This window comes from Zeaxanthinibacter sp. PT1 (assembly GCF_028464225.1).
Taxonomy (GTDB): Bacteria; Bacteroidota; Bacteroidia; order Flavobacteriales; family Flavobacteriaceae; genus Zeaxanthinibacter.
Window position 1 is genome coordinate 57,425 of the sequence record NZ_JAQPCN010000003.1, and the last position, 115,343, is coordinate 172,767.

At 45.9% G+C, this 115,343-nt stretch carries 88 protein-coding genes and 6 tRNA genes (2 of these 94 running past the window's edge); 69 read left to right on the forward strand and 25 right to left on the reverse strand.

Annotated features, from left to right (window positions below; all coding sequences use genetic code 11):
* From PP178_RS09730 to PP178_RS09740, 3 genes are all read right to left on the reverse strand, one after another.
* Positions 1-593: the 5' portion of an anthranilate synthase component I family protein gene (locus tag PP178_RS09730; protein WP_272594158.1), read on the reverse strand. Its footprint begins 805 nt before the window's first position; only the first 593 of its 1,398 coding nucleotides appear in the window; it begins with the start codon at positions 591-593; its stop codon lies off the left edge, out of view.
* A 274-nt stretch (positions 594-867) separates the two neighbouring features.
* Positions 868-1,446 carry a YceI family protein gene (locus PP178_RS09735; protein WP_272594159.1) on the reverse strand — a complete coding sequence of 193 codons (579 nt, stop codon included), beginning with the start codon at positions 1,444-1,446 and terminating at the stop codon, positions 868-870.
* A gap of 21 nt (positions 1,447-1,467) precedes the next feature.
* Complete coding sequence (locus PP178_RS09740) at positions 1,468-1,914, reverse strand: MarR family winged helix-turn-helix transcriptional regulator (RefSeq protein ID WP_272594160.1); 447 nt, start codon at positions 1,912-1,914, stop codon at positions 1,468-1,470.
* A 129-nt stretch (positions 1,915-2,043) separates the two neighbouring features.
* On the opposite strand from PP178_RS09740, the gene PP178_RS09745 reads away from it, so the two are divergent.
* From PP178_RS09745 to PP178_RS09875, 27 genes are all read left to right on the forward strand, one after another.
* Positions 2,044-2,679 (forward strand): TlpA family protein disulfide reductase, encoded by a 636-nt coding sequence (locus PP178_RS09745; RefSeq protein WP_272594161.1) that lies wholly within the window; start codon positions 2,044-2,046, stop codon positions 2,677-2,679.
* Positions 2,597-3,214, forward strand: a complete 618-nt coding sequence (locus PP178_RS09750; RefSeq protein WP_272594162.1) for a thioredoxin family protein — start codon at positions 2,597-2,599, stop codon at positions 3,212-3,214. Before PP178_RS09745 ends, PP178_RS09750 begins: the two co-directional genes overlap by 83 nt.
* A 72-nt stretch (positions 3,215-3,286) precedes the next feature.
* Positions 3,287-3,598 carry a rhodanese-like domain-containing protein gene (locus PP178_RS09755; protein WP_272594163.1) on the forward strand — a complete coding sequence of 104 codons (312 nt, stop codon included), beginning with the start codon at positions 3,287-3,289 and terminating at the stop codon, positions 3,596-3,598.
* Between the two features lie 117 nt (positions 3,599-3,715).
* A complete protein-coding gene (locus PP178_RS09760; protein ID WP_272594164.1) occupies positions 3,716-4,993 on the forward strand; it encodes a DUF2851 family protein in 1,278 nt (425 codons plus the stop codon).
* 12 nt (positions 4,994-5,005) lie between these two features.
* Entirely contained in the window at positions 5,006-5,233 is a 228-nt protein-coding gene (locus PP178_RS09765) for a PspC domain-containing protein (protein WP_272594165.1), read from the forward strand.
* A 2-nt stretch (positions 5,234-5,235) separates the two neighbouring features.
* The gene (locus PP178_RS09770; protein WP_272594166.1) at positions 5,236-6,243 is read left to right on the forward strand and encodes a potassium channel family protein; all 1,008 of its coding nucleotides are present in this window, start codon (positions 5,236-5,238) and stop codon (positions 6,241-6,243) included.
* Positions 6,244-6,331: 88 nt separating this feature from the next.
* The gene (locus PP178_RS09775; protein WP_272594167.1) at positions 6,332-8,407 is read left to right on the forward strand and encodes an amino acid carrier protein; all 2,076 of its coding nucleotides are present in this window, start codon (positions 6,332-6,334) and stop codon (positions 8,405-8,407) included.
* Positions 8,408-8,418: 11 nt separating this feature from the next.
* A complete protein-coding gene (locus PP178_RS09780) occupies positions 8,419-9,279 on the forward strand; it encodes a helix-hairpin-helix domain-containing protein (RefSeq protein ID WP_272594168.1) in 861 nt (286 codons plus the stop codon).
* A 12-nt stretch (positions 9,280-9,291) separates the two neighbouring features.
* Positions 9,292-10,458, forward strand: coding sequence for an acyl-CoA dehydrogenase family protein (locus tag PP178_RS09785; RefSeq protein WP_272594169.1), 1,167 nt, complete (start codon positions 9,292-9,294; stop codon positions 10,456-10,458).
* 71 nt (positions 10,459-10,529) lie between these two features.
* Positions 10,530-10,724, forward strand: coding sequence for a 30S ribosomal protein S21 (gene rpsU / locus PP178_RS09790; protein ID WP_133643688.1), 195 nt, complete (start codon positions 10,530-10,532; stop codon positions 10,722-10,724).
* Between the two features lie 89 nt (positions 10,725-10,813).
* Positions 10,814-11,710, forward strand: coding sequence for a tyrosine-type recombinase/integrase (locus PP178_RS09795; RefSeq protein ID WP_272594170.1), 897 nt, complete (start codon positions 10,814-10,816; stop codon positions 11,708-11,710).
* A gap of 41 nt (positions 11,711-11,751) precedes the next feature.
* Entirely contained in the window at positions 11,752-12,069 is a 318-nt protein-coding gene (gene hpf / locus PP178_RS09800; RefSeq protein WP_133643690.1) for a ribosome hibernation-promoting factor, HPF/YfiA family, read from the forward strand.
* A gap of 87 nt (positions 12,070-12,156) precedes the next feature.
* Positions 12,157-12,230 (forward strand) — tRNA-Thr (locus PP178_RS09805).
* A 22-nt stretch (positions 12,231-12,252) separates the two neighbouring features.
* Positions 12,253-12,335: transfer RNA gene (locus PP178_RS09810), tRNA-Tyr, on the forward strand.
* Positions 12,336-12,456: 121 nt separating this feature from the next.
* A tRNA-Gly gene (locus tag PP178_RS09815) sits at positions 12,457-12,529 on the forward strand.
* 84 nt (positions 12,530-12,613) lie between these two features.
* A tRNA-Thr gene (locus tag PP178_RS09820) sits at positions 12,614-12,685 on the forward strand.
* Positions 12,686-12,794: 109 nt separating this feature from the next.
* Positions 12,795-13,982, forward strand: coding sequence for an elongation factor Tu (gene tuf / locus PP178_RS09825; RefSeq protein ID WP_272594171.1), 1,188 nt, complete (start codon positions 12,795-12,797; stop codon positions 13,980-13,982).
* Between the two features lie 66 nt (positions 13,983-14,048).
* Positions 14,049-14,121 (forward strand) — tRNA-Trp (locus PP178_RS09830).
* Between the two features lie 155 nt (positions 14,122-14,276).
* Positions 14,277-14,465 (forward strand): preprotein translocase subunit SecE, encoded by a 189-nt coding sequence (gene secE, locus PP178_RS09835; RefSeq protein WP_272594172.1) that lies wholly within the window; start codon positions 14,277-14,279, stop codon positions 14,463-14,465.
* 10 nt (positions 14,466-14,475) lie between these two features.
* The gene (gene nusG / locus PP178_RS09840) at positions 14,476-15,027 is read left to right on the forward strand and encodes a transcription termination/antitermination protein NusG (RefSeq protein WP_133644483.1); all 552 of its coding nucleotides are present in this window, start codon (positions 14,476-14,478) and stop codon (positions 15,025-15,027) included.
* Positions 15,028-15,095: 68 nt separating this feature from the next.
* The gene (gene rplK, locus PP178_RS09845) at positions 15,096-15,533 is read left to right on the forward strand and encodes a 50S ribosomal protein L11 (protein WP_272594173.1); all 438 of its coding nucleotides are present in this window, start codon (positions 15,096-15,098) and stop codon (positions 15,531-15,533) included.
* Between the two features lie 20 nt (positions 15,534-15,553).
* Complete coding sequence (rplA, locus tag PP178_RS09850) at positions 15,554-16,243, forward strand: 50S ribosomal protein L1 (protein WP_272594174.1); 690 nt, start codon at positions 15,554-15,556, stop codon at positions 16,241-16,243.
* A 19-nt stretch (positions 16,244-16,262) separates the two neighbouring features.
* Positions 16,263-16,781, forward strand: coding sequence for a 50S ribosomal protein L10 (gene rplJ / locus PP178_RS09855; protein ID WP_272594175.1), 519 nt, complete (start codon positions 16,263-16,265; stop codon positions 16,779-16,781).
* 51 nt (positions 16,782-16,832) lie between these two features.
* Positions 16,833-17,210, forward strand: coding sequence for a 50S ribosomal protein L7/L12 (gene rplL, locus PP178_RS09860; RefSeq protein WP_272594176.1), 378 nt, complete (start codon positions 16,833-16,835; stop codon positions 17,208-17,210).
* 132 nt (positions 17,211-17,342) lie between these two features.
* Positions 17,343-21,152 (forward strand): DNA-directed RNA polymerase subunit beta, encoded by a 3,810-nt coding sequence (gene rpoB / locus PP178_RS09865; protein ID WP_272594177.1) that lies wholly within the window; start codon positions 17,343-17,345, stop codon positions 21,150-21,152.
* 37 nt (positions 21,153-21,189) lie between these two features.
* A complete protein-coding gene (gene rpoC, locus PP178_RS09870) occupies positions 21,190-25,485 on the forward strand; it encodes a DNA-directed RNA polymerase subunit beta' (RefSeq protein WP_272594178.1) in 4,296 nt (1,431 codons plus the stop codon).
* A gap of 71 nt (positions 25,486-25,556) precedes the next feature.
* Entirely contained in the window at positions 25,557-25,868 is a 312-nt protein-coding gene (locus PP178_RS09875) for a DUF3467 domain-containing protein (RefSeq protein ID WP_272594179.1), read from the forward strand.
* Between the two features lie 35 nt (positions 25,869-25,903).
* On the opposite strand, the gene PP178_RS09880 is transcribed toward PP178_RS09875, so the two are convergent.
* Positions 25,904-27,496: a peptide chain release factor 3 gene (locus PP178_RS09880; protein WP_272594180.1), complete on the reverse strand. Its 1,593-nt coding sequence runs from the start codon at positions 27,494-27,496 to the stop codon at positions 25,904-25,906.
* Positions 27,497-27,855: 359 nt separating this feature from the next.
* Between PP178_RS09880 and PP178_RS09885 the strand changes: the two genes are divergently transcribed.
* From PP178_RS09885 to PP178_RS09955, 15 genes are all read left to right on the forward strand, one after another.
* Positions 27,856-32,349 (forward strand): gliding motility-associated C-terminal domain-containing protein, encoded by a 4,494-nt coding sequence (locus PP178_RS09885; protein WP_272594181.1) that lies wholly within the window; start codon positions 27,856-27,858, stop codon positions 32,347-32,349.
* Between the two features lie 16 nt (positions 32,350-32,365).
* The gene (locus tag PP178_RS09890) at positions 32,366-33,319 is read left to right on the forward strand and encodes a PorP/SprF family type IX secretion system membrane protein (protein ID WP_272594182.1); all 954 of its coding nucleotides are present in this window, start codon (positions 32,366-32,368) and stop codon (positions 33,317-33,319) included.
* Positions 33,320-33,330: 11 nt separating this feature from the next.
* Positions 33,331-35,265, forward strand: coding sequence for an OmpA family protein (locus PP178_RS09895; protein WP_272594183.1), 1,935 nt, complete (start codon positions 33,331-33,333; stop codon positions 35,263-35,265).
* A 243-nt stretch (positions 35,266-35,508) separates the two neighbouring features.
* Positions 35,509-39,213, forward strand: coding sequence for a Calx-beta domain-containing protein (locus PP178_RS09900; protein ID WP_272594184.1), 3,705 nt, complete (start codon positions 35,509-35,511; stop codon positions 39,211-39,213).
* 212 nt (positions 39,214-39,425) lie between these two features.
* Positions 39,426-41,108 carry an immunoglobulin domain-containing protein gene (locus tag PP178_RS09905; RefSeq protein ID WP_272594185.1) on the forward strand — a complete coding sequence of 561 codons (1,683 nt, stop codon included), beginning with the start codon at positions 39,426-39,428 and terminating at the stop codon, positions 41,106-41,108.
* Between the two features lie 218 nt (positions 41,109-41,326).
* On the forward strand, positions 41,327-45,745 hold the full coding sequence (locus tag PP178_RS09910) for an Ig-like domain-containing protein (protein WP_272594186.1): 4,419 nt from the start codon (positions 41,327-41,329) through the stop codon (positions 45,743-45,745).
* Between the two features lie 152 nt (positions 45,746-45,897).
* Positions 45,898-49,278 (forward strand): FG-GAP-like repeat-containing protein, encoded by a 3,381-nt coding sequence (locus PP178_RS09915; protein WP_272594187.1) that lies wholly within the window; start codon positions 45,898-45,900, stop codon positions 49,276-49,278.
* A 476-nt stretch (positions 49,279-49,754) separates the two neighbouring features.
* On the forward strand, positions 49,755-60,272 hold the full coding sequence (locus PP178_RS09920) for a hypothetical protein (RefSeq protein WP_272594188.1): 10,518 nt from the start codon (positions 49,755-49,757) through the stop codon (positions 60,270-60,272).
* A 23-nt stretch (positions 60,273-60,295) separates the two neighbouring features.
* A complete protein-coding gene (locus PP178_RS09925; protein ID WP_336298533.1) occupies positions 60,296-62,299 on the forward strand; it encodes a gliding motility-associated C-terminal domain-containing protein in 2,004 nt (667 codons plus the stop codon).
* A 4-nt stretch (positions 62,300-62,303) separates the two neighbouring features.
* Positions 62,304-63,272, forward strand: coding sequence for a PorP/SprF family type IX secretion system membrane protein (locus PP178_RS09930; RefSeq protein WP_272594189.1), 969 nt, complete (start codon positions 62,304-62,306; stop codon positions 63,270-63,272).
* A gap of 70 nt (positions 63,273-63,342) precedes the next feature.
* A complete protein-coding gene (gene idi, locus PP178_RS09935) occupies positions 63,343-63,882 on the forward strand; it encodes an isopentenyl-diphosphate Delta-isomerase (protein ID WP_272594190.1) in 540 nt (179 codons plus the stop codon).
* A complete protein-coding gene (locus tag PP178_RS09940; RefSeq protein ID WP_272594191.1) occupies positions 63,879-64,286 on the forward strand; it encodes a 6-pyruvoyl trahydropterin synthase family protein in 408 nt (135 codons plus the stop codon). The genes idi and PP178_RS09940 overlap by 4 nt, the downstream gene beginning before the upstream one ends.
* On the forward strand, positions 64,287-64,742 hold the full coding sequence (locus PP178_RS09945) for a peroxiredoxin (protein WP_272594192.1): 456 nt from the start codon (positions 64,287-64,289) through the stop codon (positions 64,740-64,742). It begins immediately after the preceding gene.
* Entirely contained in the window at positions 64,742-65,710 is a 969-nt protein-coding gene (locus tag PP178_RS09950; protein ID WP_272594193.1) for a type I phosphomannose isomerase catalytic subunit, read from the forward strand. Before PP178_RS09945 ends, PP178_RS09950 begins: the two co-directional genes overlap by 1 nt.
* A 29-nt stretch (positions 65,711-65,739) precedes the next feature.
* Positions 65,740-66,012, forward strand: a complete 273-nt coding sequence (locus PP178_RS09955; protein ID WP_272594194.1) for a hypothetical protein — start codon at positions 65,740-65,742, stop codon at positions 66,010-66,012.
* 1 nt (position 66,013) lies between these two features.
* On the opposite strand, the gene PP178_RS09960 is transcribed toward PP178_RS09955, so the two are convergent.
* From PP178_RS09960 to PP178_RS09975, 4 genes are all read right to left on the reverse strand, one after another.
* Positions 66,014-66,721, reverse strand: coding sequence for a DUF4369 domain-containing protein (locus tag PP178_RS09960; RefSeq protein ID WP_272594195.1), 708 nt, complete (start codon positions 66,719-66,721; stop codon positions 66,014-66,016).
* A gap of 42 nt (positions 66,722-66,763) precedes the next feature.
* Positions 66,764-68,026, reverse strand: coding sequence for a DUF819 family protein (locus tag PP178_RS09965; protein ID WP_272594196.1), 1,263 nt, complete (start codon positions 68,024-68,026; stop codon positions 66,764-66,766).
* Positions 68,027-68,086: 60 nt separating this feature from the next.
* Positions 68,087-70,285, reverse strand: a complete 2,199-nt coding sequence (locus tag PP178_RS09970) for a DUF5916 domain-containing protein (RefSeq protein WP_272594197.1) — start codon at positions 70,283-70,285, stop codon at positions 68,087-68,089.
* A 189-nt stretch (positions 70,286-70,474) separates the two neighbouring features.
* Complete coding sequence (locus PP178_RS09975) at positions 70,475-72,730, reverse strand: transglycosylase domain-containing protein (protein WP_272594198.1); 2,256 nt, start codon at positions 72,728-72,730, stop codon at positions 70,475-70,477.
* Positions 72,731-72,875: 145 nt separating this feature from the next.
* Here PP178_RS09975 and PP178_RS09980 point away from each other — a divergent pair, with 145 nt between their 5' ends.
* Positions 72,876-73,649: a S1/P1 nuclease gene (locus PP178_RS09980; RefSeq protein WP_272594199.1), complete on the forward strand. Its 774-nt coding sequence runs from the start codon at positions 72,876-72,878 to the stop codon at positions 73,647-73,649.
* A 262-nt stretch (positions 73,650-73,911) separates the two neighbouring features.
* Here PP178_RS09980 and PP178_RS09985 read toward each other — a convergent pair whose 3' ends face one another.
* Complete coding sequence (locus tag PP178_RS09985) at positions 73,912-74,784, reverse strand: AraC family transcriptional regulator (RefSeq protein WP_430974715.1); 873 nt, start codon at positions 74,782-74,784, stop codon at positions 73,912-73,914.
* Between the two features lie 220 nt (positions 74,785-75,004).
* On the opposite strand from PP178_RS09985, the gene PP178_RS09990 reads away from it, so the two are divergent.
* Complete coding sequence (locus PP178_RS09990) at positions 75,005-75,589, forward strand: hypothetical protein (protein ID WP_272594200.1); 585 nt, start codon at positions 75,005-75,007, stop codon at positions 75,587-75,589.
* Positions 75,590-75,642: 53 nt separating this feature from the next.
* On the opposite strand, the gene PP178_RS09995 is transcribed toward PP178_RS09990, so the two are convergent.
* From PP178_RS09995 to htpG, 3 genes are all read right to left on the reverse strand, one after another.
* A complete protein-coding gene (locus tag PP178_RS09995) occupies positions 75,643-76,275 on the reverse strand; it encodes an MOSC domain-containing protein (protein WP_272594201.1) in 633 nt (210 codons plus the stop codon).
* Between the two features lie 13 nt (positions 76,276-76,288).
* On the reverse strand, positions 76,289-76,648 hold the full coding sequence (locus PP178_RS10000; protein ID WP_272594202.1) for a DoxX family protein: 360 nt from the start codon (positions 76,646-76,648) through the stop codon (positions 76,289-76,291).
* A 63-nt stretch (positions 76,649-76,711) separates the two neighbouring features.
* A complete protein-coding gene (htpG, locus tag PP178_RS10005) occupies positions 76,712-78,598 on the reverse strand; it encodes a molecular chaperone HtpG (protein ID WP_272594203.1) in 1,887 nt (628 codons plus the stop codon).
* 335 nt (positions 78,599-78,933) lie between these two features.
* On the opposite strand from htpG, the gene PP178_RS10010 reads away from it, so the two are divergent.
* From PP178_RS10010 to PP178_RS10020, 3 genes are all read left to right on the forward strand, one after another.
* Positions 78,934-79,593 carry a TetR/AcrR family transcriptional regulator gene (locus PP178_RS10010; RefSeq protein ID WP_272594204.1) on the forward strand — a complete coding sequence of 220 codons (660 nt, stop codon included), beginning with the start codon at positions 78,934-78,936 and terminating at the stop codon, positions 79,591-79,593.
* A gap of 20 nt (positions 79,594-79,613) precedes the next feature.
* The gene (locus PP178_RS10015) at positions 79,614-80,924 is read left to right on the forward strand and encodes an ABC1 kinase family protein (protein WP_272594205.1); all 1,311 of its coding nucleotides are present in this window, start codon (positions 79,614-79,616) and stop codon (positions 80,922-80,924) included.
* Positions 80,925-81,028: 104 nt separating this feature from the next.
* A complete protein-coding gene (locus PP178_RS10020) occupies positions 81,029-82,036 on the forward strand; it encodes a 3-oxoacyl-ACP synthase III family protein (protein ID WP_272594206.1) in 1,008 nt (335 codons plus the stop codon).
* 70 nt (positions 82,037-82,106) lie between these two features.
* On the opposite strand, the gene PP178_RS10025 is transcribed toward PP178_RS10020, so the two are convergent.
* Positions 82,107-84,554 (reverse strand): outer membrane beta-barrel family protein, encoded by a 2,448-nt coding sequence (locus tag PP178_RS10025; RefSeq protein ID WP_272594207.1) that lies wholly within the window; start codon positions 84,552-84,554, stop codon positions 82,107-82,109.
* A 351-nt stretch (positions 84,555-84,905) separates the two neighbouring features.
* On the opposite strand from PP178_RS10025, the gene PP178_RS10030 reads away from it, so the two are divergent.
* Entirely contained in the window at positions 84,906-85,274 is a 369-nt protein-coding gene (locus PP178_RS10030) for a CoA-binding protein (RefSeq protein ID WP_272594208.1), read from the forward strand.
* Here the strand turns inward: PP178_RS10030 and PP178_RS10035 are convergent.
* Positions 85,254-86,738 (reverse strand): sodium:solute symporter, encoded by a 1,485-nt coding sequence (locus tag PP178_RS10035; protein ID WP_272594209.1) that lies wholly within the window; start codon positions 86,736-86,738, stop codon positions 85,254-85,256. The genes PP178_RS10030 and PP178_RS10035 overlap by 21 nt on opposite strands.
* Positions 86,739-86,796: 58 nt before the next feature.
* Between PP178_RS10035 and recR the strand changes: the two genes are divergently transcribed.
* The 12 genes from recR to rimO all read left to right on the forward strand — a co-directional run bounded on the left by recR (position 86,797) and on the right by rimO (position 96,134).
* Entirely contained in the window at positions 86,797-87,417 is a 621-nt protein-coding gene (gene recR, locus PP178_RS10040) for a recombination mediator RecR (RefSeq protein WP_272594210.1), read from the forward strand.
* Positions 87,418-87,510: 93 nt separating this feature from the next.
* Positions 87,511-88,851, forward strand: coding sequence for a dihydrolipoamide acetyltransferase family protein (locus tag PP178_RS10045; protein WP_272594211.1), 1,341 nt, complete (start codon positions 87,511-87,513; stop codon positions 88,849-88,851).
* A 167-nt stretch (positions 88,852-89,018) separates the two neighbouring features.
* Complete coding sequence (locus PP178_RS10050) at positions 89,019-89,795, forward strand: 3'-5' exonuclease (protein ID WP_272594212.1); 777 nt, start codon at positions 89,019-89,021, stop codon at positions 89,793-89,795.
* 18 nt (positions 89,796-89,813) lie between these two features.
* Positions 89,814-90,425, forward strand: coding sequence for a fumarylacetoacetate hydrolase family protein (locus PP178_RS10055; RefSeq protein WP_272594213.1), 612 nt, complete (start codon positions 89,814-89,816; stop codon positions 90,423-90,425).
* Positions 90,426-90,764, forward strand: a complete 339-nt coding sequence (locus PP178_RS10060) for an Hpt domain-containing protein (protein ID WP_272594214.1) — start codon at positions 90,426-90,428, stop codon at positions 90,762-90,764.
* The gene (locus PP178_RS10065) at positions 90,764-92,014 is read left to right on the forward strand and encodes a competence/damage-inducible protein A (protein ID WP_272594215.1); all 1,251 of its coding nucleotides are present in this window, start codon (positions 90,764-90,766) and stop codon (positions 92,012-92,014) included. The genes PP178_RS10060 and PP178_RS10065 overlap by 1 nt, the downstream gene beginning before the upstream one ends.
* 73 nt (positions 92,015-92,087) lie before the next feature.
* A complete protein-coding gene (gene rpmB / locus PP178_RS10070) occupies positions 92,088-92,324 on the forward strand; it encodes a 50S ribosomal protein L28 (protein WP_133643733.1) in 237 nt (78 codons plus the stop codon).
* 21 nt (positions 92,325-92,345) lie between these two features.
* A complete protein-coding gene (gene rpmG, locus PP178_RS10075; RefSeq protein ID WP_272594216.1) occupies positions 92,346-92,528 on the forward strand; it encodes a 50S ribosomal protein L33 in 183 nt (60 codons plus the stop codon).
* 6 nt (positions 92,529-92,534) lie between these two features.
* Positions 92,535-92,687 (forward strand): DUF4295 domain-containing protein, encoded by a 153-nt coding sequence (locus tag PP178_RS10080; RefSeq protein ID WP_272594217.1) that lies wholly within the window; start codon positions 92,535-92,537, stop codon positions 92,685-92,687.
* Positions 92,688-92,869: 182 nt separating this feature from the next.
* Positions 92,870-93,832 carry a signal recognition particle-docking protein FtsY gene (gene ftsY / locus PP178_RS10085; protein ID WP_272594218.1) on the forward strand — a complete coding sequence of 321 codons (963 nt, stop codon included), beginning with the start codon at positions 92,870-92,872 and terminating at the stop codon, positions 93,830-93,832.
* Complete coding sequence (locus PP178_RS10090) at positions 93,829-94,680, forward strand: DUF2911 domain-containing protein (RefSeq protein ID WP_272594219.1); 852 nt, start codon at positions 93,829-93,831, stop codon at positions 94,678-94,680. Before ftsY ends, PP178_RS10090 begins: the two co-directional genes overlap by 4 nt.
* Before the next feature lie 131 nt (positions 94,681-94,811).
* Complete coding sequence (rimO, locus tag PP178_RS10095) at positions 94,812-96,134, forward strand: 30S ribosomal protein S12 methylthiotransferase RimO (protein WP_272594220.1); 1,323 nt, start codon at positions 94,812-94,814, stop codon at positions 96,132-96,134.
* Positions 96,135-96,242: 108 nt separating this feature from the next.
* Here rimO and PP178_RS10100 read toward each other — a convergent pair whose 3' ends face one another.
* From PP178_RS10100 to PP178_RS10115, 4 genes are read right to left on the reverse strand one after another with little or no spacing between them, the layout of a single operon-like run.
* Entirely contained in the window at positions 96,243-96,758 is a 516-nt protein-coding gene (locus tag PP178_RS10100) for an SRPBCC family protein (RefSeq protein WP_272594221.1), read from the reverse strand.
* Entirely contained in the window at positions 96,755-97,906 is a 1,152-nt protein-coding gene (locus PP178_RS10105; RefSeq protein WP_272594222.1) for a serine hydrolase, read from the reverse strand. The genes PP178_RS10100 and PP178_RS10105 overlap by 4 nt, the downstream gene beginning before the upstream one ends.
* A gap of 10 nt (positions 97,907-97,916) precedes the next feature.
* The gene (locus PP178_RS10110) at positions 97,917-98,156 is read right to left on the reverse strand and encodes a hypothetical protein (RefSeq protein WP_272594223.1); all 240 of its coding nucleotides are present in this window, start codon (positions 98,154-98,156) and stop codon (positions 97,917-97,919) included.
* Between the two features lie 16 nt (positions 98,157-98,172).
* Entirely contained in the window at positions 98,173-98,631 is a 459-nt protein-coding gene (locus PP178_RS10115; protein WP_272594224.1) for an SRPBCC family protein, read from the reverse strand.
* Positions 98,632-98,745: 114 nt separating this feature from the next.
* Here PP178_RS10115 and PP178_RS10120 point away from each other — a divergent pair, with 114 nt between their 5' ends.
* The 5 genes from PP178_RS10120 to PP178_RS10140 all read left to right on the forward strand — a co-directional run bounded on the left by PP178_RS10120 (position 98,746) and on the right by PP178_RS10140 (position 105,162).
* Entirely contained in the window at positions 98,746-99,639 is an 894-nt protein-coding gene (locus tag PP178_RS10120) for a peptidyl-prolyl cis-trans isomerase (RefSeq protein ID WP_272594225.1), read from the forward strand.
* Complete coding sequence (locus tag PP178_RS10125; protein WP_272594226.1) at positions 99,623-101,074, forward strand: peptidylprolyl isomerase; 1,452 nt, start codon at positions 99,623-99,625, stop codon at positions 101,072-101,074. The genes PP178_RS10120 and PP178_RS10125 overlap by 17 nt, the downstream gene beginning before the upstream one ends.
* Positions 101,075-101,077: 3 nt before the next feature.
* A complete protein-coding gene (locus tag PP178_RS10130) occupies positions 101,078-102,031 on the forward strand; it encodes an AAA family ATPase (RefSeq protein ID WP_272594227.1) in 954 nt (317 codons plus the stop codon).
* 231 nt (positions 102,032-102,262) lie between these two features.
* A complete protein-coding gene (locus tag PP178_RS10135; RefSeq protein WP_272594228.1) occupies positions 102,263-104,530 on the forward strand; it encodes an aconitate hydratase in 2,268 nt (755 codons plus the stop codon).
* Positions 104,531-104,601: 71 nt separating this feature from the next.
* On the forward strand, positions 104,602-105,162 hold the full coding sequence (locus PP178_RS10140) for a TlpA family protein disulfide reductase (protein WP_272594229.1): 561 nt from the start codon (positions 104,602-104,604) through the stop codon (positions 105,160-105,162).
* Positions 105,163-105,167: 5 nt separating this feature from the next.
* Here PP178_RS10140 and PP178_RS10145 read toward each other — a convergent pair whose 3' ends face one another.
* From PP178_RS10145 to PP178_RS10160, 4 genes are read right to left on the reverse strand one after another with little or no spacing between them, the layout of a single operon-like run.
* Entirely contained in the window at positions 105,168-105,617 is a 450-nt protein-coding gene (locus PP178_RS10145) for a beta-carotene hydroxylase (protein ID WP_272594230.1), read from the reverse strand.
* A gap of 1 nt (position 105,618) precedes the next feature.
* Entirely contained in the window at positions 105,619-106,458 is an 840-nt protein-coding gene (locus PP178_RS10150) for a phytoene/squalene synthase family protein (protein ID WP_272594231.1), read from the reverse strand.
* 11 nt (positions 106,459-106,469) lie between these two features.
* The gene (locus PP178_RS10155) at positions 106,470-107,927 is read right to left on the reverse strand and encodes a phytoene desaturase family protein (RefSeq protein WP_272594232.1); all 1,458 of its coding nucleotides are present in this window, start codon (positions 107,925-107,927) and stop codon (positions 106,470-106,472) included.
* A gap of 24 nt (positions 107,928-107,951) precedes the next feature.
* A complete protein-coding gene (locus tag PP178_RS10160; RefSeq protein WP_272594233.1) occupies positions 107,952-108,851 on the reverse strand; it encodes a MerR family transcriptional regulator in 900 nt (299 codons plus the stop codon).
* Positions 108,852-109,037: 186 nt separating this feature from the next.
* Here PP178_RS10160 and PP178_RS10165 point away from each other — a divergent pair, with 186 nt between their 5' ends.
* Positions 109,038-110,399: a Gfo/Idh/MocA family protein gene (locus tag PP178_RS10165; protein ID WP_272594234.1), complete on the forward strand. Its 1,362-nt coding sequence runs from the start codon at positions 109,038-109,040 to the stop codon at positions 110,397-110,399.
* A gap of 10 nt (positions 110,400-110,409) precedes the next feature.
* Positions 110,410-111,132: a 3-keto-disaccharide hydrolase gene (locus PP178_RS10170; protein ID WP_272594235.1), complete on the forward strand. Its 723-nt coding sequence runs from the start codon at positions 110,410-110,412 to the stop codon at positions 111,130-111,132.
* On the opposite strand, the gene PP178_RS10175 is transcribed toward PP178_RS10170, so the two are convergent.
* On the reverse strand, positions 111,133-112,383 hold the full coding sequence (locus tag PP178_RS10175; protein WP_272594236.1) for an NAD(P)/FAD-dependent oxidoreductase: 1,251 nt from the start codon (positions 112,381-112,383) through the stop codon (positions 111,133-111,135).
* A gap of 920 nt (positions 112,384-113,303) precedes the next feature.
* Positions 113,304-113,387 (reverse strand) — tRNA-Leu (locus tag PP178_RS10180).
* Between the two features lie 195 nt (positions 113,388-113,582).
* Here PP178_RS10180 and PP178_RS10185 point away from each other — a divergent pair.
* A complete protein-coding gene (locus PP178_RS10185; RefSeq protein ID WP_272594237.1) occupies positions 113,583-114,320 on the forward strand; it encodes a sulfite exporter TauE/SafE family protein in 738 nt (245 codons plus the stop codon).
* Here PP178_RS10185 and PP178_RS10190 read toward each other — a convergent pair.
* Positions 114,317-114,769, reverse strand: coding sequence for a hypothetical protein (locus PP178_RS10190; RefSeq protein ID WP_272594238.1), 453 nt, complete (start codon positions 114,767-114,769; stop codon positions 114,317-114,319). The genes PP178_RS10185 and PP178_RS10190 overlap by 4 nt on opposite strands.
* A 113-nt stretch (positions 114,770-114,882) precedes the next feature.
* Here PP178_RS10190 and PP178_RS10195 point away from each other — a divergent pair, with 113 nt between their 5' ends.
* Positions 114,883-115,343, forward strand: the 5' portion of a protein-coding gene (locus PP178_RS10195; RefSeq protein ID WP_272594239.1) for a universal stress protein. Its footprint extends 373 nt past the window's final position; 461 of the gene's 834 nt are visible here — the first part of the coding sequence; the start codon lies at positions 114,883-114,885; its stop codon lies beyond the right edge, outside the window.

Here is a 115,343-nt window from a genome sequence, read left to right on the forward strand (position 1 = left end):
AGGTTGGAAGAGGCGTCCCCTTCCCTCCGGAAATCAAAAGCCGCAAAGTTTTTTACATTCAATATACGCTCTAGCTCAGGGATATTATTTTCAGACTCGTAGCAATGTGCAAAGAGGTAAGCTTCATTCTTAAAATGATTGATCGCGATTATATTCTGGTATACCGCGTAATAGATATCCGGGATATCTAGGTTGCCTTCTTTTTTTTGAATAGAGACATCTTCAAAATAGCGGACCGCGTCATAAGCCATATACCCAAAAAGCCCATTATTGATAAACTTAAATCCATTATTCTGGGCTTTGAACTGCTGGCTAAAATCATGGATGATAGAAGGGATATTATCCCCTGCAGTAATGGCCTTTTCTTTAATGCTTCCGTCAGGGAATTTCCATTTAATTTTTTCGTCCTGTATACTGATCGATGCTATAGGGTTGCAGCAGACATAAGAGAACGTATTGTCATTTGCCCTGTAGTCACTGCTTTCTAGCAATAAACTGTGGGGAAACCGATCCCGGATCTTCAGGTATACACTAACCGGGGTAATGGTATCGGCCAGTATCTTTTTATGATATGTTTTTAATTGATATGCCATGTTCTGGTCTATTCGATTTAATTCGGTTGTTAGGTCTTGTCACCAAGGAGTATAAATGCAAAAAGGCTTGTCGTGATTGACAAGCCTTTTTGTACAGTACAGATACAAGGGTGCTTAGCTCACGACTTCAGACGTAAGTTTTTCCACCACCATGTATGTACTGTAGATATTTTCATAGCCTCAAATATAGAAAGGAATTTTATAAATACCATAGGCCCAGAAAAAAAAAATCCGGACCCTTTTACCGGATCCGGATCAATATCATAGCTGATGATTAAAACTGCAGGTCTACGACCAGGTCAAATTCATCATAGATGGTCTTATCTCCAAGATTGTCAAAGAAACTTCCGGAACCGTAGCGAACATTGTACTCCGCACGGTCTACCTTTAAAGTGGCGGTAGCCTTGCTCCCGTATACAGACATATCAAAAGTGATCGGTTTGGTGATGCCTTTGATAGTCAGGTCACCGGTTACTTCGTACGAATTTTTCCCTGTAGACTCAACTTCTGTGATGACTAGGTTTGCTTTTGGGAATTCGGAAACTGAGAAAAAGTCTTCAGACTTAAGGTGTCCTTCTAATTTTCCTTTGGATTCTCCTTCCAGGTCTGTAGCTACAAGGGAGGTCATGTTTACCGTGAATTCACCTCCTGTTAGCTGATCATTGTCAAAAACAAGTGCGCCGCTTTCTAATTGAACTTCGCCGTAATGTGAGCCGGTTACCTTATAAGCTTTCCAGGTTACCGTACTTTTCTCGGTGTTCACTTCTTTCTTAACTTCTTCCACGGGGTTCGTAGTGTTGGCCGTAGCTCCGGTTACGATGGCTAAGGCCAGGATCAATGCATTTTTTTTCATTCTATTTGTTGTTTTAAGGGATTAAAATTTATCTAAAAGGTTATTCAATTGTCTTAAATCTTCATTGGAGAAACCGGATAAGAGTTCGTCCTCGGTACGCGAGACGATTTTATCCAATTTCAATAATAGCGCTTTGCCTTCTTCCGTAATGGTAATCTCTATTTTTCGCCGGTTACTTGGACATACCATGCGGTTCACCAGTCCTTTGTTAAGCAACTTATCCACCAGCCGGGTGGTATTACTTTGTTTAGAAATCATCCGCTCATTTAAGGTCTGCAGGTTGGCTGCTTTTCCCTTCTGCCCCCTAAGGATCCGAAGGACATTAAATTGTTGTTGTGAAATATCGTATTCTTTCAGGGCAGAAGCGTACTGTTCGTTCACCTTGTTACTCACCAGGATAAGGTGGATCAGGGAACGACTTTCCAGTGCTATGGGCTTCTCCGTCTTAAGAATCATTTCTACATTCATGTCTCTACAACAATTGTATATACAAATGTAAGATTAAATTCAAGGCGGTCAAGTGTAGCTGCGATAAATTTTTGTTAAATTATAGGGGTGGAAAAAGCCAATATTTAACTTTAATATGAAAAGACATAAATGAAGTTCGTATTTCCTTTTTTAATCCTTCTGATGGTATTGACAGCTTGTCAACCGGATAAGAAGAAGAATACCATGAATTTTTTGGATGAAAGCACTCCTAAGAATATGGTCGAAGGGCCAGACTTTAGCGTACCGGTATACGATTTTGATGAGTTTGAGACACTCTTAGAACAAGATGATGAATATACCTATATCATCAATTTCTGGGCTACCTGGTGTGCTCCCTGCGTAACCGAGTTGCCATTTTTTGAAAAGTTAGGGGCTGCCTATCCCGACGAAAAGATCAGGGTAGTCCTGGTTAATCTGGATATGGCCAAGATGTGGGATAGTCACCTTGTTCCTTTTTTGGAGAAACGGGATTTAAAGTCATACGTCCTGGTTTTAGATGATCCCAGTCAGAATTCCTGGATCCCGAAAGTGGATAAAGACTGGTCCGGTGCAATACCTGCCACTCTGATCTATAATAAGCGGCAGCGTAAATTTTACGAGAAACCCTTCAGTTTTGAAGAACTGCAGACAGAGCTAAATACTTTTTTAAATCATAGAACCCATGAGACTTCCGATCACTCTACTGACACTAGGCGCGGCACTCCTGGCTTTGGCGTTCAGCCCGGTACCCCCGGGAACAGCTAAAGGCTACACCATTGGAGATGTTGCCACAGATTTTGAACTAAAAAATATAGACGGCAACACGGTTTCTCTTGCCGATTACAAGGAGGCCAAAGGCTTCTTGGTGATTTTTACCTGCAACACTTGCCCATATTCTGTCGCTTACGAGGACCGCATTATCGCCCTGGATCAAAAATATAAAGTCTTAGGGGTTCCGGTTATTGCCATTAATCCTAACAACCCCAAAGTGCAAGCGGGAGACAGTTTTGAGAAAATGAAGCAACGTGCAAAAGAAAAGAACTTCACCTTTCCCTACCTCTTGGATGAAGGGCAAAAGATTTTCCCGCAATACGGTGCCCAGAGAACTCCGCATGTATTCTTGCTGGAAAACCAGTCTAAAGGCTATGTGGTCAGGTATATTGGTGCCATTGATGATAATTATGCAGATGCTGATAAAGTTACGGAACCCTTCGTGGAGAATGCAGTAGACGCCATGCTTAACGGCCAGGAGATTTCCGTGACCAATACCAGGGCTATCGGTTGTACCATCAAAACCTGATTGTTGAAATTTCCTTTTCAGATGGTGTTTTCTCATACCGGATTTTTACTTTTGTGAATCAAAATCAGAGATATGGCCGATTTAACACAAGACGAATGGGCGTCAAAATTGCAGGATGATGACAACGCAGTTATCCTTGACGTTCGCACCGATGAAGAAGTAGAAGAGGGGATCATTCCCAATGCTATCAATATCGATATTTATAAAGGGCAGGACTTCATCAACGAAATTGATAAGCTCGATAAATCTAAAAACTATTATGTCTATTGTCGTTCCGGCAATCGTAGCGGACAGGCCTGTGCCCTGATGAACAATATGGGATTCCAGACGGCATACAACCTTTTGGGAGGTTTTAGCGAATGGGAAGGAGAGGTTTCCGAGTAAGCCTACCCTAGTTCATTCCTTATAACAAGGGTAGACATACCATTGATGCTGACCCCGGCATAAATTTTATTAGGTATACTGCAATCTTTTTGCATACTCAGACCGTATTATTCGGGCATGCGAGAGGATTTATTGCATTTTGTCTGGCAACATCTAAAAATTCCACTCAGGTTGAAGACTACAGAGGGCGAGACCCTGAAGATTCTTCATCCCGGGGAACCTAATGATGGTACCGGTCCCGATTTTTTTAATGCCCGGTTACTTATCGATAGAATTCACTGGGCTGGAAATGTGGAAATGCACCTGCGATCATCGGATTGGTATGCACATGGGCACCAGGATGATTCAAATTACTCCAAAGTAATACTTCATGTTGTCTATGAGGACGACATGCCCGTAACCAGGGGAGATGGGCAGCTATTACCCACCCTGCAATTACGCTCCTATATCGCGCCGGGGATCATCAACAGTTACCGATCCCTGCTGTCTTACCAGGGAAAGGACTTTATTAATTGTGAAAAAATGCTCCCGGGTATACCACCGGTCTTGCTCAGCTCCTGGATGGAAGAATTATACCGGAGAAGGCTGACCGCGCAGTCAGATTTGCTTAACCGGCAATACCAATTATATAACAAAGATTGGGAGCAGTTGTTGTTTATTTCGTTGATGAGGGTTTTCGGATCGCAGAAAAACGGGGCTTTCTTTTTGGAAGTGGCAGGGAGGCTCGATTTTTCGATCATTCGTAAAACATCTGGTTCTGTCCAGGCCCTGGAGGCTTTGTTCTTCGGTATGGTGGGAATGCTGAGTAGGAAACCGGGGACGGATCCCTATTATTTTCAACTGCAAAGAGAATTTACTTTCCTGAAACGCAAGTATGGTATGCTGCCCCCTGCCGGGCGAAGTCCCGAATTTTTTGGGCAGCGACCTTCTAATTTTCCTACGATAAGGCTCGCACAACTTGCTATGCTTTACCATAAAACCCCTAAGCTGTTCAGTGAGACTATAGCTATAGCCACTAAGAAGGAAGCGTATTCCTTGTTTTCGGTTGCAGCATCTACATACTGGAACACCCACTTCCTCTTTGGGAAGTCTTCCCGGAGTTGGACTAAAAGGGTAAACAAGCGCTTTACTGACTTGATTCTCCTGAATGCCGTAATCCCTTTAAAGGTAGCTTTTGCTAGCCAGAGGGGGAAGGATATACGAACAGAAATGCTGGCTTTCGCCAGCGAGATCAAAGCCGAGAAGAATGGGCCGATCGAGAAATTCAAAATATTGGGAGTACATCCGGGGCATGCACTACAAAGCCAGGCCTTGTTAGAACTTTATAGTAAATATTGTAGAAAACACCAATGCCTGAGATGCGCAGTGGGGAGGCAATTATTGAATCAAATATAGTATTTTTGATCCATGAACGTATTCTACCAATTATTGTACTTCTTCCAGAAACGCGGGTATGCCGTTTGTGGTCGGATTGCAGAACGACTAGGAATCCGGGCGAGGGTCGTGCGCACTTCATTTATCTATCTTACCTTCGTTACATTGGGGTTCGGATTTGCGTTATATCTTTTCCTGGCGTTTTGGTTAAGAATTAAGGACCTGCTGTATACGAAACGAACTTCTGTTTTTGACCTTTAATAATGATCAGACTTTTCCGTTCTAAAATTTTACTGTCCTTATTCCTGGTCATTACAGTGCTGCTTATTGGGGTGCTGGGTTATAGGTATATCGCAGACTTCACCTGGCTGGATGCCTTGTACATGACGATCATCACCGTCACGACCGTAGGATTCGCCGAGGTTCAGCCCCTGGATACCGATGCCAAGATCTTTACAATCCTCCTGATCGTGGCCAGTGTCTTTATTATCGCTTTTGCCTTATCGATTATAACGGAATACCTCCTGAGTAGAAATTCTTTGCAAATTCTAAAGAAAAAGAAAGTGGAAAACATGATCAACAACCTAGACAAACACGTTATTGTTTGCGGTTACGGGCGCAACGGAATGCAGGCGGTCGAAAGACTCAGGGCTTACAAAAAACCTTTCGTGGTTATAGAAAAGGATCGGGAGGTGATTGAAAAATTTGAAGAGGAACTTCTTTTTATTGAAGGAGATGCCAACGAGGACGAAACCCTGAAGGATGCAGGGGTGCACCGGGCGCAGTACCTCATTACAGCATTACCCGATGATGCTGCTAACCTTTTCGTGGTGTTATCCGCTCGCCAGCTCAATAAATCACTCTTTATTATCAGCAGGGCCTCGCACATTAATACACAGAAGAAACTTTTGCTGGCCGGTGCTGACAAGGTGATCATGCCCGACAAAATAGGAGGGGATCATATGGCATCCCTGGTGGTTATCCCTGATCTGATCACTTTTATGGACCAATTATCCATAGAAGGTGAACACACCACTAACCTGGAGGAAGTTGCTATAGAGGATTTTGAAAGCGAGCTGAATTGCAGCTCACTTCGCGACCTGGATCTTCGTAGGAAAACCGGTTGCACAATCATAGGGTACATCACTCCTGATGGAGATTATATTATTAACCCCGAGGCAGACCTTCAGCTGCAGCCCAAAAGTAAAGTTATCGTCCTCGGTAGGCCGGAACAGATACGTAAACTGAACCAAATGTTCAATATCACTTAAGTTCTTTAGGAAATTATATTTTTTTTGAACCAATTATTTTAGGATATTGTGCGCCATTATTGCGCTTATCCAACTAAATACGACATACATGAAATATTGCCTGACTATTCTGTCATTCCTGTTCACATTTGCGGCTCAGTCGCAAGAACTAGAGGTTAACGCCAAGAAGTCCAACCCTTCCAATACCCTGAATGACGGGGTGGTTACACTCGATGTTACAGGAGGAACTCCACCCTACACCTATAAGTGGAGTAACCAGGAGACTCCACTTGATTCTCCCAAGGCAACAGGCCTGATTGAAGGTATAGAATATACCGTAACTGTTACCGACGCTGCAGGTAATTCGGTTACCAAAGAATACCAGGTAGAACCGGACGCCATTACGGAAGTCTTTAATGGAATAATGACACCGGCCGTTAACGGTCTTGGATCTGTACTGTTCTGGGATCCTTTCGCTGCCATCGGTATCTACGACCCGGTAGCTTACGCAGATGTTAAACTTATCCCGATCCCGGGTTGGAGTTCTGACGTACAGAACAAGTATATCCTTAAGAGATGGTTGAAGCCGGAGAATTCCCCGGTAAAAAAGGGAGATGAGATTGCGGTGATTTCCATGAACGACGGGCCGGATGAAACCATTGTTTCTCCTGTGGACGGATCCTTAAAATACCTTGTAGAGGGTGGAGGGGTAATCTATAATTCGGATAACCCGGAACATATTATTGAACAAGGTGCTCATTACCTGGCCGAGATAGAATACGCTCAGCCGGTCGCTCATACCCATCCAAACGGGGACCCGGTGACCAAAGATATTCCCTTTATCGTGATCTGGCTGGTTCTAGGAGCCGCTTTCTTCACGTTCCGTATGGGGTTCATCAATATACGAGGGTTTAAGCATTCTATTGACCTGGCTCGTGGAAAATATGACGATCCTAATGCCCCGGGGCAGGTGACCCATTTCCAGGCCCTGGCTACTGCAGTTTCAGGAACTGTCGGACTGGGTAATATCGCAGGTGTGGCGGTAGCAGTATCCCTTGGAGGTGCCGGTGCAACATTCTGGATGATTGTTTGTGGTCTCTTGGGAATGTCTTCCAAGTTTGTAGAATGTACACTTGGTGTAAAATACAGGGATATACTTCCTGACGGTAGGGTTTTTGGGGGGCCAATGAATTACCTTCGCTATGGCCTAGAGAAACGGAACATGGGAGGATTTGGTAAGGTGCTTGCCGGGGTATTTGCTGTTCTTGCGGTGGGAGCCTCGTTCGGAGGTGGAAACATGTTCCAGGCCAACCAATCTTTTGAACAGCTGGCCAGCCAGTTTCCTGTTCTGGAGGGTAATGGATTTTGGTTTGGTATAGCTACAGCCATCCTCGTAGGTGTAGTAATTATCGGTGGAATTAAAAGTATTGCTAAAGTAACCGGTAGGGTTGTGCCGATTATGGCTTCTGTGTATGTCTTGGCGGCCCTGGCAGTAATCGTTGTTAATATTGAAAATATTGCTCCTGCATTTTCTGCGATCGTAGAAGGAGCGTTTAATCCAAGTGCTCTGAAAGGTGGAGTGATAGGTGTGCTGGTCGTCGGTTTCCAGAGGGCTGCTTTCTCTAATGAAGCGGGTGTTGGTTCTGCGGCTATCGCACACAGTACTGCAAAAACCAATAATCCTCCTTCTGAAGGGTTTGTTGCTCTTTTAGAGCCCTTCATCGATACCGTCGTGGTTTGTACACTTACTGCACTGGTATTGATCTTTACAGGGATGCACGAGGTAGAAGGGATGGCAGGTGCACAATTGACCTCTGATGCTTTTGGTAGTGTGATCTCCTGGTTCCCGTATGTACTGGGTGTTGCAGTTTTCCTTTTCGCATTCTCTACCATGATCTCCTGGTCTTATTACGGGATGAGAGCCTGGACATACCTGTTTGGTAAGAGCCAGAAATCAGAGATGATCTATAAGATGTTCTTCCTCATATTTGTAGTAATAGGTGCTTCCATTAGTCTTGGAGCTGTGCTCGACTTCTCTGATATGATGATCCTCGCCATGTCTTTCCCTAATATTATAGGACTGTATATCATGTCTGGTGAAGTTAAGGGAGACCTGAAGGAATACCTGAAGAAATTAAAGGCTAATACTTTATTTAAATCTCAGAAAAAAGGTAAGGCCGCGTAAAACCGGAAACAGTGAAAAATAAGAAACCCCACCTGGTTCTCTCAAAAAGGGAACGGAGTGGGGTTTTCTTTTTGCTCCTCTTTGTTCTCATAGTCCAGGGTGTAAAATGGTGGATAATCCCCTTGGCATCAACGAAGTCTGACTCCTTTATTCTGGACGAGGTTTTACAGGCCCGGCATGACTCGATCGTTGCCAGTCGTGCTGCCTTGAAAAATAAGATTTACCCCTTTAATCCTAATTACCTGGATGATGCAAGGGGATACAGGCTTGGACTCAGCGCGGAACAATTAGACAGATTGTACGCCTACCGGGAGAAGGGCTATTATGTGAATTCCGCTGCAGAATTTGCGAAGATTACCGGCATACCCGATACACTACTGGAGAACTTAAGCCCCTATTTTAGCTTTCCACACCGAGGAACTGATAAGTCGACTAAGCCCGAATCCTCTATCATTTCCTCCCCCCGGAAGGTTATACCTCGTGATATCAATACTGCAACTGCCTCAGATCTGCAGGAGGTCAGGGGAATAGGTCCTGTATTATCTTCCCGGGTGATCAGGTTCAGGGATGCCTTGGGTGGATTCCTGGTAGATGAGCAGCTCTACGATGTGTACGGCCTGGACTCGGCTACGGTACTGCTGCTCCTGGAGCGATACCGTATATCAGAAGTTCCGGATCTGGTCAGAATAAACCTGAATACGGCTAGCGTTGAGGAATTAGCTTCCCTGGTTTATATTCCATATGGGTTGGCATGGAAGATCGTGCGGTACAGGGAAAGTGTCGGAGAAATCCGATCCTTGGACGAATTAACTCAATTTGAAGACTTTCCGTCTGATAAAATCGACAGAATTGGGTTATATTTGTTCCTCTAAAAAATTGCATAAATGGATACGATACAAAGTGATATAGCCCTAGGCTTCGATTATTCGGAAACGCAGAAAATGGTGGCGGAATCGGCACGTGAATTTGCAGAGACCGAGATCAGGCCTCACGTGATGGAATGGGATGAAGCCCAGACCTTCCCGCTAGAGCTATTTAAAAAAGCAGGTCAAATGGGATTTATGGGGATATTGGTCCCTGTAGAATTAGGAGGTTCCGGACTTGGCTACCACGAGTATATTGCCATTATTGAAGAGATATCCAAAGTGGATCCCTCTATTGGACTTTCCGTCGCTGCGCATAATTCGCTTTGTACCAACCATATTCTCTCTTTTGGTAACGACGAGCAAAAACAGAAGTGGATTCCCAAGTTAGCAAGCGGTGAATGGCTGGGAGCATGGGGATTGACCGAACACAATACCGGGTCTGACGCCGGTGGAATGAACACCACCGCTGTGAAAGATGGAGATGAATGGGTACTTAATGGTGCCAAGAATTTTATTACCCATGGGAAGAGCGGAGACGTTGCAGTGGTAATTGTCCGTACCGGGGAAAAAGGAGACAGTCATGGGATGACTGCTTTTGTGGTGGAAAAAGGAACCAAGGGTTTCAGCAGTGGAAAGAAAGAAGATAAATTGGGAATGCGTGCCAGCGAGACGGCCGAATTGGTTTTTGATAATTGCAGGCTTCCGGATGCCAATAGGCTGGGACCTGTGGGTGATGGATTCATTCAGTCCATGAAAATCCTGGACGGTGGGCGTATCTCTATTGGTGCTTTATCCTTAGGTATAGCCAAAGGCGCTTACGAAGCAGCCCTGAAGTACTCTAAAGAACGAGTACAGTTCGGGAAGCCGATAAGTGCTTTCCAGGGTATCTCCTTCAAGCTTGCCGATATGGCCACCGAGATCGAAGCTTCAGAACTGTTATTACATAAATCTGCCTTTTTAAAGAACCAGGGCAGGAAAGTTACCAAGCTGAGTGCCATGGCTAAAATGTATTCTTCCGAAGTTTGTGTCAAAGTCGCCAACGAGGCGGTACAAATCCACGGCGGGTATGGCTATACCAAGGACTACCCGGTAGAGAAGTTTTACAGGGATTCCAAACTGTGTACAATCGGTGAGGGAACCACGGAAATACAGAAAGTAGTAATCGCAAAGAATATTCTCCAATAAATTAGGCGTATTCTAATAATTACTTTTATATTTGCACTCCCAAAATCACTAAAGAAAGGAGGTTGTAGCCAATGTTAATTATACCAGTAAAAGAAGGAGAAAACATCGATAGAGCTTTAAAGCGCTTTAAACGTAAGTTTGACAGAACCGGCACTATGCGCCAGTTACGCAAGCGTCAGCAGTTTACAAAACCTTCCGTAGAACGCAGACAGCAAATTCAGAAAGCCCAGTACATCCAAGGCCTTAGGGACGAAGAGGAAGTATAAGCATTCTATCTGAACTATAAAGTTATATCCCGCCTTATTGGCGGGATTTTTTTTGTCCTTACACCAACAGGCTTTTGTAACTTTGGGGTATGGCCATTGCTGCATTTACATCTTACCTGCTCCTGGAGAAGAATTATTCTCCCCACACTGTAAAAGCTTACGAGTCTGATCTGCAGGCATTTTCTGCATTCTGCAGCGAGGAATACGAAATAATGGCCATAGAAGAAGTTTCATACGCTATCATCAGGAGCTGGATCATCAGCCTATCGGAGAAGGGGCTCAACAACCGCAGTATCAACCGTAAGATCGCTTCTCTCAAGGCCTATTATAAATTTTTACAGAAAATTGGAGAATTACAGCTTAACCCCCTGGCCAAACACAGGGCTTTGCAAACAGAGACCAAGGTAGAAATTCCCTTTTCAGATGAGGAGATGGATATGGAGCGATTGTGGGCCGTGATGCCGGATGAGATGGATTTTGAAGGAATCCGCGATCGACTGATGATCGAATTCCTGTATGCTACTGGGATGAGGCGGGCAGAATTGATCGGTCTGAGGATGCAGGACCTGGACCTGGTTTCCGGAACGGTTAAAGTACTAGGGAAACGCAATAAGGAGCGGGTGATTCCTTTAGGAGCTGTCAGCACTGAGCTGTTAGACAGTTATTTATCGGCGAGAGGCGAACTGCTCGAGGCGAGGACGGAAGAACATTTTTTTTTGACTTCGGCCGGTAACAAAGTATATGAATCGCTTGTCTATAGAATTATAAATAGGTATTTTAGTAAGGTCTCTTCTAAACTTAAAAAGAGTCCGCATATCCTCAGGCATACCTTCGCTACACACCTCCTCAACAGGGGGGCTGATTTAAATTCGGTGAAGGAACTCTTGGGACATTCAAGTTTGGCTTCTACGCAAGTGTATACCCACAATAGTATAGCCGAACTGAAAAAGGTACACAGCGCATCTCACCCGAGGAGCAAAAAGTAGTACAGAGTTCTTTACTTTATTAACCTTCAAAATTTGTACGTATGAAAGTGAGTACACAATCTGTGAATTTTAACGCCGATGGTAAGCTTATCGAGTTCATTCAAAAACGACTGGATAAATTAGATCTTTTCTATGATAAGGTTATCAATTCTGATGTGTATTTAAAGCTGGATAATACCAGCAGTAAACAGAACAAAATAGCTGAGATTAAGGTACATATCCCAAAGGACCGTTTCGTGGTCAAGAAACAATGTAAAACATTTGAGGAAGCCGTTGATTCTGCCTGCAGTTCGCTGGAGAGGAAGCTGGTGAAAAAGAAGGATAAGAAGAGACCTCAATCTTCATTAAAATTTTTATGAAATTGTTTTGAATAAACAAATATTTATCTACATTTGCAGTCCGTTAGAAATAGCGGACTTTTTTATGCGTCACAGAGGCCTGTATAAGCCGATGTAGCTCAGCTGGCTAGAGCAGCTGATTTGTAATCAGCAGGTCGTGGGTTCGAGTCCCTCCATCGGCTCATAAGTTCATAAAAATAAGGAGGGGAGATACTCAAGCGGCCAACGAGGACAGACTGTAAATCTGTTGGTTTTTACCTTCGCAGGTTCGAATCCTGCTCTCCCCACAAAAATTTTCCGAGAACGCCGGGATTTGAGTACCGGCGGGAAAATTAGGAAACCCGGATTGGGCCGGGTTCCAGGAAGTCCTAAAAAAACTTCCGGGATTGAAATATTGATTGGATTATTGCGGGAGTAGCTCAGTTGGTAGAGCGTCAGCCTTCCAAGCTGAATGTCGCCGGTTCGAACCCGGTCTCCCGCTCAAAACTTTGAGTTAGCGTTTGCTATTCCGGTTCAGGTTTATATGCCCCCGGGCGCTATAACGTACAACCTTGGAACTCAACAAGCCGACGTAGCTCAGGGGTAGAGCGTTTCCTTGGTAAGGAAGAGGTCACGGGTTCAATTCCCGTCGTTGGCTCTATAGTTTGATGAAATGCTGAATTCATTGACGAGAGTGTAATCTTGTCTACGGCTCATTTATCGCATACATTGTACACTAATATAAACTAAGAATAAATTTTTTTAAAATGGCAAAGGAAACTTTTGATCGTTCCAAACCGCACTTGAATATAGGTACTATTGGACACGTAGATCACGGTAAAACTACATTGACTGCTGCTATTACTACTGTTTTGGCAAATGCAGGTCTATCTGAATTAAGGAGTTTTGACTCGATTGACAACGCTCCCGAAGAAAAGGAAAGGGGTATTACAATCAACACCTCACACGTAGAGTACCAAACTGCTAACCGTCACTATGCCCACGTTGACTGTCCTGGTCACGCGGATTACGTGAAGAACATGGTTACAGGTGCTGCTCAGATGGACGGTGCTATCCTTGTTGTGGCTGCGACTGATGGTCCTATGCCACAGACTCGTGAGCACATCCTTCTGGGACGTCAGGTAGGTATTCCTAGAATCGTTGTTTTCCTTAACAAGGTAGACATGGTTGATGATGAGGAGCTGTTAGAGCTTGTTGAGATGGAAGTACGTGAATTACTTTCTTTCTACGAGTACGATGGTGACAACGGACCTGTAATCTCTGGTTCTGCTCTTGGAGCATTGAACGGTGAAGAGAAGTGGGTAAACACTGTAATGGAACTGATGGATGCTGTTGATAGCTGGATCGAACTTCCTGAGAGGGATGTTGATAAGCCTTTCCTGATGCCGGTTGAAGACGTGTTCACTATTACTGGTCGTGGAACTGTTGCTACAGGTCGTATCGAAACAGGTGTTGCTAACACTGGAGATGCTGTTGATATCATCGGGATGGGAGCTGAGAAATTGAGCTCTACTATTACCGGGGTTGAGATGTTCCGTAAGATCCTTGACCGTGGAGAAGCTGGTGACAACGTAGGTATCCTTCTTCGTGGTATCGAGAAATCTGATATCAAAAGAGGAATGGTAATCTGTAAGCCAGGTTCTGTTAAGCCACACGCTAAATTTGAAGCTGAGGTTTATATCCTTAAAAAAGAAGAAGGTGGACGTCACACTCCATTCCACAATAACTATCGTCCACAGTTCTACGTAAGAACAACAGACGTAACAGGTACTATCAATCTTCCATCTGGAGTTGAAATGGTAATGCCAGGGGATAACCTTACCATTACTGTAGACCTTATCCAGCCTATCGCACTAAGCGTTGGTCTTCGTTTCGCTATCCGTGAAGGTGGTAGAACTGTAGGTGCTGGTCAGGTGACTAAGATTTTAGATTAATATACTAGCATATAATACACTAAGGGTGTCTCGGTTTATCCGGGATACCTTTCAGTGTAATTATAAACGGGTGTAGCTCAGTTGGTAGAGCACTGGTCTCCAAAACCAGGTGTCGGGAGTTCGAGTCTCTCCTCCCGTGCGGAATATAAAGTCATGAGACGAGAAGCCTGTCCCGAGCAAAGTCGAGGGAAGTCTCTCCTCCCGTGCGGAATAAAAGATCCGGTAAGTCCGGAGGTCCCGGTAGCCCAGGCTCCGGAAATCACATCAGGGATCAATTCAAAGAAATAGCGAAAGATGTTAGCATATATAAAAGAATCTGTTGAGGAGCTGAGGAACAATGTTACTTTGCCTCCAAGAGCTGAGGCTATCAACCTTATGGTGGTAGTTGCTGTATTTTCAATTTTATTTGCATTAGCCACATGGGGTGTAGATACAGTTTTCAGTAAACTGGTTCAGCTATATTTTAATGCACTAATCAATTAAGATGGGATCTATGTCAGAAGTATTGGAAAAGAAATGGTATGTCGTGAGAGCGGTCAGTGGTCAGGAGAATAAAATCAAAGGCTACATTGAGACCGAGGTAGAGCGTCATGGATTTTCCGATTACCTGGAAGAAGTGCTGGTTCCCACAGAAAAAGTAGTGCAGATCCGAAACGGGAAAAAGATCAACAAAGAAAGGGTCTATTTTCCGGGATATATTATGATTAAAGCCAATCTTGGTGGTGAGATGATACATATCATCAGGTCCATTACCAATGTTATCGGCTTCTTAGGGGAAACCAAAGGTGGGGACCCTGTGCCGCTGCGAAAGTCAGAGGTAAACCGTATGCTGGGGAAAGTGGATGAGCTGGCTGTGAATACAGATAGTGTGGCGATTCCTTTTGTGCTGGGTGAAACGGTGAAAGTGATAGACGGTCCTTTCAATGGTTTTAACGGAACTGTAGAAAAGATCAATGAAGAAAAGCGTAAGCTGGAAGTGATGGTGAAGATCTTCGGACGTAAGACACCACTGGAGCTCAGCTATATGCAGGTAGAAAAAGTATAATAATTGTTACGTAGTTAAAAGTGTTGTCGCTTCCAATTATAGACACACTTGAATATTAAATCAAAACAATGGCTAAAGAAGTAAGTAAAGTAGTTAAACTACAAGTTAGGGGAGGTGCAGCGAATCCGTCGCCACCGGTTGGACCCGCTTTAGGTGCTGCCGGCGTTAACATCATGGAGTTCTGTAAGCAGTTTAATGCTCGTACACAGGACAAACAGGGAAAAGTCCTGCCAGTTGCTATCACCGTGTATAAAGACAAGTCTTTTGACTTTGTCGTAAAGACACCTCCTGCGGCAGTACAATTGTTGGAAGCGGCTAAGATTAAAAAAGGCTCTGGCGAACCTAACAGGGTAAAACAGGGAAATGTTTCCTGGGACCAGATCAAAACGATCGCTGAGGACAAGATGGTAGACCTGAACGCATTCACCGTAGAATCTGCTATGAGCATGGTTGCGGGAACAGCGAGGTCTATGGGTCTTAAAATCGCTGGAAAGCGTCCTTTTTAATCTTATAAAGCATTCTTAACATGGGAAAGTTAACAAAAAAACAAAAAGAGGCGCGTGCCAAAATAGAGAAAGATAAACTCTATTCTTTGAACGAGGCTTCTGAACTGATCAAAGATATCACCAATACCAAATTTGACGCATCTGTAGACCTTGCGGTTAGACTAGGGGTAGACCCTCGTAAAGCTAACCAGATGGTTCGTGGCGTTGTAACCTTACCACACGGAACCGGTAAAGACGTTAAAGTTCTTGCCCTGGTAACCCCGGATAAGGAAGCAGAGGCTAAAGAAGCCGGTGCGGATTTTGTTGGTCTGGATGAATATCTGGATAAGATCAAAGGCGGTTGGACAGACGTAGACGTCATTATCACTATGCCTAGCGTGATGGGTAAATTAGGACCATTAGGACGAGTTCTCGGACCTAGGGGCCTGATGCCTAACCCGAAGACTGGTACAGTGACTATGGATATTGCAAAAGCAGTATCAGAGGTCAAAGCTGGTAAAATCGACTTTAAAGTAGATAAAACAGGAATCGTTCATGCTTCCATCGGGAAAGCATCTTTCAGCGCCGACAAAATTGCCGGGAACGCGAAAGAACTGATTGATACCTTAGTGAAATTAAAACCGGCGGCTGCTAAGGGGATATACATGAAGTCCATTTATATGTCCAGCACCATGAGCCCAAGTGTTCAATTGGATCCTAAGGCGGTATAACTGTAAAAGATTTTTAGTAATGACAAGACAAGAAAAAGCAACCGTTATAGAAGATCTGACAGCACAGTTAGCTGATAGTTCTACGATCTACCTGGCGGATATATCCGGGCTTGACGCTACTGCTACGTCCGACCTTAGAAGGGCGTGCTTTAAAGCAGATATCAGGCTTGCCGTAGTCAAAAATACACTTTTGGCGAAAGCGATGGATGCATCAGAGAAGGAATTCGGTGAACTACCGGAAGTTCTTAAAGGGAACACTTCTATAATGTTTTCAGAAACCGGTAATGCCCCGGCAAAACTTATCAAGAACTTCCGTAAAAAATCGGACAAGCCTTTATTGAAAGGGGCTTATATCGCAGAGGCGGTATACGTTGGAGATGATAAGTTAGAGACTCTGGTTAATATCAAGTCTAAGGAAGAGATGATCGGAGAAGTTATTGGACTTCTTCAGTCTCCGGCCAAGAATGTTATCTCCGGACTTAAATCCGGTGGTGGTAAGCTGGCAGGTATCCTTAAGACCTTATCAGAGAAAGAATAAGTACGCACTAAATTCAATATATTTTTAAAATTTTTAACAAACGATAGAAAAATGGCAGATTTAAAAGATTTCGCAGAACAGTTGGTCAACCTTACCGTAAAAGAGGTAAATGAATTGGCTGATATTTTAAAAGAAGAGTACGGTATAGAGCCTGCTGCTGCTGCAGTTGCAGTTGCTGCCGGTGGAGCTGGTGAAGCCGGTGAAGCTGCTGAAGAGCAAACCGAATTTGACGTAGTACTGAAGGCCGCTGGTGCTTCTAAATTAGCAGTTGTTAAATTGGTGAAAGAATTGACAGGTCTTGGTCTTAAAGACGCAAAAGACATCGTTGATAGCGCGCCTAAAGCTGTTAAAGAAGGAGTTTCTAAAGATGAAGCTGAAGGTATCAAAAAATCATTGGAAGAAGCTGGAGCAGAAGTTGAGCTTAAATAATAGCGTCAACCATATGGTTTAGGTTTAGGTCTTTCCGCCCTTCTGGTGGCTAGACCTAAACCCTTTTATACGCAGTATATAAAGGCATATACACCCCTACATTAATATTCACGATCAAAATTTTGTCCATTGATGTTCACAAATCAGACTGAAAGAATAAGTTTCGCATCCGCTAAGAACATACCGGAATATCCGGATTTCTTGGACATTCAGATTAAATCATTTCAAGATTTTTTTCAACTTGAAACAAAATCTGACGAAAGAGGGAATGAAGGTTTGTACAATACCTTCATGGAAAACTTTCCAATTACCGATACCAGAAACCAGTTTGTGCTGGAATTCCTGGACTACTTTATAGATCCACCTCGCTATTCTATCCAAGAATGTATTGAGCGTGGGCTTACATACAGCGTACCCTTAAAAGCTAGATTAAAATTATACTGTACAGATCCTGAGCACGAAGACTTCGAGACTATCGTCCAGGACGTGTACCTAGGTACTATACCTTACATGACCCCTAGTGGAACCTTTGTGATCAACGGTGCCGAACGTGTGGTTGTTTCCCAGTTACACCGATCTCCTGGTGTATTCTTCGGGCAATCGTTCCACGCTAACGGAACTAAGTTGTACTCTGCAAGGGTAATTCCATTTAAAGGATCATGGATAGAATTTGCGACCGATATCAACAGCGTTATGTACGCCTATATCGATCGTAAGAAAAAATTACCGGTAACTACCCTGTTCCGCGCCATTGGATTTGAGCGTGACAAGGACATTCTTGAAATCTTTGACCTCTCTGAGGAAGTTAAAGTTTCCAAGGCCGGATTAAAGAAAGTATTGGGACGTAAACTGGCGGCCCGTGTGCTGAACACCTGGCACGAAGATTTTGTGGACGAAGACACCGGAGAAGTTGTTTCTATTGAAAGGAACGAAATTATCCTGGATCGTGATACTGTACTGGAGAAAGAGCATATAGACGAGATCATGGACGCCGATGTGAAGACTATTCTGCTTCACAAGGAGAACAATGCACAGTCTGACTATGCTATCATCCATAATACTCTGCAGAAAGACCCTACCAACTCTGAGAAAGAGGCAGTAGAGCATATCTACAGGCAGCTGCGTAACGCGGAACCACCAGATGAGGAAACCGCACGTGGAATCATTGATAAATTGTTCTTCTCTGACCAGCGATACAACCTCGGTGAGGTAGGTCGTTACAGGATGAATAAGAAACTTGGTCTTGATATCGGGATGGACAAGCAGGTCCTGACCAAAGAAGATATCATTACCATCATCAAGTACCTGATAGAACTGATCAACTCTAAGGCAGAGATCGATGATATTGACCACCTTTCTAACCGACGTGTACGTACGGTAGGGGAGCAGTTATCATCCCAGTTCGGGGTAGGTCTTGCCCGTATGGCAAGGACCATTCGTGAGCGTATGAATGTACGTGATAACGAGGTCTTCACCCCGATCGACCTTATCAATGCTAAAACCCTTTCTTCTGTGATCAACTCGTTCTTCGGAACCAACCAGTTATCACAGTTCATGGACCAGACCAACCCGCTGGCCGAGATCACGCATAAGCGTAGACTTTCAGCCCTGGGACCAGGTGGTCTCTCCAGGGAGCGTGCAGGTTTCGAGGTGCGTGACGTTCACTATACACATTACGGACGACTTTGTCCTATTGAAACACCTGAAGGACCGAACATTGGTCTGATCTCTTCCCTTTCTGTGTTTGCCAAGGTTAACCCAATGGGCTTCCTGGAAACTCCATACCGTAAGGTTGAGGATGGGAAAGTAGATACCAAAGAATTCAGGTACCTGAGCGCAGAGGAAGAAGAAGGAATGAAGATCGCCCAGGCCAACATCCCGTTAAAGGATGATGGGACCATTGACCGTGAAAAGGTAATTGCCCGTGAGGAAGGTGACTTCCCGGTGGTGGATCCAAAAGAGGTCAATTATACCGATGTTGCTCCTAACCAGATCGCGTCTATTTCAGCATCTCTTATTCCGTTCCTGGAGCATGATGATGCAAACCGTGCACTGATGGGATCTAACATGATGCGCCAGGCAGTACCGTTGTTAAAGCCACAGTCTCCTATCGTAGGAACCGGTTTAGAGCAGCAGGTAGCTTCGGACTCCAGGGTACTGATCAACGCTGAAGGCGATGGTACCATAGAGTATGTAGATGCTAAGCAGATTACCATTCGTTATGAAAGGACGGACGAGCAGCAGCTTGTAAGTTTTGATGAAGATTCCAAGACCTATGACCTGGTCAAGTTCAGGAAGACTAACCAAGGGACCAGTATTAACCTGAAGCCTATTGTCCGCAAGGGTGATAAGGTGAAAAAAGGACAGGTTCTTTGTGAAGGATACGCCACAGAAAGCGGTGAACTGGCATTAGGACGTAACCTGCAGGTAGCGTTTATGCCCTGGAAAGGATACAACTTTGAGGATGCGATCGTGATCTCTGAGAAAGTGGTCCGCGAGGATATCTTTACTTCTATCCATATAGATGAATATGCCCTGGAAGTAAGGGACACTAAGTTGGGTGCTGAAGAATTGACCAATGATATCCCTAACGTTTCTGAAGAAGCCACTAAGGACCTGGATGAGTACGGTATGATCCGTATCGGTGCCGAGGTAAAACCCGGTGATATCCTTATCGGTAAGATTACTCCAAAAGGTGAATCTGACCCGACCCCAGAAGAAAAACTGCTTCGCGCCATCTTTGGTGATAAGGCGGGCGATGTTAAAGATGCCTCATTAAAGGCTTCTCCATCCCTGCGTGGAGTTGTGATAGACAAGAAATTGTTCTCGCGTTCTATCAAGGACAAGCGTAAGCGTTCTGAAGATAAAGAAGCAATTGCTAAACTGGAGCTGGAGTACGAAGTTAAATTCCAGCAACTGAAGGATGTTCTTATAGAAAAGCTCTTTAAGATCGTCAATGGCAAGACTTCACAAGGAGTACTGAACGACCTTGGGGAAGAAGTTCTTCCAAAAGGTAAGAAGTACACCATGAAGATGTTGAACGCAGTAGATGATTTCGCCCACCTGGTAGGCGGAAGCTGGACTACCGACAAAGCGACTAACGCTTTGGTAGCCGACCTGCTGCATAACTACAAGATTAAATTAAATGACCTGCAGGGTAACCTGAGAAGAGATAAATTCACGATTTCTGTCGGGGATGAACTTCCTGCCGGGATCATGAAACTGGCCAAAGTCTATATCGCTAAGAAGCGTAAGCTGAAAGTGGGTGATAAGATGGCAGGTCGTCACGGTAACAAGGGTATTGTTGCCAGGATCGTTCGCCAGGAAGATATGCCGTTCCTTGAAGACGGAACACCGGTAGATATCGTGCTGAACCCACTTGGGGTACCATCGCGTATGAACATCGGGCAGATCTATGAAACCGTACTTGGATGGGCAGGGCTCAAACTCGGTAAGAAATATGCTACTCCGATCTTCGATGGTGCAACCATTGATGAGATCAACAAGTATACCGATGAAGCCGGGATCCCGCGTTTCGGTCACACCTATCTTTACGATGGTGGAACCGGTCAGCGTTTTGACCAGCCTGCAACCGTAGGTGTAATCTACATGTTGAAATTAGGACACATGGTAGATGACAAGATGCACGCAAGGTCTATCGGGCCATACTCGTTGATCACGCAGCAGCCATTGGGTGGTAAAGCCCAGTTTGGTGGACAGCGATTCGGGGAGATGGAAGTCTGGGCACTGGAGGCCTATGGGGCTTCTGCAACCCTGAGAGAGATCCTGACCGTTAAATCTGATGACGTGATCGGTAGGGCGAAAACCTACGAATCTATCGTTAAAGGTGAGACTATGCCGGAACCTGGATTGCCAGAATCTTTCAATGTATTGATGCACGAACTCAAGGGATTGGGCTTGGACATCAGACTGGAAGAATAATTACACACATATTTAATTTACTATCACCATTAGCATTATGGCTAGATTAAAAGATAATACACAACAAAAACGGTTCAACAAGATTTCCATCGGTCTGGCCTCTCCGGAGTCCATCCTGGCAGAGTCCCGGGGAGAAGTGTTGAAGCCGGAAACTATTAACTATAGAACGCACAAACCAGAGCGCGATGGCCTGTTTTGTGAACGTATCTTTGGTCCTGTAAAGGATTATGAGTGTGCGTGTGGTAAGTATAAGCGTATCCGTTACCGCGGAATCGTCTGCGACCGTTGTGGAGTAGAGGTAACCGAGAAAAAAGTACGGAGAGACAGGGTAGGTCACATCAACCTGGTTGTCCCTGTAGCACATATCTGGTATTTCCGTTCCCTTCCAAACAAGATCGGCTACCTTCTTGGACTTCCGTCCAAGAAACTGGACATGATCATATACTATGAGCGTTATGTCGTGATCCAGCCCGGTATCGCCAAAGGTCCTGAAGGGGAAGAGATCAAGAAAATGGATTTCCTTACAGAAGAGGAATACCTGAATATTCTTGAAAGCATCCCAAGAGAGAACCAATACCTGGAAGATTCTGATCCCAACAAGTTCATCGCTAAAATGGGAGCAGAGTGCTTAATCGAATTATTGTCTCGTATAGACCTTAAGCAATTGTCTTATGACCTGCGCCACAAGGCCAATACAGAGACCTCTAAACAGCGTAAGACCGAAGCCCTTAAAAGGCTGCAGGTTGTAGAAGCGCTTAGGGAATCGCAAGATAACCGTGAGAATAACCCGGAGTGGATGATCATGAAGGTGATCCCTGTGATCCCACCGGAATTACGCCCGCTGGTGCCATTGGATGGTGGTCGTTTTGCGACTTCAGACCTTAACGATCTTTACCGTAGGGTAATTATCCGTAACAACCGTCTGAAGCGACTGATGGAGATCAAAGCTCCTGAGGTAATCCTTCGTAACGAGAAGCGTATGCTGCAGGAAGCTGTGGATTCACTTTTTGATAACACCCGTAAAGCTTCTGCTGTAAAAACAGAATCTAACCGTCCGTTAAAATCCCTTTCAGATTCCCTGAAAGGAAAACAAGGACGTTTCCGTCAGAACCTGCTTGGTAAACGTGTGGATTATTCTGCTCGTTCCGTGATCGTTGTAGGTCCTGAAATGAAATTATACGAATGTGGTCTGCCAAAAGATATGGCGGCAGAGCTCTACAAGCCATTTGTGATTCGTAAGTTGATCGAACGAGGAATCGTTAAGACCGTTAAATCGGCCAAGAAGATCATCGACAAGAAAGAGCCGGTGGTTTGGGATATCCTTGAAAACGTACTGAAAGGACACCCGGTACTATTGAACCGGGCCCCCACGCTGCACAGGCTGGGGATACAGGCTTTCCAGCCAAAACTGATCGAAGGTAAGGCGATCCGCCTGCACCCATTGGTGTGTACGGCATTTAACGCCGACTTTGATGGTGACCAGATGGCAGTACACTTGCCACTTGGGCCGGAAGCCATCCTGGAAGCTCAGTTATTAATGCTTGCCTCTCATAACATCCTGAACCCTGCGAATGGGTCACCGATCACGGTACCGTCACAGGATATGGTACTGGGTCTGTACTACATGACCAAAGAGCGCAAGACTACCGACGATTATACGGTAAAAGGTGAAGGTTTAACCTTCTATTCTTACGAGGAAGTGGTGATCGCTTTCAACGAAGGTCGCCTGGAGCTGAACGCCGGTATCAAGGTTAGGGCAAAGGATTTCAACGAAAAAGGAGAGCTGGTCAACCAGATCATCCCAACCACAGTAGGTAGGGTACTCTTCAACATGGTAGTACCGGAACAAGCCGGTTACGTGAACGACGTCTTGAATAAGAAGTCGCTTCGTGATATTATCGGTCGAATCCTGGCTGTAACAGATGTTCCTACCACGGCAGAATTCCTTGATAAGATCAAGAGCATGGGGTATGATTTCGCTTTTAAAGGTGGATTGTCCTTCAGCCTCGGAGATATTATCATCCCACAGGAGAAACACGAAATGATCGCCGAAGCCAATGAGCAGGTTGATGGCATTATGATGAACTATAACATGGGTCTGATCACCAATAACGAACGTTATAACCAGGTGATCGATGTTTGGACCTCTACCAATGCTATGCTTACGGAACTCGCGATGAAGCGTATCCGTGAGGATCAGCAAGGATTCAACTCGGTATATATGATGTTGGATTCCGGTGCAAGGGGATCTAAAGAGCAGATCCGACAGCTTACCGGTATGCGTGGACTGATGGCGAAGCCTAAGAAGTCTACTGCCGGAGGTGGTGAAATTATTGAAAACCCCATCCTCTCTAACTTTAAGGAAGGGCTATCGATCCTGGAATACTTTATCTCTACTCACGGTGCACGTAAAGGACTTGCGGATACCGCACTTAAGACCGCGGATGCAGGATACCTGACCCGTAGGCTGGTAGATGTTTCACAGGATGTGATCGTCAATACCGAAGACTGTGAGACCCTTAGGGGAATCGAGGTCGAGGCCTTGAAGAAGAACGAAGAGGTGGTAGAGTCACTGGGTGAAAGGATTCTCGGACGAGTTTCATTACACGATGTGTACGATCCACTTACGGAGGAGCTGTTGCTGAAAGCAGGGCAGGAGATCATGGAAGCTGATCTTAAGAAAATCGAAGCTTCTCCTGTTGAACGAATTGAAGTGCGTTCGCCGTTGACCTGCGAGGCTCAGAAAGGTATCTGTGCCATGTGTTACGGACGTAACCTGTCTACCAATAAAATGGTACAGAGAGGTGAAGCCGTCGGGGTTGTGGCAGCACAATCTATCGGGGAACCGGGAACTCAGCTTACCCTACGTACCTTCCACGTTGGAGGTATTGCAGGAAACATTTCTGAAGATAATAAACTGGAAGCTCGCTTTAACGGTATTGCGGAGATCGAGGATCTGAGGACAGTTAAGGATAATGATGGCGACAAGAAGAATGACATCGTTATCTCCAGGACTTCTGAGATCAAGATCGTTGATGCGAAGACCGGTATCACCTTAAGTACAAACAACATTCCTTACGGATCACAGTTGTTCGTTAAAAATGGTGAGAAAGTAGAGAAAGGACAGATCGTTTGCCAGTGGGATCCATATAACGGTGTAATTGTTTCTGAATTCCCAGGAAAGATCGCTTACGAGAATATCGAGCAGGGCGTTACTTTCCAGGTAGAAATTGACGAACAGACCGGGTTCCAGGAGAAAGTGATCACTGAATCCAGGAATAAGAAATTGATTCCAACCCTGTTGATCAAGAACAGCAAGGACGAAGTATTGCGTTCGTACAACCTTCCGGTTGGATCGCATATCATGGTAGACGACGGGGATAAGATCAAAGAAGGTAAGATCCTTGTGAAGATTCCACGTAAATCTGCAAAAGCAGGGGATATTACAGGAGGTCTTCCTAGGGTAACCGAGCTCTTTGAGGCGCGTAACCCATCTAACCCGGCAGTTGTTTCCGAGATAGACGGTGTGGTTTCTTTTGGTAAGATCAAACGAGGTAACAGGGAGATCATCATTGAATCCAAACTGGGTGAAGTGAAGAAGTACCTGGTAAAACTCTCTAACCAGATCCTGGTACAGGAGAATGATTACGTTCGTGCCGGTATGCCATTATCAGACGGGTCTATTACCCCGGAAGATATCCTGGCGATCAAAGGACCATCTGCAGTTCAGCAATACCTGGTGAACGAAGTACAGGAAGTATATCGTCTACAGGGTGTGAAGATCAATGACAAACACTTTGAGGTAGTTGTCAGGCAGATGATGCGTAAGGTAAGAATCCAGGATTCTGGAGATACTACCTTCCTGGAGAACCAGTTGGTTCATAAGGACGACTTTATCCGTGAGAACGATAACATCTTTGGTAAGAAGGTGGTAGACGATGCAGGAGAATCCGAGAACCTGAAGCCTGGCCAGATCATTACGGCTCGTGAGCTCAGGGACGAGAACTCTATCCTGAAGCGTTCTGATAAAACCCTGGTATCTGCAAGAGACGCGGTGGCGGCTACGGCTACACCAATTCTGCAAGGTATTACAAGGGCTTCGCTGCAAACCAAATCTTTCATCTCGGCGGCATCCTTCCAGGAGACTACCAAGGTACTGAACGAAGCGGCGGTTAGCGGTAAGGTTGATGACTTAGAAGGTCTTAAGGAGAACGTGATCGTAGGTCACAGGATCCCGGCCGGAACCGGAATGCGCGATTATGAAAATATCATTGTAGGATCTAAGGAAGAATACGATGAGATCATGGCCCGCAAAGAGGAACTGAAGTTTTAATCATATATTTATAAAAACCCCGATCTCAACTGGTCGGGGTTTTTTTATGTCTAATTGTAAACAGACCGACCATGGCTGAAAACGAAAATAAAAACAAACAGATCAATATAGAGTTAGATGAAAAAACCGCGGAAGGAACCTATTCCAATCTCGCGATCATCAATCATTCAGCGTCCGAATTCGTGGTAGATTTTATCAGCCTGATGCCGGGAGCGCCCAAGGCGAAGGTGAAAAGCAGGGTGATCTTAACCCCACAGCACGCCAAGAAATTCCTGAAGGCACTGAAAGAAAACGTGGCCCGTTTTGAGAAATCGCACGGATCCATACAGGATTATGAGCAGCCCAATATCCCGATGAATTTCGGGCCTCCGGGTGAAGCTTAAGCAGATAGAAAAGGCCTCTGATCGGAGGCCTTTTTTTATGCGTTGAATTCTGAAGTGAAATGCAGTTTTACCGAGGGGTATTTCTGTTGTGTCATCTGCAGTGAGAACTGTGAATCTGCGAGGAAAACAAGCTGTCCCCGTTTATCCGTAGCGAGGAATTTTTGTTTTACCCGCTGAAATTCTGAAAATTCTTCGTTAGACGGATCCTGGGGTTCTACCCAACAGGCTTTATAGGCCGGGAAATTCTCATAAGTACATTTGGCCCCGTATTCGTGCTCTAAACGGTACTGTATTACTTCGTATTGCAGTGCGCCCACGGTTCCTATCACTTTCCTGCCATTCAGGTTCAGTGTAAAGAGCTGTGCCACCCCTTCATCCATCAACTGGTCTATCCCTTTGTTCAATTGCTTGGAACGCATTGGGTCTGCGTTATTGATATAGCGGAAGTGCTCGGGGGAGAAACTCGGGATCCCTTTATAATGTAATACTTCTCCTTCGGTCAAGGTATCCCCGATCTTAAAGTTCCCGGTATCGTGTAAACCGACAATATCGCCGGGATAAGAAACATCTACGATCTCTTTCTTTTCTGCAAAGAAGGCGTTAGGACTGGAAAATTTGAGGTTCTTATTATGCCTGACGTGCAGGTAGGGTTTGTTGCGTTCAAAAGTACCTGAAACAATCTTGACAAAAGCAAGACGGTCCCTGTGTTTAGGATCCATATTGGCGTGGATCTTAAATACAAAACCGGTCATTTCTTTCTCTTTGGCGGTGACTACCCTTTCTTCTGCCTTCTTAGGACGGGGAGGAGGGGCAATATCCACGAAACAGTCCAGCATTTCCCGAACCCCGAAATTATTCAGCGCTGATCCGAAGAAGACCGGTTGCTGTTGCCCGGCCAGGTAAGCTTCCTTGTCAAAGTCGGGATATACCCCGTGAACCAGTTCCAGGTTTTCTCGTAATGTATCCGCCGCTTTCTCACCGATAATCTTTTCCAGCTCTTCGCTTTCCAGGTCATCAAAGGCAATGGTGTCTTCAATTTTTTTCTTGCTCTCTCCCTTAAAGAGGTTGATGTTCTTTTCCCAGAGGTTATAAATCCCCTTAAAATCATATCCCATTCCTATAGGGAAGCTCAGGGGAGTTACGGTAAGCCCGAGTTTCTGTTCCACCTCGTCCAGCAGGTCAAAAGCATCTCGTCCCTCACGGTCAAGTTTATTAATAAAGACGATCATGGGAATGTTACGCATCCGGCAAACCTCTACCAGCTTCTCGGTCTGTTCCTCCACACCTTTTGCGACATCGATCACTACGATCACACTGTCAACGGCCGTAAGGGTCCGGAAGGTGTCCTCTGCGAAATCCTTGTGTCCCGGGGTATCCAGGATATTTATTTTTTTATCCTTGTATATAAATGCCAGTACAGAGGTAGCGACAGAGATTCCCCGTTGCCTTTCAATCTCCATAAAATCACTCGTGGCCGCTTTTTTGATTTTATTGTTTTTAACAGCGCCCGCTTCTTGAATAGCACCCCCGAATAACAGGAGTTTCTCCGTAAGAGTGGTCTTCCCGGCATCGGGGTGAGAGATGATGCCGAAGGTCCGGCGCTTTTCAATTTCCTTCAGAAAGCTCATGCAATAAAATTTGTGCAAAAATAAGTCAAATTCGCTCGATATAATGCTCGTGGGGTGGATTTCTGCAGACATAGCACTCAACAACAGCAGGCTGACCTGTCTAATCGACTTTTATCGATGTTCTATGGGGGAAAGCCCGGAAATCACTAATTTAAGAGATATGTTAAACTACGACCACTCCGATTATATGCGCTTCATCGAAGAAAATTGACGTTAAAGGATATTTTAGGCGCTATCCCCCGAAATCAGTTTGAGTGAGATTGTTTATAAGCTATCTTGCAATAGTTTTAGAATTGCCCAATTCTTACCTGCTTCCGACGAAATGCCATGGTGATACGTTTCAACCAAAACTATCATTTATGGAAGACTTTACTCCTGCAACCAAGGGGAAAACTGCGATCCTGGGCTTAGTCCCCGCAGCTCTCCTGGCTATTTTCTTATATACCTCCCCTCTGCTAGCCCATGGCTCGGTGGAGATGCCCACTATTTTTTATACCGATACAGATGGTGATGGGGTTCCGGACAATACAGACATCGATGACGATAACGATGGGATCATAGATACCAACGAAGATGCCAATACGGATGGTGACGACGATCCTACCACCAACCCGACGGACACGGATCACGATGGGGTGCCAAATTACCTGGACATCGATTCCGATAATGACGGGATCCTCGATAATGTTGAAGCACAGACTACCTCGGGCTTTATCGCGCCTTGTGGGGTGGATACCGATGGAAATGGATTAGACGATCATTACGAGCCCAGTCCCGGTGCCTGCGGGGGATTGATCCCTGTAGACACTGATCATGACGGGGTTCCCGACTTCCTTGATATCGATTCTGACAATGATGGGATCCTGGATAATGTGGAGGCCCAACCAACCGATAGCTTTATCGCTGTCTGTGATGTTGATGCCGACGGCAACGGTCTTGATGATCACTACGAATCTGCTCCCGGTGCCGGTGAGGGGATCAGCCCTGAAGATACCGATCATGACCAGAGACCGGACTTCAGAGATATCGATTCAGACGACGACGGAATCATAGATAATATAGAAGCACAGCATAGCGACAGCTTTATCCCTGTTTGCGTCAACGATACAGATGGTAACGGCCTCGATGATCATTACGAATCTAGTCCGGGAGCCGGGGAAGGACTTTCCCCGGTGAACACCGATGCTGATACAAATCCCGATTTCAGGGACATTGACTCCGATAATGATGGTATCCCCGACAACGTGGAAGGACAGACCACCTCCGGTTATATCCCGCCTACAGCACAGGACGATGACGGTGATGGTTTGGACAATGCCTACGATAGCCCTGGAAACGAGGGCATAAACCCCGAAAATACGGACGGAACAGATCTGCCTGATTACCGAGACCTGGATACGGATAACGATTTAGTGCCCGATAATAACGAGGGGAACGACTTCAATTTTGACGGTCAGCCCGACCAGACCTTTACGGGGGTGGACGATGATATGGACGGCCTGGACAATGGTTATGAAGGATCGGATACCAATGATGGCTTTGATGTTAACGACGAGATTGACGACCCGGCCAACGACCTGCCGGATACCGATGGTACCGAGGATGTAAATTACCGGGATATGGATGATGATGGCGATGGTACCATTACACGCCATGAAGACGCAGATGATGACGGGGACCCTACCAATGATGATACCGATGGCGACAATACTCCGGACTACCTGGACCCCGATTCGGACGGTGGAGGTGATAATACCGATACGGATGGAGATAACGTTCCTGATAATGTAGATCAGGATGACGATAATGACGGCATCCCGGACAGCGTGGAAGACCCCAATACTGACGGGGATGACAACCCGCTAACAGATCCTACCGATTCCGATGGGGATGGAATTCCCAACCACCTGGATATCGACTCGGATGATGACGGTATCCCGGACAACGTGGAAGCCCAGACTACTGACGGATATATCCCGCCTACCGGGTTGGACGATGACATGGATGGTTTGGATAATGCTTATGAAGGTAGTGGGGATGAAGGACTTACCCCGGTCAATACCGATGGCACGGACGAGCCGGATTACCTGGACCTGGATTCGGACAACGACCTGGTACCGGATAACAATGAAGGGAACGACTTTAATTTTGACGGGCAGCCCGACCAGACCTTTACGGGAGTGGACGATGATATGGACGGCCTGGATAACGGCTACGAAGGATCGGATACCAACGACGGTTTTGATGTGAATGACGAGATCGATGACCCGGCCAATGACCTGCCGGATACGGATGGTACCGAGGATGTCAACTACCGTGACCTGGACGATGACGGCGATAACATTGACACCCCGGACGAGGATGCCAACAACGATAACGACCCTACCAATGACGATACCGATATGGATGGGACCCCGGACTACCTTGATCCTGATTCCGGTGGTGGAGATAATACCGATACCGATGGCGATAACGTTCCTGATAATGTAGACCTGGATGACGATAACGACGGTATCCCGGACAGCGTGGAAGATCCGAATACCGATGGGGATGATAATCCGCTTACGGATCCTGCCGATTCTGATGGTGACGGGATACCGAACCACCTGGATATCGACTCGGATGATGACGGTATCCCGGACAACGTGGAAGCCCAGACTACTGACGGATATATCCCGCCTACCGGGTTGGACGATGACATGGATGGTTTGGATAATGCTTATGAAGGTAGTGGGGATGAAGGACTTACCCCGGTCAATACCGACGGCACGGACGAGCCGGATTACCTGGACTTAGATTCGGACAACGACCTGGTACCGGATAACAATGAAGGGAACGACTTTAATTTTGACGGGCAGCCCGACCAGGTGTTCACCGGCGTGGACGATGATATGGACGGCCTGGATAACGGTTACGAAGGCAGCGATACCAATGATGGTTTTGATGTCAACGACGAGATCGACGACCCGGCCAACGACCTGCCGGATACGGATGGCACCGAGGATGTGAACTATCGCGACCTGGACGATGACGGCGATAACATTGACACCCCGGACGAGGATGCCAACAACGATAACGATCCGACCAATGACGATACCGATATGGATGGGACCCCGGATTACCTGGATCCTGATTCCGGCGGTGGAGATAATACCGATACCGATGGCGATAACGTTCCTGATAATGTAGACCTGGATGACGATAACGACGGTATCCCGGACAGCGTGGAAGATCCGAATACCGATGGGGATGAAAATCCGCTTACGGATCCTGCCGATTCCGATGGAGACGGGATACCGAACCACCTGGATATCGACTCGGATGATGACGGTATCCCGGACAACGTGGAGGCCCAGACCACCGATGGATATGTTCCGCCTAGCGGGCTGGACGATGATATGGACGGGCTGGATAATGCCTACGAAGGTAGTGGGGATGAGGGACTTACCCCGGTCAATACCGACGGCGCGGACGAGCCGGATTACCTGGACTTAGATTCGGACAACGACCTGGTACCGGATAACAATGAAGGGAACGACTTTAATTTTGACGGGCAGCCCGACCAGACCTTTACGGGGGTGGACGATGATATGGACGGCCTGGACAATGGTTATGAAGGATCGGATACCAACGACGGTTTTGATGTGAACGACGAGATCGATGACCCGGCCAATGACCTGCCGGATACGGATGGTACCGAGGATGTCAATTACCGCGACCTGGATGACGACGGCGATGGCATTGACACCCCGGACGAGGATGCCAACAACGATAACGATCCTACCAATGACGATACCGACATGGATGGAACCCCGGATTACCTTGATCCTGATTCTCCCGGAGAAGACGGTACAGATACAGACGGTGACGGCGTTCCGGACAGCACAGACCTGGATGACGATAACGACGGTATACTTGATAGCGTAGAGGACCCGAATACCGACGGGGACGACGATCCGCTGTCCAACCCCATCGACTCGGATAATGACGGCTACCCGAACCACTTAGACATAGACTCGGATAATGACGGCATCCCGGATAACGTTGAGGCCCAGACCACGGATGGCTATATTCCACCTAACGATGATGATTCAGCTACCTATGAAAGTAATGAGGGAGTAAATTCGGCTTACCCAGGCGGACTGACCCCGGTAAACACGGATGGTACCGACGAACCGGATTACCTGGACCTCGATACCGACAACGATTTGGTTCCTGATAATAATGAAGGGAACGACTTTAATTTTGACGGGCAGCCCGACCAGTTATTTACCGGGGTGGATGATGATATGGATGGCCTGGATAACGGCTACGAAGGATCAGATACCAATGATGGTTTTGACGTGAACGATGAGATCGATATTCCTGCTTTAGATTTACCGGATACCGATGGTACGGAGGATGTGAACTACCGTGATTTTGACGATGATGGCGATGATATAGATACCCCGGATGAGGATGCCAACAATGATAACGATCCGACCAATGACGATACGGACGATGATGGAACCCCGGATTATTTGGATCCAAGGGATGATAGACCCAGCATAGATAAAATAGAGGTGAACCAGATGGTGACCCCCAATAACGACGGTAAGAACGATTTCCTCTTTATCAGGGGCGTTGATCGTGTTCCGGATAACAAACTAAGGATCTATAATCGTTGGGGACGTCCCGTATACATAGGTGATGACTATAATAACCAGAATAATGTCTTTGATGGCCGTGCCAGGGGGATATCTACATTCGGTTCCGAGGAGTACCTGCCATCGGGCGTATATTATTATATCTTTGAGTATACCCTTGACGGAGAATTCATCTCTGATAGCGGTCCCTTATTTATCAGTAATTAATGCATAGAAGCCAATTATGATCAAGAATAATAACTTCCTGCTTACCCTGGTCTGTAGCCTTGTTCTCACTGCAGGTCTCTTTGCGCAACAGGATGCACAATATACGCAGTACATGTATAATACCATGAGTGTGAACCCGGCCTACGCCGGCTCCAGAGGCCAGCTCAGCGCAGCAGCACTCTATCGCTCCCAATGGGTGGGCCTGGAAGGAGCACCGGAAACCCAGACCATTAACCTGCATTCCCCGATCAGGAACAGCAGGGTAGGGTATGGAATTTCTGTTGTCAATGATAACATAGGGGATGGTGTGGTGCAGGAAACCTACCTGGATGCGGTGGTTTCCTATACTATTGATGTTTCCGAGGAAGGCAAGATGTCTTTCGGGCTTAAAGCCGGGGGGCATTTGCTGAATCTCGACTTCTCCAGCCTTAATAATTTTGATGACGAGCCTATTTCCGGGGATAATATAGAGAACAGGTTCTCACCGAATTTTGGGCTGGGACTCTATTACCATACCAACACCTTTTACGCCGGATTGTCTACGCCAAATATGCTGGAGACCGATCATTTTGACAACTCCCAGCGCGATGCTAACGATGTGCAGTTCCTGTCCAGGGAGCGGATGAATTTCTATTTTATTACCGGTTACGTGATGGACCTGAACCCTTCCTTAAAATTTAAACCGGCTATCCTTACCAAGGTAGTAGGGGGTGCGCCTATACAGCTCGATCTTTCTACGACTTTTTTGCTGAATGAGAAATTTTCTTTTGGAGCAGCTTACCGTTGGGATGCCGCGCTGAGTGCCCTGGTTGGGTTTCAACTCTCCGACCAGTTCATGATCGGCCTTGCATATGATAAGGAGACCACGGAGCTGGGAAGCACCACCTTTAACGATGGCTCATTTGAGGTATTCCTTCGTTTTGAATTGGTGCGTTCTTACCGTAGGTTGGTATCACCACGATTCTTTTAAATTAATAGTCCATGAAAATGAGATCACTGTTACTATGTATTCTGGCATTGTCCCTGGCCTTACCGGGGATAGCCCAGGAACGACTGATGAATAAGGCCAACGAAAAGTACCAGGACTATTCTTTTACTCCGGCTATAGATATCTATCAAAAAGTTCTGGATAAGGGTTACGTTTCCGCAGACCTGCTGAAACGACTTGGGAATGCCTATTACTTTAATTCGGAATACGCCAAGGCCGCGGATATTTATAAGCGACTGATTGCTGAATACCCTGATGACCTGACGCCGGATTATTATTTCCGATACAGCCAATCGTTAAAATCGATTGCCAAATACGAAGAATCCAATAAGGTAATGCAACAATTTGTCGCAATGACCGGGGATGATGAACGGGCCTCCCGGTTCAGTTCAGAAGCTGATTACCTGGAAGATATTGAGAAGAATTCCGGTCGTTACACACTTAAACCATTTGCCTATAATTCCCCCTATTCAGATTTCGCGCCGACCTTTTACCGCGAGGGACTTATATTTTCTTCGGACCGAGATACAGGGAACCTCGCAAGATACCGTCATACCTGGACAGCAAAGGATTTCCTGGACCTGTATAAGGTGAATGCCGATAGTATTTCCCTGGAGAAAGTGGTCAAGGTAGAGAATGTTAATTCGCGCTGGCACGAGTCGACCACCGCCGTCACCCCGGACGGGAATACCCTCTATTTTACCCGGAACAATGAAAAGGACGGGAAACTGGTGAAAGGCAAGAATGGGATCGTCCGGCTTAAAATATACCGGGCCACCAAATCAGAAGGGGAGTGGCTGATCATCGAAGACCTGCCGATCAACAGTGATGCATATTCCGTGGCTAATCCTGCGTTAAGCCCTGATGGGAAGTTCCTGTATTTTGCATCCGATATGCCGGGAACCCTTGGCGAATCGGACATCTTCAGGGCAAAGATCAATGATGACGGCACTTTCGGATCTCCTGAGAATTTGGGCCCCGTGATCAATACGGAAGCTCGCGAAACTTTCCCTTATATCACGGACAATGAAATACTATATTTCTCATCAGATGGTCACCTGGGACTGGGCGGTTTGGACGTCTTTGCAGCGAAGATCCTGAGGGATGATTTTGAAGGTCCTGTCAAGAATGTCGGGCGCCCTGTGAACAGCCCCAAAGATGACTTTACCTTTGTTTTCCGGGAGGATAAAAAAGAAGGATTTTTTGCATCTAACCGCGAAGGAGGCAAGGGAGCGGATGACATCTACGCCTTCGTGGAAAAAGAACCGCTTCAATTTGAATGCATACAGCAGATCACCGGTACAGTACGTGATAAGATCTCTAATGAACTTTTGGTCGGTGCCAATGTCAAAGTAATAGACGAATCCAACCAGGAAATACAGTCTTCCATCACCGGGCAGGAAGGTAACTATGCCCTGACCTGTGACTGTAATAAGGGCAACTTTGTACGTGCGGTGATGCAGGGGTATATCCCTGCAGAGGAATACCTGGGGGCTTCTGAGGGCAAACCTCGAATAATCGACTTCTACCTGGAGCGGGAAACCGTTACCGGAGGCTATGGAGACGACCTGGCTAAACTGTTACAGCTCAGTACGATATATTTTGATTTTGATAAATACAACATCAGGCCTGACGCAGAAGTTGAAATCCAGAAGGTGATTGCTGCCATGGAAAAATACCCCAGTTTAAAACTGAAGGTGAACTCGCACACAGACAGCCGTGGTCCGGATGCCTACAACCTTTATTTGTCTCAGAAGAGAGCCGAATCTACAGTAAATTATATGATCGCGAAGGGAATAGCGGCAGACCGGCTTCAATTTGAAGGTTACGGGGAAACCAAGCTGGTCAATCAGTGTAGCAACGGCGTAAAATGTACGCAGGAGGAGCACGAACTCAACCGTCGATCTGAGTTTATAATTCTTGAATAAGCCTGCGATAATGTAGAAAAAGTAAGCCCCATAACCGGGGCTTTTTTATTTCCTTCTTGGAGTTAACCACGCAATACGAGTGTTTACCCTGTAAGCAAGCCGTTTCACAACATTTTATTACGTATCTGTTATTTGAGTTTTATTTTGGGGCTGTTAGTATCGTACTGATTCAGTTTTATTCATATGAAAAAAGCTAACCTCCGGGGCATTATGATTTCATTTAAATGTAAAAACATTTTTTTATTGACCTTCCTATTTGTGACAGCAATTGGTTTGTCACAGGAAACTTTCCTTGACAGGTTTGATAACGAGTCTTACAACAACAATAACGGAACCCGGAATTTCAGCGGTGCTTGGATCGAGGTTGGCGACGATAATGATGAGGAAGAAGGCAGAATCTATATTAACAATAACAGGCTTTACTTTGAAAATCTTGATAACGCGACTATCCAACGCTCCCTGGATCTGAGCGGTGCGATTAGTGCCACATTAACCCTTGATTATGTTACCACCAATGGTGATGAAAGGATAGAGGTTCAACTCTGGGATGGTTCTAATTTTCAAAAGGTAGGCGAATTGGACGGCTCAGGCAGTTTCACGTATACCTTAGACCCGGACGAATTACTGGCCGATGCTGCGATCCGTTTTATATCAGACAGCGGGGGCTGGGGGGATTCTGAAACTATGTATCTGGATAATGTCATGGTTACAGCTGATTATAACGCCAATATAAAGATAGATCAGGTAACAGCTAACGAAGATATTGGGACGGTAACATTTACCGCAACCTACACAGGAGCTGGGTTCGTTTTGCCTTTTTCCGTCAACTACCAAACCACCGATGGAACAGCCCTGGCAACTCAGGATTATACCGCGGTCAGCGGAACCTGGTTTTTTAACGGGGTATCCGGTCAGACACAGACAGTTACCGTTCCTATAATAGATGATGAATTTTACGAATTCGATGAAGACTTCTTCATTGAAATGACGAGTAGTACAAACGCAACGATTACCATAACAGACCGGGGAAAGGGGACCATTACGGATAATGAAGTAATACTGGGTAATACGCCTTTGGTACTGGAGGAACAGTTTGATGGGTATATGGATTATGCAACTACCGGGGGTACCCTCAGAACACAGGATAACAATACCGATGCCTGTGCATTCACCACGAGTTCTTCCAACACCTTGAGTTCCCCCATCCCCGGCGGGGCAGTTATTGAAAGAGCTTTGTTATACTGGTCCAATTCATCGCGGGTAATGGATCCCCAGGTAACCTTTGAAGGCAGGACTGTTGATGCCACCACAGTATATACCACCTCGATCGCGGGGATGGATTTTTTCAGTCATACCGCAGATGTTACGGATCTCATCCTGGGAATCCCGAACCCCTCTGCCAATGTTTATGATTTCTCCGGACTTAGCATTGATAACACGGGGAGCTATTGTTCGCTACAGGCTACACTTGGGGGTTGGTCCCTGATGATATTTTATACAGCCCCCGGACTTCCGGCGTCGACGATTAATCTTTATGAAGGGTTTGATGGAACCCGGTATAATACAACAAGCTTTACACTTTCAGGTTTTTATGCCATTGGTTCTACCGGGGCCAAGACTACGATACTCTCTTGGGAAGGAGACCAGACCCTTGGTGTAGATGAATTCCTTCGATTCAATACTCCGTTAACGGGTACCAATACCTTGGCCGGAGACGGAGACAACGATGGCGTGGGGACTAACAATCCATTTAACTCTACTCATTTTGACAATACCATAACTCCTGCCTTGAACAATACCAATAATCACGGAGTGGACCTGGACACCTACGATGTTTCTCCTTTTATACAGGCCGGCGAATCAACGGCCACTACACAGGTCAGGACTGGACAGGATTTTGTTGCGATGAATGCCGTGGTGCTGAAAGTACCCTCTAACCTGATCATTGGGAGGGTATTCGAGGATATGAATTACGGAGGAGGTGCAGGAAGGGACATGGCAAGTTCGGGCGGAATACCGCTTGAGGGAGCACGAGTGGAATTGTACGATAGTGCGGGAAATCTTTTTGCCTGGGAAAATACAGATGCCTTGGGCTATTATGATTTCGCAGGGATGGCGAATGGGGATTATACTGTAAGGGTGGTTAACAATACAGTCCGTTCCAGCAGGCCCGGCGGTGCAGGTTGTAATGAATGTATTCCTGTTCAGACCTATAAAGCCAACTTCGAGAACAGTGCTTTGATTCCTGTCAGTAACAAAGTCGGTGGAAATTTTCCGGCGGCAACGGATGTAGGTGATAATACTTTAACAGGAGCACAATCCACCGCCACAGTGACAATTTTTAATGAAGGTGCTGTAGGCTTGGATTTTGGGTTTAATTTCAACACAATTGTCAATTCGAATGAGGATGGGCAGGGCTCGTTAGAACAGTTTATTGTTAACTCGGAGAAATTAGGAGAAACAGGATTGGACATTGTAGCCAACGCCATCTTTGACCCGGCAGCGGGGGAGGATACTTCTATTTTCATGATCCCCCCCACGGGTGATGCCTTGGGAAGAGCAGCTGATACTCGCTATGCCTCCGGGTTCTTTGATATTTTAATAACCGATGGTGCACAGCTATCAGCAATCAAAGGGAATAATACCATCATAGATGGGCGCACCCAGACGGCCTATTCCGGCGATACTAATCCAGGGAGCCTGGGAGCCAGCGGGACAGCGGTCGGAACCGATGGCGCAATTTTACCCACATTTGAACGCCCCGAAATACAGGTAAGAGGACAAACCAAGGAGGTATTCAGACCCGATGCGGTCAATATATCAATAAGGAACCTTGCAATTACGGCCAATGATAAAGCTGCGGTTGTCACTAATAATGGTTCGGTCTCCCTGATTTCCAATATTATAGGTGCCGACGCTTCAGGTAACCCGGGCGCACTGGAATTCGGTGTAGAACACACCAAAGGGAGTTTAATTGCTACTGGGAATTATTTCACTAATGCCTCCGAAACAGCAGTTTTGATCGACCAGGCCGATGCTACACTACTGGAATACAACCACCTGGATCGTAATGGAACTGCCGATGGATGCGCTGATAACATTTTTATCAAAGATGGAACTAACGTTCAGATATTTTACAATTTGATAGAAGGTGCCGGGGGAACGGGAATTGACGCCGATAAATTTGACGGGCCTTTAGTTATTGAAGAAAACACCATTAAGGGTAACGGTACATTTTTGATATTCTGTGGAGGAGGAGTGTACGAGGATGCCGGAATCCGCATTGCCGAGAGTGATGCCCGTATTAACCATAATGTTATTCACAGTAATTTTGGAGAAGGTGTGGTTGTGGTTGATAAAGATGCCACAGGTATTCTGATTTCTCAAAATGCTATGTTCAACAACGGCCAAAGGTCACCTTCCCTGGGGATAGACCTGGACCGGGGAGAGAATCATGGTGACGGCGTGAGCCTTAATGATATTGGAGATGGTGATGACGGCCCTAACGGTCGGCTGAATTTCCCGATATTCGAATCAGTTTCTACCGTAGGCCAGGAACTTGTGATCCGGGGATGGGCCAGACCGGGTTCTGTGATCGAGCTTTTCGTGGCCGATATTTCATTGGGATCTGCTACTATGGGAGACAATCAATTACTAGGTCTTACACAAGATTACGGGGAGGGTCAGTCTTACATCGGTACAGTCACAGAAGGTAGTCCGGCAGATCAGGATGCCACCATATCCTTATATACCGGTCCGGACGGGAATACGGATTCGACCAATTATTTTACTTTTCGTATCCCTATTTCCGGTGGAGCCAGGGCAGGATACTATTTGACCGCCACAGCCACGATCGGGAATAATACCTCTGAATTCTCACCGGTAATCCTGGTTAAACCCGGTACAACGATTACAAACCGAAGAATTACCTATCGCGTAAACAATTAGGGGTACAGTTCCTTTTCCGGGAGCCTGGCTTAACAGCGCCATCAGCCACTTTCACAACAAATTTTAGAATTTAGATGTACTGTTCAGTAGATTTGTGAGTTTAAGAATCCTAGGAAAGTATACAGGTGGATTAATGATACCTGTCAGGTTGACCATAGTACCTCATAGGAAAATTCATAAACTTCCTCCAATTACGCATTAATGAAAATTGAATGAGCCTCAGAACACAGCAGTTAAAATATTTAGCTTTCAGGAGATCCTATGGGATTTTGGTGCTATGTATGGTGTTAGCTGCGGTATCCGGAATACAGGCTATCCATTCACAATCCACAGGGGATTATCGATCCGTAATCAGCGGTAATTGGAACAATCCTACTACGTGGCAACGTTATAACGGCACGGCATGGGTGGCAGCCGTAGATTATCCAGGGCAGAATTCGGATGTAGACCGGGTAACTGTAAGGGGCGGAAATACGGTAACCCTGAACATCGATGTAAATGCTTTCATGATTAACGAGCTGTTTATAGGGGACCGTTCCGGAGCTGATGATATCTTGTTAATTCCTGATAATGGAGATTTTGATCTTCATACCAGGGATCTTGTTGTAGAGATAGACGGGGTATTAGAATGGGTGAAAAATGCGAATATTTACCTTCCCGAAGGCTCCCGTGTCATTAACCAGGGGGGCACCATCAGTACGAATAAAAGCTGTAACGCTTCCCAGGTAATTTACATAGGCACTGAAAAATTCTCTACCTGTAACGGTAATGGCGGATCAGACTATTCATTTGATGATCTTGAAACAGCATTACCACCCCCGACAAGTGACGGGGACCAGGAAGAATGTGCAGAACAGCCCGTACAAACGCTCACCGCCTCTGCCACCCCTCCTCAGAATGCCTACGTAGTATGGTATGCTACCGAAACCGGGGGAAGTGAAATCAGTCCCACCTTGAATACGGTTGGAACGGTTACCTACTATGCCGAAAGTGTGGATGATGTAGATGCTGACAGGCGCAGTATTTTTCGTACCCCTGTATCGCTGACCCTGAAACCCAGTCCCACGATCATGGTTTCAAGGGCCCCACTCTGCAATCTTCTGACCAATACCTATTCCCTGGAAGTAACGGTAAGCTCGGGTTCTGTCAGCAGCACGGCAGGTACCGTTACCGATCTCGGCGGAAATGAATGGAGCGTGAGCAATGTGCCATCTGGCACTGATATCGTAATCACCGTCACAGAAATTAATGGGTGTACGGATGAGGTCGCAGTAACTTCTCCCAATTGTACCTGTCCCCCTTTAAATGCCCCTGTGAGCGGAGGGGACCAGAGCTATTGTTCAGGAGATCCGGTACCCGAACTCACAGCGACCGTAAACGCCGGGGAAACAGTAGATTGGTATGACACCTCTTCAGGAGGTGTCCTGTTAGCTTCCGGCACCCAGACGTATACACCCTCCGGTCCAGGTACTTATTATGCACAGACCAGGAATAGCGTATCGGGCTGTACCAGTAGTTCCAGGACTGCTGTTTCGGTCAGTGAAGATCCCAGGCCAACAGCAACAATTGGTCCGGATCGTACTGTTTTGGTTGGTCAGGTTCCTGTTTTCACCGCCTCTGCAACTTCTGCAGATACCTACCAATGGCAGGTTAGCGTAGATGGGGGGATAAGTTATTCTGATCTAGTTGACGGACCAAATTATTCCGGGTCACAGACACTTAACCTGACATTGAATACGGTAGGTATCAATCAGAATAACTACTTGTATCGCCTATTGGCCTCTAAGAGTGGTTCTTCCTGCCCGCCCACCCCTTCTTTATCAGCACAGCTGACCGTCAGGATTGGCTCTATCATAAGCAATCGTTCGATAACGCCCAGGATCAGGCCAGACTAGATCAATCTTTTCATAAGGCTAAGATTTACAGATCATTAGGAGAAATATCAGGAAATATTAAGGACCTGACCTCAGAAATCATCCGATTCACCCCCAATAAGTTCAGGTTGACATCATTTATTGGTTATCAGGGAATTAAGCACATATTTTTGATATTACTGATACAGGGGCGATATTTCGTGGACTAACCAAGGCCTCTACCCTGTGTCCGGGAAGTAATGGCATTAAAGGCTAACACACTACCGGAAGTGATCGTTGACTTTCATGGGTTCAACGCGAAACATGTAAGCAGGGCGAAGCCTTGTTTAAATACTTTTATTAGATCCTATTTCATACGCTTCCTGATTTTCCTTTTTTTCTGTGTCCATTCCTATGGGCAGCTAGACCCCCTTCCGGTAATCGTGCCTAACCCTAACAGGGGCTTACCTGTTCTTTACAGTATTGCGGACAACCGTTCAGAACTATATTACGTGGCTCCGGACCCGACTACGTTGCCGGCCCCCACCTTTGTCAATATCACCTTTGGCGGGGCTCCCATAACGTTTTCTGGAGAGGGTGGTGGTTTCCGCTCCACAGATCAGCTGATTTATGTCTTCAGAGATAATGGAGGTAATTCTGATATGTATTCCATAGACCCGGTTACCGGAATAGCATTGTTGGTTAAACCCGCGGTCTGCGGAGGTCACGTGGAAGGAGCAGAGTTCTATATCAATAACACTACTGGGGAAGAAATACTGGTTATTATTTACAACGGTGGTGGGGGCGATTGGGTCATGGCCATGAACCCAAATGCTAATGGGCCTAATCCTGCCTGGACACCCTATTCCGGTTATCCAAAACCTTTATCCGGCGCCCGGACCACCGCGGACGGTGTCTCCTGGGACCCTGTCAGTGCCGGGTTTTACGTTCAGAATGATGACAACGTGGATTACTACAGCCTGGATATTTCTACCGGGGTCACTACCTATGCCTTTACAAGTGCCCTGGCGGTAGACGGGGAAGGAATTACTTATGCCAGTGATGGGAAAAACTATATTGAGGATGAAGGGCAGGCCGGGCAGGGGAGGATGCTGTTCAGCGTAGATGTGCCTTCCGGTGCCATGGTACCCGTAGCGCAATTAGGCAGTACTGGCGATGTGGAGTCTATTATGGGTAACCTCGGAGTACGAGATGACAGTGGAGATGCCCCTTCTTCTTACGGCTATGCCTCGCACAGGTTACCGGTAATAGCTAGTACACCTGTTTCAGTATACCTTGGTACCATACCTCCGGACAGTGAAGACCCCTTTGTGAATTTCAGTACCGGGAGCAGTGATGATGATAACGGTGATGATGAAGACGGGGTGACCAGTGGAGGTACAGATTTCAGCAATCAGCTGTTGAGTCTTGGTACTGTGAAAACCATAGATGTTGTCGCAGCCGGTTCCGGGGTACTCAGTGCCTGGATCGATTTTAACCGGGATGGTGATTTCCTGGATGCAGGGGAACAGATCGCTACAGATGTTACACCATCAGGAGGACTTATTACCCTCAATGTGCCTATCCCGGTTACCGCTACACCGGGCGTTTCCTATGCCAGGTTCCGGTATTCTAGCCAGACCGGTCTCGCACCCGGGAATACTACAGCTGATAACGGGGAAGTAGAGGATTACCAAGTGATCATACACGATACCATCTCTTGTCCTGCAGGTGAGACCAACGAAGAGTATTTTACCTATGCCCCGGTCTATGCTACTGCTGTAATCGTTGACGATAGTGTAAGTAATGAAGATAATGCGCTTGGCAATGACGATAATACGAATGCCAGGCTGAACAGTAATGGAGATGAACTGATTCTCGAAATGGGTGAGCTCATCAATAACGGGGACGAAGTTACCGTGAATGGTGAAGATGGGGACGACCTGGATATCTGGGTATCCTCCAGTGCCACCGGACCATGGACCCAGGTGGGGTTTAATGCCCAACTAGATTTCACCTTCATTTCGCCCATAGACTGGCTATATATTCGCTTTAAACGAGGTGATGGTAATGGTGATGAAAACATAAGCTATGTGGAAGCCATGAAATCGACCTCCAATTTCCGTTGTACACCGGATAATGACGGGGATGCCATCCCTGACCGCACAGACCTGGATGATGATAATGATGGGATCCCGGATGCAGACGAACTGGCAACTCTGGTGAGTACCGGCCAGCCTTTATGCGGGGGTGAAACCGTATTGGATTTCAGTTCAGCCCCGGTCTTGGAAGTGGGTACAGACAAGCAGATCGGCGCTGTTTACCGCGTCGCCAATGTAACTACGGGTACAGACGCACTTATCACAATTACCGATATATTTAATGCCACCATCAATACCATAGATGATAACGGGTCAGACCCGTCTTACTTTAAGCCAATGACGGCATTTAATTTTGCCAAAGCAGGAGATTTTGGATATATCGAGTATCACATCCAATTCGTGAATGCTGGCGGCAGCACCCCTGTTGTTGTGCCCAAATTCTTTATGAATTTCAATGATATTGATGGTAGTGCACAATATGGCGAACAGACCTGGGCTGATAATCCCTCTACTTACACTATTGATAACCCGACCGATCTCACCATGACACAGGAGGGGTCATGGGTGATAGGGACTTCAGGTACAGCGGGATATCCGGGAGCTGGTAATGCAAATCCACAGGTGAATTTTAATGTAAACTATAACTCCAAGTCCGAAATATCGGTACGCTTCGGAGCTGTTGCCTTCCAGGACGGAGCAAGTTCAGGGGGCAGGCAGCATAGTATCCAATTTAATTGTGTTACAAATTATGTAAGCCCGGAAACTTATGGCCTGGATTCTGATTCGGATGGTGTTGCCAACCATTTGGATCCGGACTCGGATAATGACGGAATATATGATGTTGTAGAAGCGGGTCATGATCTCCCGCATACCAATGGAGTGCTCAGCAGTCCCTATGGCCTAAACGGGTTGGCTGACATTGTGGAAACCAGTGCTGAAAGTGGAATAATAAATTTTACAATAAGGAATTCAGATGGATCTGATGCTACGGATTACCTCGATAATGATAGTGATGATGACGGCTGTGTAGATGCGAACGAGGCCTATGGAAATTCTGCAGCCGATGGGGATGGAAATGGGTATTATGGTACAGGAGATCCTCCTGCTGTTAATACGGATGGTACAGTTGTCGCAGCATCTTATGGGGTTCCGGCAGATGGGGACGCTGATAGTACTCCCGATTACCGGCAGGCCGAAGCTCCACCCGTCATCACTGCCCAACCTCCGGATAGGGAGATCTGTGCTGATGGGAACACTACTTTCCCGGTTATGGTGACCAATGCTGATACCTTCCAGTGGCAGTTGTATAACGGGGCGTCGTGGACAGATATTACAGATGGTGGAATACACAGTGGGACCAGTACTAATACCCTGGTGATCACAGCCGCCCAGCCGTCAGATGATGGTAATCAATACCGACTTATATCCTCGAGCAGCAGTTATGTATGTAGTACAGTTACCTCCGCATCCGCTACTTTGACAGTAGTACTGCCCGATCCACCCACCTCCGGGGGAGACCAGGTGGAATGTGCAGATAATCCTGTTCAGACCCTGACCGCCACGGCTACGGCGCCCCCGGGATCCGATCTGGTGTGGTATGATGCTCCTACCGGCGGAAACACGGTGGGAAGCCCCACGCTGAGTAGTGTAGGAACCGTTACCTATTACGCGGAATCCCAGGATTCAGGTTCGGGTTGTCCCAGTGCTACTCGGACTGCGGTTAGTCTTACTATACAGCCCCGGCCAACGATAGCCGTCACAGATGCGCCCAGCTGTAATATTTTCCTTACCGCCTATTCCCTGGAAGTTACGGTAAGTGGGGGTACGGTGACCAGCTCTGCAGGTACTGTGACCAATGCGGGTGGGAATGTATGGGATATTACCGATGTCCCGGACGGGACAGATATTCTCCTGACCGTTACTGATGGCAATGGTTGTGTGGAAACGCTCCCTGTTACTGCCCCGGATTGCTCGTGTCCCGTAGTGAATGCGCCCACCAGTGGCGGGAACCAGGCGTATTGCAGTGGGGATCCTGTTCCCACCATCACAGCTACCGTAGGAGCCGGGCATACCGTAGATTGGTATGATGCGGCATCCGGAGGGAATTTATTATTGGCTGGTAACCTGAGTTATACTCCTCCCGGGCCTGGAGTTTATTATGCGGAGGCCCGTAATACCATTACCGGCTGTGTCAGTGGTACCAGGACAGGGATCAGTGTTACTGAGAATTTTCCTGCGACCTCGACCATTGGGGCAGATCAGACAGTGTTTGTAAATGCTGATGCGGTCTTTACTGCGGCTACGACAAATTCCAATACCTATCAATGGCAGGTAAGTATGAATGGGGGAGGTAGCTATTCCGATATTGTCGACGGATCTGAATATACTGGGACCAATACACTAACACTGACCGTTACCGATGTGCAACTTCCTAAGAATGGTTACCTGTACCGGCTTCGGGCATTCCAATCCGGATCCGCCTGCCCCCCGGTCACTTCTGCAGGGGCACTGTTAACAGTTCGACTCAGGACGATAATCACCAATAGGAGGATCACGGTCCGGGCGAATCCTGATTGAGGTTAAACCACAGGTATTTAATGATATAACGTGTGTTTTGAGGGCTTTACAACATATATTTCTCTAACTAAGCGTTTTATAAGATTTTAGAGAAGCAGTTGTTTGATAAACAGCTAATTACACAAATCAAAGCACATGATCTCCCTTTCCCCATGGCAATAAAGAGAAATACTCTATTAATATTCCAGGTAGTATGTCTGTGGATCTCATTTGCCGCGTACTCCCAGACTACCTTCACAGAAAGTGCTGCTGTCTATGGAATAAACATAGGCGGGAATAAGGACGGTGGTCATGCCTGGGCGGATTATGACCTGGATGGAGATTTTGACCTGGTGGTGAATACCCAGGGGCCTGGGTACCTGCTCAGGAACGACGGGGGTGTCTTTACAGACCAGACAGCAGCCCTGGCTCCCGACTTCAATAACGGGTCGCTGGAACGCACGGCACTTTTCGTCGATTTTAATAATGACGGTTACCCCGACATTTTCCGGAATAAACATAATGACATAAGAATCTATCTGCAGGACCCGGTTACAAACCGCTTCGGAGACGGAGCAGGGGGAACCCTGCCCAGCCAGCAATTTACCTCCTTTACAGATGGAATGAACACTGAAGGGGCGGGGGCACTGGATTACGATGGGGATGGGGACCTTGACATATTTGTGGATAACCATAATTTTGGAATAGATATCTTGCAAAATGACGGGAATGGTTTTTTTACCCATGTCACCCGTAAGACCGACAGCCCTAACCCACCATACAATGCTGCAGATCCAACCACCTGGCCCCTGGGATTGGTACAGGATGCCACCGATGGGGATTATGGTTCTGCTACGGATTTCAATGATGACGGCTGGGTTGACATTGTGGTGCGAAAGAAAAACCAGGTAGATCTCTTTACTAATGTTGGTGGTACTTTCCAGGACGGTGTGGATATTGACCAGGCCGATAATGGGAATAAAGGTTCTGTGGCTTTCTATGATTTTGATAATGACGGGGATTTTGATCTCTTCTGGACCGAGAACGGCAGTAACCAGATTCACCGCAATAACGGGGATGGTACCTGGACTCCCTTGGGCGCAGCAACAGGCATTCCGCTGAGCTTTGCAGGGCAGATTGAAGGTTTGGCCTGTGGGGACGTGGATAATGACGGTGATATCGATATCTTCCTTACAGGCAGTAGTACTACCAAATTATTCCTCAATCAAATAAATAACGGGGGAGGACCTATGTCCTTCATGGATTCCGGACAGGCTTTCAATGTTACTGATGGGCAAGGAAGCTCTTTTGTAGATATAGACCAGGATGGAGACCTGGATATCTATGTCAACCGGAAAGGAAACAATAGATTATTTATAAATAACCTGGGCCTAATGAACAGGAACAACCATTTATTCATCAATATAAAGGAAGATCGAGATGAATTGGGGTTGACAGGTTCGGAAGAACGATTCGGGGTTGGATCTACCGCCAGGATCCTGGACTGTGATGGGAATGTGATTTCCGGGGTCAGGGAGGTGAACGGGGGATATGGGCATGGGACCCAGCAACCGGGAATGATTCATTTCGGCTTGCCCGGCGGAGCAATTACTCCCATTGTGGTTGAAGTATCATACCCCAGGACCAGTTCGGGCAGGGTGATCGTAAGGCAACAGCTGCGGCCAGTGGATTACTTTAACGGGAATATCAACCTGCTGGAGGTCTTTACAGACCTTGCGAACCTGCCCCCGGTGGCTGAAAACGATTATATCACCGTGGTCCAGGATGGAAATGTAACCTTTGATGCCCTGGCGAACAACGGAGATGGCCCGGATTCAGACCCTGAAGGGGAACCCATGGAAGTGATATCGGTAACAGTGCCTGTAAACGGAACTGCGGTGATTAACGGGGATGGAACCATAACCTATACCCCGGACCCCGGGTATTCCGGGAATGACCAGTTCAGTTATACCATGCGGGATAATTCCAATTGTACGTTTACCGCCGAAGAGGATTCGGCCAACGTATATATCACTATCTCCCCGGATACGGACGGCGACCTGATCGCAGATCGCGATGACCTGGACGATGATAACGACGGGATCCCTGATACAGAAGAAATCGGCAAGATCATCAATAATGACCAACCGGATTGCGGTGGGGAGACGAACCTGGATTTTTCCCTGGCTCCGACCCTTGAATCCGGGACTGCGCTCACCCAGGGTGCAGTTTACAGGTTCCCGGATGTAACTACCGGGACAGACGCCCTGGTAACCATCGTGCAGACTTTTAACGCCACTGTGGCCAATATTGATAACAATGGCAGTGCCGCATCATCCTTTAAACCCCAGACCGCCTTTAGTTTCCCGAATACAGGGGACCAGGGATATATCGAATACAAGATGGAGTTCGTGAATTCCGGAGGCACTACCCCTGTGGTGATACCAAGGCTCTTCATAAATTTCAATGATATTGACGGGGGAGCTAATTATGCCGAGGAGAACTGGGCAGATAATCCCTCAACCTTCACAATCGATAACCCCACCGAACTTACGATGGGTACAGATGGGTCATGGGTCGTGGCCACCGGTTCCCTGATTGATCATCCCGGCTCCACCAACTCAGATCCTGAAGTCAACTTCACAGTAAATTATAATTCTGTTTCGGTGCTTACCATCCGCGTGGGTGCACTGGCCAGGGTTGATGGTGCTTCTGCAGGTGGACGACAGCACGCTATAGAATTTGCCTGTATCAATAATTATGTAAATCCGGAAACCTACGGTATAGACCTGGATTCTGACGGAATTGCCAACCACCTGGACCTGGATAGTGATAATGACGGCATATACGATGCCGTGGAAGCCGGCCACGACCGCGGCCATAGCAATGGCGTGGTGAACAGCACCTTTGGACTGAATGGACTTGCAGATATCGTGGAAACCAGCCCGGAAAGCGGGACCATTAACTATGGGATCACAAATTCTGATGGTACAGATCCCGAGGATTACCTCGATACGGATAGCGATGATGATGGTTGCAGTGATGCCAATGAAGCCTACAATGATCCTTCAGCAGATGGGGGAGACAATATGTATTACGGTACGGGAACTCTACCGCCTACCGATGCAAGGGGGCGGGTTTCAGCAGCTGCCTACCCTGTGCCTTCGGACATCAATACCAATTCGGTTGCAGATCACCAGGAAGCCGGGGCAGCCCCTGTAATCAGCGTACAACCCCCGGATACAGCAGTATGTCCGGGCTGTGATACTGTAATTAACGTGCTAGCCGGCAATGCAGATACCTATCAATGGCAGTATTTTGACGGCTCTTCCTGGGTCGATCTCAGCGATTCCGGTATATATTCCGGCACCCAGACAGCCACCCTGGTATTAAATAATGTGACTGCGGAAAACAACGGTGACCAATACCGGGTTTTAACTGCCAATACCATGTATATCTGCAGTACTGAAACCTCCACAACAGCTACTTTAATTTTACGAGTAAATACCGTGATATCTAACCGAAGAATTACCTACAGAGTCAACAGAAATTAGTCCCGACTCAAGGCTGTAGTTCATCGAATTTATACTCTGAATTGCCGGGAGATCACCCATCGTGAAGTATTGCAATAGTGGCCCTCATCGACCAACGAAACGGTCTGTAAAATGAAACAAAAATTAAACAAAACCTCAACTTTTCGCTGCTTGACCGTCTTAAAGGCTACTTACACAACAATTATTTTCCTAGGGTAAGCATACGGTTAAATTTGTATGGTATAAATAAATTGGACGTGAACCCCCTGAGTTTAACTCGGTTCGGAACATGACCAAACGTTGAAAAACTGAACCGACATTATGAAGTATCAACCAACCAAAATCTTCGCTGCATTAAAAAGACCGGCGAACCGCTCAAATCAAGCTGCCTGGAAATGGCATCGCATTCCTTCTAAGTCGAGCTGGATTCAGCAAAATTTCGGTACAATTTGTTCAGCCTGAGTTACAGGCCGGGATAGGGTAATTTCGAGAACAAAATGAATTTGAAGATTAAGAGTACAAGTAAAGATATGACCATGGGTAAGAAGATATTATTTCTATTGCTTCTGATATCCGGGACAGTATTCGCGCAGACTACGGTCAGCTTGCAGGATCAATGCAACTGTGAAGTCTTAAGCGGAACTGCTGTAACCTCCCCCGGGGCTGCCACCCCAACAGGTGCCGACGTAGGCGACATCTACGTGAACACCAACACCGGTATCATTTATTTCTGGGATGGGAATTCCTGGGAACTGACATCCTCCGATGATCAGCAACTCCAAAGTTTCAGCTTTAACCCTGCTTCCAGGATACTATCCTTACAGATAGAGAATGGCAATACGGTTACCGTGGATCTCTCCTTTCTTAACAATACAGGTACGGATGACCAGGTGGCCTCTGAAGTACTCTATAACAATACGGTTTCCGGTCTGCTGGCAGGTAATGTACAGGAAGCGCTTGACGAGATAAACGCTGCTACGTCTAATGTTGCATTAGTTGATAATAGTGACGGCACATACACTTTTACCGATGCCGATGGCACGGTTACAGTCATTTCAGATACGTCGATCTCTACCCTCACAGACAATGGTGATGGTACCTACACGTATACAGACGAATCTAATACCGTACAGACCATTGATACCAATGCGTCCAGTAATCCATATGATAATACTGTTTCCGGATTATTCGCAACCAATGTACAGGCTGCGATCGATGAGGTGAATGCTGCTGCGGGTACGGTTGCCCTGGTTGATAATGGAGATGGTACTTATGATTTCACAGATGCTTCGGGCAACGTAACTACCATTACTGATACTTCGATTTCTACCCTGGTGGATAACGGGGACGGAAGTTTTACGTATACGGCAGAAGATGGTACTGTGACCATTTTTACGGAGAGCCTTACCACTTTGGTGGATAACAATGACGGTACGTTTACCTATACTAACGAGGACGGCACCCCGCAACTGGTGAGGAAAGCCGATATGATCGATAATTTTGACGGCACCTATACCTTCACCAATTTTGGTGGAACTACGCTGAACATCAATACCAATGCGATCAGTAATCCATACGATAATACGGTATCCGGTCTGTTTGCGACCAATGTACAGGCCGCTATCGATGAGGTGAATGCCGCCGCAGGTACTGTAGCTTTAATAGATAACGGTGATGGAACTTATGATTTTACCGATGCTTCGGGAACAGTTACAACAATAACCGATACCTCTATCTCTACCTTACTGAATAACGGTGACGGCACTTATACGTATACCGATGAGAGCGGGGCGACCCAGTCTATCGATACCAATGCATCGAGCAATCCCTATGATAATACCACTTCCGGCTTACTGGCTGTAAACGTTCAGGACGCTATCGATGAAGTGAATGCCGCCGCAGGAACTGTAGCTTTAGTAGATAATGGTGACGGAACCTACGATTTTACGGATGCTTCCGGGACAGTGACTACCATCACGGATACCTCTATCTCTACACTGGTGGATAACGGCGATGGGAGTTTTACCTATACCGCGGAAGACGGAACCGTTACTATTTTCACGGAAACCCTTACGACCCTGGTAGATAACAATGATGGGACTTTTACCTACACCAACGAGGATGGAACGCCTCAATTGGTCAGGAAAGCCGATATGATCGATAATTTTGACGGCACCTATACCTTTACCAATTTTGGTGGAACTACCCTTAACATCAATACCAATGCCATCAGCAACCCTTATGACAATACGGCTTCGGGTCTTTTGGCGACCAATGTGCAGTCGGCCATCGACGAGGTGAACGCTGCTGCAGACACTGTGGCCTTAGTGGACAACGGGGATGGTACTTACGACTTTACGGATGCAGCCGGGAATGTGACTACCATTACCGATACTTCGGTTTCTACCTTAGTGAACAATGGAGACGGTACTTATACCTATACCGATGAGAGCGGGGCAACCCAGTCTATCGACACTAATGCCAGTAGCAATCCTTATAACAACGCTATCTCCGGCCTGGCAGCGACCAATGTGCAGTCGGCCATCGACGAGGTGAACGCAGCTGCGGGTACTGTCGCCCTTGTGGACAATGGGGATGGAACCTACGATTTTACCGATGCTTCGGGAACAGTTACAACAATAACCGATACCTCTATCTCTACCTTAGTGAATAACGGTGACGGGACTTATACTTATACCGATGAGAGCGGGGCAACCCAGTCTATCGACACTAATGCCAGTAGCAACCCTTATAACAACGCGATCTCCGGCCTGGCTGCCACCAATGTACAAGCGGCTATTGACGAGGTGAACGCTGCTGCGGGCACTGTTGCCCTGGTGGATAATGGAGATGGTACTTACGATTTCACGGATGCCGCAGGTAATGTGACCACTATTTCTGATACTTCGGTTTCTACCCTGGTGAACAATGGGGACGGAACCTATACCTATACCGACGAGACCGGGGCAACCCAGTCTATCGATACTAATGCCAGTAGCAACCCTTATAACAACGCGATCTCCGGCCTGGCAGCGACCAATGTACAGTCGGCCATCGACGAGGTGAATGCTGCTGCAGGTACTGTTGCCCTTGTGGATAATGGAGACGGAACATATGACTTCACGGATGCTTCTGGCAACGTGACTACCATTACCGATACCTCGATCTCTACCCTGGCGGATAACGGGGACGGAAGTTTTACGTATACGGCAGAAGATGGTGCAGTGACCATATTTACTGAAAGCCTTACCACTTTGGTGGATAACAACGACGGTACGTTTACCTACACCAACGAGGACGGCACCCCTCAACTGGTGAGGAAAGCCGATATGATCGATAATTTTGACGGCACGTATACCTTTACCAATTTTGGGGGTACGACGCTGAACATCAATACCAATGCCATCAGTAACCCCTATGACAATACGGCTTCGGGTCTTTTGGCAACAAATGTGCAGTCGGCCATCGACGAAGTAAACGCTGCTGCAGGCACTGTGGCCTTAGTGGACAACGGGGACGGTACTTACGACTTTACGGATTCAGCCGGGAATGTGACTACTATTACAGATACATCGATATCTACTATGGTCGATAACGGTAATGGTACGTATACCTATACCGATGAGACAGGGGCTTTCCAAATTCTCAATACAAACGCCTCTAGCAACCCATATAATAATCTGTTCTCAGGCTTAACAGCTACAAATGTACAGGCGGCCATCGATGAGGTAAATGCTGCTGCGGGAACGGTAGCCTTAGTGGATAATGGTGACGGAACCTACGAATTTACTGATGCTTCCGGTGCAGTCACTACCATCACTGATACCTCTATTTCGACCCTGGTCAATAATGGGGACGGAACTTATACTTATACCGATGAGAGCGGAGCCACTCAGTCTATCGACACGAACGCGTCCAGCAACCCCTATAACAACGCGATCTCCGGTTTAGCGGCTACCAATGTACAGGCGGCTATTGACGAGGTGAACGCTGCCGCGGGGACTGTTGCCCTGGTGGATAACGGGGATGGCACGTACGATTTTACGGATGCCGCAGGTAATGTGACCACTATCTCTGATACCTCGGTTTCTACCCTGGTGGATAATGGGGACGGGACATTCTCCTACACTAATGAAGTGGGTGCGGTTGTTACAATAAACATGGATGATGCGGATGCTGATCCTACCAATGAATATAATACAGCTGCCGGTATTAGTGCGGGTATCTTGGAAATAATTGATGGCGGAGGAACGCTCTCAACCAATTTAATAAGTTCCGAAGCTAGAAATGATATTAAAGTAGGAGCAGATGGAGCACTCTATTTAAATGTTGATGATGCCAAAAATGAAACGATTACCAATCTTGTGGATAATAATAATGGAAGTTTTACCTATACTAATGAAAAAGGTCCTAAAACCACAATCTGGAAAGCTGATATAATTGATAATGGAAATGGAACCTTAACATTTACCAATAACGATAATTCGGACGTTCTTCTAGATTTTACTGCATTTGGAATTTTATATGATAATTCCATTTCAGGATTATTAGCAAATAATACCCAAGATGCTATCGATGAACTTTCCGCAGGAAGTACAGACGATCAGAACCTGACCGGTGCTACGCTGGATGGAGCAAATGTATTGACCATAGGTATCGAAAATGGATCTTCTACCACAGTAGATCTTTCCAGCCTGGATAACAGCGGAACTGACGACCAGCTTATTACTACTACAGGAGCTGCGGGTAACCTTACTATAGAAGGTGGCAATTCCCTGACTCTGAATGTGGATGATGCGGATGCTGATCCTGCGAACGAATTCAATACGGGAATTGCAACCACTGCGGGAGCTCTTGAAGTCACTGATGGTGGCGGAACCGTATCGGCCAACTTGGTAAGTGCTGATGCCAACAACGATATTGTAGCCGGTACAGACGGGGCGCTTTACCTGAATGTAGCCTCGGTTTCCATGGCGGAAACGGTTACTAACCTGGTAGACAACGGTAACGGCACTATCACCTATACCAATGAAGATGGTACGCCACAAACTGTGAATAAGGCAGATATCACGGACAATGGTGATGGAACTTACCAGTTCACCAACAATGATGGATCTGATGTGCTCCTGGATACCAGGGCCAACACCAACCCATATGATAATACAGCTTCCGGACTTCTGGCTACCGATGTACAGGCGGCCATCGATGAGGTAAATGCTGCTGCAGGTACTGTGGCCTTAGTGGATAATGGGAACGGCACTTACGACTTTACGGATGCAGCCGGGAATGTGACCACCATTACAGATACCTCGGTTTCTACCCTGGTCGATAATGGAGATGGAACTTACACTTATACGGATGAGACCGGTGCGACCCAGTCTATCAACACCAATGCCAATAGCAATCCTTATGACAATACCACTTCAGGTCTTGTCGCTACCGATGTACAGGCGGCTATCGACGAGGTGAATGCTGCTGCGGGAACCGTTGCTTTAGTGGATAACGGGGACGGGACATACAACTTTACGGATGCAGCCGGGAATGTGACCACCATCACCGATACTTCTATTTCTACCCTAACAGATAATGGAGACGGAAGTTTTACCTATACCGCGGAAGACGGAGCAGTCACCATTTTTACGGAGACCCTGACTACCCTGGTGGATAACGCGGACGGGACCTTTACCTATACCAACGAGGATGGTACCGCGCAGATGGTTCGTAAGGCCGATATGATCGATAATTTTGACGGGACCTACACCTTTACCAATTTTGGTGCTACGCTCCTCAATATTGACACCAATGCAGCGAGCAACCCATATGACAATACTGCTTCCGGCCTCCTGGCAACAGATGTGCAGGCAGCCATTGACGAAGTAGTTTCGGGAAGTTCTGATGATCAGAACCTGACCGCTGCTACCCTGGATGGAAGTAATTTATTGACCATTGATATTGAGAACGGCGGTTCTACCTCTGTAGACCTGTCCAGCCTGGATAACCCCGGGACAGATGACCAGACGGCCGCAGAGGTCACTTATGATAATACGGCATCCGGCTTACTGGCTGCCGATACCCAGGCTGCCATTGACGAGATCGTGGCGAATAGCTCGGATGATCAGCAGATATCTACTACCGGTGCAGCTGGTAACATTACCATAGAAGATGGAAACACTTTAAATCTTAATGTAGACGATGCAGATGCAGACCCTGCCAATGAATTTAACACAGGATCCGGAATTACTGCAGGTGCTTTGGAGATCACTGATGGGGGCGGAACAGAATCCGTGAACCTGATCAGTGCTGATGCCAACAACGATATAACATCAGGAACTGATGGTGCCCTGTATCTTAACGTTGCTTCTGTAACTATTTCAGAAACGGTAACCAATATTGTGGACAACACCGACGGCACCTTTACCTATACCAACGAGAGTGGTGCAGCGCAGACGATCAGCAAGGCCGATGTTACAGATAATGGTGACGGTACTTACACCTTTACCAACAATGACGGTTCTGATGTAGTGATCAATACTGTTGATGCCGATTCAGATACTACCAACGAATTACAGACCATTTCCAGGGCGGGAACTGATGTTACCCTTTCTGATGGTGGAGGAACTATTTCTATAGCGGATAACGATAACGATTCAACCAATGAGATTGAACTGCCGGTGGGCGGGGCAGGAGGGCAAGTACTGTCTACGGACGGTGCGGGGAACTACTCCTGGATCAATGATAATGGAGGAACGGACGATCAGACTGCAGCCGAGGTTACTTATGATAATACTACTTCCGGCTTGCTGGCTGGGAATACCCAGGATGCTATAGATGAAATTGTTTCGACCAGCTCTGACGACCAGAACATCAGTGGTTCTAACCTGACAGGAACTAATCTGACTATAGGGATTGAGAACGGGACTTCCGAAGTGATCAGTTTAGCTTCTCTGGTGGATGATGCGGATGCCGACCCGACCAACGAAATTGAACTGCCAGCGGGTGGAACAGGAGGACAGGTATTATCCACGGACGGTGCCGGGAATTACTCCTGGATCAACGACAATGGAGGTACGGATGATCAGAACCTGACGGCTGCTACCTTAAATGCCAGTAACATATTACAAATCGACATCGAGAATGGAACTTCTACTACGGTAGACCTTTCCAGCCTGGATAACAGTGGTACGGATGACCAGAATATCAGTGGCTCTAACCTGACCGGAACTGACCTGACCATAGGAATAGAGAACGGAACCTCAGAGGTGATCAGTTTAGCTTCTTTAGTGGATGATGCCGATGCAGACCCGACCAACGAATTCCAGACCATTACCAGGGCAGGTACAGATGTTACCCTTTCTGATGGCGGAGGAACTATTTCTATTGCCGATAACGATAACGATTCGACCAACGAGATCGAACTGCCTGTGGGTGGAGCAGGTGGACAGGTACTATCCACGGACGGTGCCGGGAACTACTCCTGGATCAATGATAACGGGGGAACGGATGACCAGACCGCTGCCGAGGTTACTTATGACAATAGTACATCCGGCTTATTGGCCGGGAACACACAGGCTGCTATTGACGAGATTGTTTCCACAAGCTCTGACGACCAGAATATCAGCGGATCCGGTTTATTAGGAACAGTACTGACTATCGGTATTGAGAACGGTGCCAATGAGACTGTAGACCTGGCGACAATCAATACTGATGACCAGACCCTGTCAACCAGCGGTGCAGCAGGGAATATTTCTATAGAGAATGGAAATACTCTGAACCTGAATGTAGACGATGCTGATGCGGATGCGACAAACGAATTTAACACCGGCCTGGGTATGAACGCCGGTTCAGTACAGCTGACCGATGGAGGAGGAACACTTTCTACCAGTCTTATCAGTACGGATGCTAATAACGATATAGCAGCAGGAACAGACGGGGCATTGTACCTGAATGTAGCTTCGGTAACCATTTCCGAAACGGTTACCAATATCGTGGATAACACTGACGGTACCTTTACCTACACCAACGAGAGTGGTGCAGCACAGACGATCAGCAAGGCCGATGTTACGGATAACGGTGACGGCACTTATACCTTTACCAACAATGACGGTTCTGATGTGGTGATCAATACTATTGATGCCGATTCGGATGCTGCAAACGAATTACAGACGATTTCGCGTGCCGGTACAGATGTTACCCTTTCTAATGGAGGGGGAACCGTATCCATTGCGGATAACGATAACGACTCGACCAACGAAATTGAACTGCCTGCGGGTGGAGCAGGAGGGCAGGTATTGTCTACGGACGGTGCCGGGAACTACTCCTGGATCAATGATAATGGAGGTACGGACTCGCAGACCTTAAGCCTTGCCGGGAACAACCTGAGCATCAGTAATGGAAATTCTATCGATATCAGTACTATTGATACTGATACCGATGACCAGACCTTATCCCTGGCTGGGAATACCCTCTCTATTGCAGACGGGAATAGCGTAGACCTGACACCATTTAACAATAGTGGAACAGATGACCAGAATATCAGCGGATCCGGATTATTAGGAACAGTACTGACTATTGGTATCGAGAACGGAACCAATGAGACCGTAGACCTGGCAACCATCAATACGGATGACCAGGGTGTGGATACCTTTAACTTTAATGGTGTCACTAACCAGCTGACCCTGGAAGTTGAAGCCGACGGCCAGCCTGCTCACGTGGTAGACCTTTCGGCCCTGGATAACAGTGGAACGGATGACCAGACCTTGTCTACAACCGGTGCAGCGGGGAACATTTCTATAGAAGATGGAAATACCCTGAACCTGAATGTGGACGATGCGGATGCCGATGCCGCGAATGAATTACAGACCATTTCCCGCGCCGGTACAGATGTTACCCTTTCTAACGGAGGGGGAACCGTATCTATCGCAGATAACGATAACGACCCGACCAACGAAATTGAACTGCCGGTAGGCGGGGCAGGAGGACAGGTATTGTCTACGGACGGTGCCGGGAATTACTCCTGGATCAATGACAACGGCGGATCGGATGACCAGAACATCAGCGGATCAGGTCTTGCCGGAACGGTACTGACTATCGGTATCGAGAACGGTACCAACGAGACTGTAGACCTGGCAACAATTAATACAGACGACCAGAATATCAGTGGTTCTAACCTGACGGGAACTAACCTGACCATCGGTATCGAGAACGGGACTTCTGAAGTGATCAGTTTAGCTTCTCTGGTGAATGATGCCGATGCAGACCCGACCAATGAAATTGAACTGCCTGCAGGTGGAGCAGGAGGACAGGTATTGTCTACTGACGGTGCCGGGAATTACTCCTGGATCAATGATAATGGAGGTACGGATTCACAGACCTTAAGTCTTGCCGGGAATAACCTGAGCATAAGTAACGGAAATACTATCGACATCAGCAGTATCGATACCGATACGGATGACCAGACCTTATCCCTGGCCGGGAACACCCTCTCTATTGCTGACGGGAATAGTGTAGACCTGACTCCATTTAACAATAGTGGAACGGACGATCAGAACATCAGTGGTTCTAACCTGACAGGTACTAACCTGACCATAGGGATAGAGAATGGAACTTCAGAGGTAATCAGTTTAGCCTCTTTAGTGGACGATGCCGATGCTGATGCTTCTAACGAATTACAGACAATCTCACGCGCCGGTACAGATGTTACTCTTTCTAATGGAGGGGGAACCGTATCGATCGCGGATAATGATAACGACTCGACCAACGAGATCGAACTGCCTGCGGGTGGTGTAGGAGGACAGGTATTATCCACGGACGGTGCCGGGAACTACTCCTGGATCAATGATAATGGGGGGTCTGATGATCAGAATATCAGTGGTTCCGGTCTTGCCGGAACGGTACTGACAATTGGTATCGAGAACGGTACCAACGAGACCGTAGACCTGGCAACCATCAATACGGATGACCAGGGTGTGGATACCTTTAACTTTAATGGTGTCACTAACCAGCTGACCCTGGAAGTTGAAGCCGACGGCCAGCCTGCTCACGTGGTAGACCTTTCGGCCCTGGATAACAGTGGAACGGATGACCAGACCTTGTCTACAACCGGTGCAGCGGGGAACATTTCTATAGAAGATGGAAATACCCTGAACCTGAATGTGGACGATGCGGATGCCGATGCCGCGAATGAATTACAGACCATTTCCCGTGCCGGAACGGATCTTACCCTGTCTAATGGAGGAGGAACCGTATCGATCGCGGATAACGATAACGACTCGACCAACGAGATCGAACTGCCTGCGGGTGGAGCCGGGGGACAGGTACTCTCTACGGACGGTGCCGGGAACTACTCCTGGATCAACGACAATGGTGGGACGGATGACCAGAACCTGACAGGGGCAAGCCTCAATGCGAGCAATATCCTGCAGATCGATATCGAAAATGGCGGTTCTACTACCGTAGACCTGTCCAGCCTGGACAACAGCGGTACGGATGACCAGAACATCAGCGGCTCCGGCCTGGCAGGTACGGTACTGACTATCGGGATAGAGAATGGCAGCAACGAGACGGTAGACCTGGCAAGCATCAACACCGATGACCAGTATGATGACGAGGTTCTGTTAAGAACTCCGATAGACATGGATGAGGCGGAAGTAGCTTCACCTACACTGGAGACCAACGTAGAAGAGGTGATCCAGGCCATAGCGCCCATTACCTCAAAAGCGGCAAGGATTTTTTATCCTCCTTCTATTGCTGTAGATGCCTCAACTAATGGAAGTTTCAGCGTGGATCTTTATGCACAGTATACAGCCCAGTTTGCTACACCTGCTGTTGCCAGCACAGGAGCTCCTGCTGCGGTACCTACCTATGCCGCAGGAGAATTGTATTACTATGTCACTTATGCAGACCCGGCAGTTTTTGCCAATATGAGTATTGATGCCAACGGGGTACTGTCTTATGATATCATCGGACAGCCGGCAGATTATAATTCATTGATCAACGTGGTCTTCGTCGTAAAATAATACCTAAAACAATAAAACGGGGTTTGAAATTCAGCAGCATTTATGGGAAATTAATACTCGGGGCCGTGATCTTCTTGATCGGTTCCGCTGCTGTTCATGCCCAGTTTTTACTGCAGGCACCCAATGCGGGGGACGAGGCTAATTACAAATGGTATGAAGCTTCCGATACGGCTACGGTACTGGGAACCGATTTCTTTTACGAAGTCACCGATCCGGGAATTTATTTTGCGACCTATGATGGCACGCTGTGTGGAAAAAATGCAACCGGGTACTTTATTGTGACCAATTGTAATTCACCCAATAACGAAGTAACCCTGGATATTACGGCTAATGTGAGTCCGTCAGCTACCATAAGCTGGGATCCTCCACTTCCGGGAGACCAGACCATGCCATTGGTCATCGCGACCCAGACCGTAACTAAGTATACGGCGTCTATCACTAAAGTGGGGAATACTATGGCCCTGCCCAGTTTTACAGTGGTATGCATGGATCAATCGGCAATACTTGAAGATGATGTGGTCTCGGTGGATGAAGATACCAGTCTCATTGTCCCTATCTATGATAACGATAGCCAGATCCCGACATCGGGTACCCTTACTGCCACAGATCCTGCTAATGGTACTGTAGTCATAGACATTAACGGCACCCCGAATGTTCCCGGCGATGATCTGCTGACATACGTCCCGGACCCGAATTACAATGGTCCTGACAGCTTTGATTATACGGTTTGTAACAGCTCGGGAGAATGCAGTACGGCTACGGTAACGGTGACAGTGATCCCTGTACTGGATGCAATTGTAGATGCCCGTTCTACGGAGCAGAATGTGCCTATAGATATCTTCGTACTGTTTAATGATAATGACCTGCCTATCGGTGGAACTATCAGCAATACCAATACCACGAACGGGACATTGGTTCATAACTCGAACGGTACACCAGTATATGCCTTTGACGATTATTACACCTATACGCCAAACCCGGATTACCTGGGCAATGACAGCTTTGAATATACCATATGTGATACCCTGGGCCACTGTAGTACGGCCACGGTAACTATTATCGTGGTTGAGCCGGGCGTAGACCTGGATGCCGACAACGATGGTATCGTGGATAGTTTTGAGGACCTGAATCTTGACGGGGACAATGATGCCACTACCAACCCGACGGATACGGACGGGGATGGAGTGCCGGATTACCTGGACATTGACAGTGATGATGACGGAATCCCGGACAACGTGGAGTCACAACCTACCGCTCTTTATATTCCACCTTCTGGAGTTGATGAGAACGAAAACGGCCTGGATGATGCCTATGAATCAGACGCGGTCGGAATATTCCCGATTGACACGGATAATGATGACCTCCCGGATTACCTGGACGATGATACCGATAATGATGGGGTGCCGGATTACATAGAGGCTCACGATTTTGATCGTGACGGTGTACCGGATGTAGTCTACATAGGTTCCGATAAGGATAATGATGGTCTTGATGATGGTTATGAAGGTGCATCTACACTTGATATAGATGTCAATGATGAGATTGACAATCCGTTGCTAGACCTTCCAAATACGGATGGGGACGGGGAATCTGACTATCGTGATATCGATGATGACGGAGATGGTACCCTGACCACCAAGGAAGATGTGAATAACGACGGAAACTTTACCAACGATGATTCTGATGGAAACGGTACCCCGGATTACCTGGAACCCAATTATGCAGAGGTGCTGATCTACAATGTGGTGACCCCTAATGGTGATGGTGTACACGACTTCCTGAAAATTGATGGTCTGGATCGCTACCCGAATAACACCATACATATTTACAACCGCTGGGGGGTTCTTGTATATGTGACTCAGTCCTACAATTCACAGGGTAACGTCTTTGATGGTACCTCTGAAGGAAGGGTGACCGTGGAGCAGGATAATAAATTGCCGGTAGGAACCTATTTCTACGTCCTTGAATACGAAGAGACCGCAGGAAACATGAAATCCATGTCCGGGTATATCTACCTAAATAAGTAAAACCATGAGCAAGTCAGTCAACCACAATCACTCATTCAAGTTCCAGGGCTTATGGCTTTTGATCATTTTCCTGGGTCTGCACCTGAATTCCATGGCCCAGCAAGATGCGCAGTACACACAGTACATGTATAATACCGTGAGTGTAAACCCGGGTTATACCGGTTCCAGGGGGCAATTGAGTATTGCTGCTCTGTACAGGGCACAATGGGTAGGCTTGGAAGGTGCCCCCAAAACACAGACTTTTAACTTTCATACCCCTTTAGGATATAACGGGGTAGGGATAGGACTTTCAGTAATTAATGACCAGATTGGCCCTACTTCGGAAACCTATGTAGACGTTGATTTCTCTTATACCGTAAAGACTTCTGATGAGGCACGGCTCAGCTTTGGGTTAAAAGCCAGTGGGCATTTACTGGATGTGCGTTTCTCAGAGCTGAACCAGGATTATAGTCAGCCGGGCGGTCCGGATCCTACTTTGCAGACCGATATTCAGAATAAGTTCTCTCCTAATTTAGGAGCAGGCGTATACTACCATACAGAGCATTTCTATGCGGGGCTTTCCGCACCCAGGATATTAGAGACTTCACATTTTGATTCGTCTTCCCTGTCAACGGCCCGGGAAGAGATCAACTATTATTTCATCACCGGCTATGTTTTTGACATGAACCCGCTCTGGAAGTTTAAGCCTACCTTGCTGACTAAAGTAGTGTCTGGCGCACCTTTACAAATTGATGTCTCAGCCAATTTCATGTACAATGAAAAATTGATTATGGGCGCTGCCTATCGCTGGGATGCCGCACTGAGTGCTATGGTCGGATTCCAGATTTCTTCTGAATTCCTGATCGGGTTGGCTTATGACCGGGAGATCACAGAATTAGGACAAGCTGTCTTTAATGATGGTTCTTTCGAGGTCTTATTGAGATATGATTTTATCAAAGCACTCGACAACCTGAAATCACCCCGATTCTTCTGATTTATCCTTGAATTTCTTTTTTCTATAGGAGCTCCACTGCTTAATCCTTTAAAGGTCTTATTTTTGTGTAATGACACAGAAAGAAGAACGCGTAATACTCGTAAATACTGAAGACGAGGTACTGGGGACCATGCCTAAGATGGAAGCCCACGAAAAGGCCTTATTGCACCGAGCTTTTTCCGTTTTTGTACTGAATGACAAAGGCGAGATTATGTTACAGCAGAGAGCCGCAGCTAAATATCATTCGCCATTACTTTGGACCAATACCTGTTGCAGCCATCAACGTTTAGGGGAGGGCAACCTGGATGCAGGTAAACGCAGGTTACAGGAAGAGATGGGTTTCCAGACCGAACTTACAGAGATATTTTCATTTGTTTATAAAGCTCCATTTGATAATGGTCTGACAGAACATGAATTTGACCATGTGATGATCGGTTACTTTGAAGGAGAACCCAATATTAATCCCGATGAGGTTGAGGCCTGGAAATGGATGTCGCCCGAAGCCATCAAGACAGATATGGAGCGTAATGGGAAGGCTTATACTGCCTGGTTCCGGATTATCTTTGATAAGTTCTACGAGCATTTCAATCAAAAAACCGAGAATCGATGAAAGTGAAAGTAAGCAGGGCTGCGCATTTTAATGCCGCACACAGGCTCTACCGGCCGGATTGGAACGAAGAAAAGAACAACGCTGTATTTGGCAAGTGTAACAATCCCAATTTTCACGGGCATAATTACGAATTGATTGTCAGCGTCACCGGTCCCATCGATCAGGAAACGGGGATGGTCATAGATCTTAAAGATCTTAAGGATCTTATTAAGTCAGAAGTGGAAGAAGCCTTTGATCATAAAAACCTGAACGTGGAAGTTCCCGAGTTTGCAAACCTTATTCCGACGGCTGAAAATATCGCCGTAGTGATCTGGAATAAGCTAAAACCACATTTAAAGGAGGAGCAGGAGCTGGAAGTGGTACTATATGAGACCCCGCGTAATTTTGTAACCTATTCAGGATAAATGGGATTAAAAGTAGGAGAAGAAATACCGTCGTTCAGCCTGGAAGACCAGGAAGGAAAGCAATTTGATATAGACACCGTAAAGGGGAGTAAGCCTATAGTTATTTTCTTTTACCCAAAGGATAATACCCCCGGTTGTACAAAGGAAGCCTGTGCATTCCGCGACAGTTATGAAGATTTTACAGACCTGGGAGCAGAAGTCATCGGTATCAGTTCAGATTCCAGCAGTACTCACAAACGTTTCGGTGCGCGCCACAACCTTCCCTTCGTGTTATTATCCGACTCCGATGGAACAGTTCGTAAAATGTTCCGGGTTAAAGGGCACTTGATGAATCTTTTACCGGGAAGGGAAACCTACGTAGTGGATACGGATGGTAAAGTGATCATGGTTTATAATAGTATGAACGCATCTAACCATATGCAGAAGGCTTTGGATGCACTAAAAGCGACGCTGTAATGAAATTATACCCATTGAAATTTGATCCTATTCTCAAAGAGAGGATCTGGGGCGGTACCAAACTGAAAGAAGTGCTCGGGAAGCCAATCACGGATGATCACACCGGTGAAAGCTGGGAACTTTCCGCAGTTGACGGGGATGTCAGTGTGGTTTCTAACGGGGAATATAAAGGAACCAAGCTTACCCGGCTCATAGCAGATGAAGCTGAAGCCCTATTAGGGACTAGCGTGGTGAATCGATTTGGACGGGAATTCCCGATCCTGATCAAATTTATCGATGCCCGGAAAGACCTGTCGGTTCAGCTACACCCCAACGACGAGCTGGCCCGTAAAAGACACGGGTCTTTCGGGAAGACAGAAATGTGGTATATCATGGATGCCGATCCGGGGGCGAATCTTATCGTAGGTTTTAACAGGGACCTGGATAAGGATACCTATAAGCAGGAGCTGGAAAATGATCGCTTACTGGACCTGCTGAATTACGAGCAGGTAAAAGAAGGGGATACCTTCTTTATCAATACCGGGAAAGTTCATGCCATAGGTGCAGGGGTAATGCTTGCCGAGATACAGCAGACCTCGGACATTACCTATAGGATTTATGATTTTAAAAGAAAGGACAAGGATGGGAATTACCGGGAATTACATACCGAACTCGCCCTTGATGCCATCGATTATAAGAAGAAGGACGATTTTAAGGTAGCGTACAGCAACCGGAAAGACGCTGTAAATACCATGGTAGATTCCCCCTATTTCAAAACTAATTTCCTGGACCTCAGCCGTGATTTCTCCTTGGATTTACAGAAGCGCGAAGCCTTTACCATACTCATGTGCGTACAGGGTGAGGCTAATGTTATATATAAAAGTGAAAGTGCTACCTTGAAAAGGGGAGAAACCGTACTTTTACCGGCTGCAATTCAAGGAGTAACCTTGGAAACCGCAGAAGCAAAATTGCTCGAAGTAACAATTTAAGGTAGTAACAAGAACTAAATCAAAGTAAAATGGCAAGTATTCGCGAATTAAAGAAAGATATCAATAGCGTACTCGGTGGAATCATAGAGGCCGTATACATCGTGGAAGCCTCCAATGGAGAGCAGAACAGCAAAGAGGGATCAAAAATTATTGACGATGCAATTGAAACCTTTGACGAACTGATCGCAAAGGTGAACGATAAAGAGGTAGAGAACCGTAAGGCACACCTGAAAAAAGTACGCGAAGAACTGGAAGAGAAGGCCAATAAGTTGGTGGTTAAGGTCAACAAACTGGCCTCTTAAATTACTCTTCTTCCTGTCGCGACTGCAGGTATTCTGACAAGGCGCGACCGTATTTAGAATTAGCAACCTCCGGGGTTAACGAACCGTATATAGAATCAAGGTATTTCTTATTGGCGTCGGGAACCTCGGTGAGTGCTATAAAAGGAGCAACTTCAGAATCCTTGTTGTTCAGCGCAAAGTTTAGCGCGTACAAATAGCCTCTCAGGATATTCTTCTCATTTAACTGGTTCAGGGAATCCATAGCGGTTGAATCTTCCCGGTACTCCGGTTTAGACGCTGTCTGTAAAATTTCCAGGTTCCGGGTATTAAACCGGGACATGTTATTCCTGTATTCCTCTAATTTTTCATGAGTTTTTGAACCACTGATTTTTGCTTTGCCTTCGAATGCATTCCATTGCGTATTAACAGTGATGGTTCCGGCCTCTCCAAAGAATGAGATACGGTCATTGAAATCGTTCCTATCTTCTTTCTCTAGGTAGAGATAGAATAATTCCGGGCTTTCGAGCTTAGTCTCAAAGGTAAATTTACCGTCCCCGGAGATTTCCATGGAATCCAGGGCGACCAGGCTTGAATCCTGTATTTTCTGTAGGTAGAGGGTACCTTTCTTTAGGCCGGCAACATTTCCGGTAACGACCATGGTCTTTTCAGGATCTTTACCGCAGGCAACGATCAGTAGGGCCAACAGGGACCACAAAGCAAGTTTGTTCATCTAAAAAATTTTTGGGCAAATATCACTAAAGTTTGCGTGTTATTAAACTTTTGAGGCAATTTCCATAAGGTAGGCGCAGAGCAGGGCCCCGCCCGTTCCCACCACGTACCCGAATACGGCCAGGAGTACCCCGACCGAGGTCAGGGAGGGATGAAATTCAGCCGCGACTACCGGTGCAGATGCAGCACCGCCAACATTGGCCTGGCTGCCTACAGCCAAAAAGAAATAAGGAGCTTTGATCAGTTTAGCGACCAGTATCAGCAAACCGGCATGTATGCTGATCCAGATAAGACCTATGGCGATAAGGCCCGGGTTTTCCAATACTTTTCCCAAATCCATTTTCATTCCTATGGTGGCTACCAGGATATAGATAAATACACCCCCTAATTTGCTGGCCCCCGCTCCTTCATAGTTCTTGGCCTTAGTAAAGGACAGCCCAATCCCGATCGCGGTTGCGATCACGACCATCCAGAAGAAGTTACTGCCCAGGAAGGACAAGAAACTTTTTTTATCAGCGACAGCTGCTACATTGGCTTCGAGGTAGGTGCTAATAGAATCGCCAAAAAAATGGGCAATGCCTACTGCCGTAAAGGCGAGGAAGAGCATGATCATATAGTCGTTCAGGGTAGGAACCCTGGTGATTTTTTCCGTAAAGGCGGTTACTTTTTTCCGAAGATCGGTGATGGCCGAAGTATCCGCTTTAAGCCATCGGTCTATACGCGCGGAACGCCCAATACCAAATAAGAGTACGGCCATCCAGATATTAGCGACTACAATATCTATTAAAACCATCCCCCCGTATTTAGACGGGTTATACCTGAAGATCTCTAACATGGCTGCCTGGTTGGCACCTCCACCGATCCAGCTTCCCGCGATGGTGGAAAGTCCTCTCCAAACTGCATCAAAATCGTTCCCACCTACCGTTTCAGGAGAGAATATGGATACGATCAAAATGGCGATAGGTCCTCCGATAATTATACCTACGGTTCCTGTAAAGAACATGATCAGGGCTTTTGACCCCAGGTTTGCAATGGCTTTAAGATCTATACTCAGGGTCATGAGGACCAGTGCGGCGGGGAGAAGATAGCGGCTGGCCATAAAATAAAGTCCGGAGGTTTCATCAGAAATAACTCCTGCACTGGCTAATATCGCAGGCAGCACGTAACACATGAGGATAGCCGGAACGACCGAATAAAATTTACTCCAGAATCCTGTGTGCCTTGAAGAGGTATAAAATATAAAACCCAGGCATAAGGTTAATAATCCAAAGACGACACTGTCATTGGTGATCAGGGGTTGCTCCATGGGTGGTTATGATTTTGGCCAAATATAAACAAAAAGCTAAGACAGCTAATTTTGCGAAAATCAGATATTCAGCCAGTAGGTGAACTTCAGGTTGATAGACCTGTACCGCGGGCTGAACTGGTTGATGAAATAATTGTCATTGTAGACCAGGAAAAGATCAGAAAGCGGGGCAAACCTCCATTGCAATCGAGAATTGATTCCCAGGTTGTCTTGCTGGTTGCTGTACTGAATAAGGGTAGACCAAAAGAGGCTCTTACTGAAGGTGATATCTACCTTAGGTGAGAATAACCAAAGGTCGGCGCTTGGGTAGGGGTCCGGCAACTGTATCTTGTCGTAATTAAGGGCAAACCGCAAGGAGGCAATCGGTTGTATCCTCAGGCTGACTTCCCCTTCCAGGGAAAACCGGGTTCCGTTAAAAAAGCCGCCGTATTCCGGTTCTATGGAAAAGGAGACGATATTGGCCCTATTAGAGCGGTATTCCATTTTAAAGCTATTGAACTCGTATCCCTGGTTTCCCGGTAAGGGAATGCCGTCTTCAGATCCGGTGGGATCAAAAGAATCTGTCAGGAAGATATAGCGGTTACTGAATTCTGCTTCAAAATCGGACTGGTTTCTCAATTCGGCCCTCCATGTGGCCATGATATCGTGGTCTGTCCTCTGGTAATCCAATCCCGGTCTCCAGGTAACGATGGGGAACAACCTGAAACTGTGCCGGTTTATAGGGCCTGCACTGGGCCAGAATAAGCGTTCAGCCGCTACAGCACCCTTCAGGATATCCGTTCTCCTGATAAATCCCAGGTCCGAACGAAAATCTTCATCTACCTTGACCAGATCGGTGACAAATCGGTAATTCCTGCTATTGTACTCCAGGTTGGCGCCCAGGGAGAGATTTCCCTCCGCATCATCCGGCTGAAACGACTTGTGGGCATAAAATTTACCCGTCCAGGTGTTTTCTTTAGACGCCAGGTTGTAGTCTAGCCCCACCACACGATTGTAGTCATCTTCCCGTTCTAAAAAATCGTAGTCGCCAAAAGACTGGCGGTTGATGAGGAACATACTGACGAAAGAGCGGGAAAACATTTTTCGCTGCAGCGCCAGCATCATATTATTGTTAGAGGCAATTTCGTTGTCCGGATCTTCTGCAGTCTGGATATTAAGAAATCCTAATCGCCAATCCTGGTTAAGTTTTCCGCTCAGCCGGACCCCTCCGAGTATATCGTTCTGTATGGTGTTCCCTGTAGAATCTTTGGCAATCCCTATACGACGCGAAAAAAAAGGATTTGCATCCCTGCCGCCTCCATAACCTGAAAACAGGTCACTATTATCAATAAAGAATTGTCGTTTTTCCGGGAGGTTGATCTCAAAGCGGGTAAGGTTGGTAACTACATTATCCACCTCCACATTAGAGAAATCCGGGTTAATGGTTATATCCAGGTTCATCCCGTTACCGATGGCAACTTTGGCGTCTCCACCAACCTTGAAGTTGACCGAACTGTTGTCCAGGACGTAATCATTGTCGGCCAGGATATTGATATATGGGATTAATGCCAATGGGGTGCGCGATTTTCCCAGTGGTTTTTCAAATTTCATATCGCCCATAAAAGCGAGGTTAAAAATGAGTTGATTTTGGGGAATCTCTGCCCAAACACTACGCTCGTTGCTTTGCATGTCAAAACGGTAACTCTGGAATCGCCATTTAGTCTCCCCTTCACGGAATTTGAAGGATGTAAGTGGGATGGCTATCTCTGCGCTGTAATAATCGTCATATATGGTGGTCTCGGCCTGCCATTTAACGTCCCAGGAGGTATTAAAACCTCTTAGGTCAGCACCTCCACCGGAGATGAGCGCTTCCCTTCTCACTCCGTAAGGGTTGATGCCAAAGAGGAAGGCATTGGTTCCATCATTGAAGGTGTCAAAGATGAGGCTGATATTATCATTTCCCCCGGCTCTGAAATCCCGTTCCAGGGAAGGAATAACATAGTCTTTCCCGGGTGCATTGGCCTTGATACCGATATAGAGCGTGGTCCCATTGTATAACATCCGGATTTCGGTCTGTTGTTCTGCTCTGAGTGTATCTGTGGGGAAATATTGCTGAAAATCCCCCGCAACATCAGCTTCTTCCCATGCAGCTTCATCTAGAATCCCATCGGCCTTTATAAAGCCGTCAATATATTTTACAGTGAATTCTTTGTCGGTGGTTTGTGCATGGGTGAGGAAGGAAAAGAAAATTGATAAGAAAACGCACAAACGTCTGAACATAGTTGAATAGTTAGTTAGGTGGCCCCCAAATTTAACCCCTCTGACGTTAAATAAATCACAAAATTTTGCCAAAAGCAGGTGCGATTCAGTCATAAGATGGCTAAACAGTGACCGGCTTATTCCCTAAAAACCTGGGCTTCCATATCCAGGATCCAGACAGATATATACCACTTGATAAATACGTTAATCTTAATCCTTGGACTTAAACTTCTTCTTTTTCTTTTTGTCCGGGTTGGTAAACAACCGTTTCAGGAAGCCGTCTTTTTTCACGGGTTCACAATCCAGTAAGCGTGCAACTTCTCCGGAAGGGGGCTGAAACCTTGCCCTTGTAATAGGGTTAAATGACTTTTCTTTATTCATCTTCTGCAGTAAGGTGGCAAACAGGGGAAGAGCGGCATTGGCCCCCTGTCCGAGGCTGGTGCTCCTGAAGCCGATCTCGTGTCGGTCCAGGCCTACCCAGCTGACGTGAACCAATTCCGGGCTTATAGCCACGAACCAGGCATCCTTGTTATTTTGTGTAGTACCGGTTTTGCCTGCCAGGTCGTTCCTTAAGCCATACGTACTCCTGATCCGTGCTGCGGTGCCCTGGTTGACCGTGGCTTGCATCATTTCAATCATCAGCTGCCTGTTCTGTTCAGAATAAGCAGGGCCCGGTCTATCCTCTTGCCGGTGTTCCATCAGTAAGGAGTCATTACCACTGGTGACTCTCTTTATGAGGTAGGGTTTTACCGGGATGCCGTCATTTACGTAACTCGCGTATGCGCCAGCCAATTCTGGAATACTGACCGCACCGGTACCTAAAGCCAAGGAAGGTTGTGCAGGTAAATCTGCAGTGATCCCCATCTTTTTAGCGAGCTGCAGGGTTCTGTTAATCCCGGCATCTTCCAGTACTTTTACGGCAACGGTATTCACCGAATTACTAAGCGCCTCCTCCATGGAATAATTGAGATAGGCTTCATCCTTGTCGCCGGAATTCCCGGGAGACCAACCCTCCATGTTTTCATAGGCAACCTCCCTGGCCGAATAATAGTTGCAGGGTTCAACTCCCGCTTCCAGGGCTGCAGTATAGACGATGGGTTTAAAGGTAGAGCCTACCTGCCTTTCGCTTTGGGAAATATGATCGTACTTAAAATATTTATAATTAATCCCCCCGATCCAGGTCAGTACTTCCCCGCTCTGTGGATCTATTCCCAGCGAGCCCACATTAAGATATTTCATCAGGTATCGGACACTGTCAATACTGCTCATCAGCAAGGTGGTATCTCCTTTCCAACTGGGGAGGGTCATCGATCTTTTTACTGACAGGGAGTCCATAACGGCTTCTTCGCTAAGCCCCGATGCACTTAATTTCCTGAAGGCCGGCGATTGGCGCACTGCCTTCCGGATAAGTGTTTTATCAGTCTCCCAGGGGGCATTCTTTCCATGACTTTTCTCAAATTGTTGTTGCAGGCCTTTCATATGTTCAGTCATGGCTTCTTCGGCCAATTGTTGCATTTTAAAATTAAGGGTTGTGTACACCTTTAAACCAGAGGTGTAGATATTGTACTCCTGCCCATTTTCTCTTTCTTTATCTGCCCATCTTTTAAGTTGCTTGCGAACTTCTTCCCTGAAATAAGGAGCAATCCCCTGGTCGTGGTCGTATTCCCGGTAATCCAGGGATAGGGGAAGGCCCTGTAAACTGTCTAGCTGGGAATTGTCAATGTGTTCATTCCGTGCCATAGCCAGGAGCACTAGGTTTCGCCTGGTAATACTGCGCTCGGGAAAAAGCCTTGGATTATATGCATAGGTGGCTTTTAGCATCCCAACCAGGGTAGCTGCTTCTACCATAGACAGATCGCTGGCTGGTTTATTGTAAAATTTAAGGGCGGCACTTTCAATGCCAAAAGTGTTGCCGCCAAAAGATACCGTATTAAGATAATGCTGCAGGATTTCCTTTTTGGTGTAAATGGACTCCAGTCTGCTGGCAATGATCATTTCCCTGAATTTATCTGCCACCAATCCAAGTTTACTGCCGTGCTCACGGGGATATAAATTTTTGACTAACTGTTGACTTAAGGTACTTCCGCCACCGGCCGATTCGTCCTGCAGCAGGACAGTTTTTAGTGCTACGCGCATCAGGCTGGGATAATCGATGCCCTTATGTTCGTAGAATCGCTCGTCTTCAATAGAGACCAGTGCATGTACAAGGTGTTCGGGTAATTGCTCATAGCTGACAGGTTGCCTGTCAAAAAGGTAATACTTTCCGATCAGTACGCTGTCTGCAGAATATACCTCCGTAGCTTTTTGGTAGCTAAGGTCTGAGAGCGACTTTTCTGACGGGATGGGCCCCCAGGCCCCCGCATGTATGCTTAACATAAAGGTTATAAACAGGCCGGATAGGGCCACAAATACCCATAATGCATATTTACTAATTTTTCGCCATTGGGGTTTATGGATGTTTTTCATAGTTTTGGCAGCCTTTTCCTGTCAACGGGGCAAAAGTAGTATAACTGCAGACATTCTCTTAATGGCGTTTTAGTACTTTTTAATCCAAAAAATTGTGGGCCAGGCTTTACTGTTAACCTGATTATTGAGTTGTAATATTTTGATTATGAAGAAACTACTTCTATTGCTTTTGTTGGTTGGTCAATTTTCAATGGCCAACGAGCTGGTATGGGGTAAAACCGGCCATCGCGTTGTGGGTGAGGTTGCCCAGGAGCTTATCAGTTCTAAGACTCGCAAGGCCATTGATAAATTATTAGACGGGCAAAGCCTGGCTGAAATATCTACCTATGCAGACGAGATAAAATCAGACAGGGCATATGATGCTTATTCCCCTTGGCATTACGTCAACTACCCTTTTGACAAAGAATACTCTGAAGTAACTCCGGCTCCGGAAGGCGACCTGGTCATGGGGATACAGAAATCCATAGAGGTACTAAAGGACGCTAACCGTACCAAAGAAGAAAAAGTATTTTATTTAAAAATGCTTGTGCATTTCCTGGGTGACCTGCACCAGCCGCTGCACGCCGGGCGTGGGGAGGATAAAGGAGGAAACGATATACAGGTCATGTGGTTTGGTAAAGGAAGTAACCTGCACCGTGTCTGGGACAGCCATTTGATTGATGATTACGGGATGAGCTATACCGAATTGTCCAATACACTTCCCAGGATCTCCAGGAAAGAAAGAAAGGCAATGCAGAAAGGCAATGTGCTGCAATGGATTGAAGAATCACAGGAATTAGCCCGGAAAGTATATGGAACGGCAGAAAGCGGGGACAAGCTCGGTTATTCGTACAGCTATAAGTACTGGGACCTGGTAGAAAAACAATTACTTACAGGGGGAGTTCGCTTAGCCAGTGTGCTGAACGATATTTTTGGTTAGTATAGATCTAAGGTAAAGGCTACTGCGAAGGCAGGCTGAATGCGTTAAAAGTTACTGTTTATCCCATACTCCGAGGTTTTTAACTACTTTTTTTTATCCTGGCACGAGAATTGAATAAATTAATATAAGAATCCGGGTGTTAGGATGTTGGCAGTTACCCGCCTGCCAGAGGTAGTATCCGTTTTCAAGTAGCAGGGTAATAAAAAAATCGGTTTGGATAAAAGCCGATTTTTTTATGTTTTAAGGGTACCGTTCTAAAGTATCAGGATTGTAATACCTGTTTTAACTGGTTCCGGTATTCTGAAGGGTTCTGGCCGGTGAAAGCCTTAAAAGATTTATTAAAGTGCGAGAAATTATTAAAACCACATTCATAACAGACCTCGGTGATGCTCATCGGTTTTTCGGCTAATAGCTTAGAGGCGTGTACCAAGCGGTATTCATTCACAAACTGTACAAAGGTTTTATTGGCGATCTTCTTAAAGTACCGGCAAAAAGACGGTATGGTCATGCTCACCATATCGGCCATCTCCTCCAGGGAGATGTCTTCCTGGAAGTGATTCTTTACATGGTTAAAAACCGTATTGATTCGATCATTGTCCCGGATGTCGGTTTCCATGGAGAAACCTTCGGCATTCAGCACTTTATATTCTTTGGATCTTCCCAGTTCGTTGAGAATATTAAGGATAGACAGTAATCTCTGGAAATCGTTCTGGTATTCCATTACTTCGATCTTCTGTCCAATCTTTAATTTGGTACTACCATTAAACGCTACCCCGCTTTTAGCGAGTTCAAACAGGGCCTGTATGTTCTTCATTTCGGGAATCTGGAAAAAATCGCTCCCCAGGAAATCCTGTTTCATCTGTATGACGGTTTCACTCTCGTTACCCGTCAGCTTATCCGTAAAGCCGCAATGCGGTAAATTACTTCCTATAAGGATAAGATCTCCGTCAGAATAATAGGAAATGTGACTACCTATCTGTCTTTTCCCGGAGCCTCCCTGCACATACACCAATTCTATTTCCGGGTGGTAGTGCCAGACAGTATTATTATTCAACTTGGACTCGTCAAATTTCTGGTAGGTATAGGAGTGCCCAAAATTAGGGACTATTGCTTCAAATGCCGGCTTCTGCTTCATTATCTCTTTACTACTATCAATACCCTTATAAAATTACAAGGGTAGCATTGATAGGTTCTGTGCAAAATTACCCAAAATATATGCAATATTAACCTGAGAGGTCAAATTTGGGGGGTTCCTTGTTAAAATAGCACATATATAGGCAAATAGGGTGGTGTTTTTGGAGAGGTATTGACGGTATGTTTGTATCGAATTAGTTGTTCACCTAAAAAGAGAAATTATGAAAACATTAAAAAGAATCTGCTACATTTTTACAGCTATAGTACTGAGTATTCCTTCATTGGTCATGGCGAATTCCGGGATCATTTTAGCTCCTGTTGGGAAGAAAATGCATTTCCAGATAGAGGAGATCACCGGCGAGACAAAAATTGATTTCATCAATAATGCAGGTAAAGTATTGTATTCTGAAAGATTAGTGGATGTAAAGCACTACGCTAAGAAGTTTGACATGACCCACCTTGTAGAAGGGGCATATTATGTAAGGGTAGAAGATGTGTCCAAGTTAAAGACCTATTCCCTTCTATTGGAAAACGATAAGCTGAGTATTATTACAGTTGATGAAAAAGTAAAACCGTTTTTCTGGAAAAAAGGGAAAAAACTGTACGTAAATCTATTGAACCTGGAAAGTGCAGAAGTAGAGATCAAAGTTATTGACAGTAATAACAGGATACTTTTCGTTGAACGGATAGACAGCTCCCAGGTTGTGGAAAAAGCGATCAATTTTGAAAAGGCTTACGATGATCTTTATACGGTGATTGTCACAGTAGAAGGAGATACATTTTCTGAAAATGTTGTCATCAAATAATAGTTGAGTTGAGTTTAGTTTAGTTTGGAAGGAGGGGCCGGGAGGCCCCTTTTTTATTGCCCCCTACCCAGGTTTGTACGGAATCGCTGGGGCAGGGATTCATTGCTAAGCGCCCACTGCAGGTGTTTTTTGTTTTTGTCCCTGTCGTAAATTAGTCGGTAACATTGCTCAACGGTCAAAAGGTTTCCGGACCTTCGCTCCAATTTCAGGGTATCCCCAGCCTGTACAAGACCTTTCTCCAAAACGCGAACATAAGTGCCGGGTCTGTTTCGGTTAATAAAGGCATTTATGATTTCCTGGTCCTTAAAGCGGTACCCGAGTTTAAAGCAGGGTTCCCTGGGTTGGGTTACTTCAACCAGGGAGTCGCCTACGCGGTACTGGTCCCCAATACGTATTTCTGATTCTTTCATCCCGGAAACTGTAAGATTTTCACCAAACATTCCCCAGTTCCAGTTCAGCAAAGGATATAATGGTTTCCAGAACGCATACTCTTCGGCACTGAATAAGTAGCAAGCTTTATATGCTCCCCCATGAACTTTAGGGCTGCCAATGGTATCTCCGCTCACAGCTTCCGTATCCAGGTAAATGGGATCTTTGGTCGGGATTTTATAGATCCCGGTTTTATGTTCTTTGCCCTCCCAGAAGAAGGTAGCAGGTTCTGCAATATTGGTAGCGAGCACTTTCATAAGCCAAAGATAATCAAATGAACAGGTAAGTATAGGCCCAATACATAAGAAGGAATTGCAGGGGAATGCGGAGCAGCAGTAACCATTTAGGAAAGCCTGCGGCAGCCTTCTTACTCGTCAGCATATGGATATGGACCAACAGAAAGATTGCGAGCATGAGAATGATACCGTAAACCGCGTAATTCAGCGTAGCGGGAAAACATAAGCCGAATCCGAGTATGATCTCTGCCAGTCCGCTCAGGTAAACTAAAGCGGTAGCCCGAGGTAAATACCGGGGCATAATACGGAGATAGGTTTTAGGGAATACAAAATGCATGATCCCGGCAATGATAAACATGCCGGCCATCAGGTAGAGGTGCCAGGGAAAGTTCATTTTCTAAAAATATAAAAAGGCCGCCTTGCAGGGCGACCTTTTTTAAAAAATATGGAATTCACCTTATTTGATCATATCATAACTGCGGTTGATAAAATCTGTAAGGGCTTCTCCTTTCAATAAACCTTTAGACAGGCGCGCAAGGTCTAATGACTGGCTGATAAGCCGCTCGCGCTTCTTCGCTGTCTTGGTATTCAGGATGTCACTGACCAGTGGATGGTTTGTATTGACCACCAGGTTGTACATTTCCGGCATATTACCCATGCCGAACATTCCGCCACCACCGGTTTGTTGCATCTCTTTCATCCTTCTCATGAATTCGGGTTCTGTAATGACAAAGGGTGCAGCATCAGAATCCATGGACTCTAACTGTATAGTATATCCCTTGTCCGTGACAACTTCTTCCATTGCTGATTTCAGTTTCTCTTTTTCTTCATCAGACAGCTTGGAGATCTGGGCATCTTCTTTTTTGATGAGGTTGTCAACATGATCGGCATCGACACGCGCAAATGAAAGCTTTTCATTAGAAGTCTCCAGCTTCTGTACGAGGTGGGGGACAATTGGAGAGTCTAACAGCAATACTTCATATCCTTTTGCCTTAGCCGCTTTGATGTAACTGTGCTGTGCTTCTTTGTCTGAAGCGTAAAGCACCACTAATTTGTCGTCTTTATCGGTTTGCTTCCCCTGTATTTTCTCTTTCAGTTCTTCCAGCGTAAAATATTGCCCATCTACCGTAGGGTAAAGTGCAAATTTATCAGCTTTGTCATAGAACTTGTCCTCGGAAAGCATCCCGTATTCGATCACGATTTTGATATCGTTCCATTTCTTTTCAAAATCTTCCCTGTTGTCCTTGAAGAGTGAAGTAAGCTTATCCGCGACCTTCCTGGTAATATAAGAAGAGATCTTTTTAACCGCGCCGTCGGCCTGCAGGTAAGACCTGGAAACATTCAGTGGAATATCCGGCGAATCAATCACACCGCGAAGCATGGTCAGGAATTCAGGAACGATTCCTTCCACATTATCCGTAACAAAGACCTGGTTCTGGTATAATTGGATTCGGTCTTTCTGAATGTTCAGATCGTTGGTAAGTTTAGGGAAATACAGAATACCTGTTAAGTTAAAAGGGTAATCCACATTAAGGTGTATATGGAAAAGCGGTTCTTCAAACTGCATAGGGTAGAGCTCACGGTAGAACTCTTTATAATCCCCTTCTTCCAGGTCGACCGGTTTTTTTGTCCAGGCCGGTTCGGGGTTATTGATAATGTTATCAACTTCTTTGGTAGGAGCTTCCTCTTCTTCTTTAGCCCCTTCGGGTTTTGGTAGGGTCTCTGTGCGAGTACCGAATTTGATCGGTATAGGCATAAACTTATTGTACTTGCTTAGAAGTTCGGCTATACGACCTTCTTCGAGGAATTCGGTTGAGTCTTCTGCGATGTGCAGGATAATCTCTGTCCCGTGCTCATTTCGCTCTGCTTCTTCCATGCTGAATTCCGGGGAGCCGTCGCATACCCAGTGAACTGCAGGTTCATCCTTAAAGCTCTTAGTTATGATCTCAACCTTTGATGCTACCATAAAGGCGGAATAAAATCCAAGTCCGAAATGCCCGATGATACCGGAATCCTTGGCAGAATCCTTGTACTTGTCCAGGAACTCTTCGGCCCCGGAAAAGGCTACTTCATTGATGTATTTTTTAACCTCGTCCGCGGTCATCCCGATACCCTGGTCCAGGATATGGAGCTTTTTACCTTCCTTATCAATACGGACCTCGATCATCGGGTTGCCGTATTCTACCGAGGCCTCGCCGATGGTAGTTAGGTGTTTAAGTTTGAGGGTAGCGTCTGTAGCGTTGGAAATCAGTTCCCTCAGGAAAATTTCGTGATCGCTGTAGAGAAATTTCTTGATCAGCGGAAATATGTTCTCGACCGATACATTAATCTTACCTGTTGCCATTGTATTCGTTAAATTTTATTAGTACGCTAGAGGAATGTCAAAAAAAGTACCAGCCCTTGAAAAAGTGACAAACTGACACTTAGAATTAAGTTTAACAATTATTTATGTTTAAATATACATTATAATTGATAAACAAAATATATATTTGTATCGAGGTTAATAATTTATGTTGTTAGTCTACAGCTCAAAAAGGCTAGCAGCGTAAGGCTTAATTAAATGGTTTGGTTATTTAGATAAACGTGTCTTCCCCCCGGAAGGCACGTTTTGTTTTGGCATATAATTAACAGCAATTATGTCAAGTATATTGTATTTTTACTTCAACAAAAAATATTCAGATGACAGCAAAGGCAAGCAGCGCAAAAACCACCCCGGATGCCATTATTTCACATTATATGACTCATGTCCTTGAACAGGGTGAAAGCCCGGTATCGGTTTATAAGTTTTGTAAAGAACACCAGATCAAAGAGGAGGAATTTTACAATCATTTTGGTTCGTTCCAAGGATTGGAAAAAGCAATATGGAATACCTTTTTCAGTAAGACCGATGCGTTGCTCAGGAAGAATAAGGAGTATAATGCCTATGACAAGCGCGAAAAACTACTGACGTTCTACTATACCTTCTTTGAAATGTTAAGCCTGAACAGGAGTTATGTCTTGCTGGCCCTTGACGGGAAGAAGGAGCGTCTCAAGACCATGAAACAACTTTCTGGTTTGAGGGTGCATATAAGGGAGTTTGGAAAAATGCTGGTGGAAGAAAGCAACTCAGAAAAACGTTATCAGATATCCAGGTTATCCCCCGGGTTTGTTGCCGAAGGTGTCTGGGTGCAATTCTTATTCCTGTTAAAATTCTGGATGGATGACAATTCTCCCGGTTTTGAAAGAACAGACGTGGCTATAGAAAAGTCCGTCAACACCGTATTTGAACTTTTTGACAACGCTCCCTTTGACAGTATAATTGATTTTGGCAAGTTCCTTTACGGGGAACGTATGTCTTAACCGCTCTCTTAAAAGCATATATGCAAACACTAGATAAAATCCCTACCGGGAAAATTGAACGTGCCGGAAAGCTGGTGAAAACCGGGGCTAAGATCGGGGGAAACTACATAAAATATTACGGCAAGAAATTGGTTCAACCAGACCTTGGAAGGGATGAACTGGACCAGGATAATGCGGGAGATATCTATGACGGGCTGAAAAGCCTGAAGGGCAGTGCCTTAAAAGTAGCACAGATGTTAAGTATGGATAAGAACCTCTTGCCCAGGGCTTACGTAGAGAAATTTTCTTTAGCGCAATTCTCGGTACCCCCTCTGTCTGCTCCTCTTGTGAGAAAGACCTTCTTCAAGTATTTTGGCAAATATCCCGAGGACCTCTTTGACGATTTTAATTCTTCTGCCATTAATGCAGCCAGCATTGGCCAGGTGCACAAGGCACAGAAAGATGGTAAGTCGCTCGCAGTAAAAATTCAATATCCTGGCGTGGCTGCCAGTATCAAGAGCGACCTGGCCCTGGTAAAACCCATCGCTATCCGCATGTTTAACCTGGAGGGTAAGGATACCGATAAATATTTCGGGGAGGTGGAAGAGAAACTTGAGGAAGAAACCAATTATATGCTGGAGCTGAAACAGAGCCGTGAGATCACGGAAGCTTGTGCGGTTCTGCCGGGTATAGACTTTCCGCAATATTACCCCGAACTATCCAGTGATCGGATACTGACCATGGATTGGATGCATGGAAAGCACCTCAGTGAATATACATCGACTGATTTTGACCGGGAAGAAGCCCGGCAAATTGGACAATCCCTCTGGGATTTCTATATGTTCCAGATGCATGGGTTACGCAGGGTGCATGCAGACCCACATCCCGGCAATTTCCTCGTAAGCGAGCAGGGCAGGCTTATTGCCATAGATTTTGGATGTGTCAAGGAGATACCGGGTTCCTTCTATGTGCCTTATTTTGAATTAGCCAAAAAAGAGACCTTGGCAGATGATAAGCTATTTACCGAAAAATTGTTTGAACTGGAGATCTTAATGGATTCTGACAGTTCGGAGGAACGTATATTCTTTAAGAGCCTATTCAAGGAAATGCTCAGTTTATTTACTTCTCCCTTTAACGAAGCATATTTTGATTTTGGGGATGAGGTCTTCTGGGAACGAATTGCCAGCCTGAGTACGCGTTTATCCAAGGGGGACGAGATCAGGAATTTAAATTCTAACCGCGGATCTAAACACTTTCTATATATCAACAGAACTTTCTTTGGTCTTTATAATATGCTCTATGACCTGAAGGCCAGGGTAGAAGTGGATCGCTTCAGGAAATACATGGATTAAACTTCTTGTAACAGCAGCTAGTTTTCAATAGATTTTTGTCTATTTTAGATAAATTTGCGCCCTCCGCTCACGGTAGTGCCGTTCCGGATAAAACTAAACTGAATATGTACAACAGCAAGATAAAAGGACTTGGATATTATGTCCCAGACAATGTCGTGACTAACGATGACCTGTCTAAACTAATGGATACCAATGATGCCTGGATACAGGAACGCACCGGTATACAAGAACGGAGACACGTGGTCAAAGGTGAAGATACCACCACCAGCATGGGAGTAAAAGCCGCCCGGATCGCCATAGAGAGAGCCGGGATTAATAAAGATGAAATTGATTTCATAGTTTTTGCAACCCTGAGCCCTGATTATTATTTCCCTGGGCCGGGTGTCCTGGTCCAGAGAGATCTCGGTCTTCCTACGGTAGGAGCTATCGATGTGCGTAACCAATGTTCCGGTTTTATCTACGGATTATCCGTAGCCGACCAATTTGTTAAAACCGGGATGTACAAAAATGTCCTGGTGATCGGTTCCGAATTGCACTCGCACGGACTGGATATGACCACCAGGGGCAGGGGAGTGTCCGTTATTTTTGGAGACGGTGCCGGTGCTGCGGTTATAAGTCGTGAAGAAGATAATAGTAAAGGAATCCTTTCCACGCACTTGCATTCCGAAGGGCAGCATGCCGAAGAGCTTTCATTGTTAGCTCCCGGCATGGGTAGCCGATGGGTGACAGACATTATTGAAGAGAATGATCCTAATGATGAGTCGTATTACCCATATATGAATGGGCAGTTTGTCTTTAAGAATGCGGTAGTCCGTTTCAGTGAAGTTATCGTTGAAGGCTTGCAGAAAAATGGGCTCAAGAAAGAAGATATCGATCTGCTTGTACCTCACCAGGCTAACCTGAGGATTTCCCAGTTTATACAAAAGAAATTTGGTTTGAGTGATGACCAGGTATTTAATAACATCATGAAATACGGGAATACCACAGCAGCTTCCATCCCGATAGCGCTGACCGAGGCCTGGGAGAAAGGAAAGATCAAGGAGGGTGACCTCGTTGTCCTGGCGGCCTTTGGTAGTGGGTTTACCTGGGGAAGCGCCATTATCAGGTGGTAACTTAAAATTAACTTATACTGAGAACCCTGTTCTAATCGAACAGGGTTTCTTATTTATTCTTCAGACCAGCTTAAAGGATGCCTCCGCTGCTTTGCTTCGTATTGTCATCTCGCTGCTTACGTTGGCTCTGCCTGTTCTTTCCGCTCCCGAAACGATAGGAAAGTCCGGCGAATACATTCTGGCTTTCCCAGTTAAACTGCCCGTTCTGGGCATAGGGTCGCTGCCCGTCAAATGCAAATCTCATGGTGTTGAATACGTCATTAAAATTCAGGCTGACGGTCCCTTTTCCATCCGCAAAACTATAGCGAGCCCCAGTATTGATAAAATACATGGGTTCTACCAGGAATTGCAGGTTCTGGTTTTGGCCCCGGTAAAAGCCGAAGAGTTGAAGGGTCAATTTTTTGGTAACACTGAAACTCTGGTTGAGCCTGAGGTTCCAGGCGGTGTTCTCTACATTCACATCTTCTGTGCGTATATCATCTTCTGTTATTGGGGGGTCGGAATTATCCAACACCTCCGTGATTCCGCGCTGGGTCTGGTTGTAGAGGTCAAAACTGCCATTGATGCTCCACCATTTTAAAGGCTTGTAATTTGTGCTGAGTTCAAAACCATAAGCTGAGGTGTTCTGGAAATTATCATAGGTCAGGATAAGTTTTGTGAGGTCTAGCCGGTCTACATATACGGCCCTGTTGATCTCGTCCTGTATACTACGGTAGAAGACCCCTGTGGTAAAACTTCCTTTTTCCATCCTGTGGGTATAATTCACTTCATACGAATCTGTGAACTGTGGTTCCAAGGAAGGATTTCCAAAACCTGAGATCAGCGGGGTTGCCCATTCCCTGATGGGGTTTACCTGCCCGAGCCCGGGCCGGTCCACGCGGCGGCTGTAACTTGCCTGTAACTGGTCTTTCTCACCCGGGGAATAGGTGAGGAATGCCGAAGGATAAAACTGGAAGTATTCGTCCGTAAATGCTCTGACCTGGTTGGTATCGGCCTTTACAGTCACATCTTCTACCCTGACACCTGCCTGGTAGGACCATTTTTCGTAAGTTTTTCCAAAGGTGACATAGGCCGAGTAGATATCCATGCCGTAGGTGAACTCGGTATCCGGAGTTGGTGCAAGGTTCCCGCTTGAATTGAAAGTCTGACCGGTAGATCGGTATCCTACATTGGTTTCAAAACTTCTGAGCTCCAGCCCGGTCTCTATTTTGGTAATAGAATCCAGTGGATTTACATAATCTAGATTAACAATGGTTTGGGTCCGATCCGTGTTGACGAAATCTTCATAATCCGCAATCGAAGAATTGCCGCTGAATTGGAAAATAGCATCTTCGTCATCTTTGAAGCGATTATAGTCGGCTTCCAGTTCCAGGTTATGACCTTCGTCGTTAAAATCCCATTTGTAATCAAAGTTATATTGAGCACTATTGTTATCGTTTCGATTCAGGAAATCCTGCCGGTTACGTAGGCCCGGATTGTTCTCTACGGTTATTTCCGTAATGCCTAGCCCTTTGCCGTCAAAGGTATTCTGGTTGGTAAAGAAGGAGATGGTATGATGGTCATCCATGTAAAAGTCCATACCTATCTTATAAAGGTGTGATTTGTTATTGTTTAGAAAATCAAAGTCCTGTAACAACCGTTCTTCTTCGCGAAGGACAAAGCCATTATTCACATATTTCCCGATATTGGTACCGTAGCTGCCGTAGAGGTTTACTTTCCCATTCCGGTAATTCAGGTCCAGAGAGCTATTGAATTTAGCCTCTATCCCAACCGTTAGACCCGTACTGAAGTTGCCGTTAAAACCGATGTTGACGTTCTTGTGCAACACTATATTGATAATGCCACTCATGCCCTCGGGGTTGTATTTTGCCGATGGGTTGGTGATCAATTCAATAGACTTGATCGATGTAGAGGGAATCTGCCGAAGTAATTGGGCCACAGGCACATTGGATAGTTTGCCATCAACCATGACCCGTACATTAGAGTTACCCCGCAATGTGAGCTCTCCGGTCTGCTGGTCCAGGTTTACCGACGGAATATTGTTCATGATGTCTGAGGCTGTCGCTCCAGCAGTGGTAAGGTCTTTCCCGACATTGACCACTTTGCGGTCTATACGCTGTTCAATGGTTGAGCGTTCTGCGACCACATCTACGCCGGAGAGTTCTTCCGCATATTCTTCCAGTCGGATCAGGCCGAGATCCTTATTTCGTTCAGACCGACTGATCCGGACCTGGTCGGTGTAAGTCGTGTACCCGATAAATTGAATATGTATAGAGAATTCCCCTTCAGGAAGGTTATTGATCATAAAAGTACCGTCTTCCTGGGTAATTCCACCGGTAACCGTAGCCTGCTCCGGTATGGATTTAATAACGACTGCAGCATAAGGAATGGGCTCGCCGGTTGCGGCGTCTACCACTGTTCCACTGACAGTGCCAATCTTTTCCACGGGGTCTGTCGGGGCCCCATAGACGGCGTTGAATAATACGATCGCGAAGATCGTTCCTAGTAGTGTTTTCATGAGGTTCGCTGATGATTGATTGATGATTGATGATACTTAATTGACGCGTGTTCTTCAGTTTTGTTACATCCCCGGGTATAAATTTATTGGACTTAAGCTCTTGTATTCATGGGTATTACGGTGATACAGACGGATGATATCGGGAAAAAGGAAAAAAGAAAGTTGATAAAGAACCTGTTTAAAAAATAAAACCCCGATGTTTCCACCGGGGTTTCTTCCATCAGGCTGTCACACTAAACACTAACCATTAACTATCAAAAATATGACTGCCCTGACGAAATAGGTTAACCTTAATATATTAGACGCGATATGGTTGAAATCGTTGCAACACTTAACACACTTTAACAGAGAATGATGGATCAGAAGAATACACTTGTTTTCGGGGCTTCTACCAAGCCGGCCAGGTATAGTAATATTGCCATCCGCAGGCTTGTGGAGAAAGGGATAAAAGTATCTGCCTTTGGATTGCGCGAGGGTACTGTAGCCGGGGTTCCTATACAGACCAGCCTGGATGGTATTTCCGGGACGCATACGGTCACCCTCTATATGAATCCCACCCGGCAGCAAGCCTATTACGAGGATATAGTAGGCCTAAACCCGGAAAGGGTCATTTTTAACCCAGGGACAGAGAACCCGGAATTTTACCGCGTACTAAAGCAAAGTGGTATAGAAGTAGAAGTGGCTTGTACCCTGGTGCTGTTATCTATGTCCCAGTATTGATGTACTTTCCTTATCCTTGATAAGATATAATCCCAGGTATGTGATCAACCCATTGATCGGCAGTAGTTCATAGCCAAATACATAGCCGCCAAGTTGTGCTGCGGGGATATTGGCAATTCCCATGATGAGCAATACCGACACCAGAGCCACGACCCAGACATAACGGTCTTTAATGGCATGACGCGTAAAGATGCCGAAGGTAAATAAGCCCAATAATGGGCCGTAGGTATAGGTGGCCACGGTGAGAAGACCATCAATCACGTTTCGATCCAAGACATATTTAAAGAGGATAACAACGGCGATCAGCAATATGCTCATTCCAAGGTGGGTGGTTTTGCGGATGCGCTTGCGCTTCGTCTCAGCTTTCTTCTGAATTCCCAGGAAATCAACACAGTAAGAGGTGGTTAATGAGGTCAGGGCGCTGTCTGCGCTGCTATATGCAGCGGCAATTAACCCAAGCATAAAAGTAATGGCTACGACTATTCCTAAGCCGCTGTTCAGGGCGATCTCCGGGAAAAGAAGGTCTGCTTTAGGAGTGCCATCCATAAGTGGAAGACCTATCCCGAATTTAGCCGAATAAATAAAAAGCAATGCCCCTAAGAGCAGGAACATCAGATTTACAGCCACGAGGACGATACTGAAGGTAACCATGTTGGTCTGTGCCTCCCCCAGGTTCCTGCAGGTGAGATTTTTCTGCATCATATCCTGGTCCAGGCCTGTCATGCAAATTGTTATAAAAGCTCCACCCAGGAATGATTTCAGCAGGTTATTCCGATCCATCAGGCTATCTGTAAAAAAGACCTGGCTGTAATCCTGTAATTCTGAAGATCCCAGGAATTGTCCAAAACTCCAGTCCAGTTTATCCAGGATGAAGTAGATAGACAAGCCTACAGATACCAGCATAAACAGGGTTTGCAGGGTATCGGTCCAGACAATGGTCTTAATCCCTCCCCTGAAAGTATAGATCCATATCAGGGCTACAGAGAATACCACGGTAAGTTCAAATGGAAATCCAAAAGCATCAAAGACAAACTGTTGCAGAACGATGGCTACCAGGAATAGCCTGAAAGCAGCTCCCAGTACGCGGGATATAAAAAAGGAAAGGGCGCCAACCTTATAACTGTAAAACCCAAAACGCTGTTCCAGGTATTCGTAGATAGAAGTTACATTGAGTCGGTAATAAAGGGGCAATAGGATATAGGCCACCACGAAGTAACCCGCAAGGTATCCCAGGACAACCTGCATATAGCTGAATTCCGAGCTTTGTACCCACCCGGGTACAGAGATGAAGGTGACTCCGGATAGGGACGCTCCTATCATCCCGAAAGCCACGATATACCAAGGCGATTGTTTGCCGGCCTTAAAGAAATCCTCGTTAGAATCATTCTTCCCGGTGAAATAGGATATCAGTAATAAAAGAAGGAAATATGCGCCTATTAACAGCAGGATATGCGAAGCGGTCATGGAAATTAATTTCGGACGCAAAGTACGAAAACTTAAAACATTATGTAATTTTGCTTTTATGGAATTTTCGTCCAAATTACTGGAAAACGCAGTGCGGGAAATGTCCCAATTGCCTGGTATTGGTAAGCGTACAGCCTTAAGACTTGTGCTGCACCTGCTGAAGCAACCCGAGAGTCAGACCAGGCAGCTGACCGCTGCACTGAACTCGCTGAAGGAAGAAGTGAAATTCTGTCGTAATTGTCACAATATTTCTGATGTTGCCTTGTGCGAGATCTGTGCTAGTCCAAAGCGTGAAAAAGAACTGGTATGCGTGGTAGAGGATATCCGTGATGTCATGGCCATAGAAAATACTTCTCAATACAAAGGACTGTACCATGTGCTGGGGGGCAAGATATCTCCTATGGAGGGAGTAGGACCACAGGATCTTACCATCCAGTCTCTCGTGGAAAAGGTTAAACAGGGAGAAATTACCGAATTGATCTTTGCCTTAAGTTCTACCATGGAAGGGGACACCACCAATTTTTATATGTACAAGCAATTAGAAGGGTTGGAGGTAAAAATGTCGACGATTGCCCGCGGGATAGCCGTAGGCGACGAATTGGAATATGCCGATGAGGTGACTCTGGGGCGGAGTATCCTGAACCGGATTCCGTTTGAGGGTTCACTGAAGTCGGGCTAGAAAAATGAGCAGGATTAAGGAATTCCAAGAATAGCCTTGATTTTTTATTATTTTTGCAAAAATTAATTTAAAAACTGTACCTGAACTAACAATATGTCAAAATTCGAATTAAAGTTACCGCAGATGGGTGAAAGTGTTGCAGAAGCAACCTTAACTTCTTGGCTTAAGGAAGTAGGAGATACCATCGACATGGATGAGGCTGTTTTTGAAATCGCCACGGACAAGGTAGATTCTGAAGTACCCAGTGAAGTAGAGGGTATTCTCAAGGAAAAACTATTTGAAATTGACGATGTGATCAAAGTAGGCCAGACCGTCGCGATCATTGAGGTAGAAGGAGAAGCCGCTGAATCTAATGGGCAGGAGAAAGCAGAAGCAACCGAATCTGCCCCTGAGGAGGCAGAGGCTATTGAGGAGGAGATCAAAACCACCCGGGAATCGGTAAGTACCGCAGCGCCTGATTATGGCGATAGCGATCGGTTTTATTCACCCCTGGTGAAAAATATAGCCAAAGAAGAAGGGATCAGCTTGGCGGAGCTGGACCAGATCACTGGTAGTGGTAAAGAAGGGAGGGTGACTAAGAATGACATCCTTTCTTATATTGAAAACAGGCAGCCCGGGAAGCCCGCTAAAGCACAGGGGGAACAAGCCCAGGCAGCTCCGGCACCCGCAGCACGGAAAGAAGCATCACCAGCCGCAGCACAGGCTGCGCCGGTGAAGGCCCAGGCCGGTGATGAAGTGATACCAATGAGCAGGATGGGGAAACTGATCGCGCAGCATATGGCTAATAGCGTATCTACCTCTGCCCATGTTCAGAGTTTTATAGAAGTAGATGTTACCAAAGTGGTGCAGTGGAGGAATAAACACAAAGTATCATTTGAGAAACGCGAAGGGGAGAAGCTTACTTTTACGCCTATCTTCATCGAAGCTGTGGCAAAAGCCCTGAAAAAACACCCCATGATCAATATTTCATTGGATGGTGACTCCGTGATCAAAAAGAAGAACATCAATATTGGGATGGCAGCGGCCTTGCCCGATGGTAACCTGATTGTTCCGGTGATTAAGAATGCAGACCAGCTGAACCTGGTAGGTATGGCGAAGGTGGTTAATGATCTTGCAAACAGGTCTAGAACCAATAACCTGAAACCGGATGAGATAAAGGACGGAACCTATACCGTGACAAATGTAGGTACCTTTGGCAGTGTGTTTGGCACTCCGATCATTAACCAGCCACAGGTAGGGATACTGGCACTGGGGGCTATCAGGAAGGTTCCGGCGGTCATAGAGACCGAGGATGGTGACTTTATCGGAATCAGGCATAAGATGTTCCTTTCGCATAGTTACGATCACCGCGTGGTTAACGGAGCATTGGGAGGCATGTTTATAAAGACCATAGCCGACTTCCTGGAGGATTGGGATCCGGACCGGGAAATATAAAATACCAATTTGAGGAGCCGCGTTGAGAACGCGGCTCTTTTTTTTACAAACTGACAAAAAATTCCGGCGAGGGAACCTACCCGGCAGAAGCAATAGTTTAACGAATATTTGAATCTTTGGCGAGGTGATTCCTGCCTTAAAAACTATCTTTGTACAAACCTTAAAGGATGGAGTTACAACTCAGCAGACCAATATGTTTTTTTGACCTGGAGACCACGGGTACCAATGTGGCTAAAGACCGTATTGTAGAAATCTCTATTTTAAAATTATACCCGAATGGTAACCGGGAGAGCAAGACCTGGTTGGTAAACCCGGAAATGCCCATACCTGCGGAATCTGCCGCAATCCATGGTATTACAGATGAAAAAGTTGCCAATTCACCCACGTTTAAGGAAATATCCAGGGATGTTTACCAGATGATCAAGGATTGTGACCTTGCAGGCTACAATTCGGACCGCTTTGATATTCCTTTACTGGCCGAGGAAATGCTGCGGGCAGAGGTAGATTTTGATATGAAGAACACGGTTTCCGTCGACGTGCAGACCATCTTCCATAAAATGGAGAAGAGAACGCTAGAAGCGGCTTATAAATTTTATTGTAACAAAGACCTGACGGAAGCCCATAGCGCTGAAGCTGATACATTGGCAACCTGCGAGGTACTCATGTCCCAACTGGATCGCTACCCGGAATTGGAAAACAACGTCAAAAAGCTATCCGAATTTACCAAGCGGAATGAACTGGTAGATTTTGCTGGCTTTATTGCAAGGGATGAATCCGGGGAGGAAATCTTTGCCTTTGGAAAGCACAAGGGTAAAAAAGTACATGATGTTCTGGAAGAAGAACCAGGATATTTTGGGTGGATACTGAATGCGGACTTCCCTTTGTACACCAAAAAAGTGCTGACCCAGATCAAATTAAGTAAACTTAACAATAAGTTGGGCTGATAGTCCAGAAGAGCTCAGATGAAGATCATATGTATAGGGCGCAATTACGCCGATCATATTGCGGAACTTTCCAATGAACGCCCATCAGAACCGGTGGTGTTCATTAAACCGGATTCTGCTGTACTGCCCAAGGAACAAGCCTTCTTTATTCCTGATTTTTCCGAGGATGTGCACTACGAAGTGGAGGTACTCGTCAAGATTAAAAAGGTAGGCAAACACATACAGGAGAAATTTGCCCATAAATATTACGACGAAGTGGGCCTCGGAATCGATTTTACCGCCAGGGACCTGCAAAAGGAATTAAAAGCAGCGGGACTTCCCTGGGAAAAGGCGAAAGGGTTTGATGGGGCTGCAGTGATCGGGAAATGGGTGTCTAAAAGCAAGTTCAAGGAGTTACAGGACCTTAATTTTAAGTTAGAGCGTAACGGAGAAACAGTGCAGGAAGGTAATACCGGGATGATGCTTTGGAAGATCGATGAACTGATTGCCTATGTAAGTCGTTTCTTTATGCTAAAAAAAGGAGATGTGCTATTTACCGGAACACCTGCCGGTGTTGGTCGGATTAGTGCAAATGATTACCTTTCCGGCACTCTGGAAGGAGAAGAAATGTTTTCTGTCAAAATAAAATAAATGATATACAACTTAGATAAAATTAACGAGATGGCTGAGGGGGACGAAGACTTCGTCCTGTCCGTAATATCGGTATTTCTCGAGGAGGTCCCGGTAGACCTGGAGGCCCTGGAGCAGGGTATTTCTTCCCGTGATCATCACCTGGTGTACCAGATGGCACATAAGATTAAACCCAATGTAGACTTATTGGGAATGGAGCAGACACGAGCCACGGCCCTTGAAATAGAGACGCTGGGGAAGAACGAAGCAAACATGGATGAGATCGAAAAAAGATTTCCGACCCTTAAAACGGATGTGCTGCAAGTGATCTCTGAACTTAAAAAGGATTTTCATATCTGATGCAGGCTGAAATCATCACCATAGGGGATGAAATCCTGATCGGGCAGATCACTGATACGAATTCTGCATTCATTGCAGGGGAATTGAACAAGATCGGGGTTTCTGTTTATCAGATCACTTCGGTGCAGGACGATCAGGAGCATATCCTGAAGGCCCTGGATGAAGCCGAAGGCAGGTCTCATGTGGTGATCATGACCGGGGGTCTGGGTCCTACCAAAGATGATATCACTAAACGCACCTTGTGCGAGTACCTGAATGACCATTTGGAGCCAAACCAGGAAGTGCTGGAGCATGTAGAGTACCTTTTTAAGAAATACATCACTACCACGCCTATCTCGGATATGAACAGGGCACAGGCTAATTTGCCTAGTAAGGCTACCGTGTTGAGAAATCCATTCGGGACAGCTCCCGGGATGTGGATGCAGAAAAATGATACGGTCTTTGTTTCATTGCCCGGTGTCCCCTACGAGATGAAACACCTGATGACCGAAGAAGTGATCCCGAGGATAGCGTCGGGCTTCAACCGGCCCTATATCAGGCACAAGACCATTATCACCTATGGCCTGGGAGAAAGTGCTATTGCCGAGCGGATAGAGGCCTTTGAAACATCACTCCCGTCCTTTTTAAAACTTGCTTACCTGCCCAATTTAGGCAAGGTCAGGCTCCGACTTTCGGCAAAGGGCCCGGATCCGGAACCCCTGGAGAAAGCTATAGCGACAGCTACGGAAGAACTGAAAAATCTAATCGGGGATATCATTTACGGGGAGGAGGAAGACGAAACCATAGAGTACGGCGTGGCCAAGTTGCTTACACAAATGGGAAAAACCCTCTCTACTGCCGAAAGCTTTACCGGGGGGCGTATTGCAGAGATGATCACCGCTATCCCGGGCGCGTCAAGTCATTTTAAAGGGAGTATTGTCTGTTATGCCACAGAAATTAAAATTAAACTACTGGGCGTTCCGGATAGCTTGATAGCAGAGCATTCTGTGGTCAGTGAAGCAGTGGCCAGGGCAATGGCGGAGCGGGCCAGGGAGGTGTTCGGTACAGACTATGCCATAGCCACTACCGGAAATGCCGGTCCTACCAAGGGCGATTCCGATGCAGAGATCGGATCGGTGTATATTGCTATAGCGGGCCCGGACGGGGTTACGGCCGAAAAATTCAGTATGGGAAACCACCGAATCAGGATCATAACAAAATCAGCGCATAAGGCATTTGAAATGCTTCAAAAAGAAATTTTAAAATTCTGACTTAGAATTTTGTGCGTCCCGTAAAAATGCTATAAATTTGCAGCCTGTTTTAAATCAAGTAAAAAGTAGCGCCATGTCAAAAGTCTGTGAACTTACAGGAAAGAGAGCGATGTTTGGAAATAATGTATCTTTTTCCATCAACAAGACCAGGAGAAGATTTGATGTAAACCTTTCTAAAAAGCGTTTTTATATCCCGGAAGAGGATCGTTGGATCACGCTTAAGGTTTCCGCCAGGGCGCTCAAGGCAATCAACAAAAAAGGAATTTCTGCGGTCTTGAAAGAGGCCCGTCAGCAAGGGTTGATTAAGTAATCCTATAAAATTTAGTATCCAATGGCAAAGAAAGGCAACAGAGTACAAGTGATATTAGAGTGTACCGAACATAAGACTTCGGGTATGCCGGGGACTTCCCGTTACATCACCACCAAGAATAAGAAGAACACTCCGGATCGTATGGAACTTAAAAAGTTCAACCCGATCCTGAAGAAAATGACAGTCCATAAAGAGATAAAATAATAAGCCATGGCAAAGAAGACAGTAGCATCCTTACAAACAAGCTCAAAAAGACTTACCAAAGCGATCAAGATGGTAAAGTCTCCAAAGACAGGAGCATACACTTTTGTAGAATCTGTGATGGCACCTGAGGCGGTTAACGAATGGTTAGCCGGTAAATAAAAGGTCTCACATACAAATTACTAAGCCGCTTTGAAAGAAGCGGCTTTTTTATGTTTAATTACCGGGAAGGAATTCCGTGAAGCTTTAAGGGAAAAAGAGGTCATTGTGCCTAACTAGTTTTTAATTCTCAACGGGCTTTCCCATTACTTTTATATCTTTGATTTTACCTTATTTAGATGCCTATGAGCCTGTTTAAAAAGATATTTTCTTCTGAAAAAAAAGAGACCCTGGATAAAGGACTTGAAAAGTCTAAAACCACTTTCTTTTCTAAACTCAGTAAAGCTGTTGCAGGAAAGTCTAAAGTTGATGATGAAGTGCTGGATAACCTGGAGGAAGTATTGGTCAGTTCCGATGTAGGGGTATCCACAACCCTCAAGATCATCGATCGGATAGAAGAAAGGGTAGCCCGGGATAAATATATGGGTGTCGAGGAACTGAATGCTATCCTCAGGGAAGAGATAGCTGCCCTACTTTCCGAGACCCAAAGCGGTGAAGCTACAGACTTCAGCCTTTCTACCGATAAGAAACCTTATGTGATCATGGTGGTTGGTGTTAATGGGGTTGGTAAAACTACGACTATCGGAAAATTGGCACATCAATTTAAGAACCAAGGCATGAAGGTGGTTTTAGGGGCCGCCGATACATTCCGTGCTGCTGCTATTGACCAGCTGCAAATCTGGGCAGACCGAGTTTCGGTGCCCTTGATCAAGCAAAAAATGGGCAGCGATCCTGCTTCGGTTGCTTTTGATACGCTCAGTGCCGCAGTATCCCAAGGTGCTGATGTGGTATTGATCGATACCGCCGGCCGGTTGCACAATAAAGTAAACCTGATGAACGAGCTCGGGAAAGTGAAACGGGTAATGCAGAAAGTGGTAGGAGATGCACCGCATGAAGTATTGCTGGTCCTGGATGGTTCTACCGGGCAAAATGCCTTTGAGCAGGCGAAACAATTTACCAAGGCTACTGACGTAACTTCCCTGGCAGTGACCAAATTGGACGGAACTGCTAAAGGGGGAGTGGTCATCGGTATTTCTGACCAGTTCCGGATCCCGGTAAAATATATCGGTGTAGGCGAAGGTATAGAGGACCTGCAGGTATTTAATAAATTAGAGTTCGTAGATTCTTTCTTTAAATTGGAATCGTGAAGTATTTGCTGCTTTTGTTGTTTGCGCTCAGCTCCTTTAAAGGGTTATCACAGCTAGAACATCCTAAAGCGAGCCCGCTGGCGGTCATTGAGCAGCACTTTGGACTTTCAAAGATTACAATAAGCTATTCCAGGCCGGCAGTACATGGCAGGAAAATCTTCGGCGAACTGGTTCCCTACGATCGCATCTGGAGGGTTGGTGCTAATGAATCGACAAAATTTTCATGTGATTCGGATCTCCAGGTCATGGGCCACAGCCTTCCTGCGGGCACTTATGCCATCTATGCGTTCCCCAGGGAAGAGCAATGGGAGATCGTATTTCATAAAAATATCGGGCACTGGGGAGATGGAAGAGACAACTATAAACCGGAGGAAGATCTATTCCGTGTTTCCTTGCCGGTAGAAGAAACTTCAGAATTACAAGAAAACTTCCTTATCACTTTTGACCAGATCTCGCATAATGGGCTGCAAATGCTGCTACATTGGGAGCATAGCCGGGTTAGCATCCCCATTAAAACGGACACCCATAGCCGTATGCTCAGGCAGATTGATGCTGCTTTGGGCGGGAATCCCACGGCCCAGACGTATTATGAAGCCGGGCGTTACCTGCAAGAACAACAGAAAGATCTAAGTACCGCATTACAGTACCTGGAGAATGCCATTGAGATGGGAGGCGATACTTACTATTTTTACCGGGTAAAATCACTGGTGCAAGCCGCATTGGGGAAATATAGCCAGGCTATTATTTCGGCTAAACGCTCTATGGAACTCGCAGCTGCAGAAGGTAAAGACGAGTTTGTGCGTATGAACCGGGCCAATATAGCGAATTGGGAAAAGCTGCGGCATTGAGCCATATCTTCTAAAAGCTGAAGCTGCACCTAAGCGGCAAGTATTCAGTATTTTAGCCCGAAATGCATTTCTTTATAAAAACAAGGTGGTTCCGATTCCAAGTTGTATTTTTGCACCCCATTTATAATTCTATGCGAACTAAGTCACTCAAGAAGAATAAGATCAATATTGTTACCCTCGGTTGCTCCAAGAATGTTTACGATTCAGAGGTGTTAATGGGGCAGTTGCGCGCCAATAAGAAAGATGTTGCCCACGAACAGGAAGGTAATATCGTTGTGGTGAATACCTGTGGTTTTATTGATAATGCCAAGGAAGAGAGTGTAAATACAATATTGGAATACGTTCGTAAAAAGGAAGAAGGATTGGTAGATAAGGTTTTTGTGACCGGTTGCCTTAGTGAGCGTTACAAACCGGACCTGCAGAAAGAGATTCCTGATGTGGATGAGTATTTCGGCACCCGGGACCTTCCTTTATTATTAAAAGCTTTAGGCGCTGATTATAAGCACGAGCTGATCGGGGAGCGACTACTGACTACCCCGAAGAATTATGCCTATTTGAAGATCGCTGAGGGCTGTGACCGTCCCTGCTCATTCTGTGCTATTCCCTTAATGCGGGGTAAGCATCGTAGTACCCCTATAGAAGACCTGGTTACCGAAGCGACATCCTTAGCGGCCCAGGGTGTGAAAGAGCTGATCCTGATTGCACAGGATCTTACCTATTACGGTTTAGACCTGTATAAGAAACGCGCATTGGCCGGTTTATTAAAGGAGCTTGTCAAGGTAGAAGGTATAGAGTGGATAAGACTGCACTATGCGTTCCCTACGGGGTTCCCAATGGATGTTTTGGAGGTGATGAAGAACGAGCCTAAGATCTGTAAATACTTAGATATTCCGCTACAACATATCTCGGACCCTATCCTAAAGAGTATGCGGAGGGGAACCACCCAGGAAAAGACGACAAAATTACTCAGGGAAATGCGCGAAGCTATGCCCGAAATGGCCATCAGGACTACATTAATTGTCGGCTATCCCGGGGAGACTGAAGAAGATTTCCAAACACTGAAGCAGTGGGTAAAAGACATGCGTTTTGAAAGACTTGGTTGTTTTACATACAGCCACGAGGAAAATACCCATGCCTATCTGTTGCAGGACGACGTCCCTGAAGAAGTGAAACAGGAGCGTGCTAACGAGATCATGGAAATACAGTCCCAGATCTCCTGGGAACTGAACCAGCAGAGTGTAGGGGAGACCTATAGGTGTATCATAGACCGTAAGGAAGGAAATTACTTTGTAGGAAGAACACAGTATGATTCACCCGACGTGGATAACGAGGTGTTGGTCGATGCTAACAAGCACTACCTGAAGATCGGGGAATTTGTCGACATCACTATTGATGAGGCGGCTGATTTTGATCTATATGGAAGTCCCGTAGTGATTCCGGAGACAGCGGTGTAAGTTTTAAAGGAATAGGGTATGAGAGTGATTCCTGTAAAATAGGATCACAGAGAATCCCGGTAATCTGACTACCCCTGATAGGGTCTAAACCCATCTTTTCGCAGATTGTTACATATTAACATAGATATGCCCGGCCATAGGTTCTTTAGTAAGGTCAAAAGAAGTCTCGTTCAAGAGTATACCATGTTCCACGAACGCTTTTAAATTGGCCAGCCAAAAGGTCCACCCGTTACTACAGCCGTTGTAGATATTCATCTTGCTTTCTTCATCGGTAGGGATTTCATATTGTTCCAGAATCAAAAGTACAGCATCTTCTTTTTCCTCTAAACGCAAGGATACTTTGCTGTCAGCAAAGCTGAGTTCCATTTGGTCCTTACCATTGGCCGAGAGGATGCCGCCTTTTTCTTCCCCATCCCAGTTATGCCATTGCCAGCGGTAGGTGTCTCCGGCTTTTAGCTGTTCATCTGGCTCACGTTTGCGACCTGCGCTATCAGTATATACAGCGGAGCGCAAAAACCAGGAAGTGATTCCCTGCTCGGTTGCCCAGAGGTGATATATGCGTTCCAGGGGCGCCTTGAGGTAAATCTTTTTTACAAACCGCTCAAAAGAAAGTACTGTCTTCATGATTGCTCTTTTTGTTGTTGTTCAAATTCATAAATACCACGTCCCAGGGCAGCGAGGAATGGGATTCCTATTTCCTCGTATTCGTATTGGTCATCGTTGAAAATGCCATTCTCATTGACCAGGATGGTAGCTGTGAGCAGGAATTCGATATCGTTTTCCACATCCCGGATATAAGCACAATCGGTAAGGGTCCCATAGGCAAACCCAACTTTGTTAAAGATCTCGATATTACCGGGAATAGGCTTTTTACTGTCTCCATAAATGAAGAACTTGCCGTAGGCATCGGGGAATTTAGACGGGTCGTGCCCGGCTTCCCTGGGCAGGCTCTTCATGGACCGTAGCAGGAATTCCCGTTGCTCGCTGGTGATAGAGAATTGCTGGCCCCGGCTGAATGCCTCGGGAAATATAATTCGTTTCAAAACTTCGTGCTGGGTCCTTAGTGGGTAGTAATTTTTTAAAGCAAAACTGAATGGTTCCCCAAGGCTGGATTCATCTTCTATGAAAGCCATGCCTTTTTCAATGCCGTTGAGCTCTAACGGAACCGCTGCCCTGTTGTTAATAGACCGGGTAGGGGTAAGGGTACTGTCATTGAGGTACAGGATCAGTGGTTTTGTAGCTAAGAATTCTGAATGCTGACCCAGCCGGTGGGCAATACGGACCGGCCCGACTTCTTTGGAATGCAGTCTTTTGTTGATATCGTCTTGTCCCAGGAATTCTAATAAGCGGTTATTGGCCGCGTTATCACTGATGGCAAAAATCGCAGAGATATCATGGGCAAAAGTGGTCTCAACCGTATCGCCCTCGATGTAAAACCTGGTGTTCCGATCCAATGAATCAATTTCATTAAGCTTTTCCAGGGCCAGGATTGCTATAGGTAATTTAACTGTACTGGCCGGGTAAAAATAACGCTGGGGATCTTCCGCGTAATTATATTCTTCGAACACTACGCTGTTCTTGGTTCTTTGAATGCGAGTATAAAGGACCTGTACTTCAAACTTAACGGGAGATTGCATTACCCGGGCTATCTCAGGTCTATCGGAAGATAATACATGGAGGAGGGGGTCCCTGATCACTTCAGTTTCTTCCTTGCAAGCATGCAAGCATAGGAAGACCAAAGACATCAGAAGAGCTGCTATTCTTATGGACATTTTCATCGATCTACGGTTGGTGTAGTTCACCCCTGTGGGGCTTCAGGGCATCGCGTACCTCTGGCATTTTACTGGCCGTAACTACCATAAAAGCTATGCTGTGTGCTGGTCCCAGTTCCTTGTGGCCGGCCACCTGGGGGGAGAGCCCTTCGTTTACCATGTACTCCTGTAAATGCTTGTGATGATGCCGGGCCACCGGCAAAGCATCCGGTCCCCGGAAATCCCAGATCAGTTTAATTTGTTGTTCCATAAGGTGTGGTTTGGATTTATTTGCTGTCCTTAACAGATTTTCCCTCCTCGGCAAATGCTTTAAAGTCCTGCATATATTGCAGGGATTGTTTTTTAAAAGCGCCCGGCATCAGGAATGCCATCAGCTTCATAAAATAACCTGAAAATTCGAATTTGGTCTCTGAGATCCACCGTGTTTGATTATCGCCTTCCTTTTTAAAGTAGTTTTTCTGAAAATTATGCACGCCTTTGGTGTCGTAAGTGGCGTGAAATGCCTCGGGAAAATCCCTGGTCAGAATAGTCTCTATCAGTACCAGCTCTCTTTTCCCCATTTTATAGTGTAGTTCCATCTTGCTGCCTTCCTGCCCGGGTTCACCGGAAATAGTATGAGCAGAGATCAGACCTTTCTGCCAATGCTTCAGGTTATCGATATTGTCCAGGATACCAATCACTTTTTCCCTGGGAAGATCTATGACAATTTCGGTGGTGTATTTCATGCGGTTGTTTGAATCTGATCTAAAATAAGAAATTAGGAGCTATACGCGTTTAAAAAAGTGTTAATCAGTATTTGGATTGCTTGCCCACCTTCTGCTAATTCTTATTTTTGCCCAATGCTTGTCATAAAGAAATTAGTAGGCCGATCGCATTTGCTTGCGGGTCTCGTTTTATTATCACTGGGTTTAGTATCTTGTCAAGGTCTTTGGAGGGAAGATCCTAAGAAAGAACCTATTGCCAGGGTAGGGGAGAATTACCTCTACCTGGACGACCTACAGATGCTCCTTAGCGACGATATGAGTCCACAGGACAGCGCATCCTACGTTTCTAATTATATCAATGACTGGGCAACCAAGCAACTGCTACTGTCCAAGGCGAGAATCAACCTGACAGAAGAGGAACTGGAAAAATTCGACCTGCTCGTAGCTAATTACCGTACGGACTTGTATACCAGGGCTTATAAGGAGGCCCTAGTAGAGCAAAAGGGGGACACCACGATCTCGCAGGAGCAATTGGAAAGCTTTTATGAAAATGAAAAGGACAATTTCCGCTTAAAGGAAAAACTCGTCAAACTGCGTTATGCAGAATTACCTAAGCAGTTCCTGAACCTGGATGAAGTTACCAGCAAGATTCAACGTTTTAACGAGCAGGATAAGCAATACCTTGACTCGGTAGGGGTGCAATTCAAAAAACTCAATTTTAATGATTCCCTCTGGGTTCCTGTTTCCAGGGTGATCCAGGAAATTCCGCCTATTAATGCTGAAAATGAGGCTAAGTACTTAAATAAATCACAATTTTTTCAGCTGGAGGATTCTACAGGGGTATATTTGGGCAAGGTTCTTGATATCCTTCCCTTAAACGAGATCGCCCCGCTCTCTTACATAAAACCAACGATCAGGCACGTGCTCCTGAACCGGAGAAAATTGGATTACCTGCGGCGCCTTGAAACAGAGATAATTGATGAAGCGACAAAAGAAAAAGAATTTGAAGTCTATGAACATAAGAACTAATACCCTGTTAATCTCCCTGTTTTTTATGCTGGGAGGTATCCTATCGGCCCAAGAAAGAGACCAGGTCGGGGATACCCAGATAGAACCACCAGCGCCTGTTCTTGAAACAGACAGGACTGTTTTTAAAGACAGCCTGAAGACCAGAGAGAGGGTAAAGCTGGATGGAATAGCTGCCGTGGTTGGGGATTATGTGATCCTGGATTCTGATGTTGCCAAAACATTGATAGACCTGGAGAACCAAGGAGCCTCAACGAAGGATATAACCCATTGTAGCCTATTGGGGAAATTGATGGAAGATCGGCTTTATGCCCACCAGGCCGTACAGGATAGTATACTGGTATCGGACGATGAGGTGAATGCTACCGGAGACAGGCAGATCCAGCAGTTAGTTAGCCAGGTTGGGTCTATGGAGAAAGTCCTGGAATTTTATAATAAAGATGATGTGGAGAGTTTCAGAGAAGAGCTCTTTAACATTAATAAGCTTAGGATGTTGTCTGAAAAGATGCAACAGAAGATCATTGGAGAGATCCAGGTGACCCCGGAAGAAGTAAGGCAATTCTTTAACCGGATTCCTGAGGACGAAAAACCTGTTTTTGGCGCCGAGTTAGAAATTGCCCAGATCGTCAAGGAGCCGGAGATCCCGGAGGAAGAAAAGCAGAAGGTTATCGATAAGCTGAACGAGATCAAGGCCGATGTAGAAGATAACGACGCCAGTTTTAGTGTTAAGGCGATCCTTTACTCCCAGGATCCCGGATCTAAATCTAAAGGCGGATTTTATAGTATGACCCGGCAGACCCCTTTTGTGAAAGAATTCAAAGACGTCGCCTTCAGCTTGCGAGAAGGAGAGATCTCTGATCCTTTTGAAACCGTTTTTGGATTTCACATCATTTACATTGAGAAGATTCGCGGACAGGAACTGGACCTGAGACATATATTGGTTCAGCCAGAAATTCCACAGGAATCCATTGAAGCGGCTAAAAAAGAACTGGACACTATCAGGCAGCATATCATGGACGGCAAGTACACCTTTGCCGAAGCAGCACTTAATTTTTCAGATGAAAAGGAAACCAAGTTTGATGGCGGGCTGCTGAGGAATCCTATGAATTTTGACTCGCGTTTTGAACTGACCAAAATGGATCCTACCCTCTACAACCAGGTTAGGGATTTAAAGGATAACGAAATTTCTAATCCTATCCTGGAAACAGATCCCAGGGGTGGTCCTCCAAAATATAAGATCCTTCAAGTGACCAATCGCTATGACGAGCACGAGGCAGATTTTGCCAAGGATTACCTGAAAATCCAGGAATTAGCTCTCCGTGAAAAGCAATTTAAAGCTATTCGTAAATGGATGGATACCCACATCGAGGATACGTATATCAGTGTGAATGCCGAGAACCGTGATTGTGAATTCCAGAACAATTGGGTAAAAGATTAAGGCATGTCTGACGTTGAAAGTATCGAGAAACTTGTAGAAAAGCATAAGGCACTGCGCGATGAGATCGCTAAAGTGATCATAGGGCAGGAAGAAGTGATAGAGCAGATCCTATTGTCTATCTATACCGGGGGGCATTCGCTGCTAATCGGTGTGCCCGGCCTGGCTAAAACACTTATGGTGCACACAGTTGCAAGTGCTCTTGGACTGGATTTTAAACGTATACAATTTACCCCGGACCTGATGCCCAGTGATATCCTGGGAAGCGAGGTGCTGGATAAAGAAAGAGTTTTCAAATTTATAGAAGGCCCGGTTTTTGCCAATATTGTTTTGGCTGATGAGATCAACAGGACTCCGCCAAAAACCCAGGCTGCCTTACTCGAGGCTATGCAGGAAAGGGCAGTGACCATCACCGGTGTTCGTCACCAACTGCCATTGCCGTATTTTGTCCTGGCAACACAGAACCCAATAGAACAAGAAGGAACCTATCCTCTCCCGGAAGCCCAGTTAGATCGCTTTATGTTCGCGATAGAATTAAAATATCCCAGTGTACAGGAAGAGATCGCTGTTGTGCAGCGGACTACCGGTGATGCTAAGCCGGAGATCAGGCCATTATTTGACGCTGAATCACTGATTGCCGTTCAACAGCTGGTCCGCAGGGTCCCGGTACCGGAGAACGTGGTATCATATGCAGTTAACCTGGTTAATTCTACAAGGCCGGGCTTGGAAACAACTTCAGACTTTGTTAACCAGTACGTGGACTGGGGGGCAGGACCCAGGGCATCTCAGAACCTGGTATTAGGAGCTAAAGCACATGCCGCTATCAGGGGAAAATTCTCCCCGGATATCGAAGATATCAAGGCCGTTTCCATGGGTATACTCAGACACCGTGTACTCAAGAATTACAAAGCAGAAGCAGAAGGAATATCCGAAGAGGATATTATCGGGAAACTACTCTAAAATTTCCTTCCCAGGTCCCCGGATCGGGCCAGGAGAATAATTTTTGACGGGCAGTGCTTATCCAATTGCTCAATTCCTTGTTTTTCGGCGAAAATTTCTTAAATTTTATAAAATGATGGCCTTATATTGTGAGGCCGGAAATTCGACGGCTCGGAGGATTCAAAAATTTTCTGAAGCCCTGCGAATTTTCTTATCTTTGACGGATTGGTTAACACTAAATAATTAAACAGAATGGCATTTGATATTGATATGATTAAAGGAGTGTACTCCACCATCGCTGAACGTGTTGATAAAGCACGCGAGATTGTTGGAAGGCCACTTACCTTGTCCGAGAAAATTTTATATTCCCACTTATGGGATGGGAATCCAACTAAGCAATTCCGAAGAGGGAAAGACTACGTGGATTTTGCCCCGGACCGTATCGCTTTACAAGATGCCACCGCCCAAATGGCGCTGTTACAATTTATGCAGGCCGGAAAAGCGAAGGTCGCCGTGCCAACAACAACACATTGCGATCACCTTATCCAGGCGAAAAGCGGAGCCGCGCAGGATCTCAGTCGCGCTAATACCAGCAGTAAAGAGGTTTTTGATTTCCTGGAATCTGTTTCCAATAAATACGGATTAGGATTCTGGAAACCGGGAGCCGGGATTATCCACCAGGTCGTTTTAGAGAATTACGCTTTCCCGGGAGGAATGATGATCGGAACAGATTCTCATACCGTAAATGCCGGGGGACTGGGAATGGTCGCTATCGGGGTAGGAGGAGCTGATGCTGTGGATGTAATGGCAGGAATGCCATGGGAACTTAAGTTTCCTAAACTTATCGGGGTAAAGCTTACCGGGAAGATTTCCGGATGGACCTCGGCTAAAGATGTTATTCTTAAAGTAGCCGGAATCCTGACCGTAAAGGGAGGAACCGGTTGTATCGTAGAATATTTTGGAGAGGGCGCTAAGAACCTTTCGTGTACCGGTAAGGGTACTATCTGTAACATGGGTGCAGAGATAGGGGCAACGACCTCTACTTTTGGATATGACGACTCTATGGAGCGTTACCTTCGCGCCACTGACCGTAGTGATGTTGCTGACGCGGCAAACGACGTGAGGGAATACCTTACTGCCGATGCAGAGGCCTATGCTGAGCCGGAAAAATATTTTGACCAGGTCATCGAGATCAACTTAAGTGAATTAAGACCACACCTTAACGGACCTTTTACCCCGGATTTAGCCACACCTGTTGGAGAATTAGGACCTAAGGCAAAAGAAAACGGTTGGCCGATAGATGTAGACTGGGGCTTGATAGGTTCTTGTACCAACTCATCTTACGAAGACCTTACCAGGGCTGCTTCTATTGCAAAGCAGGCTGTCGACAAAAAAATAAAACCGAAATCTGATTTCGGGATCAACCCCGGTTCAGAGCAGATCCGTTTTACCGCCCAGCGTGATGGGTTATTGAAGACCTTTGAAGATCTTGGAGCGACTATATTCACAAATGCCTGTGGACCATGTATAGGGCAGTGGGACCGTAGTGATCTGAAAGGAGATGAAAAGAACACCATTGTTCACTCCTTTAACCGTAACTTTTCTAAAAGAGCTGACGGGAATCCCAATACCCACGCATTTGTCGGATCACCGGAAATGGTAGCTGCTATTGCGCTTTCAGGAAGGTTAGATTTTGACCCGATGAATGATACCCTGATCAACGAAGACGGGCAGGAAGTTAAACTTGATGAACCCAGGGGGATTGAACTTCCACCGGAAGGATTCGAGGTTGAAGAATCAGGATATGTACCGCCAAAGGAGGACGGTAGTTCTGTAGAAGTGAAAGTGAGCAAGGAATCAGAAAGGCTGCAGATCCTGGAGCCCTTTGAGCCTATAAGCAATGAAAGCCTTCAAGGGATGAAGTTGCTGATTAAAGCTCATGGCAAATGTACTACAGACCATATTTCTATGGCTGGACCATGGTTGCGCTACAGGGGTCACTTGGATAACATCGCGAACAATACCTTAATCGGAGCGGTCAATGCTTTCAACAAGAAGACTAATTTTGTCAAGAACCAGTTGACCGGAGAGTACGAAGGTGTGCCGGATGCACAACGTGAGTACAAGGCAAAAGGAATAAAGACCATAGTAGTGGGAGATCACAACTACGGTGAGGGATCTTCCAGGGAGCACGCGGCCATGCAGCCGAGGCATCTTGGTGTCGCTGCGGTACTGGTTAAATCTTTTGCCAGGATCCACGAGACCAACCTGAAGAAGCAGGGGATGTTAGCCCTGACTTTTGCAAACGAATCTGACTATGACCTGATTCAGGAAGACGATACCTTTAATTTTATCGATATCGATTCTTTTTCCGAAGATAAACCGCTGACCATAGAGGTTGTACATGCGGATGGATCTAAGGACACGATCAAAGCAAATCACTCTTATAATGCACCTCAGATTAATTGGTTCCGTGAAGGCTCCGCGCTTAACGTGATCAAGAAGGAGAATGCAGCATAATAAGAAATAACCATAGACATTAAAAACTCCTGAAGTATTTCGGGAGTTTTTTGATTATACACAGTACAATTATGAATAAACGCAGAAAGACCTACCTGAACATCCTGCTGATACTCCTGGTTCTTGCATTTTTTGTCACACCATTGGGATATGAAGGTAAAGTGCTGCTCAATAAGATCTTTTCGTTTAGTCCTGACATCACGCCGGTAGAAGAGCGTAAACAGATCGAAGACTACGACTGGACACTGAAGGATTCCGAGTGGAAGCAATTCAATTTTGAACAATCCAAGGGGAAGGTGGTGTTTGTTAATTTCTGGGCTTCCTGGAGACTACCGAGCCTGGCAGAATTACAAAGTATTCAAGAACTCTATAATAAATACCAAGGAAAGGTGGACTTCTATATCATCACTGACGAAGAACGTGAGCCGGTACAGGAATTCATGGAAGAGCACGATTTCACTTTCCCGGTAACATACCTGATCATCGGGGGTAAATCTCCTTTTCCAACAGCGGATCCACCCAGGACCTATATCCTGGGAAAACAAGGGCAGATTGCCGTTGCTAAGGAAGGTATTGCGGATTGGAGTAATAAGAAAATCTACACACTTTTAGATACCCTTATCAACCAATAATTTATTTACTTCCTGAAGTATTTGAAAGGGACGAAGAGCATTCCAAAACATTCACCTTTGTTCTTCCCTAAATGCTTGTGATGTATTTTGTGAGCTCGCCTGATGCCCCTTGCATACCAGTTATCAGCATTCCGGAACATTTTAAATCGCTGGTGGATAAATATATCGTGTACCAGGAAATAGGTTGCGCCATAGGCCATAATTCCAAAGCCGATAGGCCACCCATACCAGAAGGTAGTACTATGTGCCAGGTAGAAAAATGTCATACTGATCACAGCGTAAAAAATAAAAAAGGTGTCATTACGCTCAAACCAGGAATCGTGATCCTTTCTGTGGTGGTCTGCATGGAGATGCCACAGGAAGCCGTGCATAACATACTTGTGGGTAAACCAGGCCATGAATTCCATGAAGCAAAAGGTGGTCAGGAAAATCAAGATCCAATAGAAAATATTCATGTTATACTAGGTTGAGTTTATAATTAACATATGACCGGGCTAAAAGGCCAACTTTCTGGTAGTTGGCAACCCGTATACGTGTGTTCTTTATTTCTAGCGAAGGGGTACGCTGTAATTTTTCCAATAGTTTTATATAATACCTGTAGGCGGTATATACACCAAATTTAGCATCGTTGGGCAAACGAATGATTCCTTCGTATCCTTTTTTAAAATCGGTACGGATATCCTCTACTATAGCCGTTTTAGAAGCCTCGTCCATTTCCAGAAGATTAGTGTTTGGGAAATAAGAGCGATCAAGGTGCTCAAAATCGGCCTTAAGATCCCTGAGGAAATTTACTTTCTGGAATGCAGAACCTAAGGCCATGGCCGAGGATCGCAACTCCTGGAAACGTTCTTCGTCTCCTTTGACAAAAACCTTCAGGCACATCAGGCCCACTACGTCGGCAGAACCATATATATAGTCCCTGAATTCCTCCTCGGACCGGTATACCTTTTTATCGAGGTCCATCCGCATGCTGTCCATAAATGAGGTGACAAATTCTTTAGGGATGCCATAGGTGTGGAAGGTATGCTGGAATGCATTCAGGATAGGGTTTAAGCTGATCTTGTTCTTGATAGCTGATTCCAATTCTGCTTCAAAACTATCCAGTAAGGCTTCTTTGTCATAGTCGTGGAAAGAATCCACGATCTCGTCGGCGAAACGTACAAATCCGTAAATGTTATATATGTGACCCCTGATAGACGGTGCCAACATCCGAGTAGCCATCGTAAATGATGTGCTATAGGATTCGGTAACCACCTTGCTGCATTTATAGGATACAGCGTCGAAAATTGATTTCATCTTGTTGGCTGTTAAGTTGTCTTCATCATTAATTCGGAAACCAGTTTTCCGGAAATCAGGGCTGGTGGCACTCCGGGCCCCGGAACAGTCAGTTGTCCAGTAAAATACAGATTTTTTACCAATTTACTGCGCAATCGCGGCCTTAGGAACGCCGTTTGTGTGAGGGTGTTAGCCATTCCATAGGCATTTCCCTTATACGCATTATACTCGGATATAAAATCATTTACACAGAAAGACTCCCTGAAAAGGATATCCTTCCTGATTTTTTGTCTTGTTTTTTCTTCAAACCTATCGATGATAATGTCAAAATATCTATCTCTAAGTTCAGCTGTGTCTTGTAATCCCGGTGCGATGGGTACGAGGAAAAATCCCGTTTCTTTTCCTGCCGGAGCCATTTCAATATCGGAGATCGACGGAAAATTGGCGTAGAACAGGGGCTCTGAGGGCCATTGTGGGTGATCATAAATTTCCTCGGCATGTTTTTCAAAAGGGGTATCGAAGAACAAGTTATGGTGCTGCACATTCTCTAATTTACGGTCAAAGCCGACGTAGAACAGCAGTGAAGAAGGAGCAAAGGTTCTTTTTTCCCAGTATTGTTCAGAATACTGCCTGGATTTTTCGGGAATTAAGCGTTCAGAATGATGGTAATCTGCTCCACTCAGCACCTGGTCGGCAGGAATTAGCTCGCCATCAATTTTTATGGCAGTGGCCTTCCCGTTATTGACAACAATCTCTTCTACGGGAGTATTTGTATGAATTTCTACGCCCAGTTCTAAGGCAAGGTCTTTCATACCCTCAACAACCTTGTACATTCCGCCCTTTGGGTGCCAGGTTCCCAGGCCAAAATCGGCATAATTCATAAAATTGTAGAAGGCTGGCGTTTTGCTTGGTTTGGCACCGAGAAAAAGTACCGGGAATTCCAGGGTAGCCACCAGTTTTGGATTTTTAAATTGTTTCCGGACCAATGTGCTTATTGTCTTAAAGAATTGGTCCACGTGCAAAATGGTGTCTTTTGTAACTAGCTCAAAGGGGGACAGTCCCGGTTTATACACCATCTGGTTGATGGCTATATCATAATTTTTCCGGGCACTCTCCATGAATTGACGCAGTGGAGCTGAACTTCCCGGCTCAATGCGTTCAAACTCGGCCTCGATCAATTCCGGGGTGTTACCGATGGTGATGGCTTCATCTTCAAAAAAGACTTTATAGGCCGGGCTTAACTTATCTAACTGGTAGTAGTCCGATACCGATTTGCCAAAATCACTGAAGAAGTTTTCAAAGATATCGGGCATCCAGTACCAGCTTGGACCCATATCAAATGTAAAGCCGTCTTTCTGTAATTGGCGTGCTCTACCCCCTACAGAGGAGTTCTTTTCATAAATAGTGACCTGCTGACCTTCTTTGGCGAGATAACAAGCGGCAGAAAGTGAAGAGAACCCGGAGCCTATGATGATTATTTTTTTTCGCATTCAGGGGATTTCGGAACGTTGGTATCAGACAACTTCAAGAAGCTCTTGTATCGATTCAAAGGCCTTTACACTACCCGGTAAATTGTCTTTTGTGAGATATTTGGTTTTCTGCCCCAGTAACCATAAAGAACTTTCATTATTCTTATTAATTTTCTTAGTGAATTCTGATATGTAATCATGAAGCTTTTCTTTGGTGGGAACAACTGTAAAGTAGGACAAGAAATGCAGGTTGGTAAAATTCTTTTCCATATCAGTCATAAACTCCAGGGGCATGGTCGCGCCCAGGAATATGGTCTGGTAACCTCTTAATAATAGCTCGTAGTTAAGGTAGAGTAATCCGATATCATGAATCTCATTCTCCGGCAGGAAAAGCACAAACATCTTGTCTTTCCTCGTAGGGCTTACATGCTCCATTTTATCGGTATTGGCAATGATCTTTTGTTTGATCAGGTGGGTGATAAAATGTTCGTGTGACGGGCTGATACCGTCAGCCTGCCAAAGTAATCCCAATTCTTCCAGGAAGGGAATAAAGATTTCCCAAAAAATATCCCTGAATGATTTCTCGCTCTTCAGGCTGCTATAAGTCTTGTTAAAAAGAATGGGGTCAAAATTGACCATGGATAGCTTAAAGGAGTTGACAGCGTGACTTTTCACACTCTTGTGAGCCACCAGTTCCCTTACTTTTAATGGTAATTCATCCTCGGGAATCTCCGCAATCTTCGAGATCTTCCAACCATTATTGTACAGCAATGTTATGTTTAAGAGTTTCTGTAGACTTTCTAGACTGTATGTACGGATATTAGTACTTGTTCTTTCGGGGCTTAACAGCTCGTACCTTTTTTCCCAAATACGAATGGTATGGGCCTTGATGCCTGACAGGTTCTCCAGGTCGCGGATACTAAAAATCTTCTTAACGTTGTTCATTATTTATTTCTAAAGCTTAAACAAATCTACAATTTTAATATTCTCCTTCATATTGGAAATACGTTAAAATTTAATTAAGAATATTGATGTACATGTAGAAGTGAGGGCTATTTGACAAAATCTGAGAAGTTAAACTAAGATATAATAAATATATTTAGAGCTATTAACCACCACAGAAAATTGATTATGGGAGCCAATAAAAAACAGAGCAGGAAGCAATTCCTCACCAGGCTTGGTACCGGAGCATTAGCCGTGGCAGGGGCACCTGCACTGCTGAGTTCATCCAGTCCGGCCAAAGAAATTATTTCCTTATCCGATCGCAGGATATACAGTGCGAACGACATGGTGAATTTAGCCCTGATCGGGGCAGGGGGGATGGGGTTGGAAGACACCAAAACTGCGCTTCGTCACCAGGGAGTAGTTTTGAGGGCGGTTTGTGACTTGTACGATGGTCACTTAGAGCGTGCACGCAGCATGTTTGGGAAAGACTTGATGACGACCAAGGATTACCGCGAGATCCTCGCCATGCCGGATATAGATGCAGTTATCGTGGCCACCCCGGATCACTGGCATAAAAAGATCAGTGTAGATGCGATGAAAGCCGGGAAGCACGTGTACTGCGAGAAGCCAATGGTACACAGTATTGATGAAGGCCACGATGTGATCAAAGCTCAGAAAGAGACAGGAATGGTTTTCCAGGTAGGAAGCCAGGGAATGTCATCACTGGGGAATGAAAAAGCAAGGGAATTGTTGGCACAAGGGGCCATTGGTGATATCAATTATGCAGAAGGATTCTGGGCGCGAAGAAGTCCTACGGGAGCCTGGCAGTACACTATACCTGAGGATGCCTCCCCACAGACGGTAGACTGGGATACCTTTATACAGACCACCGAAAAAAGACCATTTGATGCCACACGTTTTTTCCGATGGCGTAACTACCGTGATTACGGGACGGGAATGTCTGGTGATCTCTTTGTACACTTATTTTCCAGTCTGCATTTCATAACCGGGTCTATGGGGCCAGATCAGATATACTCCTCAGGAGGGCTCAGGTATTGGAAAGATGGGAGGGAAGTCCCTGACGTATTGCTAGGGGTATTTGATTACCCGGAAGTAGAGCAACACCCTGCATTTAACCTTTCGCTGCGGTGTAATTTTGTCGATGGAACCTCAGGAACTACTTACTTGCGTATTGTTGGAAGTGAAGGCTCGATGAACGTAGAATGGGAAAAGGTAACCCTGCAAAGAAATAAGTACCAGGGTGAGGAAGATCCATTTTTGCAAGCCCAGGCCGAGCGCAAAGGCGCCGACACCAGCCGTAAAAAAATGAGACCACAGGATGAGGTTGTCTATATGGCGGAGGAAGGCTATAAGGGAGCTCATTACGATCATTTTGCCAATTGGTTACAGGCCATCCGCGGGGGACAATCTGTGGCCGAAGATGCCATCTTCGGATACAGGGCCGCTGCTCCGGCATTATTATGCAATGACAGTTATTATCAGGATAAAGCCATGAAATGGGATCCTATAAAAATGAAATTAATTTAAAATAATACCGATGAAAAAAATATACTTACCACTCTTATTATGTATAAGCCTGATCGCTTGCAAAGGGGAGAATAAAGAAGAGAAAGAAGTAGAGGCAACTGCCCAGGAAGAATCCATGTCACAGGAACATGACTGGATCAGTCTTATGGAACCAGAGGATTGGAGGGGATACAACCAGGACAGCTTACCTTCTAACTGGTCTATTGGGGATAGCCTGATCACCTGTTACGGCAAAGCCGGGGATATGGGGGGAGATATTATCAGTACCGAGACCTTTGATAATTTTGAGCTGGCATTTGAATGGAAAATTACTGAAGGTGGTAATAGTGGAGTGTTTTACCATGTTGTAGAAGACACCATTTATCATTCACCCTACCAGACCGCTCCAGAATACCAGGTTCTTGATGACGCCGGCTATGATGGTCCCCTTGAGGACTGGCAAAAAGCCGGGGCTAATTATGCGATGCATGTGGCCAACGATAAAAAAGAACTAAATCCGGCTGGAAGCTGGAATAGTGGGCGAATTATTTTTAACCAGGGCAAGGTGGAGCACTGGCTCAATGGGGAGAAAATCGTGGAGTTTGATAAGAATTCAGAAGATTGGAAAACCAAACGGAATAGTGGTAAGTGGACTGATTTCCCGGATTACGGTAAAACCAATGACGGTTACCTGGCATTACAAGATCATGGAGCAGGGGTTTGGTACAGGAACGTAAAGGTACGAAGACTCTGATCAGAATTTTCGTTCAGGCATAAAGCCATCCATATTCATGGATGGTTTTTTTTGTCCGATGATCTCGCTCACCAATAGACCAGTTGCGGGACCCAGGCTCCAACCCATCATGGCATGCCCTGTGGCAATGGTGATGTTTTGATATTTAGAAGTCCGCCCGATATAGGGCAATCCATCCGGGGTAACTGGGCGTAACCCACACTGGGCTTCAGACAATTCCTCATCGGTTATTTTTAACCCATCGTAATAGGATTCTCCCGCTCTTGCGATTGCCTGGATTCGTTTTTTGCGCAGAACGTGGTTTAAGCCGGAGAATTCCATAGTCCCTGCAAACCTCGTGAACCCACGCATAGGAGTTACGGCTACTTTTGCCTCCATCAATACTGCCGGTAGTAAGATACCGGTATCTCGCTGCACATTGATCCGGTATCCTTTACCGGCTTGCATATGCATGGATAAGCCAAGCTTCTTAAAAAGACCTTCGCTCCATGCCCCGGAAGCAATCACAAATTCATCTGCAGGGTAGGTGTCGATGTCGGTCTCCACCGCCACAACTTTGTCTTTCCGAATCTTGAAATTCTGTACTTCTTCAAGAGTTTTTATCTGAACCCCCTTTTCCCTCAGGTATGCTTTCATTTTTTTCATGAATTCATTTGGGGTCGTATGCCCATCACATAAATAGTGTACGGCACCCAGTACATCTTTGTTGGCATTGGGCTGTAATTGCAGTAATTGTTCCCTGTTTAGCTCTGCTTTCTCCAAGCCTTCCTCACCCGCTCTTTTAGCCACTTCCTTTTCGCGCAGCTCTTCTTTCCGGGTTTTGTAAAGCATTAGTAGTCCTTTCTTTTCAAGTTGAAAATCTCCGAGGTCTCCTGAATGATGGAGATCTGTGAATAAGTCCTTACTCAGCAGGTTGATATCCCTGATCAAGGGAATGGCTTTTTCTACGTGGTTTTGGGTAGCCGACTTATTAAACTGCCAGATCCAACGGAAAAAATCCATATCCCACCTTGGTTTCATGTAAAAGGGGCTACTGCCATTAAGCATATACTTTAGTCCTTTAGCCATCATTCCCGGGGAGGACAAGGGTATGATATGGCTGGGAGTAAGATAGCCTGCATTGACATAGGATGCCCCACTACTCATATCAGAGCGATCCAGGATGGTAACCTTATGGCCATCCTTTAAGGCATAATAAGCGCAGCTTAATCCTACGATTCCCCCGCCTATGATCAATACGTGTTTACTCATAAAACCTGATAGATTGTAGAAGTTGACAAACAGGACTAAAGTAATCATTCCGTGGATATCTCCATATGAAAATACATGGCTGATCTTATATTTATAATTTGCTTGATCTGGGGGAGAGACAGACATAGGACAGAGTTACAAAGTTACAAAGGGACAGGGTTACAAAGGTTAAAAGGGACATAGGTACAAAGGGACATAGGGACAGAGAGACAGAGGGAACTGAGCTATAGATGAAGATAATGGAATCGGTGAAATCCCTGTTTTGATAATAAATGGAGCAACAAGTATAAACTCAATTTACTTTGAAGTATTTGAACCTCGAACCTCGAACCTCGAACCTCGAACCTCGAACCTCAAACCCGAAAAGACCTAGGACCTCGCCCATTCCGCCGGCCTTTTCGGGCAAACTGCTAACCCGCTCAAGCCTTGCGGATTATTCGCGCAGGCTGCTTACTGCAAACAGCATACTGCCTACTGCAACCGGCCCCACGGGGCCTTCGACCCCGCCCCGGTTTCAAGTTAATCGCTTTCCGTGCATAAAGCTTGCAGTGTTTTTCTTGGGTTACAAGGTTATAAGGTTACAGCCCGCCCGAACGTGCCGTCCGGTACGGGCGGGGGTTACAGGGTTACAGGGTTACATGGGTACAAAGGGACATAGGGACATAGGGACATAGGGACAGAGCGACATCGTTACAGAGCGACATAGGGCCAGAGTTAGAATGTTAACTGGGGTATAGTTGCAGATTTTTGAACCGGTGACAGGAATGTTGCGCGCATAGGAAAATGATTTTCTTCCTTCTCCAAACGTTGAATTGCGAACTGCCAACCCGCAAGCCAGCCTGCCAGGAATATATGGATGGTCAAAATCAAAGCTTAAACTTCGGACAAAAAAAAGCCCCTTACCGAAGTAAGAGGCTCTGTGCCCACGACTGGAGTCGAACCAGCACGTCCTTGCGAACACTACCCCCTCAAGGTAGCGTGTCTACCAATTCCACCACGTGGGCTCGAATTAACGATTTTTCACCCTGATCCACTCAAGGATGAGTTTCACAGGGCTGCAAAGATAGAAAGCTAATTTTATACCCACAACATAAAATGGTATTTCCGGATTTAGCTGAAGGGAATGACCGTTTTTGCATGAGCAGTGTCATTCCACACCCACCGGTAGATAGATAGTTTTAACACCTATTGCTAGCTGTATGGATTTACAGGATTTGCCCATTTTTGTTATTCTGGCCATTCTGGCCGAAGTCATCGGTACGATCGGGGGATTCGGTTCTTCCGTTTTTTTTGTACCTATGGCCAGTTATTTTATGGCATTCAAAACGGTCCTGGGGTTAACAGCATTATTTCATCTTAGCAGTAATTTTTCCAAAATTGTTTTATTCAGAAAAGGATTTGATAAGAACCTTGTACTGTACCTGGGAATTCCTGCAGTATTTTTTGTCATAGCCGGCAGTCTGCTGAGCAGGTATGTTAAGGGGGAAATACTGAACTTAGCTTTGGGGATTTTCCTGATCCTTTTCAGCTTATTGTTCCTGATTAAAAAGGACCTGGAGATTAGTCCGACTAAGAAAAACGCCTTCGCAGGTGGAGTTTTCTCTGGTTTTATTGCAGGATTACTGGGAACCGGTGGTGCGATCAGGGGCGCTACCCTTTCGGCTTATAATTTAAAGAAGGATAAATTCATAGCTACCTCGGCCATAATTGACATGGGGGTAGATCTGAGCAGAAGCGTTGTGTATACCACGAGTGGTTATATTGGTTGGAGCGAGCTTTACCTGGTGCCTATTCTTTTTTTGGTGGGGGTTGCAGGAACCTATATTGGGAAGCGTCTGCTGGTAGGGATCAGTCAGCAACTTTTTAAGAAGATCGTCTTGTTGCTCTTATTTGGCATTGGTGTTTCTACCCTAGTACTTGCATCTGCCCGTTACTAATCCCTTGATATGATTGCGACATCTTTTTCAGTGTCAAGAATAGTTTCTGTATTTGAAAAAATTTCTTTCCGGCAATTCCGATAACTGTGTACGAATGCTGTAATGTCTTTCCCTAAAGCGGTATGTATATCGGTCAGCCGAGCAGAAGCTTTTAGTGTATCTTTTTCCACATATCGTCCCAGGTCCATTACGTGGGTACTCACTCGATGGATAAGTTCTTCGCACATCGTCCTGGTTTGATACAGCTTACGTTCCATGGTCTCTAATAAATGCTGGTTATCTTCCTTGACGATCCAAATACTGTAGCTGTTGATTATATGGTGTAAGTGGCGAAGTTCTTCACGATAAAATTCCAGGTCGGATTTCCAATGATTTGCCAGGATGTAGCACTTTTTCCAATTAGGTCTTTTAGAAGATCCCTGTAGGTTGTTGGTTTCTGCTGTAATCATAGTAATTAGTATTAACTGCTGTAAAAGTAAAGTGGGTAGGCAAGTAAAGGAATGACAATCGTCATTTGCAGGGAAAGGTCAATGGTATAGTTTAGACTTATAATTTTCTTACTATGAAGAATATTCTCTACGCCACGGATTGTTCAAAGCACGCAGAACCAGCGATGCGCTATATCTATAAGTTATGCGAGATACTGGGAGCAAAACTCACCGTACTCAATGTTTATCACTTTGAACAGTTACAGGCGAAAGCCAGGATGAGTGATGAACCGCTGGTACTCTCCCCTTATCATGAACGAATGGAAATTCTAAAAAATTATTGTAGTAGATACCTCAGCATTGGGTCACCCAAGGTTGAGCTCAACCTGGATGTAGTGAACAACTTGTCGGTTTCTCAGGGTATCCTGGAACGGGCCAAGGAACTACAACCCGACCTACTGGTGGTAGGGATAAAAGATGAACACTCTGAAAGAGGATTATTGGCAGAAAATATAGCACATGCCTTATTAGAAAAATCCGAATGCCCGGTGCTCCTGGTTCCTAATTCCAAACGTCATAAAAAGATCAAGAAGAT

What these genes read in the sequence shown, in the direction of transcription:
- PP178_RS09735 (WP_272594159.1), bottom strand. Translation starts at nt 1,446, where the DNA reads ATGAAAAAAAATGCATTGATCCTGGCCTTAGCCATCGTAACCGGAGCT.
- PP178_RS09740 (WP_272594160.1), bottom strand. Translation starts at nt 1,914, where the DNA reads ATGAATGTAGAAATGATTCTTAAGACGGAGAAGCCCATAGCACTGGAA.
- PP178_RS09745 (WP_272594161.1), top strand. Translation starts at nt 2,044, where the DNA reads ATGAAGTTCGTATTTCCTTTTTTAATCCTTCTGATGGTATTGACAGCT.
- PP178_RS09750 (WP_272594162.1), top strand. Translation starts at nt 2,597, where the DNA reads ATGAGACTTCCGATCACTCTACTGACACTAGGCGCGGCACTCCTGGCT.
- PP178_RS09755 (WP_272594163.1), top strand. Translation starts at nt 3,287, where the DNA reads ATGGCCGATTTAACACAAGACGAATGGGCGTCAAAATTGCAGGATGAT.
- PP178_RS09760 (WP_272594164.1), top strand. Translation starts at nt 3,716, where the DNA reads ATGCGAGAGGATTTATTGCATTTTGTCTGGCAACATCTAAAAATTCCA.
- PP178_RS09765 (WP_272594165.1), top strand. Translation starts at nt 5,006, where the DNA reads ATGAACGTATTCTACCAATTATTGTACTTCTTCCAGAAACGCGGGTAT.
- PP178_RS09770 (WP_272594166.1), top strand. Translation starts at nt 5,236, where the DNA reads ATGATCAGACTTTTCCGTTCTAAAATTTTACTGTCCTTATTCCTGGTC.
- PP178_RS09775 (WP_272594167.1), top strand. Translation starts at nt 6,332, where the DNA reads ATGAAATATTGCCTGACTATTCTGTCATTCCTGTTCACATTTGCGGCT.
- PP178_RS09785 (WP_272594169.1), top strand. Translation starts at nt 9,292, where the DNA reads ATGGATACGATACAAAGTGATATAGCCCTAGGCTTCGATTATTCGGAA.
- rpsU (WP_133643688.1), top strand. Translation starts at nt 10,530, where the DNA reads ATGTTAATTATACCAGTAAAAGAAGGAGAAAACATCGATAGAGCTTTA.
- PP178_RS09795 (WP_272594170.1), top strand. Translation starts at nt 10,814, where the DNA reads ATGGCCATTGCTGCATTTACATCTTACCTGCTCCTGGAGAAGAATTAT.
- hpf (WP_133643690.1), top strand. Translation starts at nt 11,752, where the DNA reads ATGAAAGTGAGTACACAATCTGTGAATTTTAACGCCGATGGTAAGCTT.
- tuf (WP_272594171.1), top strand. Translation starts at nt 12,795, where the DNA reads ATGGCAAAGGAAACTTTTGATCGTTCCAAACCGCACTTGAATATAGGT.
- secE (WP_272594172.1), top strand. Translation starts at nt 14,277, where the DNA reads ATGTTAGCATATATAAAAGAATCTGTTGAGGAGCTGAGGAACAATGTT.
- nusG (WP_133644483.1), top strand. Translation starts at nt 14,476, where the DNA reads ATGTCAGAAGTATTGGAAAAGAAATGGTATGTCGTGAGAGCGGTCAGT.
- rplK (WP_272594173.1), top strand. Translation starts at nt 15,096, where the DNA reads ATGGCTAAAGAAGTAAGTAAAGTAGTTAAACTACAAGTTAGGGGAGGT.
- rplA (WP_272594174.1), top strand. Translation starts at nt 15,554, where the DNA reads ATGGGAAAGTTAACAAAAAAACAAAAAGAGGCGCGTGCCAAAATAGAG.
- rplJ (WP_272594175.1), top strand. Translation starts at nt 16,263, where the DNA reads ATGACAAGACAAGAAAAAGCAACCGTTATAGAAGATCTGACAGCACAG.
- rplL (WP_272594176.1), top strand. Translation starts at nt 16,833, where the DNA reads ATGGCAGATTTAAAAGATTTCGCAGAACAGTTGGTCAACCTTACCGTA.
- rpoB (WP_272594177.1), top strand. Translation starts at nt 17,343, where the DNA reads ATGTTCACAAATCAGACTGAAAGAATAAGTTTCGCATCCGCTAAGAAC.
- rpoC (WP_272594178.1), top strand. Translation starts at nt 21,190, where the DNA reads ATGGCTAGATTAAAAGATAATACACAACAAAAACGGTTCAACAAGATT.
- PP178_RS09875 (WP_272594179.1), top strand. Translation starts at nt 25,557, where the DNA reads ATGGCTGAAAACGAAAATAAAAACAAACAGATCAATATAGAGTTAGAT.
- PP178_RS09880 (WP_272594180.1), bottom strand. Translation starts at nt 27,496, where the DNA reads ATGAGCTTTCTGAAGGAAATTGAAAAGCGCCGGACCTTCGGCATCATC.
- PP178_RS09885 (WP_272594181.1), top strand. Translation starts at nt 27,856, where the DNA reads ATGGAAGACTTTACTCCTGCAACCAAGGGGAAAACTGCGATCCTGGGC.
- PP178_RS09890 (WP_272594182.1), top strand. Translation starts at nt 32,366, where the DNA reads ATGATCAAGAATAATAACTTCCTGCTTACCCTGGTCTGTAGCCTTGTT.
- PP178_RS09895 (WP_272594183.1), top strand. Translation starts at nt 33,331, where the DNA reads ATGAAAATGAGATCACTGTTACTATGTATTCTGGCATTGTCCCTGGCC.
- PP178_RS09905 (WP_272594185.1), top strand. Translation starts at nt 39,426, where the DNA reads ATGAGCCTCAGAACACAGCAGTTAAAATATTTAGCTTTCAGGAGATCC.
- PP178_RS09910 (WP_272594186.1), top strand. Translation starts at nt 41,327, where the DNA reads ATGGCATTAAAGGCTAACACACTACCGGAAGTGATCGTTGACTTTCAT.
- PP178_RS09915 (WP_272594187.1), top strand. Translation starts at nt 45,898, where the DNA reads ATGGCAATAAAGAGAAATACTCTATTAATATTCCAGGTAGTATGTCTG.
- PP178_RS09920 (WP_272594188.1), top strand. Translation starts at nt 49,755, where the DNA reads ATGAATTTGAAGATTAAGAGTACAAGTAAAGATATGACCATGGGTAAG.
- PP178_RS09930 (WP_272594189.1), top strand. Translation starts at nt 62,304, where the DNA reads ATGAGCAAGTCAGTCAACCACAATCACTCATTCAAGTTCCAGGGCTTA.
- idi (WP_272594190.1), top strand. Translation starts at nt 63,343, where the DNA reads ATGACACAGAAAGAAGAACGCGTAATACTCGTAAATACTGAAGACGAG.
- PP178_RS09940 (WP_272594191.1), top strand. Translation starts at nt 63,879, where the DNA reads ATGAAAGTGAAAGTAAGCAGGGCTGCGCATTTTAATGCCGCACACAGG.
- PP178_RS09945 (WP_272594192.1), top strand. Translation starts at nt 64,287, where the DNA reads ATGGGATTAAAAGTAGGAGAAGAAATACCGTCGTTCAGCCTGGAAGAC.
- PP178_RS09950 (WP_272594193.1), top strand. Translation starts at nt 64,742, where the DNA reads ATGAAATTATACCCATTGAAATTTGATCCTATTCTCAAAGAGAGGATC.
- PP178_RS09955 (WP_272594194.1), top strand. Translation starts at nt 65,740, where the DNA reads ATGGCAAGTATTCGCGAATTAAAGAAAGATATCAATAGCGTACTCGGT.
- PP178_RS09960 (WP_272594195.1), bottom strand. Translation starts at nt 66,721, where the DNA reads ATGAACAAACTTGCTTTGTGGTCCCTGTTGGCCCTACTGATCGTTGCC.
- PP178_RS09965 (WP_272594196.1), bottom strand. Translation starts at nt 68,026, where the DNA reads ATGGAGCAACCCCTGATCACCAATGACAGTGTCGTCTTTGGATTATTA.
- PP178_RS09970 (WP_272594197.1), bottom strand. Translation starts at nt 70,285, where the DNA reads ATGTTCAGACGTTTGTGCGTTTTCTTATCAATTTTCTTTTCCTTCCTC.
- PP178_RS09975 (WP_272594198.1), bottom strand. Translation starts at nt 72,730, where the DNA reads ATGAAAAACATCCATAAACCCCAATGGCGAAAAATTAGTAAATATGCA.
- PP178_RS09980 (WP_272594199.1), top strand. Translation starts at nt 72,876, where the DNA reads ATGAAGAAACTACTTCTATTGCTTTTGTTGGTTGGTCAATTTTCAATG.
- PP178_RS09985 (WP_430974715.1), bottom strand. Translation starts at nt 74,784, where the DNA reads ATGAAGCAGAAGCCGGCATTTGAAGCAATAGTCCCTAATTTTGGGCAC.
- PP178_RS09990 (WP_272594200.1), top strand. Translation starts at nt 75,005, where the DNA reads ATGAAAACATTAAAAAGAATCTGCTACATTTTTACAGCTATAGTACTG.
- PP178_RS09995 (WP_272594201.1), bottom strand. Translation starts at nt 76,275, where the DNA reads ATGAAAGTGCTCGCTACCAATATTGCAGAACCTGCTACCTTCTTCTGG.
- PP178_RS10000 (WP_272594202.1), bottom strand. Translation starts at nt 76,648, where the DNA reads ATGAACTTTCCCTGGCACCTCTACCTGATGGCCGGCATGTTTATCATT.
- htpG (WP_272594203.1), bottom strand. Translation starts at nt 78,598, where the DNA reads ATGGCAACAGGTAAGATTAATGTATCGGTCGAGAACATATTTCCGCTG.
- PP178_RS10010 (WP_272594204.1), top strand. Translation starts at nt 78,934, where the DNA reads ATGACAGCAAAGGCAAGCAGCGCAAAAACCACCCCGGATGCCATTATT.
- PP178_RS10015 (WP_272594205.1), top strand. Translation starts at nt 79,614, where the DNA reads ATGCAAACACTAGATAAAATCCCTACCGGGAAAATTGAACGTGCCGGA.
- PP178_RS10020 (WP_272594206.1), top strand. Translation starts at nt 81,029, where the DNA reads ATGTACAACAGCAAGATAAAAGGACTTGGATATTATGTCCCAGACAAT.
- PP178_RS10025 (WP_272594207.1), bottom strand. Translation starts at nt 84,554, where the DNA reads ATGAAAACACTACTAGGAACGATCTTCGCGATCGTATTATTCAACGCC.
- PP178_RS10030 (WP_272594208.1), top strand. Translation starts at nt 84,906, where the DNA reads ATGATGGATCAGAAGAATACACTTGTTTTCGGGGCTTCTACCAAGCCG.
- PP178_RS10035 (WP_272594209.1), bottom strand. Translation starts at nt 86,738, where the DNA reads ATGACCGCTTCGCATATCCTGCTGTTAATAGGCGCATATTTCCTTCTT.
- recR (WP_272594210.1), top strand. Translation starts at nt 86,797, where the DNA reads ATGGAATTTTCGTCCAAATTACTGGAAAACGCAGTGCGGGAAATGTCC.
- PP178_RS10045 (WP_272594211.1), top strand. Translation starts at nt 87,511, where the DNA reads ATGTCAAAATTCGAATTAAAGTTACCGCAGATGGGTGAAAGTGTTGCA.
- PP178_RS10050 (WP_272594212.1), top strand. Translation starts at nt 89,019, where the DNA reads ATGGAGTTACAACTCAGCAGACCAATATGTTTTTTTGACCTGGAGACC.
- PP178_RS10055 (WP_272594213.1), top strand. Translation starts at nt 89,814, where the DNA reads ATGAAGATCATATGTATAGGGCGCAATTACGCCGATCATATTGCGGAA.
- PP178_RS10060 (WP_272594214.1), top strand. Translation starts at nt 90,426, where the DNA reads ATGATATACAACTTAGATAAAATTAACGAGATGGCTGAGGGGGACGAA.
- PP178_RS10065 (WP_272594215.1), top strand. Translation starts at nt 90,764, where the DNA reads ATGCAGGCTGAAATCATCACCATAGGGGATGAAATCCTGATCGGGCAG.
- rpmB (WP_133643733.1), top strand. Translation starts at nt 92,088, where the DNA reads ATGTCAAAAGTCTGTGAACTTACAGGAAAGAGAGCGATGTTTGGAAAT.
- rpmG (WP_272594216.1), top strand. Translation starts at nt 92,346, where the DNA reads ATGGCAAAGAAAGGCAACAGAGTACAAGTGATATTAGAGTGTACCGAA.
- PP178_RS10080 (WP_272594217.1), top strand. Translation starts at nt 92,535, where the DNA reads ATGGCAAAGAAGACAGTAGCATCCTTACAAACAAGCTCAAAAAGACTT.
- ftsY (WP_272594218.1), top strand. Translation starts at nt 92,870, where the DNA reads ATGAGCCTGTTTAAAAAGATATTTTCTTCTGAAAAAAAAGAGACCCTG.
- rimO (WP_272594220.1), top strand. Translation starts at nt 94,812, where the DNA reads ATGCGAACTAAGTCACTCAAGAAGAATAAGATCAATATTGTTACCCTC.
- PP178_RS10100 (WP_272594221.1), bottom strand. Translation starts at nt 96,758, where the DNA reads ATGAAGACAGTACTTTCTTTTGAGCGGTTTGTAAAAAAGATTTACCTC.
- PP178_RS10105 (WP_272594222.1), bottom strand. Translation starts at nt 97,906, where the DNA reads ATGTCCATAAGAATAGCAGCTCTTCTGATGTCTTTGGTCTTCCTATGC.
- PP178_RS10110 (WP_272594223.1), bottom strand. Translation starts at nt 98,156, where the DNA reads ATGGAACAACAAATTAAACTGATCTGGGATTTCCGGGGACCGGATGCT.
- PP178_RS10115 (WP_272594224.1), bottom strand. Translation starts at nt 98,631, where the DNA reads ATGAAATACACCACCGAAATTGTCATAGATCTTCCCAGGGAAAAAGTG.
- PP178_RS10120 (WP_272594225.1), top strand. Translation starts at nt 98,746, where the DNA reads ATGCTTGTCATAAAGAAATTAGTAGGCCGATCGCATTTGCTTGCGGGT.
- PP178_RS10125 (WP_272594226.1), top strand. Translation starts at nt 99,623, where the DNA reads ATGAACATAAGAACTAATACCCTGTTAATCTCCCTGTTTTTTATGCTG.
- PP178_RS10130 (WP_272594227.1), top strand. Translation starts at nt 101,078, where the DNA reads ATGTCTGACGTTGAAAGTATCGAGAAACTTGTAGAAAAGCATAAGGCA.
- PP178_RS10135 (WP_272594228.1), top strand. Translation starts at nt 102,263, where the DNA reads ATGGCATTTGATATTGATATGATTAAAGGAGTGTACTCCACCATCGCT.
- PP178_RS10140 (WP_272594229.1), top strand. Translation starts at nt 104,602, where the DNA reads ATGAATAAACGCAGAAAGACCTACCTGAACATCCTGCTGATACTCCTG.
- PP178_RS10145 (WP_272594230.1), bottom strand. Translation starts at nt 105,617, where the DNA reads ATGAATATTTTCTATTGGATCTTGATTTTCCTGACCACCTTTTGCTTC.
- PP178_RS10150 (WP_272594231.1), bottom strand. Translation starts at nt 106,458, where the DNA reads ATGAAATCAATTTTCGACGCTGTATCCTATAAATGCAGCAAGGTGGTT.
- PP178_RS10155 (WP_272594232.1), bottom strand. Translation starts at nt 107,927, where the DNA reads ATGCGAAAAAAAATAATCATCATAGGCTCCGGGTTCTCTTCACTTTCT.
- PP178_RS10160 (WP_272594233.1), bottom strand. Translation starts at nt 108,851, where the DNA reads ATGAACAACGTTAAGAAGATTTTTAGTATCCGCGACCTGGAGAACCTG.
- PP178_RS10165 (WP_272594234.1), top strand. Translation starts at nt 109,038, where the DNA reads ATGGGAGCCAATAAAAAACAGAGCAGGAAGCAATTCCTCACCAGGCTT.
- PP178_RS10170 (WP_272594235.1), top strand. Translation starts at nt 110,410, where the DNA reads ATGAAAAAAATATACTTACCACTCTTATTATGTATAAGCCTGATCGCT.
- PP178_RS10175 (WP_272594236.1), bottom strand. Translation starts at nt 112,383, where the DNA reads ATGAGTAAACACGTATTGATCATAGGCGGGGGAATCGTAGGATTAAGC.
- PP178_RS10185 (WP_272594237.1), top strand. Translation starts at nt 113,583, where the DNA reads ATGGATTTACAGGATTTGCCCATTTTTGTTATTCTGGCCATTCTGGCC.
- PP178_RS10190 (WP_272594238.1), bottom strand. Translation starts at nt 114,769, where the DNA reads ATGATTACAGCAGAAACCAACAACCTACAGGGATCTTCTAAAAGACCT.